Below are 115,343 nucleotides of genomic sequence, written 5' to 3'. Positions count from 1 at the left end.
CATCAGCGCCCTCGACGTCCAGGCTGCGCGGACGCTCGCGGAGTCCGAGGCCGTCGCCGACGCCTCCGACACCGCCGATCTCCTCGCGGAGGTGATCGTCGAGCCGGCTCTCGCGGACGCCGTGCTCACCGGCGACGCGGCGGCGCTGGAGCTCGTCGACCGCGAGGTCCGGGCGCACGTGCTCGACGACTCCCTCGTGCGCGTGAAGCTCTGGGACCGCTCGGGCCGCATCCTCTACTCCGACGACCGGCGCCTGGAGGGGCGGACCTTCACCCTGGACGAGGACGATCTCGAGGCCTTCGCCGACGTCGCGGTGCACGCCGAGGTCTCCGACCTGCAGGCCCCGGAGAACGTGTACGAGCGCGACAGCGGACGCCTCCTCGAGGCCTACCGGACCGTGCGGACGCCGTCGGGGACTCCGCTCCTGTTCGAGAGCTACTTCCGCTACGACGAGGTCGTCGAGCGCAGCGGCGAGCTCTGGCGCAGCTTCGCCGTCATCTCGATCGCGAGCACCGTGCTGCTGGTGCTCGTGCTGCTGCCGGTGCTCGCGCGCCTGCTCGCGCTGATCGGGCGGTCGCGGCGGAGTCGCGAGGCACTGCTGCAGCGCGCCCTCGACGCCTCGGCGGACGAGCGCCGGCGGATCGCGGCGACCGTCCACGACGGTGCCGTGCAGGACCTCGTCGCCGCCTCCTTCGCCGTGCACGGGCGGGCGGAGCGGGCCGAGGCGGACGGCGATCCCGCCCTCGCCGCGGATCTCCGCGAGGTCGCCGCGACCGTCCGCACCGGCCTCGGCGGTCTGCGGTCGCTGCTCGTCGACATCTACCCGCCGAGCCTCGCCGACGCGGGGCTCGCGGCAGCTCTGGAGGATCTCGCCGTCACGACCCGCGCGCGCGGACTGGACGTGGTGGTCGAGGCGCCGCCGCGCACCGGCCTGACCGCGGACGACGAGCGGCTCCTCTACCGGGTCGCGCACGAGGCGCTGACGAACGCGGTCAAGCACTCCGGCGCGCGGAGCGTCCTCGTCCGGCTGCGGCGCGCAGGCGATCGCACGGGCCGCTCGGTCGCGCTCGACGTCGTCGACGACGGGTGCGGCTTCGACGCGGCGACGGCGCTCGCGCATCCGGAAGCGGGACACCTCGGGCTGAGCATTCTGCGCGATCTCGCCCGCGAGCGCGGCGCCGAGCTGCGCCTCCTGACCGCTCCAGGCCGGGGGACGCACTGGCGACTGGAGCCGGCGCCGTGATCCGCGTCCTGATCGTCGACGATCATCCGCTCGTCCGCGCGGGCCTCGCCGCGCTGATCTCGAGCGCGCCGGACCTGCTGCTCGTCGGGCAGGCGGGCAGCGGCGAGGAGGCGCTCGGATCGGCGGCGGAGTCCGCGCCCGACGTCGTCCTGATGGACCTGTCGATGCCGGGCATGGACGGCATCGAGGCGACCGCGCGGATGCTCGCCCTGCACCCGGCGATCCGCGTCGTGGTCCTGACCTCGTTCGACGACCGGGGCCGCGTCCTCGCCGCGCTGCGGGCGGGTGCCCAGGGGTACCAGCTCAAGGACGCCGACCCCGCCGTGGTGCTCGACGCGGTCCGCTCGGCGTCGGCGGGGCACGCCCCGCTGGATCCTCGGGCGGCCCGGGCTCTGCTGCCGGGCGGCGCCGGTGCCGCCCTGCCCGCGCTCAGCACTCGCGAGGAGCAGGTGCTGCGGCTGATCGCCTCCGGCCGAGCGAACAAGGAGATCGCGCGAGAGCTCGGGATCGCGGAGCGGACGGTCAAGGTGCACGTCGGGCACGCCTTCACGCGCATCGGCGTGCGCGATCGCACGAGCGCCGCGCTGTGGGTGCGCGACCACCTGCCCGGGTACTAGTACCAAGGTCCGATTGCCGCGCGGCGCGGCGCGGGCGAGGGTTGCCTCCTACCCGCACCGGCCCAGCGCCGGTCGACAGGAAGGCCACGATGTCCCCGCTCAGCAGAACCGCCCGCACTGCGGCGATCGCCGCGATCGCACTGCTCCTCACCGGCCTCGCGGCCTCGCCCGCGCAGGCCAAGACCTCGTCCGTCGGAGGCGACTACTCCGTCACCGTGAACGGCACCACCTACGACCCGGCCGCCGGCAAGGACGTGAAGCTCAAGGACGTCGCCGTCTCCGGGACCATCGCCGTGCGCGGCGTCAACAACCGCTTCGACCTCCGCGTGTCGACGCTGGGCGTCTACGACTACACGCTCACCGGCGCCCCCGACACGCAGCGGATGGTCACCTCGCCGACGGTGGTCTTCGCGTCCAAGGTGCCGACGCTCACCGCGGCGCAGCTCGCGGGCGCGCGGCTCGACTCGCTGGAGGTGAAGGACGACACCCTGGTGGTGATCCTCCGGACCGCGGCCGGCAAGCTCAAGGTGCAGGCGAAGGACGGCGCGCAGGGCGGCATCTTCCAGATGGAGCCCGAGTTCGCCGGGAACGTCGAGCTCGTGCACACACTCGGCCCCGGGCTGTTCTACTTCGTCAACAGCTTCACCGGCAAGATCAACTTCGGCAGCGGAGTCGACGCAGTGACCCCGGCCCAGAGCGCGACGGGCTACCACTCGATGCTGCTCGGCAAGGACAGCCCGCAGGTCGCCACGAAGACCTTCCAGAGCGGCACGGTCACGAAGTGGACCGTCGCCTCGGGTGGCCGCCTCGGCGGGGTGCTCGGCGAGGACGCCGTCGAGCTCTCGCAGGGAGCGACCAACTGCACGAGCCAGTGCCAGGCGCAGAACCGCATCAACGGCTCGCTGCCCGTTCCGCCGGACCCCGTGAACCCGACCCCGATCGGCTGAGCCGACCCGGACGCCCGAGGCGTCCCGTCCCCGTCGAGGAGTCCCGCTGCTGCTGGACGCCTCGACGGGAACGGGACGCCTCACGCGTTCCCTGCGTCCGCTTCCGAGCGATCGGGCCCGCGTCAGGGACGGCGGGCGCGGGCGAAGGCCTCCTCGACGTCCTCGTCCGGGTCGGCGAGGAGGCGGAGGGTCGCGAGGGCGTGGAAGCGGCGGGGGTCCTCCTCCGAGCGCGCGGCGGCCTCGAGGACGGGGGCCGCGGCGTCGCCGAGCATCAGCAGCGCGCGGGTGAGGGCGCGCTGGTCCGGGCGGTCGCGCTCGCCGAGGTGCTCCGCGAGCTGCCGGGCCAGCGCGGGCCTCTCGGAGTCCGAGGCGAGCCGGGCGGCGGTGCGCCAGGCCGCGTGCGCGACCGCGGGATGCTCGTCGTGCAGCAGCGCGGGCGTGATCGCCGGGAACGCGCGCGGATCGCCGACCTTCGACAGCGTGTGCAGCGCCTGGCTGCGGGCCTGCGGCGTCTTGGACTCGAGCTCGGGCAGCAGCAGGTCGACGGTGACCGCCGGATCGTGGCGGGTGAGCGCCCAGGTCAGCATCTCGCGCACACCGAAGTCGGGCTCGACGGCGCAGCGCTCCACCAGCACCGCGGCGTACTCCTCGGCGGGCCGCGTGCCGGCCGTCATCGCCGCCTGCAGCCGGGACGACGCGTCGGGGGCAGTCAGGGCGGCGCGGAGCCTGTCGGCGGGCCGGTTCTCGTCAGTCATCGCCATCCATTCGACACCCGCCGCCCGAAAGGACGTCGAGTGCCGCCCTCCGTCCCCTGCCGCGAGATGCCACTTGTGACCCGATTCCTCGGCGTGTCGCGTGCACAAGTGGCATCTCGCGGGAGGGGCGGGGCTTCCCGCCGCGGTGGCGCACGGTGTTCACTGGGGCCATGCGAGCCATCTGGAAGGGCGCGATCACCTTCGGCCTGGTCAACGTGCCGGTGAAGATCTACAGCGCGACCGAGGACCACGACGTCCCCCTGCACCAGGTGCACGACAAGGACGGCGGCCGGATCCGCTACGCCCGCAAGTGCGAGATCTGCGGCGAGGTCGTCACCTTCGACCACATCGACAAGGCCTACGACGACGGCGAGCGCACGGTCGTGCTCACCAAGGACGAGCTGAAGGCGCTGCCGGAGGAGCGCGACCGCGAGATCGACGTCGTGCAGTTCGTGCCGAGCGAGCAGGTCGACCCGATCATGTTCGACCGCGCCTACATCCTCGAGCCGGACTCCTCCTCCCCCAAGGCCTACGTGCTGCTGCGCCGCACCCTCGAGGAGACCGACCGCACCGCGATCGTCGAGTTCGCCCTGCGGCAGAAGACCCGGCTGGCGGCGCTGCGCGTGCGCGGCAAGCTGCTGATGCTGCAGACGCTGCTCTGGGCCGACGAGGTGCGCGAGGTCGAGTTCCCGTCGCTCGAGGGCACCACCCGGATCGCCGCCCGCGAGCTGGAGATGTCCTCGCACCTGGTCGACTCCTACTCGGAGGACTTCGACGCGTCGAAGTTCCAGGACTCCTACCAGGCCGAGCTGCGCACCCTCATCGACGCGAAGATCGAGCAGGGCGACGCCCTCGACACCTCCGCCACCTTCGGCGAGAAGCCCGAGGAGGAGGGCGGCGGCGAGGTGCTCGACCTGATGGAGGCGCTGAAGCGCTCGGTGGAGCGCAGCCGCGGCGCGAAGGCGGGGGCGTCCGCGGACTCCGAGGAGAAGGCGCCGGCGAAGAAGCGGGCGACGAGGAAGAAGGCGGACGAGGACGCCTCCGCCGACGAGGGCTCGGCGCCGAAGAAGACCGCCGCCAAGAAGGCGCCGGCGAAGAAGAGCGCCGCGAAGACCGACGACGAGAAGGCCGCTCCGAAGAAGATCACCCCGAAGAAGAAGCCCGCCGCGAAGAAGGCGGCTTCGACGGCCGAAGCTGAGGAGGAGAAGGCGGCGTCCTGAGCCCGAGCGGCCCGGAGGATCGGCTCAGGCGAGCTCGTCCACGTCGTCGAGGTCGACCGCGACCGAGCTGACCAGCGCGAGCAGCGCCTCCGCATAGGCGTTCTCGGCGATCTCGTCCTCGAAGTCGCGCTGCTCGCCGGCGAGCTCGACGGTCACGGCGAAGCGCACCGGCCCGCCGTCCGCGACGCGGCGCAGCGAGCGGAACGTGCCGCGCAGCAGCTCGCGCAGCTGGTCCTCGCGCGGCAGCCAGAGCGAGTCGTCGAGCGCGACGGAGTCGAGCGCCCACTCGGTCGTGCCGTTGAAGCCGAGGACGGTGCCCGTCTCGTACTCGTGCGGCTCGATGGTCATGTCGCTCACGGTGAAGACGTCGCCGTCGAACCCCTCGCGCTCGATGCGGAAGCGGTCGCCGGTGACCGGTGCCCAGCGCAGTCCCGCGGTGCGCAGCGCCCTGGCCAGTTCGAAGGAGATCATCCCCCGATCATGGCGCGCGTTCCCGGACGGAGGCCGCGAAGACGGGACCGCGGCCCCGATGTCGGTGGGTGAGTTTACGTTCATGAAACGTCCGGTTCACAGGCCGGGCACCCGCACTGCATAGCGTGGCTCACTGTGCCCCTTTCAGGGGCGAGGGTCGCCGTCGACGTGCGGTGACGCACCACCGCTCCCCGGAGCGGCGATCGAGAGGACCACCATGCCCGACTCCCCCGAACTCCCCGCGCAGAGGCCCCGCGCCCGCGCTCCCCGGAGAGGCCTCGCACTCGCGGCCCTCGCCGGCCTGGCCCTCGTCGCCTCGCCGCTGGTCGCTGCGCCCGCCACCGCCGCTCCGAGCGGGGACGAGCTGGTCATCAGCGAGGTCTTCGCCCGCGGCGGCTCGGCCGGCGCGACCTACAGCAACCGCTTCGTCGAGCTCTACAACCCGACCGGCGCCGACGTCGCGCTCTCGGGCCTCTCGCTGCAGTACCGCTCGGCCACCGGCACGGCGAACCCGACGACGACCGTCGCGCTCACCGGCACCGTCCCCGCCGAGGGCCACTTCCTGATCGCCGGCGCGAGCAACGGCACCAACGGCGCGCCGCTCCCCGCCGCCGACCAGACCGCGAACGGCCTCAACATCGCGGCCGCGGGCGGCACGCTCTTCCTGGTCGAGGGCACCGCGACCCTCGTCGCCCCGCCGACCGGCACCGCCGAGCAGCCCGAGGCGGTCCTCGACCTCCTCGGCTACGGCACCTCCAACACCTTCGAGTCGGCGGCCGCCACGGCGCCGACGCTGACCGAGTCGATCGCCCGCGCCGACTCCGCGACCGGCGACACCGACTCCAACGCCGCCGACTTCACCGTCGGCGCGATGACCCCCGAGGCCGCCGGCGGCAGCACCCCGGAGCCGACGCCCGCGCCGACCGGGACGCCGACCCCCACCGCGACCCCGACCGCCCCGCCGACCACTCCGCCCACCACCGCGCCGACCGTCTCGATCGCCGAGATCCAGGGCACCGGAGCCGCGTCCCCGCTCGTCGGGCAGACCGTCACCACCACCGGCGTCGTCACCGCGCGCTACCCCACCGGCGGCTACAGCGGCTACGTGATCCAGACCGCCGGCACCGGCGCGCAGACCACCGGCCGCACCGCCTCCGACGCCGTCTTCGTCTACTCCTCCGCCTCGGTCGGCGCGGTCGCGATCGGCGACAACCTGCGCATCACCGGCGCCGTCAGCGAGTTCAACGGCCTCACCGAGCTCACCCCGACCTCGGCCGCGACCGTCGAGAAGCTCGGCACCCCGGCCGTCGCGCCGATCCCGGCCGCCGTCGGCCTCCCCCGCACCGTCGAGGAGCGCGAGACGCTCGAGAGCATGCTGATCGCCCCGCAGGGCGCGTTCACCGTGACCGACACCTTCGACCTCAACAGCTTCGGCTCCGTCGGCCTCGCCGCCGGCGACTCGCCGCTGCTGACCCCGACCGAGGTCGCCCGTCCCGGAACGCCCGAGCTGGCCGCGGTCGTCGCCGACAACGCCGCGCGCGCGATCGTCCTCGACGACGGCGCCTCGATCAACTTCCTCGGCGCCGCCGCGAACAAGGCGATCCCGCTGCCCTACCTCACCCCGACCGAGCCGATCCGCGTGGGAGCCCCGGCGACCTTCACGACCCCGGTCGTGCTCGACTACCGCAACGGCGGCTGGTCCTTCCAGCCGACGACGCAGCTGACCGTCGAGAACGCCGCGACCGTCCAGCCCGCGACCTTCGCGAACACCCGCGAGGCGGCCCCCGAGGCCGTCGGCGGCGACCTCTCGATCGCGTCCTTCAACGTGCTGAACTACTTCTCCACCACGGGTGACTCGATCACCGGCTGCACCTTCTACACCGACCGCGACGGCGACCCCGTCACGGTCAACAGCGGCTGCGACGCCCGCGGCGCCGCGAACGCGGACGACCTCGAGCGCCAGCAGGCCAAGATCGTCACCGCGATCAACAGCCTCGGCGCCGGCGTCGTCTCCCTCGAGGAGATCGAGAACTCGGCCAAGTTCGGCAAGCCGCGCGACGAGGCCCTCGCCACGCTGACCGCCGCGCTGAACACCGCCGCCGGCTCGGAGCTGTGGGCGTACGTGCCCTCGCCCGCCGCCCTCCCCGCGCTCGCGGACGAGGACGTCATCCGCACCGCGTTCATCTACAAGAAGGCCGTCATCGAGCCGGTAGGCGAGTCCGTCATCCTGAACGACGGCGCCGCCTTCTCCAACGCCCGCAAGCCCCTCGCCCAGGAGTTCCGCCTGATCGGCGACAGCGCCAGCGAGTTCGTCGCGATCGTGAACCACTTCAAGTCGAAGGGCTCCGGCTCCGGAGTCGACGCGGACCAGGGCGACGGCCAGGGCGCCTCGAACGCCTCCCGCGTCAACCAGGCCACCGCGCTCGTCGCGTTCGCCGACCGCCTGAAGACCGAGAAGGCGACGGACCTCGTCTACCTGCTCGGCGACTTCAACGCCTACTCGCAGGAGGACCCGATCCAGGTCCTGCGCGACGCGGGCTACATCGACCAGGGCGCGAAGGACGGGAAGTACTCCTACTCCTTCGACGGCGCGGTCGGCTCGCTCGACCACGTCTTCGCCTCCCCGGCGGCCGACGCGACCGTGACCGGTGTCGACACCTGGAACATCAACAGCGGGGAGTCGGTGGCGCTGGAGTACAGCCGCTACGACTACAACGCGACGATCTTCTACGACACCTCGGCCTACCGCTCGAGCGACCACGACCCGGTCGTCGTCGGCCTGGACCTGCCCGAGACCGCGCCGGCGACCGTGATCGACGTCGCGACCAGCGCGAAGACCACGCGCCTCGCCGTGCTCCGCACGCTGACGGTCACGGCCGTCAACAACGGCCCGGAGGCGGTCGCGATCGAGATCTCGACGCCCTACGGCACGCGGACGAAGAGCTCGGTGAAGCCCGGCCAGTCGTTCACGACCTCCTACCTCACGGTGCTCCGCCCGATCAAGGCCGGCACCGCGACGATCGAGGTCACCGCGAAGGACGGCACGGAGCGGACGTACCAGCAGGCGTACCGCGCCCGCTAGAGCACCGCGCACGACCGACCGCCGGGGCGGGCCCGCTGAGAAGCGGGCCCGCCCTCGTCGCGCCACCCCTGACGCCCCGCGGTCCCGGCTCCTAGAGTGCGGAGCATGCCCGAGGGAGACAGCGTCCACCGTCTCGCCGCCCGTCTGAGGCGGGCGGCGGACGGCCGGACCGTGGCGGACGGCGAGCTGCGCTCGGGCGACGCCGCCGGCAGCTCGCTCGAGGGCCTGCGGATCCTCGAGCACGACACCCACGGCAAGCACCTGCTCACCCGCTTCTCCGGTGACCTGACCCTGCACACGCACCTGCGGATGCAGGGCTCGTGGACGGTCACCTCGCCCGGCCGAGCGGTCCCGCGGGCCGTGCAGAAGGACGTCCGCGTCCGGCTCCGGCTCGACGACGGGGTCACCCTCTGGGGCGTCGACCTCCCCGTCGTCGAGCTGCTGCCGACCCGCGACGAGGCGCGCGCGGTCGGCCACCTCGGGCCGGATCCGCTCCGCACCGACTGGAGCGCGGAGGAGGCCGTCGCTCGCCTCTCCCGCACACCGGAGCGGCCGGTCGTCGCCGCCCTGCTCGATCAGCGCCTGATGGCGGGCCTCGGCAACCTCTGGGCCAACGAGATCTGCTTCCTCCGCGGGCTCTTCCCCTGGCGGCCCGTCGGCACTGTCGACGTCCGCGCCCTGGTCGCCACCGCCGCCCGGGGCCTGCGCGCGTCCGTCACGGTGCCCGGGATGTTCCAGACCACCACCGGCGACACCCGCCGCGGCGAGCGGCACTGGGTCGCGGGCCGCGCCGGCCGGCCGTGCCTGCGCTGCGGCACCACGGTCCTCGTCCGCGCCGAGGTCCGCGACGACCCGGAGCAGCGGCGCACCTGGTGGTGCCCGCACTGCCAGCCCGAGCTCCCCTGAGGCGGGCCGTGCCCTCGACCGCCCGCCTGCGTAGGCTGGGCGCAACGAGCGGAGGGGTGTCATGAGCGACAACGTCTGGGGGTCCCCGGACCCGTCGGCCCGGCGCGATCAGCCGTCGGCGACCGGGGTCGAGCGGAGCTCCGCAGCGCAGCCGCCCGCCGAGAACGCCGCCGAGAAGCCGGCGGAGGTCGAGCTCGCCCGCCCCGAGGACATCGAGCGGGCGCAGGCCGTCAAGGACCTCAAGCGCCGCCGCGACTTCGCCGGCTCGGTCGGCGGCTGGATGACCGTCTCCGCGATCAGCACCGGCGTCTGGTTCGCGACCGGCGCCGACGGCTACTTCTGGCCGATCTGGCCGATGCTCGGCATCGGCATCGGCGTGGCCAGCCAGGCGGCCGCCCTCTGGGGCCCGGCGAAGAAGGAGATCACCGAGGCGGACATCGCCGCCCAGATGCGCAAGCGCGAGCTCCGCGGCCGCTGACCCCCGACACGACGGAGGGGTGGATCTCGATACGCCCCTCCGGGGCTACTCGATCAGCATGATCTTCCTCCCGCGCCCCAGGTGACATCCCCTCGCAGACTCGCACCTCATACCGGCCGCGCCGCCGCTCCATGCTGGTCGAGCAGCCGCGCAGCGGCGTATCGAGACCCACCCCCCCCGACAGCACCCGCCCCGCCCGGCACCGCCCTCCCAGGAGTCCCGTCGACCCCGGCTGCTAGGGTGCGTGTCGAGCGTGCCGACGTCCCGACGGCTGCGCTCACGGCACAGCGTGGCGCGCCGGACCCGAGGCGTGCCGCCTCCGGCACCGCCCACTGACGGTTTGGACACCCTTGGCCGACTCCTCCTCGCCCTCCTCCGCGCAGCCTCCCTTCGACGCGTCGCAGTTCCACGAGCTCCCGCCGAAGCGGCCCTCCCGTCGAGCCGTCGTGCTCGGCGCGGTCGGCGCCGGCCTCGGCCTCGTCGCCCTCGGCGGCGGCGGCTACGCCGCCTATCGCGCCCTGCAGCCCGACCAGCCCGGGGTCTCCGGCGAGCCGGGCACCCCGGCCGCCGAGCTCGACCTGCTGGCCGGCGTCCCGACTCCGACGCCCTCCTTCGGCCCGAACGGCACCCACTGGCCCTCGCGGACCCCGTGGTTCACCGGTGACGTCGACCTCGAGGTCGAGGTGGAGTGCTCCTGGTCGGCGATCAGCGAGGCCATCACCACGGCACTCGACACCGCGGGCCCCGCCGACACCGTCCGCATCCTCGTCGCACCGGGCGAGCTGCCCGGCGGCGGCGCCGGCTCGAGCTCGTCCCCGATGATGCAGGACATCGGCACGCTCGATCGCGACACCCGCGTCCTCGTCTACCCGCGCGACGGCTGGGGCACGGTCACCACCGCCAACTCCTGGCGCCTGCTCCGCGTCTACAACGTCGCGCTCGTCGGGATCGTCACCAACGGCGCCTTCCTCGCCTCCGGCTGCAGCAGCTCGGCCTTCGCGCGGATCACCACCAACGCCTACAACGTCTACGGCGTCGACGGCACCGACTTCACCGAGAACGTCGAGCTCGTCGAGGTGGTCGTCCCGGACGCCCAGCTCCGCGACGAGGACGTCTCGAGCATGCGCACCCCCACCGACGGCGCGGGCGGCCTCCGCCACATCTTCCGCATCGGCTGCTACACCGCCCCGGCGTACAAGGAGAAGGGCTCCGGCGCCCACACGGACACGGTGCAGTTCTCCGGCCAGGGCGGCAACTACTACGGCGACATCACGAGCATCGACTGCATCGACTTCGCCTCGACGAACACCGCGTTCCAGATCGGCTCGGCCGAGAACGTGCGCTACCAGCACTGCCTGGTCGTGGGAGCGGACGTCGTGAAGCGGGTCTTCCCGGTGCCGGACGAGGCCGACCAGGACGGCAGCTTCGGCGCCTCCAACGGCCCCGGCGTCGAGTTCGGCTGCTCGGCGCTCGACAGCACCTTCATCGGGCCGATGGGCGCCGCGACCTGGGCGTCGGTGACGAACTCGACCGCCGGCTACGAGACCAGCGGCGCGGCACCGAAGGAGGGCGAGTGGATCATCGACGAGTCGATCCTCGAGTGGAGCGCCGACGACGTGCACGAGCGCAGCCCGCAGGTGACGAGCGAGTACCTGGCCCAGATCTGGGCCTGATCGGCCGAGCACCGACCGTCCGACCACCTGACCGGCCGGGCACGTGAGCGCGCGGCTGCCGGCGCTCAGCCCGCGTGCCGCCCGGCCCGCGCCGGACGCGTCAGCGCGACGAGCGGCGCCGGCACCGTGAAGAGCGGATCCCCCGGGATCAGCGCCAGCACCCGGCGGATCCCGAGCGAGAGCGCGACGATCGCCGCCGTGAGCACCAGCGGGTAGAGCAGCGCCGCCACCGGCTTCTCGAGCAGCCCCGTCAGCCAGGCGGCGTCCGGGTTCGCGACGAGCGACCACAGCCCGAGCAGCGGCACCTGCAGCAGGTAGATCGGCAGCGTCCGCCGCCCGATCGCCGAGCCGACCCGCGCCGCCGGCGCCCAGCGGCAGAGCAGAGCCGCGCAGGCCACGGCGAGCGGGATCGCGCTCGCGCTCACCACGAAGCCCGCGATCTGCCCGGCCGCCCCGTCGACGACGCGCCCGCCCACGACCGCCACCAGGAACACCCCGAGCGGCACGAGGAGCACCAGCACGCCCGGCCGCGAGAAGCGGCGCAGTTGCTCCGCCCCGAGGACGCCGAGCGCGAAGAAGACGAAGTTGGCCAGCAGCGCGTCGCCGAAGAGGATCACCCGCAGGTTCGTCGCGAGGAACCAGGCGGCGGTGCCGAGGAGCAGGATTGCCCACCACGGCACCCGCAGCGCCCGCAGCAGCACCAGCACGAGCGGGTAGAGCGCGAGCGCGAAGAGGAACCAGAGCGTGGTCGTCGGGAAGACGGACTGCAGGAGGACGCGGTCGAGCGAGTCGATCGAGTGCGGGAAGTCGGGGCGCGCGAGCAGGGCGAAGAACACGGCGTAGAGCACGACCCACACCGCGTAGAGGTAGTAGTTCGAGACGAGCCGCACCCGCGCGGAGCCGCGACGCCAGCCGCGCAGCAGACCGGACTGCGCCAGGAGCCCCGCCAGCGCGAAGAGGATCGGCATCCGGATGCGCCCGAGCGAGCCGCCGACCTGGTCCCAGAGCGCGGCGACCGAGGATCCCGGATCGGCGACGGTGGCGAAGCTCCAGATCAGGACGTGGAAGAGGACGACCGCCAGGACGCCGAGGCCGCGGGTCGTGTCGATCCAGGCGAGCCGCTCGCGCGCGACGAGCGCGTCCCCTGATCCCGTTGCCACGCGACCCAGTATGAGGGCTCGATGTGTCGCGGAAAACGCGACGTGCGGCGCGCGGCGTCGGTTCGCGGTGGCGGCTCGCGGCGTTCGGCCGCGCGCCGGACGTCGGTTCGCGCCGTCAGCTCGCGCCGTCGAGCCGCCCGACCGCGGTGACCCGCACGACCGCGGCGCCCGCCTCGTCCGACTCCGCGAGATCGACCGTGGCGGAGATCCCCCAGTCGTGATCGCCGGCCGGATCGTCGAGGATCTGCCGCACCCGCCACTCGGTCGGCGTCTCGGTGACGAGCAGCATCTTCGGTCCGCGGGCGTCCGGCCCGATCCCGATCGAGTCGTGCTCGTCGTAGTAGTCGTCGAGCGCCTCTCCCCAGGCGTCGGCGTCGAAGCCGGCCGCCGCGTCCAGCTCGCCGAGCGCCTCGTGGTCGTCCAGCGCCGCGAGCGTGACCCGCCGGAACAGCTCGTTGCGCACCAGCACCCGGAAGGCGCGCTGGTTCGCGGTCAGCCGGCGCGGAGCGGGCGGCACGATCGCCTGGTCGGCGGCGTGGAGGGCCGGGTTGACCAGCTCCTCCCACTCGTCGACCAGCGAGGAGTCGACCTGGCGCACCAGCTCGCCGAGCCACTCGATCAGATCGTGCAGCTCCTCGTTCTTGATCTCGTCCGGGATGGTCTGCCGGGCGGCCCGGAACGCGTCGGAGAGGTAGCGCAGCACCAGGCCCTCCGAGCGGGAGAGCTTGTAGAACGCGCAGTACTCGCCGAACGACATCGCGCGCTCGTACATGTCGCGCACCACCGACTTGGGCGAGAGCTCGAAGTCGCGCACCCAGGGCTGCACGGCGGTGTAGGTCTCGAAGGTCGCCTCGAGCAGCTCCTGGAGCGGCTTCGGGTGCGTGACGCTCTCGAGCAGCTCCATCCGCTCCTCGTACTCGATGCCGTCCGCCTTCATCGCGGCGACCGCATCGCCCCTGGCCTGGAACTGCTGGGCGCCGAGGATCTGCCGCGGGTCGTCGAGCGTCGCCTCGAGCACCGAGATCACGTCCAGCGCGAAGGTCGGCGACTCCGGGTCGAGCACGTCGAACACGGCGAGCGCGAACGGCGAGAGCGGCTGGTTGAGCGCGAAGTTCGGCTGCAGATCGACGGTCAGCCGGATGCGGACCACGCCGTCGGCGTCGACGATCTGCTCGACCACCTCCGCGGTGCGGAGCGTGCGGTAGATGCCCAGCGCCCGTCGGGCCAGCTGCAGCTGCCGCTTCCACGGCTCGTGGTTGTCGAAGATCAGCGCGTGCACGTTCGCGAAGACGTCGCCTCCGCGCGCGATCACGTTGAGCAGCATCGCCGAGGTGATCGTCATGTGCGAGGTGAGCGTCTCGGGCTCGGCGTCGACGAGCTTGCGGAAGCTCGGCTCCCCCCAGCTGACGAAGCCCTGCGGCGCGCGCTTGCCGACCCACTTGCGCCGCTTCTTCGGGTCGTCCCCCATCTTGTCGAGCGCCTTGCGGTTCTCCGACTCGTGCTCCGGCGCCTGCACCACCACGGTGCCCGCGGTGTCGTAGCCCGCGCGGCCGGCCCGCCCGGCGATCTGGTGGAACTCGCGGGCCGAGAGCTGGCGGCTCTTCACGCCGTCGTACTTGGTCAGTGCGCTGAGCAGCACCGTCCGGATCGGCACGTTGATGCCGACACCGAGGGTGTCCGTGCCGCAGATCACGCGCAGCATGCCCTGCTGGGCCAGCTGCTCGACCAGGCGGCGGTACTTCGGCAGCATGCCCGCGTGGTGCACGCCGATCCCGAGCCGGAGCAGGCGCGAGAGGGTCTTGCCGAACGCGGTCGTGAAGCGGAAGCCGCCGATCACCTCGGCGATGCGGTCGCGGTGCTCGCGGGTGGCGATGTTCGCGCTGGTCAGCGCCTGCGCGCGCTCGAGCGCGGCGGCCTGGGAGAAGTGCACGATGTAGACCGGCGCCTGGTTCGTCGAGAGCAGCTCCTCGATCGAGTCGTGGATCGGCGCGATCTCGTAGAAGAAGTGCAGCGGCACCGGCCGCTCGACCCCGGTGACCGTCGCGGTCTCGCGCCCCGTCCGCCGGGTGAGATCCGCGGCGAGCGCCGTCACGTCGCCCAGCGTCGCCGACATCAGCACGAACTGCACGTGCGGCAGCGTCAGCAGCGGCACCTGCCAGGCCCAGCCGCGGGCCGGGTCGGCGTAGAAGTGGAACTCGTCCATCACGACCTGGTCGACGTCGGTCTCGGCGCCGTGCCGCAGCGCCAGGTTCGCGAGGATCTCGGCGGTGCAGCAGATGATCGGCGCGTCCGGGTTCACCGAGGAGTCGCCGGTCACCATGCCGACGTTCGCGGCGCCGAAGACGTCGACCAGCGCGAAGAACTTCTCCGAGACGAGGGCCTTGATCGGCGCGGTGTAGTAGCTGCGCCGCCCGTTCGCCAGCGCGGCGGCGTGCGCCCCGATCGCGACCAGCGACTTCCCGGTGCCGGTCGGCGTCGACAGGATCAGGTTCGCCCCCGACGAGATCTCGATCATCGACTCGTCCTGCGCCGGGTACAGCGGGAGCCCGCGCGCCTCGGCCCACTCCGTGAACGCCAGGTACACCGCGTCGTCGTCGACGCGCCCGTCGGCGTCGGGCGTCGGCATCCGTTCGAGCAGGGTCGCAGTCATCCCCCCATCCTCCCCGAGTTTCCTGCGCAGGCCCGCCGCGGCTCGAGTAGTCGCGCAGCGCCCCCTCCACGCCGGCCGAGTAGCCGCGCAGCGACCCTTCCATGCCGGCCGAGCAGCCGCGCAGCGGCGTATCGAGACCCACCCACCGGACGACGGTGGATCTCGATACGCCCTCTCCGAGGGCTACTCGATCAGCATGCTGATGCCGCTGAGCGGACGCGGAGCGGCCGTCCCTGCCGGATGAGCAGCCGCGCAGCGGCCCCTCCATGCTGGTCGAGTAGCCGCGCAGCGGCGTATCGAGACCCACCCACCGGACGACGGCGGATCTCGATACGCCCTCTCCGAGGGCTACTCGATCAGCATGCTGTTTCCAGCCGCTCAGCCGCGGAGCGGCGTAACGAGACGGCCCGCGGGTCAGGCGAGCGCGCGCTCGACGTACGGGCGCAGGTCGGCGGCGAGGCGCAGCTCGCCGGCGGCCTCGGCGTCGAGGAGGGTCCGCGCGTCGTCCGCGCGGCGCTCGACGAACCAGCGGCGCAGCGGCACGGCGCGCTCAGGGCGCGAGAGCAGCTCGATCGCGTCGCCGGCCTCGATGCTCCCCCGGTGCAGGACCCGCAGGTAGGCGCCGGTGCGCCCCTCGTCGGCGAAGCGCTTGACCCAGTGCGGCTCGCCGAGCACGCGCTGGAAGGTCGCGCACGGCGTCCGCGGCATCGTCACCTCGACCTCGACCTTCTCGCCGATCCGCCAGCGCTCCCCGATCACGGCGCCGATGAGATCCAGCCCCTCGACGCGCAGGTTCTCGCCGAACCGTCCGGGGGGCATCTCGTAGCCGAGCCGCTCCGCCCACCACTCGGCGTCTTCACGGGCGTAGGCGTAGAGGGCCTTCGCCTCGCCGCCGTGGTGCGCGCGGTCGGCCTGCACGTCGGCGTAGACGCCGAGATCGCGGATGACGACCGGCCCCTCGACGGGGCGCTTGTCGATGGCGGTCACGCCGACCAGGCCCGGGTCCGGGAGCAGGCGGTCGACGCGGCAGACGGCGAGGAGTCGGGGCATGCGGTCATGCTCTCACCGCACGGCCCTGCTCGCGTGCCGAGGCTCGCCGGTGGGCGATGCGCAGGTGCTCGCCGCGTAGGCTCGCCGGGTGCGCGCCGCCCTCCCCGCTCCCCGTTTCGATCCGCTCGTCCTCGACGGCCTCGCGGAGGGCTACGCCGGCGACACCGGCGCCCGGGAGCACGCGGAGGGCCTCCGCTTCGACGGCGTCGACCTCACCGGCGCCGACCTGACGGCCGCCTCGCTCAGCGAGTGCGTGCTCGACGGCGTGGTCCTCGAGCGGGCGCAGCTGCGGGCCGCCTCCCTCGTGGAATCGCGGCTCGAGCGGCTGGACGTGCCGGGGCTGTCCGCGCCCCGCAGCCGCTGGCGCTCGATCGAGCTCGCGTCCTCCCGGCTGGGCTCGGCCGAGCTCTACGAGAGCACCTTCGAGCAGGTCCGCATCACGGACTGCAAGCTCGGCTACGTCAACCTGCGCGGAGCGACCCTGCGCGACGTCCTCTTCGAGCGCTGCACGATCGACGAGCTCGACCTCGGCGGGGCCACCGGTTCGCGAGTGGCCTTCACCGACTGCGACGTCCGCTCCCTCGAACTGCCCGGCGCGAAGATCCAGGACCTCGACCTGCGCGGCGCCGAGCTGCACGTGCTCGGCGGTCTCGACGGACTCCGCGGCGTCGCGCTCACGGAGCTGCAGCTCAGCCTGATGCTGCCGCTGTTCGCCGAGCACTTCGGCGTGCGGATCCTCGGCTGAGGCGCACCGCCGGTCCTATGCGCGCCGTCACCCGATCCGCCGGCTGAGCGCGCGGCGCCCGAGCAGGAACACTCCGAGCACGATCGACGTGACGACCACGAAGCTCAGCTGCACGCCCTGCCCGGAGAGCACCCGCAGCAGCATCCCGCCGGCCACGGTCACGACCCAGACCACGAGGCCGGAGACGAGGATGCGATCCGGCGTCCGCCAGGCGCGCGCGATCACCCAGCCCAGCAGCAGCGCCGCGAGGAAGGGCCAGAGCGTCACGAGGAAGCCCTCGAGCACCGAGTCGCCGTCGTGCGTCCGCCGCCCGATCAGCACGAAGACCGCGACGAGGAGGACGTCCGCCGCCAGGCCGAGCCCGGCGCGGCGGGTCACGCCGGCTCCGTCACGAAGTCGATCAGCTGCTCGACCCGGCCGAGCAGCGCGGGCTCCAGGTCCTTGAAGGTCCGGACCTGCCCGAGGATGCGCTGCCAGGCGCGCGCGATGTCGGCCTGCTCGTCGTGCGGCCAGCCGAGCGCCTGGCAGATGCCCTTCTTCCACTCGATCGAGCGCGGGACGTCGGGCCAGCGCTCGAGGCCGACGCGGGCCGGCTTGACCGCCTGCCAGACGTCGACGAAGGGGTGCCCGACCACGAGGACGTGCGCGCCGTGCGGGCCGGCGGCGACCGCGTCGGCGATCCGCGACTCCTTCGACCCGCGGACGAGGTGGTCGACGAGCACGCCGATCCGCCGTCCGGGCCCGGGGGCGAAGGCGCGGACCAGCTCGTCGAGGTTGTCCACCCCCTCGATGTACTCGACGACCACGCCCTCGATCCGCAGGTCGTGCCCCCAGACCTTCTCCACCAGCTCGGCGTCGTGGCGGCCCTCGACGTAGATGCGGCTCGGCAGCGCGACGCGCGCCTTCGCGTCCGCGACGTGGAAGGAGCCGGAGGCGGAGCGCGCCCGGCCGAGGTTCGCGTCGCGCTTGAGGCCGGGCGCCTTGAGCGACACCGGCTTGCCGTCGATCAGGAAGCCGGGGCCGATCGGGAAGACGCGGACCTTGCCGAAGCGGTCCTCGAGCTTCACCATCCGCAGCTCCACGCCGACGACGGCGCCGACGAATCCGGAGGCGATCTCCTCGACCACGAGATCGCGCTCGGCCTCGACCACCGCGACCTCGACCGTGTTCTTCGCCCGCCAGTTCCCGGCGAGCACGTCCTGCCCGTACCTGTCCTCGTCCATCGCCTCGAGGGTAGCCCGCTGCTGCGGATGATCATCACTCTCGATTGCCCGAATGTATTGCGATGCGTTTATGGATCTGGTCCACTGGTCCTGGCCGCCGACCGGTGGCCGCGTTCCTCGAAAGGCAGCACCATGAGCAGCACCGACCTCCACGCCGAGCACGACCTCACCGAGCACCAGCACGGCGACGGCTGCGGCCACACCACCGTCCAGCACGACGACCACGTCGACTACGCGCACGGCACCCACCGCCACGCCCTGCACGGCGACCACTACGACGAGCACGGCGCCCACGCCGAGCACGTCGCCGCCGCCGACCAGTCCTGACCCGTCGGGCGGATCTCGATACGCCCCCTCCGGGGGCTACTCGATCAGCATGAGCGGCCCATGCTGGTCGAGTAGCCGCGCAGCGGCGTATCGAGACCCCGCCGCCGGCGAGCATGACGCCGCGAGACCCCGCTCCCAGCCGCGGTGAGTAGGCTGGCGGGGATACAACGTGCTCCGGGGTCGGTGAGAGTCCGAACCGGCGGTGACAGTCCGCGAGCCGCTGACCACTTCGGTGGGAGGCGGTTGACCTGGTGGAATTCCGGGACCGACGGTGAAAGTCCGGATGGGAGGCAGCACGAGCGTCGCGCGCGAGCGCGGCGCTGAACGACGGTGCCCGCGCACCGCCGCTCGCACCCCGGAGTTCGGCGACGAACGGAACCGGGAATGACGATCGACTTCGAGCACGCGATGCGCAGGGCGCTGGCCCTCGCCGAGCGCGGCCCCGCCCGCGGCGTGAACCCGCGCGTCGGCTGCGTGCTCCTCGGGCCCGACGGCACCGTGCTCGCCGAGGGCTGGCACCACGGCGCCGGCACCGCGCACGCCGAGGTCGACGCCCTCTCCGCCCTCGCCCCCGGCGCCGCGACCGGCGCCACCGCCGTCGTCTCCCTCGAGCCCTGCAACCACACCGGCCGCACCGGCCCCTGCAGCCGTGCCCTGATCGACGCCGGCGTCGCCCGCGTGGTCTACGCCGTCGGCGACCCCGGCGACCGCTCGGCCGGCGGCGGCGACACCCTGCGCGCGGCCGGCGTCGAGGTGATCGAGGGCGTCCTCGCCGAGGAGGCGGAGGAGTTCCTGCACGTCTGGCTCGCCGCGACCCGCCGCCGCCGCCCCTGGGTGACCCTCAAGTGGGCGTCCACGCTCGACGGCCGCACCGCCGCCGCCGACGGCAGCAGCCGCTGGATCACCGGCGCCGCGGCCCGGCAGCGCGTGCACGAGCAGCGCGCCGCAGCGGACGCGATCCTCGTCGGCACCGGCACGGTCCTCGCCGACGACCCGAGCCTGACCGCCCGCGGCGACGCCGGCGAGCTCCTCGCCGAGCAGCCGCTCCCCGTCGTCGTCGGCACCCGCGCCGTTCCCGCCGGCGCCCGCGTCCTCGAGCACCCGCGCCCCCCGGTCCTCGAGCGCACCCACGACCTCGCCGCGGTCCTCGACCGCCTCTACGACGCCGAGATCCGCCACGTCTACGTCGAGGGCGGCCCGACGCTGGCCTCCGCCCTCGTCGCCGGCGGACTCGTCGACGAGTTCCTCGTCTACCTCGCCCCGGCGCTGCTCGGCGGCCCGCGGCTCGCCCTCGACGACCTCGGCGTCGAGAGCATCGCCGGCGCGCACCGCCTCGATCTCCGCTCCGTGGAGGTCCTCGGCGGCGACCTCCTCGTCACCGCCCGGCCGGGCTCCCCCGCCCGCCGGCAGCCCGCCCCGCAGAAGGAGTCCTGATGTTCACCGGAATCATCGAGGAGGTCGGCGTCGTCACGGCCGTCTCGGCAGGGACCGACGCGATCCGCCTGACGGTGCGCGGCCCGCTGGCCGTCGAGGGCGCCCGGCACGGCGACTCCATCGCGGTCTCGGGCGTCTGCCTCACCGTCGTCGACCAGTCGGCGGACGGCTTCACCGCCGACGTGATGGCGCAGACCCTGCGGATGTCCACGCTCGACGGCGTCGCGGTCGGCGACCCCGTCAACCTCGAGCGCGCGGCGCTGGTCGGCGACCGCCTCGGCGGCCACATCGTCCAGGGCCACATCGACGGCACCGCGACGCTGCTCGCGGTCACGCCCGGCGACGCCTGGCGCGTGCTGCGCTTCTCCCTCCCGCCCGCGGCCGCTCCCCTGGTCACCGACAAGGGCTCGATCGCGGTCGACGGCGTCTCGCTGACGGTCTCGGCGATCAGCCCCGCCACCGAGCCGGAGCAGTGGTTCGAGGTCTCGCTCATCCCCGAGACGCTCGCCGCCACCACCCTCGGCGCCCGCGCCGTCGGCGACCGCGTCAACATCGAGACCGACATCCTCGCCCGCCACGTCGAGCGGATGCTCGCGCTGCGGTCCGCCGCCGACGAAGGAGGCCGGGCATGAGCCTCGCCACGATCCCCGAGGCCGTCGCGGCCCTGCGCGCCGGCCGGCCGATCATCGTCGCCGACGACGAGGGCCGCGAGAACGAGGGCGACGTCATCGTCTCGGCCCAGCTCGCCAGCCAGGAGACGATCGCCTGGATGGTGCGCCACTCCTCCGGCTTCATCTGCGCGCCGATGACGAACGAGATCGCCGACCGCCTGGAGCTTCCGCTGATGGTCGTCGACAACGAGGACCCGCGCGGCACCGCCTACACGATCTCGGTCGACGCCGCCGACCGCCTCTCCACCGGCATCAGCGCGTCCGACCGCGCGCACACGCTCCGCGTGCTGGCCGACCCGGAGGCGACCCCGGCGCGACTGCACCGGCCCGGCCACATCCTGCCGCTGCGCGCCGTCGAGGGCGGCGTGCGCGAGCGCGACGGCCACACGGAGGCCGCCGTCGACCTGATGAAGCTCGCCGGGCTCGAGCCCGTCGGCGCCATCTCGGAGATCGTGGCCGAGGACGGCGAGATGATGCGCCTCCCCGGCCTGATCGCCCTCGGCGAGCGCGAGGGCGTGCCGGTGACCACGGTGGCCGCCCTGATCGCCTACCTCGAGGAGCACCACGCCGAGCTGGACGCCTCGAGCGTGGAACCCGCCCGGGACACCCCGCGGGTGATCTTCGAGGTCGAGACGACCGTGCCGACCACGCACGGGCCGTTCCAGCTGCGCGCCTACCGCGACCGCCAGACCGGCGCCGACCACGTCGCCGTCGTGGCGGGCGGCATCGGCGACGGCCACGGCACGCTCGTGCGGGTGCACTCCGAGTGCCTCACCGGCGAGGCATTCGGCTCGCTGAAGTGCGAGTGCGGACCGCAGCTCGACGCCGCGCTCGACACGATCCAGCGCGACGGCGGCGTCGTGATCTACCTCCGCGGGCACGAGGGCCGCGGCATCGGCCTGATCAACAAGCTCCGCGCCTACCGCCTCCAGGAGGACGGGCTCGACACCCTCGACGCCAACCTCGCCCTCGGCCTGCCCGCCGACGCCCGCGACTACGGCGCCGCCGTCGGCATCCTCGAGGACCTCGGCGTCACCGACGTCCGCCTGCTCACCAACAACCCGGAGAAGGTGCGCCAGCTCACCGACCGCGGCATCACCGTGTCCGAGCGCGTGCCGCTGATCGCCGGCGTCGGCGCCTTCAACCAGGGCTACCTCGCGACCAAGCGCGACCGGATGGGCCACTTCAGCGATCTCGACCCCCTCGTCGGACTCGACCCCCTCGACGCCGGACCCGCCGGCGCGACACCGAAGGAGTAAGCCATGGCCGGTAGCGGCGCCCCCACCACCTCCCCCGTCGACGGGAGCGGCCTCCGCGTCGTCGTCGTCGCGGGGACCTGGCACCAGCAGATCAGCGACGGGCTGATCGCCGGCGCGAAGGCCGCGCTCGACGAGTCCGGCGCCTCCTGGTCGCTCGTGCGCGTCCCGGGCTCGTTCGAGCTGCCGGTGGCCGCGAAGGCCGCCCTCGAGGCCGGCGCCGACGCGGTGGTCGCCCTCGGCGTCATCATCCGCGGCGGCACCCCGCACTTCGAGTACGTCTCGGACGCGGCGACCTCGGGGCTGACGAACGTCTCGATCCAGACCGGCAAGCCGGTCGGCTTCGGCGTGCTCACCCTCGACACCGAGCAGCAGGGCATCGACCGCGCCGGCCTGCCCGGTTCGAAGGAGGACAAGGGCCGCGAGGCGGCGGAGGCGGCGATCGCGACCGCGCTCGTCCTCCGCGAGCTGCGCGGCTAGCCGCGACCCCGCGCGCCGACGCCCCCCTTGTCGGGGGCGTCGGCGCACTTCGCGGAGAGGCGCTCTTGCTGAGAAGACCCGGAGTAAAGTGGACGGGTCGTCACGAGCGGCCCTACCCTCCCTCCCCCTCGGCCCCCGCGGCCCGCAGCGCCCGATCGACGCCGCCCCCGCCGGCACCGGGAGACCCCTCCACCGGAGCAGCCCTCTTCCATGTCTTCTTCCCGTACCGCAGCCGACGCTCCCGCCGCCGCCCCGCAGAACTCCCGGGGCCGGGTCATCCTGGCGAGCCTCATCGGCACCTCGATCGAGTTCTACGACTTCTACGCCTACGCGACGGCCGCCGTCCTGGTCTTCCCGTCGCTCTTCTTCGTCAATGAGGACCCGGCGGTCGCCCTCCTCGCCTCCTTCGCGGTCTTCGGCGTCGCCTTCATCGCCCGCCCGATCGGGTCGATCATCTTCGGCCACTTCGGCGACCGCGTCGGCCGCAAGGGGACCCTCGTCGCCTCGCTGCTCACGATGGGCATCGCGACCTTCCTGATCGGCTGCCTGCCGACCGCCCTCACGCCGGGCTGGGAGTTCCTCGCTCCGTTCCTGCTCGTCGTGATGCGCTTCTGCCAGGGCCTCGGCCTCGGCGGCGAGTGGTCCGGCGCCGCGCTCCTCGCGACCGAGAACGCTCCCGCGAACAAGCGCGCCATCTACGGCACGTTCCCTCAGCTCGGCGCCCCGATCGGCTTCATCGTCGCGAATGTGCTCTTCCTCGTGCTGGCGAGCACCATGAGCGACGAGACCTTCGCGGCCTGGGGCTGGCGCGTGCCGTTCCTCGCGAGCGCCGTGCTGGTGATCGTCGGCCTCTACGTGCGCCTCAAGCTCGTCGAGACCCCCGCCTTCCAGAAGGTCGTCGACAACGGCGAGGTGGCCAAGCTGCCGCTCGCCCGCGTCTTCAAGACCAGCTGGCGCCCGCTCATCCTCGGCACGTTCATCATGCTGGCGACCTATGTGCTCTTCTACCTGATGACCACGTTCACGCTGACCTACGGCACCACGCCCTCCGACGCGGCGACCCCGGGCCTCGGCTACAGCCGCAACGACTTCCTGATCATGCTGATCGTCGGCGTCGTCTTCTTCGGGATCTTCACGCTCGTCTCCGGCCCGCTGGCCGAGAAGTTCGGCCGCCGCCGCACGCTGCTCGTCGTCACCTCGGCGATCCTCGTCTTCGGCCTGCTCTTCGTCCCGCTGTTCAGCGGCGGCTTCGCCGGCGTGATGGCGGTGCTGATCCTCGGCTTCACGCTGATGGGACTCACCTTCGGCCCGATGGGCGCCGTCCTGCCCGAGCTGTTCCCGACCAACGTCCGCTACACCGGCTCGGCGATGTCGTACAACCTGGCGTCGATCCTCGGAGCGGCGCTCGCGCCGATCATCGCGGTGGCGCTCTGGCAGTCGGCCGGCGGCAGCACGCTGCTGGTGGGCCTCTACCTCAGCGGCGCGGCGGTGCTCACGCTCATCGCGCTGCTGCTCTCGAAGGAGACGCAGCACACGGCGTACCACGACAACGTGTCGTAGGACGCTCCTGCTCACCGCCTGTCCGGCCCGTCGGTTCCCCCGGCGGGCCGGACCCGTCTCCGGGCCCGTGCGAGAGGACGCGGCGCCGACCCTTCATGCTGGTCGACCCTTCATGCCGGTCGACCCTCCATGCGGGTCGACCCTTCATGCTGGTCGACCCTTCTCATGCTGGTCGAGTAGCCCCGCAGGGGCGTATCAAGACCCACCGTGGTCAGCAGGGCCGGTCCGCAGACTCGCGTTCTGACGCCGGCGGATCTCGAGACGCCCGCTCCGCCGGCTACTCGATCAGCATGGCGTCCCGTCCCGATCGAGGGCCGGTTCGCAGCCACGAAGGGGCAAGATGGACGGCGGTCCACAAGAAGTACGGCAAGGCGTGAGCGAGGACGAACGAGCGATGAGCAGCACCACGGAGAGCACGCGCGGCGGACGGCGGCCCCGCCGCGGCAAGGACGACGGACCCCGCGCCTCCTTCTCGCAGCTCGTCCCCTACCTGCTGGAGCACCGCGGCATCCTCTCGGTCGTGGTGGTGCTCAGCCTGTTCGGCGCCGCCGCCAGCCTCGCCCAGCCGCTCGTCGTCGGCCAGGTCATCACCCGCGTGCAGGACGGCCTCGACCTCGGCCCGCTGGTCTGGGCGCTCCTCGTGCTCGTCGTCGCCTCCGGCCTCATCTCCGGCTTCGCGCACTACCTGCTCCAGCGCACCGGTGAGGGGATCGTGCTCTCCAGCCGCCGCCGGCTCGTCGCGCGGCTGCTCCGCCTGCCGATCCGCGAGTTCGACGCCCGCCGCACCGGCGACCTCGTCTCGCGCGTCGGCTCCGACTCCACGCTCCTGCGTGCCGTGCTCACCCAGGGCCTCGTCGACTCGATCGCGGGCTCGCTGCTCTTCGTCGGCGCGATCGTCGCCATGGCGATCATCGACTGGGTGCTGCTGCTGATCATCGTCGTGGTCGTCGCCGTGGCCCTCGGCGCGGCCCTCACCCTCGGCCGCGGCATCCGCGTCGCCAGCCGGAAGGCGCAGGAGAAGGTCGGTGATCTCGCCGCCGCCGTCGAGCGCGCGATCAGCGCCGTCCGCACCATCCGCGCCGCCGGCGCCACCGACCGCGAGATCGCCGTCGTCGACACCCACGCGACCGAGGCCTACCGGCTCGGCATCCGCGTCGCGCACATCTCGGCGCTCGTCGTCCCGGTGGCCGGGATCGCGATGCAGGTCGCCTTCCTCGCCGTGCTCGGCGTCGGCGGCTACCGCGTCGCCTCGGGCGCGATCGACATCGCGCAGCTGGTGTCGTTCATCCTCTTCCTCTTCATGATGGTGATGCCGCTCGGCAACTTCATCGGCGCGATCACCTCGGTCAACTCGGCGCTCGGCGCGCTCGGGCGGATCCAGGAGATCATCGACCTGCCGATCGAGGGCGACGGCGAGCGCGACGGCGGCGGCCTCGGCCCGGGCGTCGCCGACTCCGCGATCGCCTTCGACGACGTCGTCTTCTCCTACGACGAGAAGGCCCTCGACGTCGACGAGGACGCCCGCGACCGCACCGTCCTGCGCGGCGTCTCCTTCACGGTCCCGCGCGGCAAGCGCACCGCCCTGGTCGGCCCGTCCGGCGCCGGCAAGAGCACGATCCTCGCGCTGATCGAGCGCTTCTACGACCCCGAGGCCGGCGTGGTCCGGCTCGGCGGAGTCGACATCACCGCCATCGACCGCGACGCCCTCCGCGCCCAGATCGGCTACGTCGAGCAGGACGCGCCGGTGCTGGCCGGCACCCTCCGCGAGAACCTCGTGCTCGGCCGACCGGACGCCTCCGACGAGGACTGCCTGCGGGTGCTCGAGGCCGTGAACCTCACCGACGTGCTCGAGCGCAACCCGCTCGGACTGAACGCGCCCGTCGGCGAGAGCGGCGTCATGCTCTCGGGCGGTGAGCGCCAGCGCCTCGCCATCGGGCGCGCGCTCCTCGCGGCCCCGCCGATCCTGCTGCTCGACGAGTCCACCTCGAGCCTGGACGGGCTCAACGAGCAGCGCCTGCGGCTCGCGATCGACGCCGTGGCCGAGAACCGGACGCTGCTCGTCATCGCGCACCGCCTGTCGACGGTCGTCGACTCCGACCAGATCGTGGTGCTGCAGAAGGGCGAGGTCGTCGGGATCGGCACGCACTCCGAGCTCGTCGAGTCGACGCCGCTCTACCGCGACCTGGCCAAGCACCAGCTGCTGGTCTGAGCGCGGCCCCCGCCCGGTCAGCGCGGCGGCATCCGCAGCGCGCCGTCGAGGCGGATCACCTCGCCGTTGAGCATCGGGTTCTCGATCACGTGGCGCACGAGCGCGGCGAACTCCGACGGCCTCCCGAGCCGGGCGGGGTGCGGCACCGCCTCGCCGAGGGCGGTGCGCGCCGCCTCCCGCAGCCCGGCGAGCAGCGGGGTGTCGAAGGTGCCGGGCGCGATCGAGACGACCCGGATCAGCGCGGCCGCCAGTTCGCGCGCCAGCGGCAGGGTCAGCGCGGCCACGGCGCCCTTCGAGGCGGCGTAGGCCGCCTGCCCGATCTGCCCCTCGAAGGCGGCGATCGACGAGGTGGTGACCAGGACCCCGCGCTCCCCCTCGACCGGCTCGCCCTCGGCGATCGCGGCCGCCGCGAGCCGCAGGACGTTCAGCGTGCCGACGGTGTTGATCCGCAGGACCCGCTCGAAGGCGTCGAGCGACAGCGGCCCGTCACGGCCGAGGAGCCGGCCCGGGGTGGCGACGCCGGCGCAGGTCACCGCGATCCGCAGCCCCTCGGCGGCCGTCACGGCCCGCTGGACGGCGTCGCCGTCGAGGACGTCGCCCGCGATCCGGAGGACCGACTCCGGCAGGTCGGCGCTGTCGAGCGCCGCCGGCAGATCGAGGACGACGACTCGCGCTCCTGCCTCGGCGAGGGCCCGCGCCGTCGCTGCTCCGAGACCCGAGGCTCCCCCGGAGACCAGCGCCGCGCAGCCCTCGACACGCATCAGGGGGCGATCGTCGGCGCGGGCGCGTCGGTGGAGAGCGCCTCGGCGGAGCAGTCGGTGAGGGTGCGGTCGTAGTCGGCGATCGCCTCCTGCGCGGCCAGCCACTCCGTCTCGCTGAGCGAGCCGTCCGGCGCCGGAGGCCGCTCGTTGAGGCCGTAGCGCGCGAGGCACCGGGTGATCAGCTGGGAGACCTCATCACCCTCGGTCACCGCTCCGGTCGCGACGGGCGTCGGCTCGGTCGCGCGGATCGTCCGCGCGGGCGTGGCACCGGAGTCGGGCACCTCGGCCGGGTCCAGCGCGCAGCCCGCGAGCGGGGCCAGCAGCAGCACGGCCGCGACAGCCGACGGCAGGCGGGCGGCGCGGAGCCGGGAGCGCTCGGACATGGACGACCTCGGGAGTGGATGACGGCGGAGGGCGGCACGGCGCCGGAGGAGCGGTGCCGGCCGGGTTCGTGGCGAGCGTAGCGCAGGCGCTCGGACCGGGGCGTCCGGGGTGCGCGGAACGACGGGCCGCGGCCCTGACGGGGGGTCAGGGCGCCGCGAGCGCCCACATCGCGACCGCACTCGCCGCCGCGACGTTCAGCGAGTCGATTCCGTGCCGCATCGGGATCTGCACCGCGACGTCCGCGGCGGCCAGCGCCTCCGCGGTGAGCCCCTCCCCCTCGGTGCCGAGCACGAGCGCGACCCGCTCCGGGGCGGCCGCCGCGAAGTCGCGCAGCGGCACCGCCTCCGGGGTCAGCGCCATCGCGGCGATCGTGAAGCCGGCCCCGTGCAGCAGCGCGCGCGTGCTCGGCCAGTCGCCGACCCGCGTCCAGGGCACCTGCAGCACCGTGCCCATGCTGACGCGGATCGCCCGGCGGTAGAAGGGGTCGGAGCAGCGCGGCGTCACCAGCACGGCGTCGGCGCCGATCGCGCCGACCGAGCGGAAGATCGCGCCGACGTTGGTCGGGTCGACCACGTTCTCGAGCACGACCACGCGGCGCGCGCCGGCGAGCAGCTCCGCGGGGTCGGCCAGCACCGGCCGGTCCAGCGCGGCGATCAGGCCGCGGTGCAGCGTGTAGCCGGTCAGCTCGGCCAGCAGCTCGCCGGGCCCGGTGAACACCGGCACGTCGCGGTCGCCGAGCAGCCGCTCGGCCTCCTCGACCGAGCCGCCGAGCGAGAGCACCGAGCGCGGCCGGTGCCCGGCGGCGAGCGCGCGCTCGAGCACCAGCGCCGACTCCGCGAGGTAGAGCCCGTGCGGGCCGCGGGCGTTCTTCAGCGCGACGTCCGTGGCGTGCGCGTAGTCGCGCAGCCGCGGGTCCTCGAGCGAGCGGACCTCGATCAGCTCCACGGATCAGGCGAAGGGGTCGGGGGTGAGCGTGTACTTGGTGCTGAGGTACTCGTGGATGCCCTCGAGCCCGCCCTCGCGGCCGAGCCCCGACTGCTTGACGCCGCCGAAGGGTGCTGCGGCGTTCGAGACCACACCGACGTTCAGGCCCATCATCCCGGTGGCGAGCCGCTCGATCATCCGCTGCCCGCGGGCGAGGTCGCGGGTGAAGACGTACGAGACCAGCCCGAACTCGGTGTCGTTCGCGAGGGCGACCGCCTCGTCCTCGTCACGGAACGGCACGATCGCGAGGACCGGGCCGAAGATCTCGGTGTGCAGGATCTCGCTGCCGACCGCGACCCCCGCGAGCACCGTCGGCTCGTAGAAGTGCCCCGCTCCGTCGATGCCGTGCCCGCCGACGCGGACCTCGGCGCCGCGCTCGACGGCGTCCCGGACCAGCGAGGAGGCCTTCTCGACGGCGCGATCGTCGATCAGCGGACCGATCGTGACGCCCGACTCGGTCCCGCGGCCGACGGTCAGCGCGCGGACGCGCTCCGTGACGCGGGCCGCGAACTCCTCGGCGATCGACTCGTGCACGAAGAAGCGGTTGGCGGCGGTGCAGGCCTGGCCGATGTTGCGGAACTTCGCGAGCATCGCGCCCTCGACCGCGCGGTCGAGATCGGCGTCCTCGAAGACGACGAACGGCGCGTTGCCGCCGAGCTCCATCGAGGTGCGCAGCACGCCCTCGGCCGCCTGCTGCAGCAGCGTCCGCCCGACCGGCGTCGAGCCGGTGAAGGAGAGCTTGCGCAGCCGCGGGTCCGACAGGATCGGCTCCGACACCGCTCCGGCCGAGGAGGTGGTGACCACGTTGACGACGCCGTCCGGCACCCCCGCCTCGGCGAGCAGGGCCGCGAAGGCGAGCGTCGTCAGCGGCGTGAGCTCGGCGGGCTTCACCACGACGGTGCAGCCGGCGGCGAGGGCCGGGGCGATCTTCCGGGTCGCCATCGCGAGCGGGAAGTTCCACGGGGTGATCAGGTAGCACGGACCGATCGGGTGCTGCGAGACGATCATCCGCCCCGTGCCCTCCGGGTTCACGCCGTAGCGGCCCGAGATGCGCACCGCCTCCTCGCTGAACCAGCGGAGGAACTCGCCCCCGTAGGCGACCTCGCCGAGCGCCTCGGCGAACGGCTTGCCCATCTCCAGCGTCATCAGCAGGGCGAAGTCGTCCTTGCGCTCCTGCAGCAGGTCGAAGGCGCGGCGGAGGATCTCCGCGCGCTTCCGGGGCGCGGTCGCGGCCCAGGCCGGCCCGGCCTCGACGGCGGCGTCGAGCGCCCGCAGGCCGTCCTCCGGAGTCGCGTCGGCGATGGTGCGGATCACCTCGCCGGTGGCCGGATCCTCGACGTCGATCGTGCCGCCGCCCGAGCCCTCGACCCAGGCGCCGCCGATGAGCAGCTGCGACGGGACGCGGGCGAGCAGGGCCGCCTCGGCGGCGTTTCGAACGACGGAATCACTCACGAGAACACTCTTCCTGTGCGGATCGAGTCGCGCGGACCCCGCACGACGACGCTTCTCAGTCTACGACCGCCCCCGGACGCACCTCAGGAGCCGGTCGCCCCTGTGGACGGACCGGCCTCTGTGGAGGAGGGAAGCACGGTGGAGGAGACCTCGACGCGCACACCCGCCTCGGCCAGCTCGCGCAGCGCCGCGGCGCTCGCCTCGGGCGAGACCCCGGCGACGAGGTCGGAGAGCACGCGCACCTCCAAGCCGGCCGCGCGCGCATCGAGGGCCGAGGCCCGCACGCAGTAGTCGGTGGCGAGCCCGACGACGTCGAGCTCGGTCACGCCCAGGCGCTCGAGCAGCGCCGGCACCGGCGCGCCGTCGTCCGCGGTCCCCTCGAAGGCCGAGTAGGACGGGCGGCCCTGGCCCTTGCGGATGTGCACGTCGACCGCGTCGACAGCGAGCGCCGGGTGGTACTCCGCACCGGCCGTCCCCGCGACGCAGTGCACCGGCCAGGTGTCGACGAAGTCGGGCTCTGGGGCGAAGTGCCCGCCGTTGTCGGAGTCCCCGTCGTGCCAGTCGCGCGAGGCGAGCACCGTCGTGTAGCGGCCGGCGCTCGCGGCGAGGTGGGCGGTGATCCCCTCGGCGACACGGGTGCCGCCGGCGACGGCGAGGGCGCCCTCCTCGGTGAAGTCGTTCTGCACGTCGACGATCAGGAGTGCCGTGGTCATGGTGGTCCTCTCGGAGCGGGAGCGGGAGCGGGAGCGGTGCGGGGGCGGTGCGGGGGCGGTGCGGGGGCGGTGGGGGCGGGTCGGTCAGGAGTCGGAGAGCGCGCCGCCGCAGCGGTAGACGCCGGTGACGAGCGTGTCGATGGCGGACTTCGCCGAGTCGGAGACGTCGCCGAGCGCGTAGACCGCGAAGGTGAGCGCCGTGCCGTCCTGGGCGTCGACGACGCCGGCGAGCGTGTAGCCGGTGTCGATCCAGCCGGTCTTCGCGCGGACGGCGCCGTCGGCCACCGCGTTGTCGCCGGCGAAGCGGTCGGCGTAGGAGAGCGAGCCGGTGCGCCCCGAGACCGGGAGGCCGTCGAGGAGGACGCCGAGCTGCCCCTCCCTGGCCTGGATCTTCCGCAGCAGGCTCGTGAAGTACGCCGGAGCCACCGCGTTGTCGTCGCTGAGCCCCGAGCCGTCGACGATCGTGATGCCGGCCGTGTCCACTCCGTAGCCGGCGAGGCCCTGGAGGACGCCCGCCTGCTCGGCGCCGAAGTCGTTGCCCGAGCCCGTGCGGATCGCGACCAGCCGCGCGAGCATCTCGGCGATCGCGTTGTCCGAGACGAGCAGCATCTGCTGCACGAGGGTGCTGACCGGGGCCGACTCGACGGTGCCGAGCACCCGCGCTCCGGCCGGGGCGGTGCCGGTGCTCACCGTCGACGAGCCGGACAGCTCAGCCGCGAAGGCGTCGCCCGCCCGGCCGATCGGGTCCTCGCCGCGGCGGGAGGTGGCGGCGGTCGGATCCGCGCGGTCGCCGTCGACCTGCAGGGCGGTGATCTCGGGCATGTAGCCGTCGGTCTGCTCCTTGCGGTTCCAGCTCGGCTGCCAGGTGTCGCCGGAGTAGAGCGAGGCGTCGAGCACGACCGAGGAGATCGTGGTGCCCGCGGTCGCCGGGTCGGCGTCCCAGGCGGCCTTGAGCTGCGCGGCGAGGTCGTCGAGGTGCGCGGCGCCGGCGTAGACCGACTCCTGACCGCTCGGCAGTCGGCTGAGCGTGAGGTCTCCCCCGCCGACCAGCACGACGCTGCCGGCCGCGTCGCCCGCGACGACGGTCGTGGCGATCCGGGTGTCCGGGCCGAGGACGGCGAGCGCGGCGGCGGCGGTGAGGATCTTGAGCGCGGATGCGGTGCGCGAGGCGGTCGTGCCGCCGCGGTCGAAGAGCACCTCGCCGGTCGCCGCGTCGACGACCCGCGCCTGCATCGCGCCGAGGCGCGGATCCGCCGCGAGCCCGGCGACGGAGCAGGTGCGCAGCGCCTCGGCGGTCTCGGTGCCGGCGGGGCGGGCGGTCGGCGTCGGCGTCGGCGTGGCCGTCGTCGTCGCGGTGGCGGGTGCCGAGGCGGTGGGCGCCGCGGCGGGAGTCGCCGTGCGGCCGATCGCCGTCCCGGCGCTGAAGGCTCCGACGCCCAGCAGCACGGCGACGGCGGCCGCTGCGACGACGAGGGCGCGCGGTCGGCGGCGGGGCGGGGTGTCGGTCATCCGAACCAGGGTAACGGGCGGGGATCGACGGGGCCTGGGGGCCGGAGATACGGGGCGATGGCGACACTCGCTGCTTCACCACGTGAGAAATGCGGAGCCGCCTGTCGGAATCGAACCGACGACCTTCTCATTACGAGTGAGACGCTCTACCGACTGAGCTAAGGCGGCGTGCTCGCGAGGCGCTCGCCCCGGACACGATTACACAGCATAGCCTGCTCGCGGGCCGGGGCGTGAATCGGGGCGCGCAGCCCGCGGGCTACTCGGCGAGCGCTCCGCGCAGCTCCTCGAAGGAGTGGACGATGAGTCCGGGGAGCGCGTCGCGACCGTCGTGGTCGACCCAGCCGGCCCAGGCGTGCCGCATGGCGGCGAGGCCGAGCAGGGTGAGCATCCGGGCCCGGCTGCGCACCGCCTCGGCGTCCGTCCCGCTGCGGGTGAGGCGCTCGGCGACCAGGTCCTCGATCGCGAGCTCGAACTCCCGCATGCCGGCGATCTTGAGGCCGACGAGCTGCGGGTGCTCGCGGAAGAGGCTGCGCCGCAGCAGGTGCAGCTCGCGGTCCTCCTCCCCCGGGACCTCCGCGGCCGCGACGAAGACGGCCTGCAGGTCGACGAGGAGCGGCGCCTCGCCCGCCAGGAACGCGGCCGCGGTCTCGTCGGAGATCACCGGGAGGCCACCGACCAGCGCGTCCTCCTTCGAGGCGAAGTAGTTGAAGAAGGTGCGCGTGGAGACGTCGGCCGCCCGCGAGACGTCCTCGATCGTGACGCGGTCCGGGCCGCGCTCGCTCGCGAGCCGCAGCACCGCGGTCTCGATCGCGCGCCGGGTCGCGAGGCGCTTGCGCTCCCGGAGGCCCGGCTGCTCCGGCGCGCCGCGGCGCTCCTGCTCGGTCAGCACTGCGGGTCCTCCTCGGGGACGACGCCCTCGAGCAGGTACGCGTCGACCGCGTCGTTCACGCACGAGTTCGACTTGTTGTAGGCCGTGTGGCCCTCGCCGTCGAAGGTCACGAGGTGCCCGTCGGACAGCTCCTCCGCCAGCGCCTGCGCCCAGACGTAGGGGGTCGCCGGGTCGTTGGTGGTGCCCACCACGAGGATCGGGCCCGAGCCCTCCGCCGTGATCGGCGCCCGCGAGCCCTCGAAGGCGGCCGGCCACTCGCCGCAGAGGATGTCGCCGTAGGCGAGGTAGCGGCCGAGCGTCGGCGCCGCCGCCTCGAGCTCCGCGGCGTCCGCCCGCATCGACTCCGTCTCGGCGTCGTAGGCGTAGTCGACGCAGTTGATCGCGAGGAAGGCCTCGGTCGCGTTGTCGCTGTAGTCGCCGTCGGCCGTCCGGCCGTTGTAGGCGTCCGCGTACTGGAAGGCGATCTCCGCGCCGCCCTGACGCACGTCCGTGAGCATCTCGCTCAGCCCGCCCCAGGAGGAGGCGGAGTAGAGCGGGTAGACGATCGCGGTGAGCAGCGTGCTCGAGCCGAGCTGCCGGCCGTCCTGGGCGCGGATCGGCGAGGCGTCGACCCGCTCCAGCATCGCGGCGACCTGCGCCATCGCCTCGTCGACCGTGCCGGTGAAGGGGCAGCCCTCGCCGCCGAGGCAGGCGAGGAGATACGCGCGCAGGGCGCTCTCGAAGCCGATCGCCTGCTCGCGGACGACGTCGAGCGAGGTCGCGGCCGGATCGATCGCGCCGTCGAGCACGAGCCGGCCGACGCGATCGGGGAACAGCCCGGCATAGGTGGCGCCGAGGAAGGTGCCGTAGGAGTAGCCGAGGTAGTGCAGCGCCTGGTCGCCGAGCGCTGCCCGCAGCACGTCGAGATCGCGGGCCGCGCTGGTGGTGCCGACCTCGGGCAGCAGGGCGCCGCTGCGCTCCTCGCAGGCGGCGGCGAAGGCGGCGGACGCGGTGCGCTGGGCGGCGATCCACTCGTCGCTGCCGCGCTCGCCCGGGACGATGTCGTAGAGGTAGGAGTCGAGTCCGGCGGCGTCGAGGCAGGACACCGCGGTCGAGGCGCCGACGCCGCGCGGGTCGAAGCCGACCACGTCGAAGCGGGCGGCGAGCTCGTCGTCCACGGCGAAGTCCAGGCTGTCCCGGATGAGGTCGACCCCGGACCCGCCGGGCCCGCCCGGGTTGACCAGGAGGGAGCCGATCGCGTCCCCGCCCGTCGCCGGGTGGCGGACCAGGGCGATCGAGGCGGTCTCGCCGGCCGGGGCGTCCCAGTCGAGCGGCACCGTCGCGTCGGTGCACTGCATGCCCTCGCCGCAGTCGTCCCAGACCAGGACCTGGCCGTAGTACTGCTCGAGATCGGCGTCGACCGCCTGCGGGGCGGGCGTCGAGGTGCGCTCGGGCGAGGGTCCGGGAGCGAAGCAGCCGGAGAGCAGCGCGACCGCTGCGCCGACCGCGGCGAGCGCCGTCCAGCGGCCCGGGCGCCTCACGCGGCCACCGGGCGCCGCGCGGCGACCACGAGCATCGCCTCGAGGGCGAGGACGGGCGAGACGTTCGCGTCGATGCGCTGCCGGGCCTCCGCCACGGCGTCGAGCACCGCGAGGGTGCGGTCGGGGGCGGTGGCCGAGGCGAGCGCCGTCATCTCGCTCCGCACCTCCTCGTTGATCACGCCGCCGGGGGCGCCGAGCTGGAGGCGCACGACGTCGCGGTAGAGCGAGAGCAGGTCGACGAGGATGCGGTCGAGGCCGTCGCGGAGGCTGCGCGTCGCCCGGCGCTTCTGGTCCTCCTCGAGGGTGCGCAGCTGCGAGCGGAGCTGGGCGGGGATCGTGCCGCCGGGCTCGACGCCGAGCGAGCGCAGCGCCTGCTGGCGCTCGACCTCGTCGCGCTCGAGCGTGTAGGCCTTCGCGTCCTCGGTGGCGACCTCGATCATCCGCGCGGCACCGAGCACCGCGTCGGACACCCCACGCAGCCTCAGGGCGATCCGGAGGGTCTCCTCGCGCCGCTCGCGGGCGTTCGCATCGGTCGCGAGCCGGTGCGCCATGCCGATGTGGCTCTGGGCCTGGCGGGCGGCGCGCTCCGCCGTCTCCGCGTCGACGCCGTCGCGGCGCTCGAGCAGGCCGGCGACGTCCTCGACGCTGGGGACGCGCAGGCGCACCGAGCGCACCCGCGAGCGGATCGTCGGCAGGAGGTCGGCCTCGCTGGGCGCGCAGAGGATCCAGACGGTGCGCTCGGGCGGCTCCTCGAGCGCCTTCAGCAGGACGTTCGAGGTGCGCTCGCTCATCCGGTCGGCGTCCTCGATGACCATCACCCGGTAGCGCGAGACCGACGGCGAATACTGCGAGGACGAGACGAGACGGCGCACCTCCTCGATCGAGATGATGACGCGCTCGGTGGCGAGGACCGCGAGGTCGGGGTGCGAGCGGGCGGCGACCTGCGCGCAGTCCGGGCACTCGCCGCAGCCACCGCGGCGGCAGAGCAGTGCGGAGGCGAAGGCGTAGGCGAGGTTCGACCGGCCGGAGCCGGGCGGCCCGGTGATCAGCCAGGAGTGGGTCATCGAGGTCGACTCGTGCCCCCTCTCGTCGCGGGGGGTCGAGGCGTCGCGCAGGGCGCCGATGGCGTGCTCCTGGCCGACGAGCTGGCTCCAGACGGTCACGGATCCAGGCTAACCGCGAGGTCCGACAGCGGGCCGCGCGCCCTGGGGACCGGCGCTGAGCATCGGCTCGACGCGGGCGCGGACGGCCGCGGCGAGCTCCTCGACGGGACGGGTCGCGTCCAGGACGAGGAAGCGCTCCGGGTCGTCCGAGGCGAGGTCGAGGAACGCCTGCCGGACGCGGCCGTGGAACTCGGCCTTCTCCGCCTCGAGCCGGTCGTAGCGGGTGCGCGCGGCGTCCAGCCGGGTGCGGGCGACGGCGGGATCGAGGTCGAGCAGGACGGTGAGGTCGGGGCGGAGGTCGCGGGTCGCCCACTCCGAGAGGGAGCGGACCTCCGCGGCGTCCAGCACCCGGCCGGCGCCCTGGTAGGCGACGGAGGAGTCGATGTAGCGGTCCTGGACGACGACCTCGCCCCGCTCGAGCGCGGGCCGGACGAAGGTCCCGATGTGCTGCGCGCGGTCGGCGGCGTAGAGGAGCGCCTCGGCCCGCGGATCGATCTCGCCGCGGTGGTGCAGCACGATCTCGCGGATCTGCACGCCCACCTCGGTGCCGCCCGGCTCGCGGGTGCGCCGCACGGTCTCACCGCGCGAGCCCAGCCACTCCTCGAGCAGCCGGGCCTGCGTGGTCTTGCCCGCGCCGTCCCCGCCCTCGAGGGTGACGAACAGCCCGGTCACGACTCCGTCGAGCCCGTCGCCTTCGCCGCAGTGCTGCGGGCGCGGGTGGTGGCCGGCTTCTTCGCGGCGGTGGTCTTCGCCGCCGTCGTCTTGGCGGCCGTGGTCTTCGCCGCCGTGGTCTTGGCCGTCGTCGCCTTCGCCGCCGTGGTCTTCGCGGCGGTGGTCTTCGTCGCCGTCGTCTTGGCCGCCGTGGTCTTCGCCGCCGTGGTCTTCGCCGCCGTGGTCTTCGCCGCCGGCTTCTTGGCCGGGGCGCGCTTGGCCGGGGCCTTCTTGGGCGCCGGACCCTTCGCCCGCTTGTCGGCGAGCATCTGCACCGCCTGCTCGAAGTCGATCTCCTCGATCGGCTGGCCCTTGGGGATCGTGACGTTGGTCTCGCCGTCGGTCACGTAGGCGCCGAAGCGCCCGTCGCGGATCCGGATCGGCTTGCCGCTGACCGGGTCGGCCTCGAACTCCGCGAGGGCGCTCGTGGCGCGCTTGGCGCCGTACTTGGGCTGGGCGAACACCTCGAGCGCGGTCGGCAGGTCGACCTCGAAGATCTGGTCCTCGCTGGTGAGCGAGCGGCTGTCCGTCCCCTTCTTCAGGTACGGGCCGTAGCGGCCGTTCTGCGCGGTGATCGGCTCACCCGACTCCGGGTCCTCGCCGACGGTGCGCGGCAGGTCGAGCAGGCGCAGAGCGGTGGCGAGGTCGACGGTCGCGACGTCCATCGACTTGAAGAGGGAGGAGGTGCGCGGCTTGACCGCGGCCGCCTTCTTCGCGCCGCGCTTCGCCGGCGTAGGCTCGACGACCTCACCGGTGGCGGGGTCGGCGGTGGTCTCGGGCTCGGGGTCGACCTCGGTCACATACGGGCCGAAGCGGCCGTCCTTGACGACGACGGTCTTGCCCGAGTCAGGGTTGCTGCCGAGCACGCGGTCGGTCTGCACGGGGGCGTCGACGAGCTCCTGCGCCTTGGCGGGCGTGAGCTCGTCCGGAGCCAGCTCGAGCGGCAGGTTGACGCGGCGCGGCGTCTCCTGCCCCTCCTCCTGGGCGACCTCGAGGTAGGGCCCGTACTTGCCGATGCGCAGGGTGATGTCGTCGGTGATCCGGACCGAGTTGATGCTCTTCGCATCGATCTCGCCGAGGTTGTCGACGACGTGGCGCAGGCCCGGCTGGTCGCCGCCGCCGAAGTAGAAGCGGTTCAGCCAGTCGACCCGGTCCTCCTCGCCGCCGGCGATGCGGTCGAGGTCGCCCTCCATCGCGGCGGTGAAGTCGTACTCGACGAGGTCGGAGAAGAACTCCTCGAGCAGGCGCACCACCGAGAAGGCGATCCAGTTCGGAACGAGCGCCGTGCCGCGCGGAGTGACGTAGCCGCGGTCGACGATCGTCGTGATGATCGAGGCGTAGGTCGAGGGGCGCCCGATCCCCAGCTCTTCGAGCGACTTGACGAGGCTCGCCTCCGTGTAGCGCGGGGGCGGCGAGGTCTCGTGGCCCTTGGCCTCGACCTCGGCGACGACGAGGCTCTGGCCGACCTCGAGCACGGGCAGCTTGGCGTCCTTCTCGTCGCGGGCGCCGTGGCGCTCCTCGTCGCGGCCCTCCTCGTAGGCGAGCAGGAAGCCGCGGAAGGTGATGACCGTTCCCGAGGCGGTGAACTCGGCGGTGCGCTCGGTGTCGCCGGCCGGGTTGGCGAGCAGGGTGACCGTCGCGGTCGAGCCCTTGGCGTCGGCCATCTGCGAGGCGACGGTGCGCTTCCAGATCAGGTCGTAGAGGCGGTGGTCGTTCCCGCGGAGGGTGCCTGCGAGCTGGTCCGGGGTGCGGAAGGTCTCGCCCGCGGGGCGGATCGCCTCGTGCGCCTCCTGCGCGCTCTTGTTCTTGCCGGAGTAGAGGCGCGGCTTCTCGGGGACCGTCTCGGCTCCGTAGAGCGAGGCCGCCTGCGAGCGGGCGGCGTTCAGCGCCTGCTGCGAGAGGTTCGGCGAGTCGGTCCTCATGTAGGTGATGAAGCCGTTCTCGTAGAGCGACTGCGCGACGCTCATCGTCTGGCGCGCCGAGAAGCGGAGCTTGCGCGCCGCCTCCTGCTGGAGCGTCGAGGTGGTGAACGGGGCGGCGGGGCGCCGCGAGTAGGGCTTGGACTCGAGGTTCGAGACGCGGACGAGCGTCTTCGGGTCGCGCAGCGCCTCGGCGAGGGCACCGGCGGAGGCCTCGTCGAGGACGGTGACGTCCCCCTTCAGCTGACCGCGGTCGTCGAAGTCGCGGCCGCTTCCGATCCGCTTGCCGTCCAGGCGCGCCAGGCGGGCGTCGAACGCCGCCGAGGCGTCGGCCTCGGGGGCGAGGACCGTGGCGAGGTCCCAGTAGGAGGCGGAGACGAAGGCGAGGCGCTCGCGCTCGCGGTCCACGACGAGGCGCGTGGCGGCGGACTGCACGCGGCCGGCGGAGAGGCCGGGCCCAACCTTGCGCCAGAGGACCGGGGAGATCTCGTAGCCGTAGAGGCGGTCGAGGATGCGGCGGGTCTCCTGCGCGTCGACGAGGGAGGTGTCGATGTCGCGGGTGTTGTCGCGGGCCGTCTGGATCGCGTCCTTGGTGATCTCGTGGAAGACCATCCGCTTGACGGGGACCTTGGGCTTGAGCTCCTCGAGGAGGTGCCACGCGATGGCCTCGCCCTCGCGGTCCTCATCCGTCGCGAGGAAGAGCTCGTCGGCGTTCTTCAGCGCGCGCTTGAGGTCGGCGACCGTCTTCTTCTTCTGATCGGAGACGACGTAGTAGGGCTCGAAGCCGTTGTCGACGTCGACGGAGAACTTGCCCAGCCCGCCCTTCTTGAGCTCGGGCGGCAGGTTCTTCGGCTCGATGAGGTCGCGGATGTGCCCGACGGAGGCGAGCACCTCGTAGCCCTCGCCCAGGTACTGGGCGATGGTCTTGGCCTTCGCCGGCGACTCGACGATCACCAGCTTCTTCGTGCCGGACACAGTTCTCCTCGATTGATGCTGTCGGATCGGACGCTCAGCGAGTCCGACGGGTCCCCTTCGGCGGGGAGGCGGTGCGCGGCGTCCGCAGGAGGAACGACGATCCGTTCGCGTCGGCTTCGGGGCGCCCGACAGGCACACCATACACACTGACTCCGGGCGTCCCTCGCCGTCGTCCGCTCGCCGCGCGCTGGGAGCACTCCGGCCGCCGCCCGGGAATCCGCCGAATCGGGAGGACCGCACCCGGTGACGGATCGCGGCGATCGGCGCATGATGAGGGGCATGGCAACGACGCACACCACCTCCGCTCCGACCACCTCCGCCTACACCGCGAAGTTCCTCGACGGGCCGCTCGAGGGCAAGACGCTCCGCCGCTCCTACGGCGAGGCGACGGCCCCGGCGGGCCGCCTCGAGATCCCGGCCGCCCGCGAGGGCACCCGCTACCTCTATCTCCTCGCCGGCGCTCTCGAGCACGACGAGGGAGCGGGCGCGCTGCCCACCGCGGCGGCCTACCGCTACCTGCGGGTCAGCGCCGACTGAGCCCCGGTCCCACCGGGCGGGTCGGACACCGGCGACCCGACCGAGCACGGGAGCGCGCTGCTGCTGCGCCCCGGGCGCGGCGGGAGCCGTGGCCGCCGTCCCCGTCGCGGGAGGAGCGTCACGGCGGCGGCCCGGCGCGCGACCGGGCGGGGAGCACGAGCGGCCCGACGGACAGGACGACCTCGACGGTCGCCACTCCTCCTTCCACCGCGCAGCCCGCGACGGTCGCCGACATCGCCCCCGCGACACGCTCGGCCACCCCGCACGGCTCGCCCGGCAGCAGCCCGGAGGCCACGTCCGCCGCGGCGAGCGCCGCCGCATCCGCCGCGGCCACGGCCCGCTGGTGCCCCGCGACTCCCCCGCATCCGGCGAGCACGGCCGCGGTCACGAGGATCGTCCCCGCGACGACGCCGACCGCGACGACCGCCGCCGAGCCGTCCTCCCCTGCGCGGTCCGGCTCCGGCCGGGGGATCACCGCCCTCCGCCCAGCGCGCAGGACCGGACCGAGACCGGCAGCTCCAGCGCCGGCAGCGGCCGGAGCCGCGCGGCGACGTCCACGCAGACGAGCCCGCCGTCCGCGGAGGTCGCGACGCTCGCTCCCGCCTCGACCCGCGCGACGGGCCGACCCGGATCGTCCCCCCGCGCCAGCGACCGGGCGCCGTCCGCCGCGGCGTCGACCAGCCGGACGTACTGCGCCGAGGCCGCCACCGAGCCCAAGCAGAGCGCCAGCACGACCACCACCGCCGGCAGCACGACCGCCAGCTCGGCCGTCGCGGAGCCGTCCTCGCCTCGTCGCCCATCGGCGACCAGGTCCACTCTCGTCGCCGCACGCGCACCACCTGGGTACCGCACCGCTCATCCCCCCGAGGTGAGCGCCCGGGTGACCAGGTCCGTGAGGATCCCGCGCACCTCGTCGCCCTTGAGGATCACCACCAGCAGACCCGCGAAGCCGACCGCGGCCATCGTCGCGATCGCGTACTCGGCCGTGGCCGAGCCCTCCTCGTCGCGCCATCCGCTCAGCGGCCCCGCCTCCCACGCTGGCTGCGGGAAGCGCTCCCGCCCGGCACCGCCCGTCCCTCGTCCGATCGTCCCCGCACCACTGCTCCGACTGCCGTTCATCCGCTCGCTCCGTTCGTCGTCACTGCCCCCACTCGAGGATCACCGAGCCCGGAGCGGGTCGGGGTGGGGAGCTCGCGAACGGTGGACAAGAGGAGAGAGGAGCGGCCTGTGGAGAGCTCCCGTGGGACCGCTCACCGCTGCCCCGCGAAGGTCGAGAGCAGCACCGAGATCATCATCGGAGCCACGCCCAGCAGGAGGAACGCCGGCAGCACGCAGACTCCGAGCGGCAGGAGCAGCGTCACGCCGAGCCTCGCCGCCCGCTCCCGCGCCTCGGTCGCGGCCCGCACCCGCGCCAGTGCCGCCTCGCTGCGCAGCAGCCGGCCCGCGGGGACCCCCGCCGCGCTCGAGAGCGCGAGCACGGGCTCCGCCGCAGCCAGCGCGGGCGGCCCCGACGCGAGCCCGCACTCGGCGAGCGCCGCCAGCACCCGCTCCCGCCCGCCACCGATCGATCCCCCACCCGCGAGCGCGACCGCGAGCAGATCGAGCGCCAGCCCCGGTGCCGGGTCCCCCGGGCCGGCGCCGTGGACGAGTCGGCGCGTCCACGCCGCGGCACCGAGCATCAGCCCGAGCCCGCCCACCAGGCAGGCGAGTCCCGGCACCGTCCCGATCAGCACCCCCAGCACATCGAAGCCCAGCAGCGTGCCGAAGCCGAGCGCCACCAGCGGCAGCCCGCCGACCACCCGGCTCGTCGCGAGCGGGCCCGCCAGGGCGACCTCGATGTCCCGCCGCGCCCGGCCGAGCTCCCGGAGGGAATCGGCCAGCTCGGCGAGGGCCGCGGCGATCGGCGCTCCGGAGTCCGCGGCCACCCGCCAGCAGGCGGCCAGGGCCGCCCAGGCCGTCTCCTCGCCGCGATCACGCGAAGGCCGCACGGCGCCTCCCCTGAGGCGAGGGACCCGCTCCCGCTCCTGCCGCCCCTCTTCTCGGCGGGAGGCGGGCACACCCCGCAGGAGCGCCGCCGTCACGTCCCCGCCGCGCGCCGCCTCGACCGCCACCGCGCGCAGCAGCCGACGACGACGCGCGGCACCCGCCGCCTCCGAGTCGTCCGACGCCGCGAGGTGCGCCAGCGCCGACGCCGGCGCGACGCCCGCCGCGAGCAGCACCGAGAGGCGGTGCACCACGGCCGCCACCTCGTCGACCCCCTCCCCGCGCTTCACGGCGAGCCCCGCTGCGGCACGGCGCCCTCCTCGATCCGGAGCCGCCCGGCGCCGTCGAGCCGGAAGCAGCCCGAGGCCGCGAGCCGGCGCCGACCGCCCCGCCGCTCGAGATGCAGCACCAGGTCGATCGCGCTGACCGTCTGCCGCGCGACCGCCTCCGGGCCCATGCCCGCGAGCGAGCCGAGCGCCTCCAGCCTCGCGGGCACGTCGGCGAGCGAGTTCGCGTGCAGCGTCCCCGCGCCGCCGTCGTGCCCGGTGTTCAGCGCCGAGAGCAGATCGCGCAGCTCCACTCCGCGGCACTCGCCGAGGACGAGCCGGTCCGGCCGCATCCGCAGGGCCTCGCGGACGAGGCGGTCGAGACCGACGCCGCCGGCCCCCTCGAGGTTCGGCTGCCGCGCTTCGAGCGAGACGACGTGCGGGTGCCCGGGCCGCAGCTCGCCGACGTCCTCGATCACGACCAGCCGCTCGTGCGGCGGCGCGCAGCCCAGGAGCGCGCCGAGGAGCGTGGTCTTGCCCGATCCGCCGGCACCGGTGACGAGGAGGTTCCAGCGCGCGGCGACGGCCCGCCGCAGCAGGCTTCGGCCCGCGTCGTCGAGCATCCCCGCCGCGTGCAGCTCGTCGAGACTCCAGGCGTCGGCCCGCGGGACGCGCACCGAGATCAGCGTCCCCGCGGTCGCGACCGGCGGCAGCACCACGTGCACGCGGACCCCGTGCTTCAGCCGCACGTCCACGCACGGGCTCGCCTCGTCGACGTGGCGTCCGCCGGCCGCGACCAGCGACACCGCGAGCCGTCGCGCTCCTGCCGCGTCGAGCGTCCACGTCGGCTCTCGCACTGCGCCCCCGCCGCGGTCGACCCAGAGGCCCGAATCCCCGTTGACGAAGAGGTCGGTCACCGCCGGGTCGGCGGCGAACGGCGCGAGCAGGCCGAGCGCCGCCGCCGCCGGACGGACCGGCGCGGGCCGCGGTGCCTCGCCGGCGTCCTCCCCCGGCGGGCGAGGTGCGTCCGGGCGGTAGGCGGCGGGAACGAGCGGGACGAAACCGGTGGTCATCCGGGAACGCTAGGAGCGCGCGCCCACCGGTGGCGCGCGGAGAACCGCGTCGGTGGACGGCAGGGCCGAGGACGCCCCTGGGGAGGAGCGACGAGCTCCGGCCCGAAGTCGTTCTCGCGAGCCGACGACGCACCGCTCCGAGCGCCGGCACGCGGTCCGCGCCCAGGCACGCCGGAACCGGCCGATCCAGCGTGCCCGAGGTGTTTCCGCGAGCCGGAGGTCCACCGGTCGAAGCTCGGGCACGCGATCCGAACCCAGGCACGCCGGAACCAGCCGATCGGGCGTGCCGGACGTGTTTCCGCAAGCCGGAGCTCCAGCAGTCGACACTCGGGCACGCGATCCGTGCTCCGGCACGCCGAAATCGGCCGATCCAGCGTGCCCAGCGTGTTCCGGCGAGCCGAAGGTGCAACCGGCCGAGGCGGCCCGGCCGTGCGGATCCTCCGGGGAGCGGGACGCCCGATCAGCGGAGGGAAGAGAAGGGGGCGGCACCCATTGGGGGGAACAGGTGCCGCCTCGGCGGCGCTGGATTGGGGGGAATCACTCGCGCCGCTGAGCCGAAGTTCATTCGGCCGTATGCAACGTTAGGGCACGGAGGCGATTTCGCCAAGTCGGATCCGCGTTCTGAGCCGACTCTTCACGAAACCCCGCCTGGCGGTCAGCTTCGCGTCGTCCCCTCCCCACCCGTGAGCCGGACGCTACGGTGGTCCGGAACCGACCACGCCGGCCGGCGCACGTCGCACTCGCGAAGGAGCGAATCGCAGATGTCCACACCCCTCGACGCGTCCGGGGCCGCAGGCTCGAGCGCCATCGACAGCCTCCAGCAGGAGACGCGCCGCTTCCCGCCGCCCGCCGAGTTCGCCGCAGACGCCGCCGCGACCGCCGGGCAGGCCGAGCAGGCCGCCGCCGACCGCCTCGCCTTCTGGGCCGACCGCAGCCGCGAGCTGCTGCACTGGCACCGGCCGTTCACGCGCACCCTCGACTGGAGCGAGCCGCCCTTCGCGCGCTGGTTCGACGACGGCGAGCTCAACGTCGCCTACAACTGCCTCGACCGGCACGTGCTGGCCGGTCACGGCGACCGCGTCGCGATCCACTGGGAGGGCGAGCCCGGCGACAGCCGCGACCTGACCTACGCCGAGCTCACCGCCGAGGTGAAACGCGCGGCCAACCTCTTCACGAGCCTGGGCGTGCAGGCCGGCGACCGCGTCGCGATCTACCTGCCGATGATCCCCGAGGCCGTCATCGCGATGCTCGCGGTCGCCCGGCTCGGTGCCGTGCACTCGGTCGTCTTCGGCGGCTTCAGCGCCGAGAGCCTGCGCGCGCGGATCGACGACGCCGAGGCGAAGCTCGTCGTCACCGCCGACGGCGGCTGGCGGAAGGGCTCGGTCTTCCCGCTCAAGCCCGCGGTCGACGCGGCGCTGGCGCTGGACGGCGGCGCGTCGAGCGTCGAGCACGTCCTCGTCGTCCGCCGCGGCGGCAACACCGTCGAGTGGAGTGCGGGCCGCGACCTGTGGTGGCACGAGGAGATCGTCGCGGTGGACGCCGACCACGTCGCACGGCCGTTCCCCGCCGAGCAGCCGCTGTTCATCCTTTACACGAGCGGCACCACCGGGAAGCCGAAGGGCATCCTGCACACCAGCGGCGGCTACCTCACCCAGGTCGCGTACACCCACCGCACGGTCTTCGATCTCAAGCCCGAGACCGATGTCTACTGGTGCACCGCCGACGTCGGCTGGATCACCGGGCACAGCTACGTGGTCTACGGCCCGCTCGCGAACGGCGCCACCCAGGTGATGTACGAGGGCACGCCCGACACCCCGCACCCCGGACGCTGGTGGGAGATCATCGAGAAGCACGGCGTCACGATCCTCTACGCCGCCCCCACGGCGATCCGCACCTTCATGAAGCTCGGCCGGCAGATCCCGCAGCGCTTCGACCTCTCGAGCCTCCGCCTGCTCGGCTCCGTCGGCGAGCCGATCAACCCCGAGGCCTGGATCTGGTACCGCGACGTCATCGGCGGCGGCCGCACCCCGATCGTCGACACCTGGTGGCAGACCGAGACCGGCGCGATCATGGTCTCGCCCCTGCCCGGCGTCACGACCCTGAAGCCGGGCTCGGCGCAGGTCCCCGTCCCCGGGATCTCGATCGACGTCGTCGACGACTCCGGCGCCCCGGTCGGCGCGGGCTCCGGCGGGCTGCTGGTCATCACCGAGCCCTGGCCGTCGATGCTGCGCGGCATCTGGGGAGACCCGGACCGCTACGTCGAGACCTACTGGTCGAAGTTCGGCGACCGCTACTTCGCCGGCGACGGCGCGCGGCTCGACGAGGACGGCGACCTGTGGCTGCTCGGCCGCGTCGACGACGTGATGAACATCTCCGGCCACCGCCTGTCGACGGCCGAGATCGAGTCGGCCCTCGTCTCGCACCCGGTGGTCGCGGAGGCGGCCGTGGTGGGCGCGGCGGACGAGACCACCGGCCAGGCCGTCGTCGCCTTCGTCATCGCCAAGGCGAGCCAGGCGGAGGCGCTCGCCAGCGGCCACGACGAGCTCGAGGCGACGCTCAAGGCGCACGTCGCCGAGCACATCGGCGCGATCGCCCGGCCGAAGCGCATCTTCATCGTGCAGGAGCTGCCGAAGACCCGCTCCGGCAAGATCATGCGCCGGCTCCTGCGCGACGTGGCCGAGGGCCGGGCCGTCGGCGACACGACCACGCTGGCCGACACGCAGGTGATGGCCGTCATCTCCTCCGCGGTCGCCGCCGACGACTGAGCCGCCGAGGGCCGAGCCGCCCGGAACGCCGAAAGGCGCCGCCTCCCGAGAGGGGAGAGCGGCGCCCTTCGGCGTCGAGCCGGGACCCGGTTCAGGCGAAGGCGACGATCAGCTCGACCTCGACCGGTGCGTCGAGCGGGAGCTCCGCCACGCCGACCGCCGAGCGGGCGTGCCTGCCCGCCTCGCCGAAGATCTCGCCGAGCACCTCGGAGGCGCCGTTGATGACGCCGGGCTGGCCGTTGAAGCCGGGAGCGGAGGCGACGAAGCCGGTCACCTTGACGATCCGGGTCACGCGGTCGAGCGAGCCGATCACGTCGGCGATCGCGGCCAGCGCGTTCAGAGCGCAGACGCGCGCCAGGTCCTTGGCGACCTCGGGATCGACGCCCGCGCCGACCTTGCCGGTCGCGGGCAGCGCGCCGTCGACGAAGGGGATCTGCCCGGCCGTGAAGACCAGGTTCCCCTCGACGACGGCCGGGATGTAGGCGCCGGCCGGCACCGCGACCGCGGGGAGCTCGATGCCCAGCTCGGCCAGGCGATCGGCGATCACGCGCCGACCTCGGCGACCGGGCGCTTGAGGTAGGCCACGAGCCCGCCCTCGGGACCGGTGACGATCTGGACCAGTTCCCAGCCCTCGGAGCCCCAGGTGTTCAGGATCGCGGTGGTGTTGTGGATCATCAGCGGCGTCGTGATGTATTCCCAGCGGGGGACGGACATGGCTCTCCTCGTGAGGCAGGGGTGCGGATGCCGGGCGCACCGCACCCGGAGGAGTCGGTGCCGGCGGGTCGAGCGCCGCGTCCGGTGTCAGGAGCGGCGGTTACGCTGATTCTATGTCGGGGGCAGTCGGGAACAGGGTCGTCACGTCCATCGGCGCCGCGGTCGGAGGACTGGTCGGGATCGTCGCCATGAGCGTCGTCGCCGGAGTCCTCGTCGCGGCGTCGGTCACTCCGGCGATCGCGCTCGGCGGGATGGCCGCGAACAACACGGTCACCATGTTCGACAACCTCCCGGGCTACCTCGAGATCGGCACGCTCGCCGAGAAGAGCGACGTCTACGCGAAGGGCGCGGACGGCCAGGACGTGCTCCTCGCCTCGTTCTACGCGCAGAACCGCGTGGAGGTCGGCTGGGACGACATCTCCCCCTTCGTCAAGGACGCGGTCGTCGCCTCGGAGGACCCGCGCTTCTACGAGCACGGCGGCATCGACCTGCTCGGCACGATCCGCGCCGCGGCCACGGTCGCCTCCGGCGGCAACGTGCAGGGCGGCTCGTCGATCACGCAGCAGTACGTCAAGAACGTGCTCGTGCAGAAGGCGGAGGCGCTCTCGGATCCGATCGAGCGGGACGCCGCCTACCGCGAGGCCACCGAGACCACGGCCGAGCGCAAGGTCGCCGAGATGCGGCTCTCGATCGGGCTCGAGAAGGAGTACCCGAAGAACGACATCCTGCTCGGCTACCTCAACATCGCGCTCTTCGGCGGCACCGTCTACGGCATCGAGGCGGCGGCGCGGTACTACTTCGACACCAGTGCCCGCGACCTCACCCTCGCGCAGTCCGCCGCCCTGATCGCCATCGTGAACAACCCCGAGAAGTTCCGCTTCGATCGCCCGGACGACCCGGCCAACCTCGCGGTGGAGGGCTACCCCGAGACGCTCAACCGCCGCAACTACATCCTCACGCGGATGGGGATCGAGTCGAAGGTCACCCCCGAGCAGATCGGCGAGGCCGCCTCGACGCCGGTCGTCCCCGTGATCACGGAGCCGAGCACCGGCTGCCAGACCGCCGGAATCGCGGCCTACTTCTGCGACTACGTGACCTGGGTGATCAAGAACGACGACGCCTTCGGCGCCAGCCAGGACGAGCGCGACGCGACCTTCAAGCGCGGCGGCTACCAGATCTACACGACCCTCGACTCCGATCTGCAGGAGGCCGCGGTCGCCGCCACCGAGGACTGGGTGCCGAAGTCGATGGCCCGGGTGAACATCGGCAGCGCGAGCGTCTCGGTCGAGGTCGGCACCGGGCGCATCCTCGCGATGACGCAGAACAAGGACTACTCGAACGACCCCGATGTCAGCGGCGCCAACTACACCAGCGTCAACTACAGCACCGACTTCGGCTACGGCGGCTCGAGCGGCTTCCAGGTCGGCTCGACCTACAAGGTCTTCACCCTCGCCGAGTGGCTGCAGGAGGGCCGGGCCCTGAACGAGACCGTCGACGGCACCCGTCGCGCGTACACGACCTTCCGCGACAGCTGCGAGCCCGACGGCACCTACTACGGCGAGCCCTGGGACCCCAAGAACGACGAGGGCGGCAACGGCGGCGTCTACTCCGCGCTCGACGCCACCAAGGGCTCGATCAACACCGGCTTCGCCGCGATGGCGGAGCAGCTCGACCTCTGCGGCATCCGCAACACCGCGCTCGCGATGGGCGTGCACCGCGCCGACGGCACCGAGCTGCAGAAGTTCGCGCCGACCATCCTCGGCACCAACGAGATCGCGCCGCTGACCATGGCGACCGCGTTCGCCGGCTTCGCGAACAAGGGCACCGTCTGCACGCCGATCGCGATCGACCGGATCGTCGACCGCGGCGGCGCCGATGTCGCCCCGCCGGCGAGCACCTGCACGCAGGGGATGTCCGAGGAGGTCGCCGCGACCGCCGACTTCGCCCTGCAGCAGGTGATGACGGGCGGCACCGGCCGCGCCTCCGCGACCGGCACCGGCGTCCCGCACATCGGCAAGACCGGCACCACCGACAACGCGGTGCACACCTGGATGGTCGGCGCCAGCACCGAGGTGGCCACGGCGACCTGGGTCGGCAACGTCAGCGGCTTCACCTCGATGCGCGGCTTCAGCCTCAACCGGGTCAACGCCGGTCAGGTGCGCCACCAGATCTGGCCGCGGATCATGCGCGTCGCCGACCAGAAGTACGGCGGCTCGGCCTTCCCCTCGCCCCAGCAGTCGCTCGTCGACGCGCCCCAGCAGGCGGTGCCCGAGGTGACCGGCCAGAACCCCGCCGCCGCCACCGCGCGCCTGCGCGAGCTCGGCTTCGTCGTGACGGTCGACCCGAACCGCGTGCCGTCCGATCGACCCGCGGGCTCGGTCGCGCAGACGAACCCGCCGGCCGGCTCCCGCCTCTCCCGCGGGACCCCGATCGCACTGCAGATCAGCGCCGGTCCGTCCACCCCGCCGCCGCGCGGCTGACGCCGGGTCGTCCCCCGGGCCGGGTCGGGCAGACTGTACGCGGCCGCTCCCGCAGCCCCGCCCCGACGAGAGAAGGATCCATGACCGGACGCAGCAGCGCTCGCCCCCTCACCACGGCCCTCGCGGCCGTCGCCGCCGTCGGGAGCGCCGCCGCCGTCTGGGGCATCGCCGTCGAGCGGACGATGTTCACGGTCCGCCACGAGTCGGTGCCCGTCCTGCCCGCGGGCTCCGCACCGCTCCGGATCCTGCACTTCTCCGACCTGCACATGGCGCCGTGGCAGACGAAGAAGCAGGACTGGCTGCGCTCGCTCACCGCCCTGGCCCCCGACCTCGTCGTGGGCACCGGCGACAACCTCGGGCACCGCGACGGCGTCCTCGGCATCCGCCGCGCACTCGAGCCCTTCGCCGGCGTGCCCGGCGTCTTCGTCCACGGCTCGAACGACTACTTCGGACCCCGGGTGAAGAACCCGCTGCGCTACTTCCGCGGCCCGTCGAAGAACCCCGCGCGCAACGCCAGCGACCTCGACACCGCAGCGCTGACCGGATTCTTCACGGAGGAGCTCGGCTGGCAGGACCTCAACAACACGGCGCACGCCCTCACCGTCCGCGGCACCCGCGTCGAGCTCTTCGGCGTCGACGACCCGCACATCGGCCTGGACCGCATCGACCTCGTGGCGGGCGCCGTGGACGAGCTGCGGGCCTCTGCCGAGGAGCCGGCCGGCGTGAGCATCGGCGTCGCGCACGCGCCCTACCAGCGCGTCCTGGACGACTTCGTCGCGCGGGGGGCGGAGGTGATCCTCGCGGGCCACACCCACGGCGGTCAGGTCTGCGTGCCCGGCTTCGGCGCACTGGTGACCAACTGCGACATCCCCCGCGACAAGGTGTCCGGCTTCTCCACCTGGGACAACGGCCTGCACAGCTCCTTCCTCAACGTCTCCGCCGGAGTGGGCACCTCGATCTACGCGCCGGTGCGCTTCGCCTGCCGCCCCGAGGTCAGCCTGCTGACGCTCGAGCCGGTGGCCTGAGCGGTCCCGCTCGAGGAGTCCCGCGCGAGGCGCCGCGACCGGTGTCCGACACCGCCGCGGAAATCGGCTACTATTGACGAGGCTCGTGAGCGGTTCACCGCGAAGAGTCCACCGGGGTGTGGCGCAGCTTGGTAGCGCGCCTCGTTCGGGACGAGGAGGTCGTGGGTTCGAATCCCGCTACCCCGACCGGTGAGAAGCCCGGCCAGGATCGATGATCCGGCCGGGCTTCGTCGTTCCGCGGTGCGGACGGACAGAGCGATGTCGCGGTGCGGACGGACAGGGCGACGCCGCGGTGCGGACGGACGGACGGCGCCAGGGAGCCGATGTTCCCGCGCCAGGGCCCCCGGAGCCCGACGCAGCCGGGAAGACTGGGGCGCTCTCGCCGTCGCTGACGACGCGCTCCCTCCCGTCGCCGCAGCGACCCTCGCCGAGACGAGATCCGTGCCTCGACCCCCGACCCGGCTCACCGTCGTCGTCGCCCTCGCCTACGCGCTGGTCCTGGCCGCCGTGGTCTTCTGGCCGACACCGGTCGACGGCGGGCACGCCGGCGAGCTGAAGCAGGTCCTCGCGCAGCCCCGCGCCCAGAGCCTCGGGCTCCTCGGCTACGGCGGGATCGAGGCGACGGCGAACGTGCTGCTCTTCGTCCCGCTCGGACTGCTCGCGGCGCTGCACCTCCGCCGGCACCGGGCGTGGCTCGCCGTCCTGCTCGGCGCGGCGACCAGCGCCGCCGTGGAGACCGTGCAGCTCCTGCTGCTGCCCCAGCGCCACGCGGACGTGCACGACGTGCTGGCGAACACCGCGGGCGCCGCGATCGGCGCGGTCCTCGGCGTCGTCCTGCGCCGACGACTCCCGGCACGACGACGCCGGAGGGCGGCGGAGCGGAACCGCGCTCGCGCACGTGTCCCGCTCCGCCGCCCTCCGGCGTGACAGGGGTCGATCCCCCGGGTGGAACGGAGCGGCCGCCGGTCAGCGGGCGGCCGTCGATCGCCGTGGATCAGCGGCCGAGGCCGCGGTACTCCCAGCCGGCGGCGCGCCAGGCGTCCTGGTCGAGGCAGTTGCGGCCGTCGACCACGAGCTTCCCGGCCACCTTCTCGCCCGCGGCGACGGGGTCGATCGCGCGGAACTGCTTCCACTCGGTGACGACCACGACGGCGTCGGCACCGCGCAGGGCCTCGTCGATGTCGGTCGTGTAGGTGATGTCGGGGTAGCGGCGGCGCGCGTTCTCGATCGCCTCGGGGTCGGTCGCGACCACGTCGGCGCCGAGGTCGTGGAAGCGGGTCGCGACGTCGAGCGACGGCGAGTCGCGGACGTCGTCCGACTCCGGCTTGAACGCGAGGCCGAGAACGGCGATCTTCCTGCCCTCGACCGAGCCGCCGAGGCCCTCGGTGACGAGGTCGACCACGCGCTGGCGGCGGCGCAGGTTGATCGCGTCGACCTCCTTGAGGAAGGCGACCGAGTCGCCCACGCCGAGCTCGTCCGCGCGGGCCGAGAAGGCGCGGATGTCCTTGGGCAGGCAGCCGCCGCCGAAGCCGATGCCGGCGTTCAGGAAGCGGCGGCCGATGCGGACGTCGTAGCCGATGGCGTCGGCGAGCTGCGTGACGTCGGCGCCGGTGACCTCCGCGATCTCGGCGATGGCGTTGATGAACGAGATCTTGGTGGCGAGGAAGGCGTTCGCCGAGACCTTGACCAGCTCCGCGGTCGCGTAGTCGGTGACCACGAGCGGCGTCTCGGCGGCCAGCGCCGTCGCGTAGACCTCGTCGAGGGTCGCCTTGGCGGCCTCGCCGGCCGCGCCCGCGGGCACGCCGTAGACCAGGCGGTCGGGGCTGATCGTGTCCTCGACGGCGAAGCCCTCGCGGAGGAACTCGGGGTTCCAGGCGAGCGTCGCGCCGCTGGCGGCGATCCGCTCGGCGAGTCGCGCGGCGGTGCCGACCGGGACGGTCGACTTGCCCACGACGAGCGAGTCCGCCGTCAGCAGCGGCAGGATGCCGTCGATCGCGGCGTCGACGTAGGTCATGTCGGCCGCGTTCTCGCCCTTCTTCTGCGGCGTGCCGACCGCGATGAAGTGCACCGCGGCGTCGGCGGCGTCGGCCGTGTTCGTCGAGAACCGGAGACGACCGGAGGCCACGCCCGAGGAGAGCAGCTCGGGCAGACCGGGCTCGAAGAACGGAGCGGTGCCGGCGGAGAGCGCCTCGATCTTCGCGGGGTCCACGTCGATGCCGATGACGTCGTGGCCGAGCTCGGCCATCGCGGCGGCGTGGACGGCTCCGAGGTAGCCGCAACCAATGACAGAAAGCTTCACGGGATTTCTCCGAATCGTAGGCGGGTCGATGTCGCGTCGGCGACTGCAGGAGGGAGGAACGGGTGGAGCGGAGGGAGCCCGCGCGGCACGCGCGAGGTCAGCTCCGCGCCAATGCTCTCAGATCCCGGGAGATGTCGTGGACGGCCGCGGCGATCTCCTGAGCGACGCGGACGTGCGTGCTCTCGCTGCGGCCGATCGGATCGTCGATGTCGTCGCCCTCGCCGCGGGGCGCCCGGCCCCGGTTCGCCGCGGCGAGCCGCACCACCGAGCGCAGTCGAGCGGCGGGGTCCTCGACCGCGGGGATCGGCACCTCGGCGAGGACGAACGGGAGCACGCGGGCGAACTCGCGCAGGGTGAAGCCGCGCAGCAGGAGCGGCGGGTGGCTCCGCGACGCGTCGACGAGGTGGTCGCGGGTCATCGCGAGCATCAGGTCCGCCTCGCCCGCGAGGGCGTCGGAGAGCTTCGCGCTGACGTGGCCGGAGGGGTCGCCGCCGAGCTCCGCGGACAGGCGCGCGGAGGTCGGCTCCATCGGGTAGCCGTCCCGCGTCTGCACGCCCGCGCTGCGGAAGGCGAGGAGCGCCGCTCCGCTCGGTGCGGTGAGGTCGCCCAGCTGCGCCCGCAGGAGCTGCTCCGCCATCGGCGAGCGGCAGATGTTGCCGGTGCAGACCGAGAGGACGGTGAAGACCGGAGCGGCGGGCGCCGAGGCCGCCTCACTGGGGCGCCACCCGCGCCGGGCGCGCCGCAGGCCGTCGTCCCCCGGGAACGTCATCCGCGGCCGCTCAGACCGCGCTGGGGGCCGGGGCAGGAGCCGGAGCGGCTGCCGCGTCCGGACGCGCGCCCGACTTCTGCGAGCCGTAGTAGCTCGTGTAGTAGTAGCCGTAGCCGCGGCCGACCTGGCCCCGCGGGGGAACGCGGTTGAGGATGACGCCGAGGGTGTGGCCGCTGACGCGCTCGAGGTTCTGGATCGCCTTGCCGAGCTCGTCGGTCGTCGTCCGGCCGGCCGAGATGACCACGAGGGCGCCGTCGGTGCGGGCGGTGAGGATCGCGCCGTCGGTCACGGGCAGCAGCGGCGGGGCGTCCACGAGCACGATGGCCTCGCGGGCGATCTCGTGCAGGAGCATGTCCATGCCGTTCGAGCCGAGCAGCTCGCTCGGGTTCGGCGGGATCGAGCCCGCGCCGAGGATCCAGAGGTTGCCGGAGGGACCCCAGGGCTGGAGCACGTCCTGCAGCTCGGCCTTGCCGATCAGCAGGTCGGTGAGGCCGACCCCGGGGACGAGGCCGAAGGACTTCGCGACGGTGGGCTTGCGGAGGTCGCCGTCGACGACGACCGTGCGCTGACCGGAGGCGGCGAGCGTCACCGCGAGGTTCGCGGTCACGGTCGACTTGCCGTCGGAGGGCAGCGGGCTGGTCACGACGATGATCCGCGGCGGGCTGTCGACGTTCATGAACTGCAGGTTCGTGCGCAGCTCGCGCAGCGCCTCGGCGAGCGCGTGCTTGCCGTCGGACTTCACGTAGTCGGTCGTGTCCGCCTCGGGCACGATGCGGTTGGTCTCGTTCAGGCGCTTGTCGACGGGGAGCGTGCCGACGACCGGGAGGTCGAACAACCGCTCCACCACCTCGGCGGTGCGGATGCGGCGGTCGAGGGTGTTGCGGACGAAGGCGTAGACGAGGCCCAGCACGAGGCCGGCCAGCGCGCCGACGCCGAGCACCAGGCGCACGTTCGGGAACTCCGGGGAGGACGGCAGAGCAGCGGACTGGACGCCGGAGAGGCTGACGGTGTCGCCCGCTCCCGACTCCTGGTTCACCTGCTGGATGCGGACGGCGATCGCGTCGATCCAGGCGTCGGCGAGGGTGCGGGCGCCCTCCGGGGTGGACGCCGTCGCGCGGACGTTGAGGATCGGCGACTCCGGATCGGGAGTGACCTGGACGGCGGTGATCAGCGACTCCGCGGTCACGTCGAGCCCGAGGTTGCCGATGACGATCTCGGCGACGTTCCGCGACTTCGCGATCGGGACGTAGGTGAGGGTGCTCGACTTCGCGACGGAGTCCGCGATCTGGCGGAGGTAGATCGCCTGGCTCGGGTCTCCCCCGGCATCGGCGACCGCCGCCGAGACGAGGCCCTGCGACTCCGCGGCGTAGCGCGGCTTCTGGGTCAGCGACCAGCCGTAGGCGACGAGGGTGCCCAGGAGCACGGCTGCGACGAGGGCGATCCAGTGATCGCGGAGAAGTCGGAGGACGTCTCTAAGTTCCACAGTGTCAAGTTCCTTCACTGGTCCGGACCGATCGGCGACTGCCGGAGACGGGCTTCAGAATCATTGCACGCCGGTGTATCGGCCCCGTTTCGGGGACCGTCAGACGTGCACCCCTTCCGGGGTGGGCTGGAGCGGAGTCGCTCTCGCGATCACGCCGAGCCCGAGCAGCTCGTCGACGGCGGCGGACACCGCGGCCGAGGCGTCGATCCCCTCCGGCGGTCCGCCGAGCTCGGCCAGCACCGCGGCGACGAGGTCGGGCAGATCGGCGCAGCCGGCCGCGGAGCGCCAGAGGACCGGCCCGATCCCGGCGAGCCGGATCACCGTGTTCTGGCGGAAGACGAGAAGCTCGCCGCTGGGCAGCGCCAGCGCGTCGTCGACCTCCGCGCGGCGCAGGGAGCCGCCGGCGGCCGCGTCCTCCGCCTCCAGCGGAAGCGCGACGACGTCGTGCCAGACCGCCGGCGCCGGCTCGGCCGGAGCGGCGAGCAGACCGTCGACGAGATCGAGCACGTCCGCCGCCTCGGAGTAGACCAGTCGATTCGCGCCACCGACCGAGGCGATCGTGCGGACCAGCGCCGAGAGTGCCCTGGGCCGGGCGGCGAGGTAAGAGGTCTGGGGCACCAGGGCGTCGATCGCCACGGTCGGCTCGACCTGCTCGAGGCGGGGCACGTCGACGCCGTCACGGCGCTCGAGCAGGACGATCCCGGCCAGCACGAGCGGCGCCTGCGGAACGGGGCGCAGACCGAGGTCGACCGGCGAGAGCTGGGCCTTCGGCGCGCTGCCGGTCGCGGGCTTCACCGACAGCGGCTTCGGATAGGGCAGCACAGTGCCGTCGGGAGTGACGGCGACCGTCTCGTCGGTCACGTAGCCGAAGCGCTCCCCCAGCACCCGCGAGGCGGTCGTCTTGCCGGTGCCGGAGGCGGCCACGAACGCGAGCACGCGGCCGTCGTCGGCGGCGACGCCGCAGGCGTGCAGCATCAGGAGGTCGCCGCGGCGCTCACCGATGGCCTCGAGCGTGAGCGTCGACGTGAGCGACTCCTCGAGCTGCGCGACGGAGTGCGAGACGACCCGGACGCCGCCCGGCGGGACCGAGCCGGGGAGCGACACCTCGGCGGAGATCACGCGCGCGTCGGCGCTGTCGGCGGCGGCGCAGGAGCGCCAGCTGCTCCGGATCCGCGCGACGTCCTCGTCGGACAGTCCGGGCCCGAACTCGACGCGGAACGGGACCTCGAGGATCGCCAGCGACATGCTGCGCGGTCCGGATCGCTCGTCACCGGGCTGGTCGGCACCCGTCTGCACGGAGGAGCTCAATACGCCCCGTCCCGCGCCAGGACCGCGCGAGCAGTCTTGAAGAGGATGACGATGTCGCCGGTCATCGACCAGTTCTCCACGTAGTAGAGGTCGAGGCGGACGGTGTCCTCCCACGACAGGTTGGAGCGGCCGCTCACCTGCCAGAGGCCGGTGATGCCGGGCTTCATCAGGAAGCGGCGGTGCACGTGCTCCTCGTACTGCTCCACCTCGCGCGCCAGCGGCGGGCGGGGGCCGATCAGCGACATGTCGCCGCGGAAGACGTTGAGGAACTGCGGCAGCTCGTCGAGGCTGAAGCGGCGGAGGACGGTGCCGACCTTGGTGACCCGGGGGTCCTTGGCCATCTTGAAGAGGATGCTGTTGCCCTCGTCGCGCTGCTGGGCGGCGAGCTCGGCGAGGCGCGCCTCGGCGTCGACCACCATCGAGCGGAACTTGAGCATCTCGAAGGTCGAGCCGTTCAGCCCGATGCGCTCCTGGCGGAACAGGATCGGGCCCGGGCTGGTCGTCTTCACCAGCACCGCGACGACGATCAGCACGGGAGCGCTGAGGATGATCAGCATCGTCGACGCGGCGATGTCGAAGAGCCGCTTCGCGAAGCGCTGGCGGCCGTCGAAGCGCGGGGTCTCGACGTGGATCAGCGGCAGGCCGGCGACCGGCCGGGTGTGGATGCGCGGGCCGCCGATGTCGGTGAGGCTCGGCGCCACGACGAGGTGCTCGCGGCCGGGCTCGAGCGTCCAGCTGAGCTCGCGGATGCGCTGCGGGGCCAGCTCGTCGGAGCTCGTGACGACGACGGTGTCGGCACCGGTCGCGTCCATCACGGCGCGCACGCCGTCGATCCCGGAGAAGCCGTGCAGCGAGAGGCCCGCCAGCTCGGCCTCGCTCGTGAGCGCCTCGGCGCCGCCGACGGAGGTGGAGACCGCGCCGACCAGCTTGTAGCCGGCCTCGGTGCCGCGCCGGAGCTCGCGTGCGGTGTGCAGCACGCTCGCGCGGGAGCCGAGCAGGACGACCTGGCTGGAGAAGCGGCCGACCTTGCGCTGGCGGGTCAGCCAGGAGCGCCAGACCAGACGGCCGACGCAGATCAGCAGGATCCCGGCGGGGAACGCCGTGATGATGTAGCCGCGCGCCAGCAGGATCTGCAGGAGGTAGGCGATGATCGCGACGATGCCGAACAGCCAGATGGAGGCGTCGACGATCCGCCGGTACTCGACGTAGCCGGTGCCGACGATGCGGCGGTCGCGGGTGTCGAAGACCTGCAGGGCGAGGAGCCAGCCGATCGAGAGCACGACGGACACCCAGGTGTAGCTGACGGCGATGTCGACGGGATTGTTGAAGCCCACGTCGGAGTTCAGGTCGAGATCGAACCAGAACAGCTGCGTGCCGAAGACCGAGACGAGGATCGCGACGACGTCGGTGGCGAGGAGGCGCCGGCGGTAGTCCTGCTCCCAGGACGGGCGGCGCTTCGGCGGAGTCTCCTGCGAAGCCATCGAACCCCCCGGTCTCGCGTGCTGCGTCGGAAGGCCTGCGTGCGTTTCCGGTGATGTCACGCCCGCAAGGCTACCCACTTCCCTGTTTCATTCGGGTCACGCCCGATGAGCACTGCTCGACACTGCTAGCCGCGCAGGCGTCCGCGGCTCTCCTGCAGATAGCACGAGCCGCAGAGCGACTCGTAGGTGACCTCGGCCCCGTCGATGGCGACCTGGTCGCCGTCGAAGACGAATCGGCCGTCGACCACCCGACCGTTGAAGATCGCCTTCCGCCCGCAGCGGCAGATCGTCTTCAGCTCCTCGAGGCTGTGCGCGATCTCGAGGAGCCGCCTGCTTCCGGGGAACGCGGCGGTCCGGAAGTCGGTCCGGATGCCGTAGGCGAGGACGGGGACGTTCTCCAGGATCGCGATCCGGAGCAGATCGTCGACGTGCGACTCCGGCAGGAACTGCGCCTCGTCGACGAGCAGTGCGCTGACGTCGCGGCTCGTCTCGGCGAGCACGCGGGCGCGCGCGGCGGAGAAGACGGCGACCGGATCGCCGTCGGGCTCGAACAGGATGTCCACCGGACGGGTCACGCCGAGGCGGGACACGATGAGCTCGTCGCCCTTGGTGTCGACGGCCGGTTTCGCGAGCAGCACCCGGTGCCCGCGCTCCTCGTAGTTGTGCGCGGCCTGCAGGAGCGAGGTGCTCTTGCCGCTGTTCATCGCGCCGTAGCGGAAGTAGAGCTTCGCCATCAGGTCCTGTCTCTGCTCGTGGGCGGGCGGTGCCCGCGGGCCGCGCCCGGCGCGGTCCTCGTGGTCGTGGTCGTGGTCGTGGTCGTCGTGGTGGTCGTCGTCGTGCCGTCGGCGGTCGTGCCGGTCACTCGAGGAGGCCGTCCTCCGCCGCCCGCCGGATCAGGTCGGCGCGCCGGCTGGCCGGGCGGCCGATCTTGGCGTACTTCTGCCGGACGCGGCGCAGATAGGTCTTCGCCGTCTCGAACTGGACGTTCATCCTCGCGGCGACCTCGGGAGTGCTGGCGCCGGCGACGTAGTGGCGCAGCGCCTCCAGTTCCCCCGCGCTCAGGCGCGGACGCTGCTGCGCGGCCACCCCGATCGGCAGCGGGCGCCACTGCGCGGCGGACCCCGCGGTGGAGCGCATCGCCATCGCCGAGCGCGCCGCCTCCATGACGTCCTGCATCGACTGCGCCTTCGTGAGGTGCCGGGCGGCGCCGGCCCGCAGCGAGCGCTCGCGGATCTCGTCGTCCTCGCGCTCGGCGAGGACGATCACGGTCGCGCCCGCGGCACGGCAGGTGCGGATCCGCGCCTCGATCGAGATCGGCTCGCTCAGCTCGAAGTCCATCAGGACGACCTGCGTCGGGAACACCGTGCTGGTGACCAGCTCCATCCAGGTGCCGGCGCTCACGACGAGCTCGAAGTCCGGGGCGTTGGCGGCGATCCAGCTGCTCATGCTGTCCAGGAGCAGCTCGTGGTCGTCGAGGATGCCGAGCCGGACCGGTCGCGCGCCGCCGTCGGCGGAGGAGGTCTCGGCGGACCGGGACTCAGCGGACCGGGTCTCGACGGACCGGGACTCTGCGGCCCGGGCGGAGGAGCCGGACGTCGGCTCACCGGGGCGAGGGAGCATGCGACGATCCTAGCCGCGGGCCGGATCGCCTCCGCGGCCCTCTCAGAACAGCGTCGGCTGGCCCACCCCGGGCAGCAGAGAGGCGCCGTCCTCGCCCAGTTCGCGGAGGATCAGTCCGCCGCCGCGGAGGCCGGCGTGCCGGGCCGGCTCGTCGCCGTCCTGCGGGCGGCCGTGCTCGCCGCCGAGGGTCCGCAGCACACCGAGCGAGGGCAGCGCCGAGGCGCCGCGCGCGGTCGGTCCGAGCGCGGAGGAGCGCATCGATCCGGTCGCCGGGTCGGCCTCCCCCTCCTCCAGCCGGTGGTCGCGCATCAGCGGGCGGATCCGGGCGGACAGCCAGCGGCGGTACTCCGCAGGCGCGTAGGCGGTACGCCCGGGATACAGGGAGCGGTAGCGGTCGAGCAGCTCGGGGTGCTCCTGCGCGAGCCACTGCAGGAACCACTCCTTGACCCCGGGCTTGAGGTAGAGGGTCGAGTACATGATCGTGCTCGCCCCGGCCTCTCGGCACGCGCGGAGCGAGGCGTCGAGGTGGGCGCGGGTGTCGGTGAGGAACGGCAGGATCGGCATCAGGAAGACTGAGCACTCGAAGCCCGCCTCGCGGGCGGCCGTGACAGTCGCCAGCCGGGCCGCGGCGGACGGAGCGCCGGGCTCGATCGAGCGCTGCAGATCCTCGTCGAAGACCGCGATCGAGACGCCGAGGTCGACGGGCACGTGCTCGGCGGCCTCGCGCAGCAGCGGCAGGTCGCGCCGGAGCAGCGAGCCCTTGGTCAGGATCGAGATCGGGGTGCCGGAGGCGGCCAGCGCGGCGATGATGCCGGGCATCAGCCGGTAGCGGCCCTCCGCCCGCTGGTACGGGTCGGTGTTGGTGCCGAGCGCGACGGGGTGCCGCTCCCAGCTCGGCCGGGCGAGCTCCCGGGTGAGCACCTCGGCGACGTTCACCTTGACGACGATCTGCGAGTCGAAGTCGCGCCCGCCGTCGAACTCGAGGTACTCGTGGGTGGGCCGGGCGAAGCAGTAGGTGCAGGCGTGAGTGCAGCCGCGCATCGGGTTGATCGTCCAGCCGAACGGCATCTTCGACGAGGAGTGCACCCGGTTCAGCGCCGACTTGGCGAGCACCTCGTAGAAGGTGATGCCGTCGAACTCGGGGGTGCGGACGGTGCGGACCAGCTCAGTGAGCTTCACCAGGCCCGGGAGCGCGGCCTCGTCCGCCGCGCCGATCGCCTGTCCGCTCCACCTCATGCGTCCATTAGAACATGTGTTCGAAGGTTTCGGTGGGTTCATGCTGGTCGAGACGCCCGCCTCCATGCTGGTCGAGTAGCCGCGAAGCGGCGTATCGAGACCTGCCGTCATCAGCAACGCCGGTCTGCAGACCCTTCTTCTGACGATGGCGGATCTCGATCCGCCCGCTGCGCGGGCTACTCGATCAACATGCGGCTTCGCGCCCTCGGTGCTCAGACGGAGGCGCGGAGCGCGAGCGCCTCCGAGGTGGCGGCGACGGTGCGCTCGGCCGTCTCCGGGGCGTCGTTGAGCGTCGAGCCGTAGCTGGGGACGAGCGAGCGGATCCGCGGCTCCCAGGCCTTCATCCGGTCGGGGAAGCAGCGCTTGACGATGTCCAGCATGATCGGCACCGCCGTCGAGGCGCCGGGCGAGGCGCCCAGCAGACCGGCGATCGTGCCGTCCGCCCCGGTGATGACCTCGGTGCCGAACTGCAGCACGCCGCCCTTCTTCTCGTCCTTCTTCATCACCTGGACGCGCTGGCCGGCGGTGATCAGGTACCAGTCCTCGGAGCGGGCGGTGGGCAGGAACTCGCGCAGCGCCTTCATCTTCTTGTCGCGACCGGCCAGCACCTCGCCGAGCAGGTACTTCATCAGGTCGAGGTTGTCGCGGGCGACGGCGAGCATCGGGCCGATGTTGTGCGGGCGGATCGACAGCGGCAGGTCGAGCCAGGAACCGCGCTTGAGGAACTTGGGGGTGAAGCCGGCGTACGGGCCGAACAGCAGCGAGGCCTGGCCGTCGACGACGCGGGTGTCGAGGTGCGGGACCGACATCGGCGGGGCGCCGACGGCGGCCTTGCCGTAGACCTTCGCCTGGTGCCGGGCGACGATCGCCGGGTTGTCGGTCCGGAGGAACTGCCCCGAGATGGGGAAGCCGCCGAAGCCCTTGATCTCGGGGATGCCGGACTTCTGCAGCAGGTGCAGGGCCCCGCCGCCGGCGCCGACGAAGACGAAGCGGGCGACGACCTTCTTGGGCGTGCCGCCGACCTTCTGCTTGAGGTCCAGCCGCCAGGTGCCGTCCTTCTGCCGGGTGATGCCGGTGACCTCGTGGCCGGTGTCGAGCGTGCCGCCGTGCGCGACGACGTGGTCGAAGAGCTGGTGGGTGAGCGCGCCGAAGTCGACGTCGGTACCGGCCGGGATGCGCGTCGCGGCGTACGGTCCGCCGCCCGCGGGGCGCTGCTCCATCAGCAGAGGCGCCCACTCGTGGATGGTCTTCGTGCTCTCGGTGAACTCCATGCCGGCGAAGAGCGGCTGGTCCTTCAGCGCCTCGTAGCGCTTGCGGAGGTACTCGACGTTGGCCTCGCCGTGCACGAAGGTCATGTGCGGAGCGGAGTTGATGAAGCTCGAGGGCTCGCGGATGTCACCGGCCTCGACCAGGCTCGACCAGAACTGGCGCGAGATCTGGAACTGCTCGTTGATCTGGATCGCCTTGGCGGGGTCGACGGAGCCGTCGGCCGCCTCGGGCATGTAGTTCAGCTCGCAGAGGGCGGCGTGGCCCGTGCCCGCGTTGTTCCAGGGGTTCGACGACTCCTGCGCCACGTCGCCGAGGCGCTCGTAGGCGGCGATGGTCCAGTCGGGCTGGAGCTTGGTGAGGAGTGCACCGAGGGTGGCACTCATGATGCCCCCACCGATGAGGGCGACGTCGACCGGTTCCGAGGAGTTCACGAGAGTCGAGTTTACCGTCGGGCGCCGGGCGGGAGGCGGGCAGGGGGGCCGCTCCCCCATCAAATTGACGGCTTTTCCCGTCGGCGGGCGGCGGCGGCGGCCGCTGCTCGGGCGGGTGGGTCTCGATACGCCGCTCCGCGGCTACTCGACCAGCAGGCGGGCGCCGCGGCGCGCAGGCGGCGCTCCATGCTGATCGAGCAGCCCTCGCAGAGGGCGTATCGAGATCCGCGCCGGGTCAGGCGACGGGCTGCTTCGCCGCGATCAGCTCGGCGATCTGGACGGCGTTGAGCGCCGCGCCCTTGCGGAGGTTGTCGTTGCTGATGAAGAGGGCGAGGCCGCGGCCCTCGGGGGCGCCCTCGTCGGCGCGGATGCGGCCGACGTAGCTCGGGTCGCTGCCGGCGGCCTCGAGCGGGGTCGGGACCTCGCGCAGCGCGACTCCGGGGGCGTCGGAGAGCAGCTCGCGGGCGCGCTCGGGGCTGAGCGGCGCCGAGAACTCGACGTTCACCGAGAGCGAGTGGCCGGTGAAGACCGGCACGCGCACGCAGGTCCCCGAGACCAGCAGGCCGGGGAGCTCGAGGATCTTGCGGCTCTCGTTGCGGAGCTTCTTCTCCTCGTCGGTCTCGTTCAGGCCGTCCTCGACGAGGCTGCCGGCGAACGGGATGACGTCGAAGGCGATCGGCGCGACGTACTTGTCCGGCGCCGGGAAGGCGACCGCCGAGCCGTCGTGCACGAGGTCGAGCAGGTGCTCGTCGGCGACGGCGGCGCGGACCTGGCCGGCCAGCTCGTTCGCGCCGGCGAGGCCGCTGCCGGAGACGGCCTGGTAGGTGCTGACGATGAGGCGGGTGAGCCCGGCCTCCTGGTCGAGGACCTTGAGGATCGGCATCGCGGCCATCGTGGTGCAGTTCGGGTTCGCGATGATGCCCTTCACGGCCTGCTCGATCGCGTGCGGGTTCACCTCGCTGACGACCAGCGGCACCTCGGGGTCCATCCGCCAGGCGCTGGAGTTGTCGATGACGACGGCGCCCGCGGCGGCGAAGCGCGGTGCCTGCGCACGCGACCCCGTCGCTCCGGCCGAGAAGAGCGCGATGTCGAGCCCCGAGGGGTCGGCGGTCTCGGTGTCCTCGACCACGACGTCCTCGCCGCGGAACGGCAGGGTCGTGCCGGCCGAGCGGGCGGTCGCGAAGAAGCGGATCGACGCGATCGGGAAGTCGCGCTCCTCCAGGAGGCGGCGCATGACGGTGCCGACCTGGCCGGTGGCGCCGACGACTCCGACGTGGAGGGGGGTGCTGCTCATGCTGGGCTCTTTCGTCCGTGGGCCGCTCGAGGGAGGAGCGGCACGAAGGGGTGCTGGCGGGAGGGCCGGGGCGGGCTCCCGGGAGACGGTACCGAACGACGGCGGAGTCGACGGGGCCGGAGGGTGCGATCGGCGGGATCGCGAGGGCGTTCGGCGGTCAGCGCCCGGTGCCGGCGTAGACGACGGCCTCGTCCTCGGCGTCGAGGCCGAAGGCGGTGTGCACGACGCGGAGGGCGTCGTTCACCGTGTCGGCGCGGGTCACGACCGAGATGCGGATCTCGCTCGTGGAGATCATCTCGATGTTGATCCCCGCCTCGTAGAGCGAGCGGAAGAGCTTGGCCGAGACGCCCGCGTTGGTGCGCATGCCGGCGCCGACGAGCGCGAGCTTGGCGATCTGGTCGTCGTACTGCAGCGACTCGAAGCCGACCTCCTCCTTCTCGGCGTTGAGCGCCGTGAGGACGGTCTGGCCGTCGGCCTTGGGCAGCGTGAAGGAGATGTCGGTGCGGCCGGTCGCGGCAGCGGAGACGTTCTGCACGATCATGTCGATGTTCGACCCGGTCTTCGCGACGATCGTGAAGATCTGCGCGGCCTTGCCCGGGATGTCGGGCACGCCGACGACGGTGATCTTGGCCTCGTTGAGATCGGCGGCGACGCCGGCGATGATCGGCTCTTCCACGGGCTGTCCATTCTTCTCGGTGCTTCCGGGGGCGTCCTCGCCGGGCACGGCGTTGTAGACGATGGTGCCCTCGTTGGGGCTGAACGACGAGCGCACGTGCAGGGTGACGCCGTGGCGGCGGGCGAACTCGACGGCGCGGATGTGCAGGACCTTCGCGCCGGCGGCGGCGAGCTCGAGCATCTCCTCGCTGGAGATGCGGTCTAGCTTGCGGGCCTTCTTGACCACCCGCGGGTCGGCGGTGAAGACGCCGTCGACGTCGGTGTAGATCTCGCAGGTGTCGGCGCCGAGGCCGGCGGCGAGCGCGACCGCGGTCGTGTCCGAGCCGCCGCGGCCGAGGGTGGTGATGTCCTTGGTGTCGCGGTTGAAGCCCTGGAAGCCGGCGACGATGACGACCGCGTTCTCGTCCAGCGCGGCGCGCAGGCGGACCGGGGTGATGTCGACGATGCGGGCGGCGCCGTGCTGGGCGTCGGTGATCATGCCGGCCTGGCTGCCGGTGAAGGAGCGGGCGTCGTAGCCCATGCTCTTGATCGCCATGGCGAGCAGCGCCATCGAGATCCGCTCGCCGGAGGAGAGCAGCATGTCGAGCTCGCGGGGCGCGGGGATCGGCGTGACCTGGTGGGCCAGCTCGAGCAGGTCGTCGGTGGTGTCGCCCATCGCGGAGACGGCGACGACCACGTCGTTGCCCGCCTGCTTCGTCGCGACGATGCGCTTCGCGACCCGCTTGATGCTCTCCGCGTCGGCGACGGAGGACCCGCCGAACTTCTGGACGATCAGGCTCACGCGCTACTCCCGGGTCAGTGGCTCGGGCCGTGGCGACCCGACGCAGGAGTCTACCGGCGGGCGCATGCGCGAGGGGTCATGTTGCGGCCGCGGGCCCGACCGGCGGGTCCGCGTCAGTTCTCGACGAGGCGGCGGCCCTCGAAGGCGCGGCCGAGGGTGATCTCGTCGGCGTACTCGAGGTCGCCGCCGACGGGGAGGCCGGAGGCGAGGCGGGTGATGCGGATGCCGAGGGTGCTGAGCATGCGGGAGAGGTAGGTCGCGGTGGCCTCGCCCTCGAGGTTGGGGTCGGTCGCGATGATGACCTCCTGGACCTCGCCGTCGGCCAGGCGCTGCAGCAGCTGGCGGATCCGGAGCTGGTCGGGGCCGATGCCGTCGATCGGGCTGATCGCGCCGCCGAGCACGTGGTAGAGGCCGCGGAACTCGCGGGTGCGCTCGATGGCGGGGACGTCCTTCGCCTCCTCGACCACGCAGATGACGGCGCGGCTGCGGCGCGGGTCGCGGCAGATGCCGCAGGTCGCCTCCTCCGCGACGTTGCCGCAGATGTCGCAGAAGTGCACGCGGTTGCGCAGCTCCAGCAGGATCTCGGCGAGACGCGTCACGTCGAACGTCTCGGTCTGCAGGATGTGGAACGCGATGCGCTGAGCCGACTTCGGGCCGATGCCGGGGAGCCGGCCGAGCTCGTCGATCAGCTCCTGGACGATGCCTTCGTACATGCGGTCGCCTCCTCTCGGGATGCGGATTCAGTGGTGAGGAGTGCGGGAGTGAGGAGCGGGGCGACGGTCATGCGCCGGTCACCCGCGGACCGCGGGGGACGTGCGGCTGCTCCTCGATGAACTGGGCGCCGAGGATCTCGCGCACCACGGCCTCGCCGTAGCGCTGGCGGCCGTCGGCCGTGGCCGAGCGGGTGGTGCGGGTCACCGGGCGGGGCGCCGGCTCCGGCCGCTCGCGGGCACGGACGGGCGCGGGAGCGACGGGCGCCGGTGGTGCGGACGGCTCGCCGGGGGGCGCGACGGTCGCCCAGGAGTCGGGCATCGGCGGCTCGACCGGCGGCATGTCCTCCTCGGGCGGCTCCTCGTCGAACGGCGGCTCGTCGTCCGAGGGGCCGGCCGACGCGGCTGCCGGGCGGACCGGGGGCTCCTCCGCCGGGACGACCGGGGCTGAGCGCGGCGATGGGGCGAGGACCGGCACGTCGGACGGCTCGGGAGCGACGACCGTCTCGATCGCGGGCTCGGCGGCGACCTCGGCGGGGGCCGGGTCGGCCGGGATGGCGACCGTCGCCCATTCGTCGGGGTCGCTGGGGGCGGTCGCCGCCGCGGGCTGCTGCGCGGCGGACTGCTCGGCGGCGGGCGGCGGGGTCGCCTCGACGGCGGCGCGCTCGGCCTCGGGCGCGGTCGCGCGGGGCTCGACGCGGGCGATGTACTTCACCCGGAGGCCGAGGACCTGCTGGATCGCCTGGCGCAGGTGCTCGCTGACGCCGGGCTGACCGGCGCTGCCGGCCATCTTGAACGAGTCGACGTCGTTCTGGCTCGGGAAGGAGAGCGTGAGGACGTCGTCCTTCAGCGCCCGCACCTGCGCGGTGTAGGCGACGAGCCAGGCCGTCATCCGGGCCTTCTGCACGACCTCGAGGATCTCGGGCCAGCTGTCCTTCATCCGCTGCAGGGTGACACCGCCGGGCTCGTCCGCCGCGGAGGGGTGGGGCGCTGCGGCGGGCGCGGCCGGGCGCGGAGCCGCGGTGCCGGCCGGAGTCGCGTCGGCGGGAGTCGAATCGGCCGGAGTCGAGTCGGCGGCGGCGCTCGGGACGGCGTCGGGCGCCGCGGCCGTGCCGGAGCCGGCCTCGACCGACGCCGCGGAGACGACCGGGGCCTCGACGCGCGGGGCCGCCGCGATCGAGTCCGGCACCGACTCCGGCGTCGCGGCGTGCGACGGGAGGTGCGGCTCCGGCATGCGCGACTCGGGCGCGCGGGTCCCGGGTGCGCGGGAGGCGGCGGCACGGGACTCGGGCGCGCGCGGCTCCGGAGCACGCGAGTCGGCGGAAGGCCGCGTCGACGCCGGGGCGGCCTGCGACGGCGCCGGTACCACGACGGACGCCGGAGCGGCCGCCGCGCCGGCGCCGTGCACCAGCGTGCGCGCGATCATCAGCTCGAGGTGCAGCCGCGGCGAGGTCGCGCCCGTCATCTCGGTGAGCGCATCGTTGACGATGTCGGCGATGCGGGAGAGCTCGCCGAGCCCGAGGGCGCGCGACTGGCCGGCCATCCTGTCGAGCTCGTCCTGGGAGACGCCGCGCAGGACTGCGGAGGCCGCGCCGCCTGTGGCGGCGACGACGATGAGGTCGCGGAGCTTCTCGAGCAGGTCCTCGACGAAGCGGCGCGGGTCCTGGCCGGTCTGGATGACCCGGTCGACGGCGCCGAACGCCTCGGCGGAGTCGTGCTCGGCGAGCGCGTCGACGACCTCGTCGAGCAGCGCGCCGTGGGTGTAGCCGAGCAGCGCGACCGCGCGCTCGTACTCGACCGTCTCGTCCTCGGAGCCGGCCATCAGCTGGTCGAGGAGCGAGAGGGTGTCGCGGACCGAGCCGCCGCCGGCCCGGACGACCAGCGGGAGCACGCCCGCGGCGACGCTCACCTTCTCGCGCTCGCAGAGCTCCTGCGTGTAGTCGAGCATCTGCGCCGGCGGGACGAGCCGGAACGGGTAGTGGTGCGTGCGCGAGCGGATCGTGCCGATGACCTTGTCGGGCTCGGTCGTCGCGAAGATGAACTTCACGTGCTCCGGCGGCTCCTCGACGATCTTGAGCAGTGCGTTGAAGCCCTGCGGCGTCACCATGTGCGCCTCGTCGAGGATGAAGATCTTGAAGCGGTCGCGGGCCGGGGCGAAGATCGCCCGCTCGCGCAGGTCGCGCGCGTCGTCGACGCCGTTGTGGCTCGCGGCGTCGATCTCGACGACGTCGAGCGAGCCCTGACCGTCGCGGCTGAGCTCGACACAGCTGTCGCAGACGCCGCACGGGGTGTCCGTCGGGCCCTGGGCGCAGTTGAGGCAGCGGGCGAGGATGCGCGCCGACGTCGTCTTGCCGCAGCCGCGCGGGCCGCTGAAGAGGTAGGCGTGATTGACGCGGTTGGTGCGCAGCGCCGTCATGAGCGGATCGGTCACCTGGGACTGGCCGATCATCTCGGCGAACGTCTCCGGCCGGTACCGGCGATACAGGGCTGCTACCACCCGACAAGAGTAGCCGCGACCTCCGACACCGGACGCGGGTCGCCGGAGCCGCCGCCTCCCGTAGCCTCGAGGCCGTGACCGGCCGCCCCCGCACTCCCCCGTTCGACGCCGTCGTCCTCGCCGGCGGACGCGGCGAGCGCCTCGGCGGCGCGGCCAAGCCGCTGCTCGAGCACGGCGGCTCGACGCTGCTCGCGCACGCCCTGGCCGCTGTCGCCGGCTCCCGGCGCGTCGTGGTCGCGGGACCGCCGGAGCTCCGCGGCGGAGTCGGAGCGGCGCTCCTCGTCCAGGAGCGGCCCGCGTTCGGCGGACCGGTCGCCGGTCTCGCGGCGGCGCTGCCCCTGCTCGCGCGGGAGGACGCGGCCGGCTGGATCGCCGTGCTCGCGGCCGACCTCGTCGATCCCGCTCCGGCACTCGATCGGCTGCTGGCCGCCGCCGCGGGTCCGGAGGCCGACGCCCTGCTCGCCGTCGACGGGGACGGCCGCGCGCAGCTCCTCCTCGGCCTGCACCGCCGAGCTGCTCTGACGGCCGCTGTGGCCCGGCTCCCCGAGGTCGACGGCGCCTCCGTCCGCGCACTCCTGGCGGGGCTGGCCGTGCGGCTCGTCGAGGTGCCGGCCGGATCGACCGCGGACGTCGACGACCGCGCCGACGCCCGCCGCCACGGCATCGCCGTGCCGGGCGCGGAGAGCGCGCGGGGCGCAGAATCCGAACCGGGCGCAGACTGAACGCGTGACCCACGACACGAACGCGACCCCTTCCTCCGCCCCGGACGCCCGCGAGGACACCGCCGCACTGCTCGCCGCCTGGTGGGACGAGCTGAGCGCCGCCCTCGGGCTCGCCGACGTTCCGGTCGAGCGCGACGCCCTGCTCTCCCTGGCCGGCGACGCGGCGCACGGCGTGGTGCGGCCGGCCGCTCCGCTGACGACGTTCCTCGCCGGCTACGCCGCGGGCCTGCAGGGCGGCGACCGGGCGGCGCTCGACGCGGCGGTGCGGACGTCTCTGGAGGCCATTCGCATGCGAACGCACGAATCCTGAGACGCTACTCCCTCCCCCTCGATCCGGCACCAGGCTTCGGGCGTACGTTTCGCTCGAGCCTCGACGCCGCGGCCCTCCTCCGGACGATCGCGGCGCGGCTCCCGCGGGCGCTCACGCACCGCGGTCGCATCCCGTGAAGGAGAACCGCATGTCAGGCAACAGAGCAGTCGCCTACAAGAGCCCCGGCGTCGTCGAGGTCATCGACATCGACTACCCGACCTTCGAGCTGAAGGACGGGCCGGGCGTGAACCCGGCGAACATCGGCAGGAAGCTGCCGCACGGCGCGATCCTCCGCACCGTCTCGACCAACATCTGCGGCTCGGACCAGCACATGGTCCGCGGGCGCACCACCGCTCCCGCCGATCTCGTCCTCGGGCACGAGATCACCGGCGAGGTCGTCGAGGTCGGGCCGGACGTCGAGTTCGTCAAGGTCGGCGACATCGTCTCGGTGCCGTTCAACATCGCCTGCGGCCGCTGTCGCAACTGCAAGGAGCGCAAGACCGGCATCTGCCTGAACGTGAATCCGGACCGCCCGGGCAGCGCCTACGGCTACGTCGACATGGGCGGCTGGGTCGGCGGGCAGGCCGAGTACGTGATGGTCCCCTACGCCGACTGGAACCTGCTCGTCTTCCCCGACCGCGACCAGGCGCTGGAGAAGATCCTCGACCTCACGATGCTCTCGGACATCTTCCCGACCGGCTTCCACGGCGCGGTCACCGCGGGCGTCGGCGTCGGCTCGACGGTCTACGTCGCCGGAGCGGGCCCGGTCGGACTGGCCGCTGCCGTCGGCGCGCAGCTGCTCGGCGCGGCCGTCGTGATCGTCGCGGACCTCAACGAGGAGCGGCTCGCGCAGGCGCGCTCGTTCGGCTGCGAGACCGTGGACGTCTCGAAGGGCGACCCGGCCGGGCAGATCGAGCAGATCCTCGGCGTGCCGGAGGTCGACTGCGGCGTGGACGCCGTGGGCTTCGAGGCGCACGGCAACGGCGCCGACTCGGGCACCGAGGCGCCGGCCACCGTGCTGAACTCCCTGATGTCGATCACCGCGGCGGGCGGCGCGCTCGGCATCCCGGGGCTCTACGTCACCGGTGACCCGGGCGGAGTGGACGAGGCCGCGCAGGAGGGCTCGCTCTCGATCCGCCTCGGGCTGGGCTGGGCGAAGTCGCTGTCCTTCACGACCGGCCAGTGCCCGGTGATGAAGTACAACCGCTCGCTGATGATGGCGATCCTGCACGACAAGGTGCAGATCGCGAAGGCGGTGCAGGCCACGGCCATCACGCTGGACGAGGCGCCGCAGGGCTACGCCGACTTCGACAAGGGCGCCGCGAAGAAGTTCGTGCTCAACCCGAACGGGTACCTCGGCTGAGCCCGTCGACGGCGCCGGGTCCTCGGATCCGGCGCCGTCGCCGGCCCGCCCTGGGCGCGACCAGAATGGACGGATGAGCGACATCGACTGGGACGGCGCTCGCGCGCGGATCAGCACGGCGACCGCTCCCGGGCCGCTCGCGACGGTCGCGCTGCTCGAGGCGGAGGGCTCTGTCACGGCGACCGCCGTGCTCGCTCCGCGACCGCTCCCCCACTACGACTCCTCGGCGATGGACGGCTGGGCCGTCCGCGGGGCGTCGCCCTGGCGGCTCGGACCGGGCAGCGCCGAGCCGATCGTCACCGGCGGGGTCGTGCCGGAGTGGTGCGAGGGCGTCCTCCCGAGCGAGCGCGGCCGGGTGACCGGGGACGTGCTCTCCTCGGAGCACCCGGTGCCGCTCGGACGGCACATCCGCAGCGCGGGCGACGAGGCCCCGGCCGGAACCGCGCTCGTCGACTCCGGCGTGCGGCTGCGGCCGGCGCACCTGGCGCTGCTCGCGATCTCGGGCTTCGACGAGCTCGTCGTGCGGCGGCCGGCGACGGTCGATCTGCTCTTCACCGGTGACGAGGTCGACACCGCGGGGATGCCCGGGGCCGGCCGCGTCCGGGACGCGTTCACGCCGCTGCTGCCGCCGCTCGTCGCGCGCGGCGGGGGTGCGGCGGGATCGGTGCGGCGGCTCGGCGACGACGACGAGGCGATCGCCCGCGCGCTGCTCGCGAGCACGGCTCCGCTGCAGATCACGACGGGCGGGACCGGGCGGTCCCGGGTGGACGCGGTGCGGCGGGCGCTCCGGATCGCGGGAGCGACCGTCCTGGTCGACGGGGTCGCGATGCGGCCGGGGCATCCGACGGTGATCGCGTCGCTGCCCGGCGGGGCGGTCGTGCTCGCGCTGCCCGGGAATCCGCTCGCCGCGTTCCTCGCGGCGCTGTCGTTCCTGCCGCCGGCGCTGGACGCGGCGAGCGGGGCCGCCGCGCCGGTGCTGCGTCAGGGCGTGCTGGGAGAGCCGCTCGGCCGCGCCGGGTCGACCGTGCTCGTGCCGGTCGTCGAGGCGGACGGCGTCTGGCGGGCGGTGCACGGGATCCGCTCGCACATGCTCTCGGGGCTCACGGTGGCGGAGGCTGTCGCCGTCGTTCCGGCGGGCGGTGCCGCGGCCGGGGAGAGGGTGCGTCTGCTGCGGCTGCCGTGGTGAGCGGGACCGGGCTGCTGGCGGGGCGGGTCTCGATACGCCGCTGCGCGGCTACTCGACCAGCATGTTCCGCAGCGGCCGTAGCGAGTGGCCCGCCTTCATGCTGATCGAGTAGCCCGCGCAGCGGGCGTATCGAGATCGACCGGCGTCAGGAAGGGTGGGTCTCGATACGCCGCTCCGCGGCTACTCGACCAGCATGAGGGCGAGCCGGCCGCTGGGCGGCCGGGCGGATCAGGCGGCCGGCTCCAGGCGGACGACGACGGACTTCGAGGTGGGGGTGCCGCTGACGGCCGCGGTGGAGTCGAGCGGGACGAGCACGTTCGTCTCGGGGTAGTAGGCCGCGATGCAGCCGCGCGGGGTGTCGTACGCGACGACGCGGAAGGACGGGGCTCGGCGCTCGAGGCCGTCCTCCCACTCCGAGACCAGGTCGACCATCGCGCCGTCGGCGAGGCCCTGCTCGGCGATGTCGGCAGCGTGCACGAAGACGACGCGACGGCCGCCGTGGATGCCGCGGTAGCGGTCGTCCTTGCCGTAGATCGTGGTGTTGAACTGGTCGTGCGAGCGCAGCGTCTGCAGCAGCAGGCGCCCCCCCGGGACCTTCGGGTACTGCAGCGGGTTCGCGGTGAAGCGGGCGAGGCCGGTCGCGGTGGCGAAGCGCCTCTCGTCGCGCGGCGGGTTCGGCAGGACGAAGCCGCCCGGCTCGTTCACGCGGCGCTCGAAGTCCTCGAAGCCGGGGACGACGGCGGCGATGTGGCGGCGGATCAGGCGGTAGTCCTCCCGCAGCGCCGCCCAGTCGACGACCGGCGCGTTCGGGCGGTCGGCGAGCAGGCGCTCCGCGATGCCGGTGAGGATGGCGACCTCGGACTGCAGGACCGGACTCGGCGGCGCGAGCCGCCCGCGCGAGGCGTGCACGGCGCTCATCGAGTCCTCGACGGTGACCCGCTGCTCCCCCGTCGCGCGCTTGTCGGAGTCGGTGCGGCCGAGGGTCGGCAGGATCAGCGCGCGGCGGCCGGTGACGACGTGCGAGCGGTTGAGCTTGGTCGAGACGTGCACCGTGAGCGCGAGCGAGCGCATCGCGGCCTCGGTGACGCCGGTGTCGGGCGTCGCGCGGGCGAAGTTGCCGCCGAGGCCCATGAAGACGCGCGCCTTGCCGTCGCGCATGGCGCGGATCGCGGCGACCGTGTCGGTGCCGTGCTCGCGCGGCGAGGCGAAGGAGAACTCGCGGTCGAGGGCGTCGTGGAAGGAGTCGGGCATCCGCTCGAAGATGCCCACCGTGCGGTCGCCCTGCACGTTCGAGTGGCCGCGGACCGGGCACACGCCCGCGCCGGGCTTGCCGATGCTGCCGGTCAGCAGCAGGACGTTGACGACGTCCTTGAGCGTCGCGACGGAGTGCGCGTGCTGGGTGAGCCCCATCGCCCAGCAGACGATGGTGCCCTCGCTCGCGGCGATCAGCTCGGCGATCGCGCGGATCCGGGCCTCGTCGATCCCGCTCGCCCGCTCGATCTCGGACCACTCGGTGCCGCGGATCTCGTCGAGGTAGCCCTCGAGCCCGTCGGTGCTCTCGGCGATGAAGGCGCGGTCGAAGACGCCGCCCCTCGCCTCCTCCGCGTCGAGGAGCGCCTTGCCGAAGCCCTGGAAGAGCGCCTGGTCGCCGCCCAGCCGCACCTGGAGGAAGTGGTCGGCGAGGGCCGTGCCGCCGCCGATCATGCCGCGGACGGTCTGCGGGTTCTCGAAGCGCAGCAGGCCCGCCTCGGGCAGCGGGTTGATGGCGACGATGGTGCTGCCCGCGCGCTTCGCCCGCTCGAGCGCGGTGAGCATCCGCGGGTGGTTGGTGCCCGGGTTCTGGCCGGCGACGATCAGCAGCGGCGCCCGCTCGACGTCGCGGAGGCTGACCGTGCCCTTGCCGATGCCGATCGTCTCGGTCAGGGCCGAGCCGCTGGACTCGTGGCACATGTTGGAGCAGTCGGGCAGGTTGTTGGTGCCGAAGCCGCGCACCAGCAGCTGGTAGACGAACGCGGCCTCGTTGGAGGTGCGGCCGGAGGTGTAGAAGATCGCCTGGTCGGGGTCGGCGCAGGCGCGCAGCTCGTCCGCGACGACGTCGAGCGCCTCGTCCCAGCCGACCGGGCGGTAGTGCGTCGCGCCCTCGTCCAGGAGCATCGGCTCGGTGAGGCGGCCCTGCTGGCCGAGCTGGTAGTCGTCCCAGCCCGCGAGCTCGATCAGCGAGTGCGCGGCGAAGAAGGCGGACGTGACGGTGCGCAGCGTCGCCTCCTCGGCGACCGCCTTCGCGCCGTTCTCGCAGAACTCGGCGACGTGCCGCTTGTCGGCCTCGGGCCAGGCGCAGCCGGGGCAGTCGAAGCCGGTCTTCTGGTTGACGCGGAGGAGGGTCTCGGCGCTGCGCAGCGGGCCCATCTGCTTGAGCGAGATCTGCAGCGCGTGCGCGACGCCGGGGATGCCGACGGCCCGCCTCTTCGGGGCGCCGACCGTGACGGCGCTCTCGTCGATCGGGTTCTCGCGGGCTTCGGCGTCATCGACCATTCCTGCATGCTACGTCGGGGAGCGGGTGGGAGGATGAGCGCCGGCCGTCCGGGCTCTCAGGTCGCGGGGCGGTGCGCCAGCCGCGTCGAGGAGGACCCCATGAGCCGTGCCGTCGCCCGGACCCGCCTGATCGCCGTCCGCGCCGGGGAGCCGACCCGCCGCCGCGAGGACGTGCTGGCCGTCGAGGAGCCGCTCGAGATCCGCGTGGGCGGGCGGCGCTTCAGCGTCACCATGCGCACTCCCGGGGAGGACTTCGACCTGGTCGCCGGGTTCCTGGTGTCGGAGGGGGTGCTCACCTCGACGGAGCAGCTCGCCGCGATGCGCTACTGCGCGAGCGGCGCGGGGCCGAGCGAGAACACCTACAACGTGATCGACGCGACGGTGCGCGGGGGCCGCGCGGAGATCCTGCTCGACCGCGAGCGCTCGGTGTACACGTCGAGCTCGTGCGGGGTGTGCGGGCTGGCGTCGCTCGAGGCCGTCGCGACGGAGTCGGCGTGGAGCGTGGCGGAGGATCCGCTGCGGGTGTCGACCGAGCTGCTCGTGTCGCTGCCGGACCGGCTGCGGGAGGCGCAGGCGGTGTTCGAGCGGACCGGCGGCCTGCACGCGGCCGGCCTCTTCGACTCGGACGGCTCGCTTCTGGCGCTGCGGGAGGACGTGGGGCGGCACAACGCGGTCGACAAGGTCGTCGGCTGGGGCCTGCGCGAGGGCCGGCTGCCGCTGCGCGGCACGCTGCTGCAGGTGTCGGGCCGCGCCTCGTTCGAGCTCGTCCAGAAGGCCGTGATGGCGGGCGTCCCCCTCCTCGCGGCGGTCGGCGCCCCGTCCTCGCTCGCCGTCGACCTCGCCCGCGACGCGGGTCTCACCCTCATCGGCTTCAGCCGCGGCGCGGGCTTCAACGTCTACGCGGGCGACGCCCGCCTCGCCGGCTGACGCGGGCGGGTCTCGATCCGCAAGCTCGGGCAGGGTGGGTCTCGATACGCCGCGTACCGCGGCTACTCGACCAGCATGCACAGGACGGCGACCGCGGATGGCAGCAGCCCGCGCGCGTGCGCGGCCCTCCCACTGCTTGCACGTTCATCGGCGACGTGGAAGGCAGCAGCTCGCGCGTCAGCGCGGCCCTTCCGCTGCTCGCACGTTCACCGGCGCCGTCGCCGGAAGCAGCTCGCGCGGCAGCGCGGCCCCACCGCTGCTCAGGCGACCACCGAGGGCGTCGGCCGCACCGTGCTTGCACGGACGAGGCAGAGGGCACGACCCGGAATCGCGTGCCAGCGATTCAGGGCAGCCCGACGCGACCCGCTCCACAGACCGCTCCCACCCGTGCAAGCCGACCGCGAGTCGTGTAGCGGCTCCGCCGCTACACGACCGACAAGCACTGCCGAGCGATCTCCAGCTCCTCGTTGGTGGGGATGACGAGGACGGCGACGCGGGAGTCGTCGGTGGAGATGCGGCGGGGCCCGCGGTCGCGGGCGGTGTTGCGCTCGGGGTCGAGCTCGATGCCGAGGCCCTCGAGGCCGCGGAGGGCGCCGGCGCGGACGGCGGGGACGTTCTCGCCGACTCCGGCGGTGAAGACGATCGCGTCGACGCGGCCGAGCTGGGCGTAGTAGGCGCCGACGTAGTGGCGGAGCCGGTGGTAGTAGACCTCGAGGGCGGCGAGGGCGGTCTCGTCGCCGGCTTCGGCCGCGTCCTGCACGTCGCGCATGTCGCCGCGGCCGGAGAGGCCGAGGAGTCCGCTGCGGCGGTTGAGCACGGTGTCGAGCTCGTCGGTGGAGAGGCCGGCCTTGCGGGCGAGGTGGAAGACGACGGCCGGGTCGAGGTCGCCGGAGCGGGTGCCCATCACGAGACCCTCGAGCGGCGTCATGCCCATCGAGGTCTCGACGGAGGCGCCGCCGTCGATCGCGCAGGCGGAGGCGCCGTTGCCGAGGTGCAGGACGATCGTCTTGAGGTCGGAGCGGCGGCGCCCGAGGAACGCGGCGGCGGCCTCGGAGACGAACTTGTGCGAGGTGCCGTGGAAGCCGTAGCGGCGGATGCGGTGCTTGTCGGCGAGCTCGGCGGGGATCGCGTAGGTGGAGGCCGCGGCGGGGATGGTGTGGTGGAACGCGGTGTCGAAGACGGCGACGTGCGGGACGCTCGGGAAGGCCTTCTGCGCGGCCTCGATGCCCTCGAGGTTGGCGGGGTTGTGCAGCGGGGCGAGGTCGCTGAGGTCCTCGATGTTGATCTTGACGAGGTCGGTGACGACGGTCGGCTCGTAGAAGCGCTTGCCGCCGTGCACGACGCGGTGGCCGACGGCGATCGGCGGGAACTCGTCGAGGCTCGGGCCGTGCTCGGCGAAGGCGCGGATCATCGCGTCGAAGCCGGCCGTGTGGTCCGGGATCGGCGTCTCGAACTCGACCGTGTCGCCGTCGTGGCTGTGCTTGGTGCGGCCGGTCTCCTCGCCGATCCGCTCGACGAGGCCGCTGGCGAGCGTCTCCTCCGTCGTCATCTCGATGAGCTGGTACTTGAAGGACGACGAGCCGCTGTTGACGACGAGGACGACGGACACGGTGGGACTCCTGGGGGTTCGGGGTCGGACGGGGCGCTCGGGCGGGTGGCCCTCAGCGCACGACGGGGATGGCGGAGGTCGGCGGGACGATGGCCTGGGTCGCCGCCTGGATCGCGGTGATCGCGACGGTGTTGACGATGTCCTGCACGAGGGCGCCGCGGGAGAGGTCGTTGACCGGCTTCCGCAGGCCCTGCAGGACCGGCCCGATCGCGACGGCGCCGGCCGAGCGCTGCACGGCCTTGTAGGTGTTGTTGCCCGTGTTGAGGTCGGGGAAGATGAACACCGTCGCGCGGCCGGCGACCTGCGAGCCGGGCATCTTCGAGGCGGCGACGGCCGCGTCCGCTGCGGCGTCGTACTGGATCGGGCCCTCCACGAGCAGGTCGGGGCGGCGCTCGCGGACCAGCGCGGTCGCGGCCCGGACCTTCTCGACGTCGGCGCCCGCTCCGCTCTCACCGGTGGAGTAGGAGAGCATCGCGATCCGCGGGTCGATGCCGAACTGCTGCGCCGTCTCGGCGGAGGAGATCGCGATGTCGGCCAGCTGCGCCTCGGTCGGGTCGGGGTTCACGGCGCAGTCGCCGTAGACGAGGACGCGGTCGGCGAGCGCCATCAGGAACACGCTCGAGACGACGGAGACGCCGGGGCTGGTCTTGATGATCTCGAAGCCGGGGCGGATGGTGTGCGCGGTGGTGTGCGCGGCTCCCGAGACCATGCCGTCGGCGAGGCCGAGCTGGACCATCATCGTGCCGAAGTAGGAGACATCGGTGACGGTGTCGTAGGCGTGGTCGAAGGTGATGCCCTTGTGCGCGCGGATGCGGGCGTACTCCTCGGCGAAGCGGTTGCGGTGCTCCGGGTCGAGGACGCTGAGGACGCGGGCGCCGTCGATGTCCAGGCCGAGGCTCGCGGCACGGGAGCGCACCTCGACCTCCTCGCCGAGGATCGTCAGGCGGGCGATGCCGCGCTTGAGCACGGTCGCGGCGGCGCGGAGGATGCGGTCGTCGCCGCCCTCGGGCAGCACGATGTGCCGGTCTGCGATGCGGGCGCGCTCGATCAGGCCGTACTCGAACATCAGCGGGGTGACGACCTCGGAGCGGCCGACGTCGAGGAGGGTGAGCAGCTCGACGGGGTCGATCGCCTCGGCGAACAGGGCGAGGGAGGTGTCGCGCTTGCGCGGCGAGTCGGCGGCGAGGCGACCGCGTGCGGCGGTGACGCGCACGGCGGTGTCGTAGGTGCCGAGCTCGGTCATCACGATCGGCAGGCGGTTGTCGACGCCCTCGATCAGGCGGACGATCGGCTCCTGCAGCTCGAAGCCGCCGTTGAGGATGATCGCGGAGACCGTCGGGAAGTTGCCGGAGGCGTGCGCCATGATCACGGCGAGCACGACCTCGGGGCGGTCGCCGGGGACGATGACGACACCGCCCTCCATCAGGCGCGGCAGCACGTTGACCATCGACATGCCGGCGACGACGACGCCCAGCGCCTCGCGGCCGAGCAGCTCCGGATCGCCCGCGACGAAGACGCCGTCGACGGCGTCGATGATGCGCGAGACACTCGGGGCGACGAGGGACGGGTCCTCGTGGATCGCCCAGACCGGGGCGCCGGAGGGCAGGGCCTCGCGGATCGCGGCGACGGCCTGCTCCGAGGTGCCAGGGTCGGCGCGGTTGGCGACGACGCCGATGAGGCTCGCGTGCGCGGTGCGCAGCTCGACCGCGGCGAGCTCGGTGATCTGCCGCATCTCGTCGGGCGTGCGGGCGGGGGCCTGGCCGAGCTGCTCGCTCCGCGACGGGTCGCGACCGGTGAGGACGAGGAGGACGGGAGCGCCGAGGTTCGCCGCGATGCGGGCGTTGTAGCCGAGCTCCGTCGGGCTGCCGACGTCGGTGTAGTCGGAGCCGAGGATCACGACGGTGTCGCACTGCGACTCGACGGCCTTGTAGCGCTCGACGATGCGGGAGAGGGCTGCCTCGCCGTCGGCGTGCACGTCCTCGTAGGTGACGCCGATGCAGTCGTCGTAGGCGAGACCCGAGTCGGAGTGCCCGAGCAGCATCTCGAGCACGTAGTCGCGCTCGGAGGTGGAGCGGGCGATCGGGCGGAAGACGCCGACCCGCTGCACCTGACTGCTGAGCAGGTCGAGGACGCCGAGGGCGACCGTGGACTTGCCCGAATGACCTTCGGCGGACGAGATGTAGATGCTCTGAACCATCGGCGCAAGCCTAGCGACGGGCGCCCTCCGGAGGCTGGGCGCGTGCCCCGGATGGGAGAGCGTGCAGGAGCGGCGGGCTGGGGAGGAGAGGTGGGCCGGGTGCGCGATCCGTTAAAAGGAAAGACCCCCCGCGCACCCGCCAGAGCCCGGTTACCCTTGCTGCGTTTCCGCCCTGGGGGAGTTGGCCTGGATGGCGCCACGCGGGGAGCCGGGAGACAGTCTAACCGACGTCGGCGGGGTGCGGGCACGGCCGTCGCACTGCCGTGGTCAGCGGAGGGCGCCGGCACCGGCTAGTATCGATGAGTCGCGGCCACGGTCGCGCCAGGAGGATTCGCCTAGTGGCCTATGGCGCACGCTTGGAAAGCGTGTTGGGTGCAAGCCCTCGGGGGTTCGAATCCCCCATCCTCCGCCGAACGGCGCCGCACGCTCTCGCCAGCTGCGGCGCCGTTCTCTGCTTCCCGGCGCAGGTGTTTCCCGGCGCGTGGTGTTTCCCGGCGCACGGCGCCTCCCTCGCCGAGTCGCCCGAGAAGGCTCGTTCCCGGTGCGGAGAACGCGCCTTCTCGGGCGAGTCAGCGCGCTCGTCAGCGGGTGAGGCGCAGGAGCCACTCGTCGAGGAGGGCGGACTCGGCCGCGGTGAGGCCGTCGACGCCGGGCAGCGCGGTGCGCAGCGCGACCGCGTGGGCGGCGAAGGCGCGCGCCGCGGGGTCGGTCGGGCCCGCCTCCGTCGTGGTGATCGCGGCCAGGACGGCCTCGCGGGAGCGGGCGGAGAGCTCGTCGTCCGGCGCGGACGCGAGAGTGAGGGTGCAGCCGAGGGCGGCGGACTGCAGGAGGCGGGCGGCGTGCTCGACCTCGACGGTCAGGCGGCCGGCCTCCGCGACGGCGCGGACGTGGGCGGCGAGGACGGCGCGAGCGAGACGGGCCGCCTCCGACTCCTCCCCCGGTCGCCCGGTGAACATCAGGGCGTAGAGGTGCGGCTCGGCGAGGCCGAAGGCGATGTGGTGGTCCCAGGCGGCGCGGAGGGCGTCGACGGCGTCGGCCGGTGCGTCGACGGCGTCGAACTCGGCCTGGGCGGAGGCGAAGCCCGCGGCGGCGACGGAATCGAGCAGCCCGCGGAGGTCGCCGAAGGTTCGGTAGATGGTGGGCGCCTGGACGCCGGCCGCCGAGCTGATCGCCCGGGTGGAGACGGCGTCGCGGCCGCCCTCCGCGAGCAGCGCCGCCGTCGCGCTGAGGATGCGGTCGCGGGTCGTCGGGCTCTCGGTCACGAGTATCGACGCTAACACGGCGGCGTTAGCGGACATGCACCGGGAGTGCTGGTGCCGTGGATCTCGATACGCCCGCTGCGCGGGCTACTCGATCAGCATGGAGGGCGGCGGGGCAGGCTTCAGCACCAGCACGAGGGGCGCCGCCACATGCTGGTCGAGTAGGCGCCCGCAGGGCGGCGTATCGAGACCCGCCATCTTCAGCAGGGTGGATCTCGATACGCCCGCTCCGCGGGCTACTCGACCAGCATGGAGGGCGGCGGGGCCAGCTTCAGCACCAGCACGAGGGGTGCCGCCACATGCTGGTCGAGTAGGCGCCCGCAGGGCGGCGTATCGAGACCCGCCGTCCCCAGCAGAGTGGATCTCGATACGCCCGCGGAGCGGGCTACTCGATCAGCATGGAGGGGGCGCGCGCCCCAGCTATCAGCAGGGGCCGCGGGCGCTGACGGGGTGAGCTGCAAGGCGGAGGAGGAAGCGATACCGGCGGTATCGCGCCCGACGACAACGCCGCAGATCGCCCCGTCAGCGCCCGCGGCGGGCCGTGCCGAAGATGCCTCGGACGACTTCGCGCAACAAGGTCTTCCCCACCGAGGACCCGAGGACCTCCTCGACGACGGTCTTGTCGCGGCGGGGGGAGCGGGAGCGGGTGGTGGGCGCGGTGCGGCGGCGGGAGCGCTCGGCCGCCTGGTCGGCGCGGCGCTCGGCGGCGGCGCGGTCCTTGGCCCGCTGAGCGGCGGCGCGGGCGTCCTCCTTGGCGCGGCGGGCGTCCTCGGCGGCCTGCTCCTTGGCGCTGCGGGCGGCCTCGGCGGCCTGCTCCTTCGCGCGGCGGGCCTCCTCCTCCGCCTGCTCCTCGGCGGCGGCGCGGGCCTCCTCGGCGTCGGCGGCCGCGTCGAGGCGGCGGGTGAGGATCTCGCGGGCGGAGTCGCGGTCGAGCGGGGTGCCGTAGCGGGCGAGCAGCGGGGAGCGCTGGACGCTCGCCTCCCGCTCGGCCTCGGGGGTCGGCGCCATCGAGCCGCGCGGTGCCCGGAGCCGGGTCCAGGCGACCGGGGTCGGCGCGCCGCGCTCGTTCATCACCGTGACGATCGCCTCGCCGATGGGGAGCGCCTGCAGCACCTCGCCGAGGTCGTAGTCGCTCTCGGGGTAGGTCGAGACCGTGGCGCGCAGGGCCTTCGCGTCGTCGGGGGTGTGCGCGCGCAGCTGGTGCTGGATCCGCGAGCCGAGCTGGGCGAGGACGTCGCTCGGCACGTCCTTCGGGGTCTGCGTCACGAAGACGATGCCGACGCCCTTCGAGCGGATCAGCCGCACGGTCTGCGTGATGGCCGCGAGGAAGTCCTTCGAGGCGTCGCGGAAGAGCAGGTGCGCCTCGTCGAAGAAGAAGACCAGCTTGGGCCGGTCGAGGTCGCCGACCTCGGGCAGGTCATTGAAGAGGTCGGCGAGCAGCCACATCAGGAACGTCGAGAACAGCGCGGGCTTGTCCGCGACTCCGGGGACCTCCAGCAGGCTGACCACGCCGCGGCCGTCGGGCGCGAGGCGGAGGAACTCGGCCGTGTCGATCTCGGGCTCGCCGAAGAAGACGTCGGCGCCCTGGTCGGCGAAGGCGATCAGCTCGCGCAGGATGACGCCGGCGGTGGCCTTGGAGAGCCCGCCGAGCTCGGCCAGCTCGGCCTTGCCCTCGTCGCCGACGAGGTAGGTGAGCACGGCGCGGAGGTCGGAGAGGTCGACGAGCGGCAGCCCGGCGCTCTCGGCGTAGTGGAAGACCAGGCCGAGGCTCGACTCCTGGGTGTGGTTGAGGCCGAGGACCTTCGCCAGCAGCAGGGCGCCGAAGCCGGTGACGGTCGCGCGGACCGGGACGCCGGTGCCGACGCCGCCGAGCGCGAAGTACTCGGCGGGGGCGGCCTCGGGGGTCCAGTCCTGGCCGATGGTGCGGGTGCGGGCGAGCAGCTTCTCGTCGGCGATGCCGGCGGTCGCGAGGCCGGAGAGGTCGCCCTTGATGTCGGCGGCGAAGACGGGGACGCCGTGCGCGGAGAGCTGCTCGGCGAGGACCTGGAGCGTCTTGGTCTTGCCGGTGCCGGTCGCGCCGACGACGAGGCCGTGGCGGTTGAGCATCCCGAGCGGGATGCGGACGGGGACGTCGGCGCGGGCGTCGCCGTTGACGAGGGCGCCGATCTCGAGGGCGGGGCCGGTGAAGGCGTAGCCGGCTCGGACGGCGTCGACGGCGGACTCGGCGAGCGGTCCGGGCGCGGGGGCGGCGGACGGTGCGGGCGCCTCGACCGGTGCGGGTGCAGCGGCGGGCGCGGACCCCTCCCCCGGACCGCCGTCGACCAGCCGCACGTCGTCGACGACCGCGGCCGCCTCCTCCGGACCGGCGACCGCCTCGAGGGCCGCGGCGGCAGCCTCCGCGCGGGCCAGCGCCTCGGCGGCCTCGGCCTGCAGTCGTCGGGCGGCCTCGAGGGCCGTGCGTGCGTCGTCCCTCGCCGAGGCGAGCCCGTCGTCGTTGCTCATGGGGTCAGCCTAGGGTCGCGGCGCCGGCCGAGCCCGGCTCGCCCCGGCCCGATCCGCGCGCACCCCGCATCGACCGGCGTCCCGCCCGGCCCCCGCCGACCGCGCTCCCGCTCAGTCCTCGCGGACGTGCCACGGCTGGCCGTAGCCGCCCTCGTCGAGCGGGCGGGCCATCAGCTCGAGGAACGGCTCGGCGTCGAACGCCTCCGGCCCGAGCACCCCGGAGCCCGACCAGGCGCCGGTCGCGAGCAGTTCGAGGGCGATCACCGGGTTGAGTGCGGTCTGCCAGACGACGCACTGGGTGCCGTACTCGGCCATCGTCCACTCGTTGTCGCTGACGTGGTACAGGTACACCTCGCGGTGCTCGCCGTCCTTGGCGCCGGAGACCCAGAGGCCCGCGCAGGTCTTGCCGGTCATCCGCGGGCCGATGCTCGCCGGGTCGGGCAAGCCCGCGGCGACCACGTCGCGCGGCGAGACCAGCACCGGTCCGTCGGCGGAGCGGACCCGGACCGGCTCGGTGCGGTCGAGTCCGAGCAGGTTGAGCGTGCGGAGGACGCCGATGAACTCGGCGCCGAGGCCGTACTTGAAGGTGACCCGCTTCGCGTCGAGCCAGCGCGGCATCAGCAGCACCTCCTCGTGCTCGACGTTGACGCACTCGACGGGGCCGATCCCCTCGGGGAACTCGAAGACCTCCGGCTCGGAGAACGGCGGCGTCGTGAACCAGCCGCGGTCCTTCTCGAAGATCACCGGCGGGTTCAGGCACTCCTCGATGGTCGTCCAGATCGAGAAGGAGGGCGCGAAGATCTCGGCGCCGGAGTCGTCGCGGACGACGAGGTTCGCGCCGTCGCGGACGCCCAGCTCGTCGATCTCGTCGAAGAGGTGGTCGGCGGCGTAGCGGGCGAAGACGTCGGAGAGCCCGGGCTCGACGCCCATGCCGACCAGGGCGAGGCGGCCGGCGGATTCCCACGTGGGCGCGGCGGCGAACTGCTCGTCGCCGAGCTTCAGGCCGGTCTTCGCGTGCGGCTCCTCGGGGTGCGGCCGGGAGAGGCTCATCGCCATGTCGACGTAGTCGGCGCCGGCGGCGAGGGCGCCCGCGAAGATCGTCGGCACGAAGGACGGCTCGACCGCGTTCATCACGTGGGTGGCGCCGTGCGCGCGGGCGACGGTCTCGACGTTCTCGGCGTCGGAGGCGTCGATGCGCGCGGCGACGAAGCGGTTCTCGACGCCGTCGGCGCCGTGCCGCTCGAGGATCCAGGCGACGGTGCGCTCGGCCCGGGCGAGCTCGTAGTCGCAGACGATGATCTGCTCGAAGAAGGAGCGGCGGGCGGCGATCTTCGCGAAGGCGTCGCCGACGCCGCCGGCGCCGACCAGGAGGATTCTCATGCAGCCACCGTAGCGACGGAATCACTCGTGGTTCAAGGCCCGGACCGCGGGAATCGTGAGGCGGATCGGATCCGCACGACGGATTCCGTCACTCCTGCGCCGTCTCCTCCGCGATCTCGAGGAGGCGGATGAAGCGCGAGAGCCGCTCGAGCGCCGCCATCGAGGTGGGCGGCGACGCCGCGAGCGCGGGCGAGTGCACGAGGTAGGCGGCCCACTTGGCCCGAGAGATCGCGACGTTCAGCCGGTTGGGCAGCAGCAGGAACTCGAGGCCGCGCGGGACGTCGGCGCCGGAGGACGCGGCGAGCGAGACGATCGCGACGACCGCCTCCCGGCCCTGGAAGAGGTCGACCGTGCCGACCAGCGTCTCCTCGAGCCCGGCGGCGTCGAGGGCGTCGCGGAGCAGCGCGCCCTGCGCGTTGTAGGGGGCGACGACGATGACGTCCGCGGCGGTGAGCGCGCGCTCGCCGTGCTCGTCGGTCCAGGAGCGACCGACCATGGTCAGCGCGATCTCGACGACCCGGCGCGCCTCGTCCGGGGAGGACGTGGTGTCGCCGGCGTGCACGACCGGCACCGCGTGCAGTCCGGGCGCGACGCCGTCGAGCCGGCGCTGCTCCGGGGCGCGGGAGGAGAGGGCGCCCTCGTAGGAGAGCTCGGAGACGGCGGCGGCGAGCGCGGGGTGCATCCGGTAGGTCTGCGCGAGGAAGTAGCCGAAGGCGGGCGGCAGGACGTCGTGGCCGTCGGCGAGCCAGCCGAGCGCCGACTCGTCGACCGGCTCGGGGTGCGAGCCCTGGCTGACCTGCGGGAGCTGCTGCGGGTCGCCGAGGAGGAGCACCCGCTCGGCGGCGATCGCGGAGGCGATGGTCGGCGCGAGCGAGAACTGGCCGGCCTCGTCGATCACCAGCAGGTCGAGGGAGCGGCGCGGGACGCTGCCCGCGTTGGCGAAGGTCCAGGCGGTGCCGCCGACGACGCAGCCGCCGCCCTCGGCGAGCGCCGCGAGGGCGGCGCCGTTCTTCACCGGCGTCCAGGCGACGGCGGCGAGGGCCTCCGCGGAGCTGCCGGCCTTGGGCACCTTCGCGACCCGGGCGGGGTCGACGCCCTTCGCGACGACCGCGGTCAGCACGTTCTCGACGACGGAGTGCGACTGCCCGACGACGCCGACCCGCCAGCCGTGCTCGGTGACGAGCCGGGCGATGACGTGCGAGCCGACGTAGGTCTTGCCGGTGCCGGGCGGGCCCTGGACGGCGAGCGTCGCGCGCTCGAGGCCGAGCAGGGTCTCGACGACCGCGGCGATGACGTCGTCGCCCTCGACCGGCGCGACGACGGCCGGGGGCACGCGCCGGAGCACGTCGAGGGCGGGGTCTGCCAGGAGCGCGGGCAGGGCGTCGAGCACCTGACCGCCCCACTCCGCGATCGCCTCGGGCTGCGGGGCGGCCCGGGGCGGCGGCGCGGGCGCCAGGGCGATCGGGACGTCGTCGTGCGGGTCCTCCCCCGCGCGCAGGCCCTCCTTGAGCAGCAGCACGACCCGCTCGCCGTCGTCGGACGCGGCGAGGATCTCGGAGCGGTCGGAGGCTCCGCGCATCCCCGGGCCGGGCGAGGGCGCCCCGGGCGGCGCCGGGGAGTCGTAGACGAGGAACGGCTTCGCGCCGATGCCGAGCCGGCTGCCCGGGGCGAGGCGGCCGAGGATCCGCAGCTCGCGGGAGAGGGTGCGCGCCCGCGCCGGTGTCGACCAGTCGCGGACGACCTCGACCCGCTCGACGACGACCACGTCGCGGGCGTCGGCCCAGTCGTCGAGCGGCTGGCGCAGCCGGTCGAAGTGCTCCTGCCAGAAGGTCTTCGCCTCGCGGCGGTGGTAGTCGATCGCCGCGCCGGCGAGGGCGAGGGCGGTCTGGTCGGGGCTGCGCTCGCGGGGTTCGATGCCCTCGACCTCGGCGAGGAGGGCGACGGCGACCGGGTCCGGCTCGCGCGGCACGGGCAGGTCGACGTCGACGAGCGGGAGCGGCTCCTCCTCGCGGGCGGGGGCGAGCGAGCGCAGCCAGTCGCGCAGGCGCAGGGTGGAGCGGCAGTCGTAGGCGTTGTACTCGCCGATCTCGGCGAGGCGGCGCTCGCCCTCGCGGCGGTCGAGCTCGGCCCTCTCGGGGTCCCTGTCGGCCGACGCAGCGTTCCGATCGGCCGACTGCAGCAGCGCCCGCGCCTCGACGTACTCGGTGATGCTGTCGGCCGCGTTCGTCACTCCCTCGGTGTCGCGCGCCTCCGCGCCCATGTAGAGCGGCTCGAGCTTCTTGATCGAGTAGCTGCGCGAGCCGACGCGCAGCGCCCGGCGGACGACCGGGTAGAGGTCGACGAGGACGCCGTCGCGCAGCAGCGCGTCGACCTCCTCCTCCCCCGTGCCGTGCCGCTGCGCGAGCGAGAGCAGGTGGCTGCGCTCGTAGGAGGCGTAGTGGTAGACGTGCATCCGCGGGAAGCGCGCCCGCCGCTCGCGCAGGAGGGCGAGGAAGTCGACGAGGGCGCGGCGCTCGGCCGCGAGGTCGTGCGCCCAGAACGCGGTGAAGGACTCGTCCTGGTCGACCATGCCGAAGAGGTAGTCGAGGCCCCACTGGCCGTCCTCCGCGTGCAGCGGATCGCCCTCGAAGTCGAAGAAGAGGTCGCCCGGGTCGGGGGCGGGCAGGGCGGTCAGCACGGAGGCGTCGACGACCTCGACGACGGGGACGTGGTCGGCCGAGGCCTCGGTGGCGAGCTGCAGGCGGGCCTGGGCGCGCAGCGTCTCGGCGGCGCCGGCGCTCATCCCGGGGACCGGCCCCTCGCTGACCGCGAGCGCGTCGAGGGTGGTGATGCCGGCGGCGGCGAGCTTCGCGCGCTGGTCGAGGCGCATGCCGGCGACCAGGATCGGGTCCCGGTGGGCCTGCACCTCGGGCGCGCAGAGCCCGCAGCGGCCGCAGGCGGTGAAGCGCGGATCGCCCCACGCCACCGGCTCGGTCGCGGCGAGATGCTCCTCCAGAACCGCGCGCAGGCGCGCCCGCTGGACCCGCTGCACGGGGGCGATCATCGCGAGGTCGTGGCTGGTGGTCGTGCCGTCGCCGAGGACCAGGTGGACCTTCTCGCCGACACGGATCCCCCGCGCCGCCATCTGCTCCGCGTACGCGGCGAGCTGCAGCAGCGCCGGGATCTTCGCGTGCCGGGCGAGCTTGGTGTCGTAGACCTCGTAGGCCCCGTCCTCGGTGCGGAGCAGGAAGTCGGAGAAGCCGATGAAGGTGCCGTCGTAGAAGGTGGCCTGGTAGAGCACGTCGACACCCGCGCGCATCGCCTCGACGGCCTCGTCGGCGGCCCGCGCGTAGTCCGCGCGCTCGGGGCGGGCGAACTCGAGGACCTCGTGCGTGCGCTTCAGCTCGGCGAGGAAGGCGACCTCGTGCTCGTCGCCGAGGACGGCGGTGCGCTGGAGCATCGCGTCCTCCTCGACGACGACGCGGGGCGCCCGACCGAGGGTCGCGTCGAGCCGGCGGAGCACCGCCCACTCGCAGGACGTCCAGGAGGAGAGATCGGTCGGGCTCGTGACGAGGCGGACTCCCCCGCTGCGGTCGTCCTCGAGATACACGCGACTCCCTCCCGGGCCGCCGGGCGACGACCGCCTCCAGGGTAGGGCGACCCTCCGACACCGGCGCGTGCGAGGCTGGGCGGATGACCAGGGCGCGCTTCGAGATCATCCCGTCGGACGGCATCGGCGAGAAGGCGGAGCGGGCGTTCCCCGATCCGGCCGCGGTGACGCTGACCGTGACGAGCCTGCCGAAGCACGGGACGGAGCGGACGATCGACTCCGCGGTGGAGCTGGCCGGCCGCGGCTTCCGGGTCGTGCCGCACCTCGCGGCGCGGAACGTCGAGGGTCGCGAGGCGCTGGAGCGCGCACTCGGGCGGATGCGGGACGCGGGGATCGACGAGGCGTTCGTGATCTCGGGCGACGCGAGGAGCGCCGCCGGCGGCTACTCCACCTCGCTCGAGCTCATCCGCGACGCCCGCGAGCTGCGGCCCGAGCTGGCTGTCGACATCGCCGGCTACCCGGAGGGGCACCCGCACCTCTCGGACGAGAGCATCGCGAAGCACCTGCGCGAGCGGGCGCCGTACCTCCGCGGGATCGTCACGCAGATGTGCTTCGACGTGGACGCGGTCGACCGCTACGCCGACCGGCTGCGGGCGGACGGGATCGACGCGGAGCTGTGGGCCGGAGTGCCGGGGCCGGTCGAGCGGGCGCGGCTGCTCTCGCTCGGCGCGCGGATCGGCGTCGGGTCGTCGCTCGGCTTCCTCAAGCGGAGCTCGTCGGTGGCGGGCGGGCTGCTGCGCGGCCGCCGCTTCGACCCGTCCGCCTTCGTCGGCCGGCTGGAAGCCGCCGTGGGCGACCGCCTCGCCGGCCTGCACGTCTACACCTTCAACGAGCTGGACGGCCTGCGCGACTTCTGACCCCCTCCGCGAGATGCCACTTGTGAGCGGTTTTTGCGGCGTGTCGCGCTCATAAGTGGCATCTCGCGGTGGGGATCAGCGCGAGGTGCGGACCCAGATGGGCGGGTGGGGGAGCTCGGACTCGGTGCGGAGGCGGCCGGCCAGGGGGGCCCAGACGATCAGGGCGACGGCGAGGCCGAGCAGCAGGCCGCCGATGGTGTCGGTGAGCCAGTGCGCGCCGAGGTAGGTGCGGCTGGCCATCATCGCGACGCTGTAGAGGAAGCCGGCGATCCAGACCCAGAGCAGCGGGAAGACCAGGGCGAGCACCATCGCGGTGGTCGAGGCGTTCGCGGTGTGGCCGGAGGGGAAGGAGCCGTAGTCGCTGGTGACCAGCATGTCCTCGGGGCGGGCGCGGCCGACCAGCTCCTTCACGAGCTGGGTGGCGCCGACGCTGACGAGGGCGGCGAGCGCGTAGTAGAGGGCGGCCCAGCGCCGGCGGAAGACCAGCAGCACGATGATGATCGCGACCGGGATGATCGCCGTGCCGACGATCCCGGCGCCGACGGTGTTCATGATGAGCGCCGGGACGTCCCAGACGCTCGAGCGGTGCTCGACGATCTCGTCCATCCACTCGACGTCGAACGAGAACGCGCTGGTGGGCCGGAAGGCGATGATCACGGCGAGGATGATCGTCACGGCCAGCGCGATCGAGGCGGAGATCAGCGGCCAGCGGCGCGAGACGTGCCGGGCGGCCTCCGTGGTGAGGACCTTCGAGACGACGTCGTCCGAGGGGGCGCGCCGGTGGAGGCGCTCGCGCTGCACGGCGTCGGGCTGGGCGACGCCGGGCTCGGTCTTCAGGGGGTCGTGGCGAGGATCCATCCGGACATGATGGCGCCACCGGACGTTCGCGCGCTGGGGGTTGCGGGCGGGTCGCGCGGGTCGGGCCCCTCCGGCCCGGCGGATCAGTCCTGCAGGGCCGGGACCGTGCGGGGGCGGACGACGAGCCAGAGCGCCAGGATCGACACGGCGGCGGTGGCCATCATGACGCCGGCCATCGGCACGGCCGACTCGGCGCCGAAGAGGCCGGAGATCGGCGAGAGGATGCCGGCGGTGCCGAAGTTCACGGCGCCGAGCAGCGACGCGGCGGTGCCCGCCTCGCGGCCGTGGTTGACCAGGCCGAGCACCTGCACGCAGGGGAAGCTGAAGCCGCAGGCCGCGATGAAGAACCAGAGCGGCACGAGGGTGCCCCAGATGCCGAAGCCCAGGCCGTCGAAGAGCGCGATCAGCCCGGCGGTGACGAAGAGCGTGACCGTGGTGACGGCGAGGATCCACTGCGGGCCGACGCCGCGGCGGCTGAGGTACGAGGACGCCTGGACGCCCGAGACCACGCCGAGCGAGTTCACCGCGAAGAGAAGGCCGTACTGCTGCGCGTCCAGGCCGTAGAGCCCCTGGAAGAGGAACGACGAGCTGGAGAGGTAGGTGAACAGACCGCCGAAGGTCATGCCGCCGATGATCGCGACGCCGACGAACACCCGGTCGGAGAGCACCGCGCGGTAGCGCTGCACGAGCGAGCGGGAGTCGCGGTCGGCGCGCGCCACCCGGGGGCGCGTCTCGACGATCAGCAGCGCGACCGCCAGCATCACCAGCAGGCCGTAGGCGGCCAGGAAGACGAAGATGCCGCGCCAGTCCATCACCAGCAGCAGCTGCGAGCCGATGACCGGCGCGAGCACGGGCGCGAGGCCGGAGACGAGCGCGAGCCGCGACAGCATCTTCACCAGCGGACGCCCGCCGAACAGGTCGCGGACCATCGCCATCGCGACGACACCGCCCGCGGCGGCGCCGGCCCCCATCAGGAAGCGGAAGACGCCGAGCGAGACGATCTCGGGGGCGAACGCCGCGCCGACACAGGCCAGCACGTGCAGCGAGGTCGCGAGCAGGATCGGCAGCCGCCGCCCGACCACGTCGCTCCACGGCCCGACGACCAGCTGCCCGAGCGCGAAGCCGAGCGTCGTGCCGGTGAGGGTCAGCTGCACCGCCGCCTCCGACACGTTCAGCTCGCTCTGCAGCGCGGGGAAGGCGGGGAGGTAGAGGTCGATCGTGAACGGGCCGAGCGCGGTGAGCGCGCCGAGCACGATCACGTAGACGAGGCGCTGACGGTTGGTCAGGGCGTCGCCGGCGTGCCGGTGCACGGGGATCGAACCGGTGGGGGTCGGGGCGAGAGAGGTCACGGAGCCTTCCTGCGGAGCGCAGAGCGGAGAAGGGAGAGGGGAGCGCGGAAGGGCACCGCCTCTACCGCCAAGCGACGGGAGACCGGATTCATTCCCTGACTATCGAATCAATTCGACCGGGTGTCGCGCAAGGGTCTGAGCCGAGCCCGTGGACCGGAGTGCGCCTTCGGGATGCGGGGAGCGCTGCTCAGGCCGCCGGCCGCGCGCCGCCGGCCGGGTGCAGCTCGGCGGTCAGCGGATCGGCGAGCAGGCGCTCGAAGGCCAGCTCGGCCGCGCCGAGCATCAGCAGGTCGGCGCCGAGCTCGGTGCGGGCGATGCGCACGGAGTCGAGCGCCACCCGGAACGGCCCGCCGCGGCCCAGGCGCTCCTCGAGGAAGCCCGGTGCGACGCCGACGAGCGCGCCGAGGAACCCGCCGAGCACCACCAGCTGCGGGTTGAAGATGTTGACGACGTTGCGCAGCGCCACGGCGAGGTGCCCGAGCTGCCGCTCCACCTCCGCACGCACCGCGGGATCGCTCGAGGCGGCGAGCGCCTCCTCGAGCCGCTCGCTCACGTCGGCGCTCTCGTCGAGGCCGAGCACCCGCAGCAGCTCCGCCCGGCCGACCTCGGTCTCGAGGCAGCCGACCGCGCCGCAGTGGCAGTCGACGCCGGCGCTGTTCACGAGGGTGTGGCCGATCTCGCCCGCGTAGCCGTCGATCCCGTGCAGCGGGGTGCCGCCGACGATCACGCCGGCGCCGACGCCGCTCGCGCCGCCGTTGAGGTAGACGAGGTGGGACACGTCACGCCCGGCGCCGAGGACGCTCTCGGCGAGCGCGCCGAGATTCGCGTCGTTGGCCGAGAGCACCGGGAGCCCGGTCGCCTCGGCGAGCATCCGGGAGAACGGCTCGTCGGTCCAGCCGAGGTGCGGGCCGACCCGGACCAGGCCGTCGGCGTCCCGGACGAGACCGGGGACGGCGACGCCGATGCCGACGGTACGGGCGTCCCTCGGCAGGTCGGCGACCAGCTCGGCAATGGCCTCCGCCGCGAGCCGGGCAGCGGCCTCGGCGCTCGGCACGGTGGCGGTGCGGCGGATGCGGCGGCGCACCTCGGCGTCCAGGCCGACGATCGCGACCGTGACCGCGTCGATCTCCGGGTTCACCGCGATCGCGACGACCCGCGGATCGGTCTCGACGATCGGGCTGGGCCGTCCGACCTGGTTGAGGGTCTCGGGCTGCAGCTCGCGCACGACGCCCAGCTCGACCAGTTCGCCGACGAGGGCTGCGATGGTGGAGCGGTTGAGTCCGGTGAGGCGGGTGAGCTGCGAGCGGGACCGCGGGCCGCCGCGGTGCACGAGTCGGAGGAGCGCGGACAGATTGTGCCGGCGGACCCGGTCGAGGTTGTTGCCGCGCGTCGCGTTCTCGGCCATTCCGCGGTCTCCTCTGCTCTCCGGGGCCAGCCTATCCGCGGGTGCGGGCGCTTCCGGCCGCACAACATCAGCTGAGAAGGGAGTCCCTCGCCCCACAGAGGAGGGACCCCTCTCTCAGCTGATGTTGTGCGCGGGCCTCGCCGGTCAGGACCCCGCGCGGGTCCAGGTCCAGCTGCCGGCGGGCGCGTCGACGCTCACGTCGCCGCCCGAGCGGGTCACCGTGAACACCGTCTCCGCACCGGAGTCGTGCGCCGGCACCCGCACGACCGTCTCGCCGTCCGCGCCCGGGAACACCCGCAGCTCCAGCCCGTCGACGTAGTCGTACTCGGCGACGTCGCTGCGCGCACCGACCGGGATCACCGCGCCCTCGCGGACGTAGAGCGGCAGCGAGTCGAAGCCGTGCACCTCGCGGCGCCACTCCCCCGCCGAGTCGGTGCTCTCGCCGGTCCACCAGTTCGTCCAGCGCCCGCGCGGCAGGTAGAACTCGACCGAGCCGTCGGGAGTGAACACCGGCGCGACCAGCAGGTCGTGGCCGAGCATGTACTGCGTGTCGAGGTGCGCCGCGTTGCGGTCGTCCTCGAACTCGAGCGTCATCGGCCGCATCACCGGGGTGCCGGTGCGCGCCGCCTCCGCCCCCGCCGCGTAGAGGTAGGGCATCAGCGAGAGCTTCAGCCGGGTGAAGAGCCGGGTGACGTCGACCGCCTCCTCGTCGAACGCCCATGGCACCCGCACCGAGGACGACCCGTGCAGCCGCGAGTGCGAGGAGAGCAGCCCGAAGGCGAGCCAGCGCTTGAAGACGCCCGGGTCGGGCGTGCCCTCGAAGCCGCCGATGTCGTGCGCCCAGAAGCCGAAGCCGCCGAGCGCGAGCGAGAGCCCGCCGCGCAGGGTCTCGGCCATCGAGACGTAGGAGGAGGTGTTGTCGCCGCCCCAGTGCACCGGCAGCGCCTGGCCGCCGACCGTGGCGCTGCGGGCGAAGAGCGCCGCGCGTCCCTCGCCGAGCTCCTCCTCCAGCACCTCGAACACCGCGCGGTTGTAGAGCTGGGTGTACCAGTTGTGCATGCCCTCGGGGTCGGAGCCGTCGGACCAGGCCACGCCCTCGGACGGGATGCGCTCGCCGAAGTCGGTCTTGAAGGAGTCGACGCCCTGGCGGACGAGGACCCGCAGCTTGTCCTGGAACCAGCGGGTCGCCTCCGGGTTCGTGAAGTCGATCAGCGCCATGCCGGCCACCCACAGGTCCCACTGCCAGACGTCGCCCGCGGTGGTGCGCAGCAGGTAGCCCTTCTCGCGGCCCTCCTCGAACAGCGCCGAGGCCTGGCCGATGTAGGGGTTGATCCAGACGCAGGTGTGCAGGCCGCGCTCGTGCAGGCGGGCGAGGATCCCCTCCGGGTCCGGGAAGGTGCGCGGGTCCCACTCGAGGTCGGTCCACTGGAACTCGCGCATCCAGAAGCAGTCGAAGTGGAAGGCCGACAGCGGCAGCTCGCGCTCGGCGAAGCCGTCGATGAAGGAGTTCACCGTCTCCTCGTCGTAGCTGGTGGTGAAGCTCGTGGTGAGCCAGAGGCCGTAGCTCCACGCGGGGACGATCGCCGGGCGGCCGGCCAGCCCGGTGTAGCGGCGGAGCACGTCCTTCTTGGTCGGACCCTGGATCACCAGGTACTCCAGCGCCTCGCCGCCGACCGAGAACTGCACGCGCTCGACGGTCTCGGAGCCGATCTCGAAGGAGACCAGGCCGGGGTCGTTGACGAGGACGCCGTAGCCGCGGCTGGAGAGGTAGAAGGGGACGTTCTTGTAGGCCTGCTCGGAGGAGGTGCCGCCGTCGGCGTTCCAGACGTCGACGGTCTGGCCGTTCTTGACGAACGGGCCGAAGCGCTCCCCCAGGCCGTAGACGAGCTCGCCGACGCCGAGGTCGAGCTGCTCGTGCAGGTAGGCCTTCCCGTCGGGGCCGGTGAGGTAGCCCTCGGCCTTGTGCCCGGAGCCGGTGAGGCGCGTGTCCGTCGCGGTGTCCCAGAACTCGAGCGACCAGGGCGCGCCCTGCGCGACGCGCACCTCGAGGTCGCCGGTGCGCAGCACGCCGCCGGACTCCGTCAGGCTCGCCTCGCCGACCGCGTCGTCGACCAGGTCGAAGCCGCGGCGGGTCGCAGTGCCGCGCCAGTGCTCGATCCGGATCTTCGCGACGCCCTCGGCGGGCGAGGACACGGTGACGGTCAGCGTCGGCCGGTTCAGCACGTCGCCGCGGCCCTGGATCACCTTCGTCGGGGCGATCACCTCGAGCGAGGTGCCGTGGGAGCGGATGTCGTACGCCTCCTGCGCGAAGAGGGGCGTGAATCCGGCCCTCGTCTGCCAGAACCCGTCGGTGAACTTCATGGGGTGGTGCCTTTCTGATGGGGAGGCCGATGCCGGGAGCGAGGTCGAAGCGCTTCGATTCCCTACCGGGCGCGCCGGGGGGATCAGCGGCGCGGGCCCCGGTGGAAGGACCCGCGCCGCGGTGAGAAGGGGCTACTTGACCGCGCCGGCGGTGATGCCGCGGGTCAGGGTGCGCTGGAAGATCAGGAAGAAGATCAGCGTCGGCAGCAGGCCCAGCAGGGCGCTCGCGCTGGTCGTCGTGACGTCCATGATCTTGTCGCCCTGGAGGCTGGAGATGGCGATCGGGACGGTCTGCGTCGCGTCGCTCACCAGGAAGACCAGCGGGATGAGGAACTCGTTCCAGGTCCAGATGAAGAAGAAGATCATCAGCACCGAGAGCGTCGGCCGCGAGATCGGCACGATCACCCGGGTGAGCACCTGCCACTTGGAGGCGCCGTCGAGTGCCGCGGCCTCGAGGATCTCCTTCGGGAAGGTGCCGTAGACGCTGGAGAGCAGATAGGTGCCGAACGCCGACTGGATGACGGTGAAGATGATGATCACCGAGAGCTGGCTGTCGTAGATCCCGACGGCCTTGAACATGTAGTACAGCGGATAGAGCAGGGCCTCCTGCGGCAGCATGTTCGCCAGCAGGAACAGGATGATGATCCAGCTCCGGCCCTTCACCCGGCCGATGCCGATCGCATAGGCGTTGAGCACCGAGAGGGCGACCGCGAGGATCGCGACCGAGCCCGAGATCAGGATCGAGTTGCCGAGCTTCTCCGGGAAGTTCACCCGCTCCCAGAAGGTCGATAGGCCGTCGAAGGAGAGGCCGGTCGGGAAGGCGAGCGGGCCGCCCACGGAGTACTCGGCCGGGGTCTTGAACGAGTTGAGCAGGATCAGCAGCACCGGGCTGATGATGACGAGTCCGATCACGACGGCCACGATCAGGATCGCCCAGTCGCCGAAGGTGCGCTTGGTCGCGCCCTTCGAGGCCTTGGGCGTCTTCTTCGGCGTGGTCAGATCGGTGTCGTCGGTTCCGGCCTGGGTGAACGGCAGGGCTTCGATGGCCGACATCAGCGGGCTCCTTCGCTGCGCTCGACGCGCTCCTGGGCGCGGATGAAGAGGACGGCCAGGATCACGATGACGATGGTCAGCGCGGTCGCGATGGTGGCGCCGTAGCCCACCTGCTGCTTCTGGAAGAACTCGGTGTAGGAGTAGTAGCTCGGCACGATGGTCGAGTCGCCCGGGCCGCCGCGGGTCAGCGCGTAGATCGGGCCGAAGACCTTCAGCGCGGCGATGGTGCAGGTGAGGGTGACGACGAAGACCTCGGGCCGGATGATCGAGATGGTGATCCAGCGGAAGCGCTGGAACCAGTTCGCGCCGTCGAGCTCGGCGGCCTCGTAGAGCTCGGGGTCCACGCGCTGCAGCGCCGCCATGAAGATGACGACCGGGTAGCCGAGCTGCACCCAGATCATCACGACCATGATCGAGAGCATCGCGGTGTCGGGCTTGCCGAGCCAGTCGTGCGCGAGCGAGCCGAGGCCGACCGCCTCGAGGATCGAGTTCAGGGCGCCGTTGTCCGGGCGGAGGATCCAGCCGATCACGATCGCGGCGATGACCGTCGGCAGGATCTGCGGGAGGTAGTAGGTCGCGCGGAGGAAGGAGGCGATCCTCCCGCCGAACTTCTTGCCGACCAGATCGAAGAGGATCGCGGCGAGGAGGAGGCCGAGGATCGTCGGCACGATCACCATCGCGATGATCATGTAGACGGAGTTGAGGAACGACGTCCAGAACTGGTCGTCGCCCATCAGCTCGATCCAGTTGTCGAGGCCGATGAAGATCGGCGGCTTGATGCCGCGCCACGACGTGAAGCTGATGTAGATGTTCCAGATCAGCGGGATCAGCACGATGAACACGAAGAGCACGAAGCCCGGGATCAGGTACAGCCAGTAGCCGCCGGAGCGCTTCTCGCGGGGCGGCTTCTCCGCCGTGGGAGGCGGCGGGGCGCTCTCCGCGCGACGCGGAACGGTCGTCGTCATGGGTACTCCTTGAACGTGTGCTGTCGTGTGGGGGCGGCGGGGCCCGGGGTGGCCGCGAGATGCCACTTGTGCACGGCTTTCACGGCGTGTCGCGCGCACAAGTGGCATCTCGCGGGAGGGGGCGACCTTGCAGTTACTTGATGTCGGCCACGCCGTCGTCGTACTTGCCCTGCAGCTCCGTCAGCATGCCGCTGGGGTCGGTCGAGCCGTTGATGAGCTCCTGCGAGGCGGCGACGAGGTCGTCGTAGAAGGTGGCGGTGGGCCAGTCGGGGTAGAAGGAGAGCTGGTCCTCGTCGACGACCGTCTTCCACTGCGACAGCAGCGCCTTGCTCTTCTCATCCGTGATGGCGGTCTCGTCGACGACCAGCGGGATGCCGCCGTTGTTGCCGATGAGGTTCTGGATCTCGGGGCGCATCGTGATGTCGATCCACTTGTAGGCGAGGTCCTTGTTCTTCGCCGTCTCGGGGATGACCCAGTGGTTGCCCGCGGAGCCCATCGTGAACTCGGCGCCCGGGAAGAGGAACGTGTCCCACTCGAAGCCGGTGATCTCGGTCTTGAAGCGGCCGAACCACCACGAGCCCGAGAAGAAGATCGGGTACTCGCCGGAGATGAACGCGGTGCCCGCGTCCTCGGCCTTGAGCCCGGAGGCGTCGGCCGAGAAGTAGCCCTTGTCGACGTAGGTCTGCAGCTGATCGGCCGCGTAGCTCCAGGCCGCGTCCTCGAAGTCGACCTCGCCGGTGTAGGTCTGGTAGTCGGTGATCCACTGGCGATCGGCCTTCAGCAGCGCGAGCTGGTAGAAGAGCTGCTGGAGCGGGTACTCCGCGCCGGCCTCGGCGAGCGGGGTGATCCCCTTCGCGACGAAGGCGTCGAGCACGGCGGTGAACTCGTCGTAGGTCGTCGGGACCTCGAGGCCGTTCGCCGCGAAGACGTCCTTGTCGTAGTAGACGAAGGTGAACTCGCCGTAGTTGGGGATGCCGTACCAGGAGCCGGAGCCCATGATGCCCTTGTCGTCGTACTTGGCCGTGGTCTGCAGAGCGCCCGGGATGAGCTTGTCCCAACCGTAGAACTCGACGGCCTCGTCGAGGTTGGTCAGCAGCCCCTGGCTGGAGAGCAGACCGCTGGTCGCGTTGCCCTTGTTGTACTCGACGACGTCGGGCGCGGAGTTGGAGTTGAAGATCTGGCTGGCACCGGTGCGCAGCTGCTCGAAGGCCTTGAACTCGTAGGCGATCTCGGCGCCGGTCTCCTCGGTGAAGATGTCGCGGGCGGCGAGCCAGGCGATGCCGCGGTCGCTGTCGGGGGTCTCGAAGTCCCACATGGTGAGGGTGCGGCCGGCGCCGTCGACATCGGTGGCGAGGGCGTCGGAGCCGGCGTCGGAACCGCCTCCGGAGCAGGCGGCGAGCGCGAACATCGCGCCGATGCCGACACCGCCGGCGATCAGGCCGCGGCGGCTCAGCGAGCCGACGGTGGCGGCGGAAGGGCGGTGGAAGGCGGTGCGGGGACGAAGCGACATAGCGGGAGTTCTCCTTCAAACGGTGCCGCGGGGCTGTGGACGAGGGCTGTGAGTGGTGGATCGTGCGAGTCGAAGAGCGCTCTCTGAGACCGGCCGAGCTGTCGAAGCGTTTCGACGATCGGCGCGGAGAGCGCTGAGGCGATGAGGACTGGGGAGGGGTCAGGGAGCGGCCGGCACCGGGGCGCCGGTCGCGGCGAGCGCGACGGAGCCGCGGTCGACGTAGTGGGGCGGGAGGAGGTCGACGCCGGTGGTGCGGCCGGAGTCGATCTGCTGGAGGGTACGGGCGACGGCCGCGCGGCACATCGCGTCGAACGGGAGAGGGATGCTGCTGACCGGCACCGGGAGCGCCGCGCCGTCGTAGCTCGCGCAGGCCGCGAGGACCGAGAGGTCGCCGGGGATCGAGAGGCCGCGCTCGACGAGGCGCTCGATCGCCGCCTCCGCCACCGGCTCGTTGCAGTGCAGCACGAGGGCGGAGACCGGGGCGGTGAGCAGCGCGTCGACCGCCGCCGACGCGCTCGCGCGGCCGATGTGCGGGCGCTCGACGCTGAGGGCGAGGCCGAGGGCCGTGCACTCCGCCTCGAAGGCGTCGTCGAAGCGGCGGACGAAGCCGGCGTTGCGGTCGGTGTACGACTGCGGGTGCTCGATCAGGCCGATCGAGCGGTGGCCCTGCTCGGCGAGCAGGCGGACGCTGCGGCGGGCGGCCTCGGCGAAGTCGAGGTCGACGCAGGCGAGCTCGTGCGCGTCGGCCGGGACGCCGATGAAGGTCGCCGGGACGCCGGCCGCGCGGATGAGGGCCGCGCGGTCGTCCTCGTCGTCGACGCCCATCAGGACGACGCCGTCGACGAGCGAGGAGGAGGAGACGCGGGCGATGCCGCTGGAGGCCTCGTCCGTGACGAGGAGGAGGACGTCGTAGTCGGACTCGCGGGCCCGCTCGAGCACCTCGGTGACGAAGCGCATGTGGGTGGGCAGGTGCAGCTCGCCGCGCATCGGCGCCGAGAGGGCGAGGATGTGGGTCCGCGCTCCGGCGAGCATGCGGGCGCCGGCGTGCGGCCGGTAGCCCAGCTGCCGGACGGCCTCGTCGACCCGCTGGCGGGTGGAGGCGGCGATCGATCGCTTGCCGGAGAGGGCGTAGGAGACGGTGCTGATCGAGACCCCGGCCACGCGGGCGACGTCGTGGATGCTCGCCATCGTTCCTCCTGCCGGACCTCGTCGTCGGTGCCCGGCCGCTCCGCCCTGCTCGGGAGAGCAGTGCTTCGAAACGCTTCGACCGGGTTGCTGCTGAGCACTGTACGCACAGTCGAAACGCTTCCGCAAGGAATTCGTCGGGCGACTCCACATATCGACGCGAGACATCGCGTCGATCGAGGAGCACCACCGCGCGCCACGTCGCGACGACCGTTGCGCCGCACGCCCCCGATCGATATGTTGGGCGCAACAACAATTCGGCGACGCCGCCGGAAAGGATTCGGATCAATGTCCCTGACCCCCACCCGCGCCGACAAGTTCTCGTTCGGCCTCTGGACCATCGGCTACAACGGGACGGACCCGTTCGGCGGCCCGACCCGCAAGCCCCTCGACACCGTGCACGCGGTCGAGAAGCTGAGCGAGCTCGGCGCCTACGGCCTCACCTTCCACGACGACGACCTCTTCGCGTTCGGCTCGACCGACGCCGAGCGCCAGACCGAGATCGACCGCCTCAAGGGCGCGCTCGAGTCCACCGGCCTGATCGTCCCGATGGTGACCACCAACCTCTTCAGCGCCCCGGTCTTCAAGGACGGCGGCTTCACCTCGAACGACCGCGACGTGCGCCGCTTCGCGCTGCGCAAGGTCCTCCGCAACATCGACCTCGCCGCCGAGCTCGGCGCGCAGACCTTCGTGATGTGGGGCGGCCGCGAGGGCGCCGAGTACGACTCCGCCAAGGACATCCGCGCGGCCCTCGAGCGCTACCGCGAGGCCGTCAACCTGCTCGGCGACTACGTCACCGACAAGGGCTACGACATCCGCTTCGCGATCGAGCCCAAGCCCAACGAGCCCCGCGGCGACATCCTGCTGCCGACCCTCGGCCACGCGATCGCGTTCATCGACTCGCTCGAGCGCCCCGAGCTCGTCGGCGTGAACCCCGAGGTCGGTCACGAGCAGATGGCGGGCCTGAACTTCACGGCCGGCATCGCCCAGGCGCTGTACCACGGCAAGCTCTTCCACATCGACCTCAACGGCCAGCGCGGCATCAAGTACGACCAGGACCTCGTCTTCGGTCACGGCGACCTGCACAACGCGTTCTCGCTCGTCGACCTGCTGGAGAACGGCGGCCCCGGCGGCGTCCCGGCCTACGACGGCCCGCGCCACTTCGACTACAAGCCCTCGCGCACCGAGGACGAGACCGGCGTCTGGGACTCGGCCGCGGCCAACATGCGCACCTACCTGCTGCTCAAGGAGCGCGCGGCGGCCTTCCGCGCCGACCCCGAGGTCCAGGAGGCGCTCGCGGCGTCGAAGGTCGGCGAGCTGTCGACCCCGACGCTGAACGAGGGCGAGTCCTACGACGACCTGCTCGCGGACACCGCGTCCTACGAGTCGTTCGACACCGACGCGTACCTCGGCGGCAAGGGCTTCGGCTTCGTCCGCCTGCAGCAGCTCGCGACCGAGCACCTGCTCGGCGCGCGCGGCTGACCCACCCGGCCGCTCCCGCGGTGCGCCGCGGGTCGTCCTGAGACGGACGGGATCCTCTGCCTCGGCAGGGGGTCTCGTCCGTTCTCGCATGCCGGGGTGACGGCTCCGGCCCTCCCCCGCCTCTCCTCCGCGGAGGCATGGCCCCCGCCCTTCCACTCGACGGAGGCGCCGCCTCCGCACCCCGACTTCAGCGGAGGCCGCGCCTCCGCACCCGCCACAACGAACGGAGACGGCGATGACGCTCGTCGCAGGGATCGACTCGTCCACCCAGAGCTGCAAGGTGGTCGTCCGCGACCTCGACACCGGAGCCGTGGTCCGCACCGGCCGCGCCTCGCACCCGGACGGGACCGAGGTCGACCCGGCCGCCTGGTGGGACGCGCTGCAGGTCGCGCTCGCGGACGCAGGCGGACTCGACGACGTCGCCGCGATCTCGGTCGGCGGGCAGCAGCACGGCATGGTCGTCCTCGACGCGGACGGGCAGGTGATCCGGCCCGCGCTGCTCTGGAACGACACCCGCAGCGCCGGCGCGGCGCGCGAGCTGATCGAGGAGCTCGGCGCGGAGGCGTGGGCCCAGCGCACCGGCAGCGTCCCGGTCGCCTCCTTCACCGCCACCAAGCTGCGCTGGCTGCGCGACGCCGAGCCGGAGAACGCCGCGCGCGTCGCGGCCGTGGCGCTCCCGCACGACTGGCTGACCTGGCGCCTGCTCGGCTACGGCCCCGACTCCGCGCGCGGACCGCAGCTGGACGCGCTGACGACCGACCGCTCCGACGCCTCCGGCACGTCCTACTGGGGCGCCGACGGCTACGACCTCGACCTGCTCGAGCGCGCGCTCGGGCACCGGGCGCTCCTCCCCCGCGTGCTCGGACCCTCGGAGCAGGCGGGCACGACCGAGAGCGGTCTCGTCGTCGGTCCCGGCGCGGGTGACAACGCCGGCGCGGCGCTCGGCCTCGGCGCCGGCCCCGGCGACGTCGTGGTGAGCATCGGCACCAGCGGCACGGTCTTCGCGGTGACCGACGACCCGGTGCGCGACGCCTCGGGCACGGTCGCGGGGTTCGCGGACGCGAGCGGGCGGTTCCTGCCGCTGGTCGCGACGCTGAACGCGGCGCGGGTGCTGGCCTCGACGGCCGGGCTGCTGGGGAGCGACTTCGACGCCTTCTCGGCGCTCGCGCTCGAGGCGGAGCCGGGCTCCGGCGGCCTCGTGCTCGTGCCCTACTTCGAGGGCGAGCGGACGCCGAACCTGCCCGACGCGACGGCGAGCCTGCACGGGATGACGATCGCGTCGACCACGCGGCCGAACCTGGCGCGCGCGGCGATCGAGGGCATGCTCTGCGGCCTCGCCGACGGCCTGGACGCCGTGCGGGCGCAGGGCGTCGAGGCCCGGCGCATCCTGCTGATCGGCGGGGCGGCGCAGAACGGCGCGGTGCAGCTCGCGGCCTCGCAGGTCTTCGACGTGCCCGTGGTCGTGCCGACGCCGGGCGAGTACGTCGCCGACGGCGCCGCGGTGCAGGCCGCCTGGGCGCTGACCGGCGCGCGCCCGACCTGGGAGGTCACCTCCCTCGCCGAGCCGGCGCCGGACCACCGCCCGGTCATCCGCGAGCAGTACGCGGCGGCCCGCGCCTGACCCGCGTGCAGAGGGCGGGTCTCGATACGCGCTGCGCGCTACTCGACCAGCATGAGGAGGCAGCCGCCCGACGGGCGTCCTCCATGCTGATCGAGTAGCCCGCGGAGCGGGCGTATCGAGATCCACCCCTCTGCAGGACGTGGGTCTCGATACGCGCTGCGCGCTCCTCGACCAGCATGAGGAGAGAGCTGCCGCCCATCGGGCGTCCTCCGTTTCATGCTGATCGAGTAGGGCGCGCAGCGCCCGTATCGAGATCCCGCCGTCAGCTCGTCAGGCCGTCGACGTACTCCCGGTTCTCCGCCAGCCACGACTCGAGGGCCGCGTCCTGGTCGTCGGCGCCCTCGTTGAACAGCGCGTTCTCGAGCGAGTACAGCGTGTCCGAGTCCATCCGGAAGTCGCGCAGCCAGCTGCTCAGCGTCGGGAACTCGCTGTCGAACGACGCGGAGCCGAAGGCGTGGATCCCCTCGGCCTCGCCGAGCAGTCCCTTCGGGTCCTCGAGGTCCTTCACCGGGAACGCGTCGTAGGCCCAGTGCGGCCGCCACAGCGTCACGGCGATGTTCTCGCCTGCCGCCGTCGCACTGGAGAGCTCCTGCAGCATCGCGGGCGTCGACGAGGTCAGGTACTCCATCCCCTCCAGGCCGTAGCCGGGGATGACCGCGTCGGTCGTGATCCCGTTCAGCCCCGAGCCGGGCTCGATGCCGACGAGCCGGTTCCCGACGACCTCGGGGTTCGCCGCGAGCTCCTCGAGGGTGTCGATCGGCGCGTCCTCGTTCACCGCGATGGTGAGCTTCGCGTCGTCGTTCCAGGCGCCGAGGTCGACGATGCGGTCGCCGTACTCGTCGAGGTAGTCGCCGTGGGTGATCGGCAGCCAGGTGTCCAGCGCCAGGTCGTAGTCGCCGCTGGCGAGGCCCGAGAAGCCGGGCGCCACGTCGATGCTCTGCAGCGTCACGTCGTAGCCCTCCTCCTCGAGCACCGCGCCCCAGAGCCGCGACGCGGCGATGCCCTCGTCCCAGCCCTGAAAGACGGCGAGGGTGACGTCGGTGCGGTCGCCGTTGTCGACGGACGCAGTGGTCGCCGGGCCGGCGACAGCCGACGCGCCGAGCGAGGCGACGACGCCGACCGAGACGGCGGCGATCGCCGTGCGGGTCGCGACGACGGCCTTGCGGCTGCTCGCCCGGGCGACGCGGGCCGGCGACGGGGCGCCGAGGGCGCTCGTCATCCGGTCGAGGATGATCGCCAGGATCACCACCGCGATGCCGGCTTCGAAGCCGAGCGCCACGTCGATCCGGCCGATGCTGGCCACGACGTCCCCGCCGAGACCGCCCGCGCCGACCATGCCCGCGATGACGACCATCGAGAGCGACAGCATGATGACCTGGTTGAGGCCGGCCAGGATCGACGGCAGCGCGAGCGGCAGCTGGATCTGGCGGAGGATGCGCCACTTCGACGAGCCGAACGACTCGCCCGCCTCCACCAGCTCGGAGTCGACACCGCGGACGCCCAGCTCGGTCAGCCGGACGCCGGGCGCCATCGCGAAGACGATCGTCGCGACGATGCCGGGCACGACGCCGACGCGGAAGAGGATCAGCGCCGGAATCAGATACACGAACGCCGGCATCGTCTGCATGAAGTCGAGGACCGGGCGCAGGATCGCCGAGGCGGTCCGGTTGCGGGCCGCGAGGATCCCGAGCGGCACGCTCAGCGCGATCGCCACGGCGGAGGCGACGAGCACCAGGGCGAGCGAGTCCATCGCGTTGTCCCACTGGTCCACGCTCGCGATCAGCAGGAGCCCGACCGCGGAGCCGAGCCCGAAGACCCAGCCGCGCGCCGCGTAGGCGAGCACCGCGATCAGGGCGATGACGACCCAGAACGGCGGGGTCGCCAGCACGAAGTCGACGCCGGTGTAGGCGGCGCCGAAGACCGTGCGGAGCAGGTCGAAGACGGGCTGGAAGGTCTGCGTCAGCACGTCGACGACGCCCTCGGCGGCAGCGCCGAGCGGGAGGCGGAGGTCCGGGTTCATCGCACGCCCCCCTCGCTCGCGAGCACGGCGTCGTCGACGGGGCCGCCGGTCGCGTGCAGGGTCGCGGTGACCATCTCGGTGGGGAGGGTCGCGGGCGGCTCGACGAGCGGCACGCCGCCGGTCTGCGGTCCGAGATTGCCGAGGGCCGCGAGCAGCGTCACGCGCGGGATCGCGCCGAGGAGCCGCCCCGCCTCGTCGACGACGGCGACCGGCAGCGCGGACTCGACCGCCGGCTCGATGATCTCGCTGAGCGCGGTGTCCGGGCCGACGCTGACGACGGCCTCGGTGACGACGAGCGAGAGGTCGGTGGTGCCCGCGCGGACCTGCTCGATCACGTCGCGGTCGCGGACGGTGCCGAGGAGGCGCCGCCCGGCACCCACGACGAAGGCCGCCGCGGTCTGCTGGTCGCGCATGGTGCGCAGGGCGGCGCGGGGGCCGGCGGCGAGCGTCACGACGGAGCGCGCGGGCTCCATCACGGCGGACGCGGTGAGCACGCGGGCGCGGTCGACGTCCTGCACGAACTGCGCGACGTAGTCGTTCGCCGGGTCGGTGAGGATCTCCTCCGGGGTGCCGATCTGGACGATCCGGCCGTCGCGCATGACCGCGATCCGGTCGCCGAGGAGCATGGCCTCGTTGAGGTCGTGGGTGATGAAGACGATGGTCTTGCCGAGCTCGTGCTGCAGCTCGATCAGCTGCTCCTGCATCTCGCGGCGGATGAGCGGGTCGAGCGCCGAGAACGCCTCGTCCATCAGCACGATGTCGGTGTCGGCGGCGAGCGCCCGGGCCAGTCCGACCCGCTGGCGCATGCCGCCGGACAGCTCGTCCGGTATCTTCTCGTGCCAGCCGGCGAGGCCGGCCCGCTCGACCGCGAGCAGCGCGCGCTCGCGGCGCTCGGCCGCCGGCACGCCCTGGATCTCGAGCGGGTAGGCCACGTTGTCGAGCACGGTGCGGTGCGGGAGCAGCGCGAAGTGCTGGAAGACCATCGAGATCGAGGAGCGGCGCACGCGGCGGAGCTCCTTGTCGGAGACGCCGGTGATCGTGGTGCCCTCGATCAGCACCTCGCCCGCGGTCGGCTCCTGCAGGCCGTTGAGCATGCGGATGAGCGTCGACTTGCCGGAGCCGGACAGCCCCATCACGACGAAGATCTCGCCGCGGCGCACCTCGAAGGAGGAGTCGATCACCGCCGCGGTGCCCTGGCCCGCGAGGTCGGCGCGGTCGGCGCCCTCGCGCAGCCGCCGCACGACCTCCTCGGGCCGGCGCCCGAAGACCTTGAAGAGGTTCCTCGCCTCGAGGGCCGGACCCTCCCGCTCGAGGGTCGCTGTGGCGGCTCCGGCTCCGTTCCCGGGCTCGCTGATGTCCTGCTGATTCTGCTGCACGTGCACTCCGTCGGCGCGCAGGGACGCATCCCTGCACTCTCATCTCGTGGTGCCGGGTCGGGTGCGGGGGACGCCGTCTCTCCAGCCACAGCGGGCGTCCCGCCGCGGTGAGCGGAGGGGGCGCGGAGGCGATTCCGGTTCGTCCGGGAGGCGGCCACGGGGCCGCCTCGCGCACCCGTTGACCGTACGCTCGCGGCACGTCGGGGAGGACGCCGCACGAGCGCGGACCGATTCATCGGGGTCTCGAGGACCGCCGTCCACGGTAGCCGCGGGTGCCCGTCCGGACAAACGGAGAGCCCCGCATCAGGGGCTCTGCAACGATGCAGAGCCGGGCTATGCGGCGGCGTCGGTGCTGGTCAGGGCCGATTTCCGTGCCGTTGCCCGATCGTTACCCGCGGTTGCCCGCTTGCGCCCGGTCGGTCGAGCGGCCCGCGCAGCGGACCTCTCATGCTGATCGAGCAGCCCGCGAAGCGGACCGCTCATGCTGATCGAGTAGCCCGCGCAGCGGGCGTATCGAGATCCCCCGCCGTCAGTCCGTCGTCTCGCCCGCCGGCCCGGACGGGGCCGCGACGCCGACGCCGCTGACCGGCTCGCCCTCCCAGGAGACGAGCGACCACTCCGAGCCCGAGCCTTCGAGGACAACGATGCCGGTGTTGTCGAGCAGGTGGTCGGCGATGAAGTCCGCGTCGAGGTCGAGCGAGCGGAGCCCGGCCCAGCAGCGGATGGCGGCGCCGTGGCTGACCAGCGCGACGACGTCGTGGCCGGTCGCCTCCGCCTCCGCCACCACCGCGTCGTAGCGGGCGGCGAACTCGTCGCCCGTCTCACCGCCGGCCAGCCGCAGCGAGGTCTCGCCACCCGCCCAGCGGAAGACCGTGCCCATGTACTCCTCGACCGCGGCCTCGTCGCCGCGCATCTCCAGGCCCGCGGCCGCGATCTCGCGGATGCCCGCGCGCTCGACCGGTTCGAGCCCGAGCGCGGCGGCCAGGGGCGCGGCCGTCTCGTGGGTGCGCTTCATCGTCGAGACGAAGAGCGCGCCGATCGGCTCGTCGGCGAGCGTCGTCGGCAGGGCCGCCGCCTGGCTGCGGCCGAGCTCGGTGAGCCCGGGTCCGGGGATGCGGGTGTCGAGGATGCCGTCGACGTTGGAGGGGGTCTGGCCGTGGCGGATCAGGAGGAGGCGCATCCGTCCACGCTACCGGCGGCCGCCGACACGGCTGCCGAGCGGACGGCCGTCTCCGCCGTTGCCGCGACCGCCCCCGACTGCCACGATGAGCCCCGACGGACCGCCCGGGCCCGCGCGAAGGAGACTCCCATGGCTGACGGCTTCACGAAAGAGGAGCGCGCCGCGATGAAGCAGCGCGCCGCCGAGCTGCGCGAGGAGGCGAAGCGGCAGAAGAGCGCCGACAAGACCGCCGCGGAGAAGGCCGACGCGGAGGCGGCGATCGCCGCGATGACGGACGTCGAGCGCCCGATCGCGCAGATGCTGCACGAGGTCGTGGCCGCTGAGGCGCCCGAGCTGCTGCCGAAGACCTGGTACGGCTTCCCCGCCTACGCGCGCGCCGACGGCAAGGCGATCGTCTTCTTCCAGCCGGGCGCGAAGTTCGGCACCCGCTACTCGACCCTCGGCTTCCAGGACGGCGCGCAGCTCGACGACGGCACGATCTGGCCGACGGCCTACGCGCTCACCGCGGCCGACGACGCGACCCGCGCCGCCGTCGCCGAGCTCGTGCGCCGCGCGGCCGGCGTCGCCTGACGGCTCATGCTGATCGAGTAGCCCGCGCAGCGGGCGTATCGAGATCCACCCTTCGGGGGACGCAGGGTCTCGATACGCCCCTTGGGGGCTACTCGACCAGCATGTCTGCGGGCGCCTCCATTGAGTGGATCCGCCGTTCTGCAGACGCGGGGTCTCGATACGCCGTCCCGCGGACGGCTACTCGACCAGCATGTTTCGGCGCACGACCAGCATGTTTCGGCGCGCGACGAGCATGTCTTGGCGCACGACCGGCGTGGTCCTGTCCGCGACCGGCACGCATCGCCGCTCAGCGCAGCAAGACCGGCCCTGCGTCGACCGCGAGGCGGAACAGCGAGTACGGGTAGGTCCGCAGGTCCGTCCCGCCCTGGTAGTCGGCCTGCCGGTGCAGCTGGTTGGCGGTGACGTAGAGGTGCCCGTCGGTCGCGAGCGACATCGTGTCGGGCCAGAGCAGGCGCTCGTCGTGCACGATGGTCTCGATGGTGCCGTCGGTGCGGCGGCGCACGATCGCGTTGTTCTCGTAGCTCGTCGCGTAGAAGCGGCCCCGGTCGTCCGTCTCGAGTCCGTCCGCGCCGCCGCCCTTGTCGCCCTCGTCGACGACCGTCGCGGCGACGTCCTCGTCGGAGACGCCGCGGTCGACCAGAGCGTCGGTCGCCACGCTGTACCAGCGCCGCGAGGCGAGCGGGCAGTACCAGAGCCGCTCGCCGTCGGCCGAGATCGCGATGCCGTCCGCGCCCATCGTCACGGGCTCGGGGTCGCCGTCGGCCGGCCGCTTCATCAGCACCCGCCCCTCGGCCATCGGCACGAGCTCGGGCGGCGTCAGCGCCTTGGTGCTGGGGTGCTCGTGCAGGCGGCGCCAAGCAGTGCCGGACTCGAGGTCCACGACGATGATCCCGTTCGGCCCGGAGTCGGCCGAGTCGGTGATGTAGGCGATCCCGCGCCGCAGATCGAAGCGGATGTCGTTCAGGTAGGTCGTCGGCAGCGCGACGTCCGGCTCGAGGACGATCACCTTCTCGACCGTGTCCGTCGCCAGGTCGACGCAGACGAGCTTCGGCCCGCCGCGCTTCGTCGGCTGGAACAGCGGGCTGCCCGTGTCCAGGATCCACAGCCGGTCGGCCGGATCGACCACGATGCTCTGCACCGAGACCAGCGCCCCCGCGTCGTCGTCCCCGTCGGGCGAGTTCCACGCCTCGTCCGGGAACGGCACCGCGACGCCGTCCCGCAGCTCCACGACCGTCGCCGGCACCTCGTCGCCCCACTTCGGGAAGTTCACGAAGATCCGGCCCGTGTGCGACACGCTCACACCCGTCGGCATCGGCCCGTCGGGGAACTCGTGCACGAGCTCCAGCTCGCCCAGCGGCTCGTCGACCGGTCGCGGCCTGCCGTGCGAGTCGTCGTCGTCCTGTCCCCAGAAGCCCATCGGTCGTCCTCTCGTCGGTGCCCGCGGTGATGCGGAGCGGTGCGGATCGGCGGGCCGCGACTCCGGTCGTGCTGGAGGATCCGCGTCCCGCCCGCCTCCTCATCGTCGGTCCACCTCTGCTCCGCGGGCGAGGTGCTGGCCAACCCGCCTCCGAGGGCCTACCATTCCGTGCTCCCCCGCGACCGCACCGCCGCCCTAGACTCGGCTGGCGGTCCCGTCCGCTGGTCCTGCTTCACCGATGGAGGTGCACGGTCGTCACCGCGTCCGGCTCGCTGCCCGCCTGGGCCGGGTCGCTGGCGGTGCGCCGCTGGCGCAGCCACTCCCGGCTCTTCGCGCTCGTCGTCGCCGTCGCGGTCCTCGCCGGCTCCGTGCTCTGCGGGGCGCTCCTGCTCGTCCGCTCGTCCGAGCAGGCCGGCGTCAGCGGAGCGCTGACCTCCCTCGGCTCGGAGCGCGTCGACGTCACCGTGCGCGTCCTCGGCCCCGGCAGCCCCGTCACGGCGGCGCGCGAGGCGGCCGACACCGCGACCCGCGAGGCCTACGGAGGCGGAGCCGCCTGGACGAGCAGCGGCTGGGCGAGCTCCGAGTGGGCGACGACCGCGGAGGGCGTCTACTCCTACCTCGTCGAGCTCGACGACCCGGCCGCCGACGCCGTCCTCACCGCGGGCGCCTGGCCGACGGCCGCGCCCGGCGTCGCCCTCCCCGAGATCGCCGCCCGCTCCCTGGGTCTCGCCGTCGGCGACTCGATCACCCTCGGCGACGAAGCCCCCCTCCGGATCGACGGCCTCTACTCCGCCTCCCGCGACTCCACCGCCTACTGGGAGAACGACCCGCTCCTCGCGCAGGGCGACGTGCAGGACTTCGCCGAGCCGAACCGCTCCTTCTACAACCCCGTCCACGCCGTCGGTCCACTGATCACCGCGCCGGGCGGACTGGACGCCTCCGGCCTCGTCCCTGCGCAACTCGAGGCCGTCGAGAGCCCGGAGTTCCCGAGCACCGGAGTCGAGGGCCTCGCCGAGCTGCGCGCCGCGGCCGGGGACGCGGACCTCGAGATCGCCCGCGCCGTCCCGCATCCGAACGGCTCGCTGTTCGTCGACACCGAGCTGCCCGCCGCCCTCGACGACGTGGCGGACGGCCTCGCCGGCTCCCGCGCCGCCGCCCTCGTCGTCGCGCTGCTGCTGGTCGTCGTGCTCGTGGTCTGCGCGCGGGCCGTCACCGGTCTGCTCGCCGAGGCGCGCCGGGAGGAGATCGAGCGGCTGCGCGAGCGCGGCGCGACTCCCCTGCAGCGGGTGGGCGCGGTGGCCGTCGACGGCCTCGCGGTCGCCGCGGTGATCGCCGCCCTCAGCCCGTGGGGCGGGGTCCTGCTGCACGCGCTGGTCGTCTCCGCACCGCCGCTCGACGCCGCGGGCCTCCCCCGTTGGGTGCCGCCGGACGCCGCCGCGCTGCTCTGCGCCGCCGCGGTGGCGCTCGTCGTCGGCGTCCTCGTCGCCCTGCCGCCTGCGCCGGCCGCAGGCAGGGGCCCACTCGCCGCGGCCGGGCAGACGGTCCTCGTCGTCGTCGCGGCCGTGCTGGTCTGGCGTGCCGCGACCGGCGGCATCGAGCGCGGCGACCTCCTGCTCACCCTCACCCCCGCACTGCTGCTCGGCGCGATCGCCGTGGTCGGCGCGCGTCTGGCGGAGCTGGCCGCGCTGCCGGTCGCGGCCGTCGCCGTCCGCTCCCGCGGCGCCGTCGCTCCGCTCGCCGGCTGGTTCGCCGCACGCGGAAGCGGCCGCTCGACCGGCATCGTGCTCGTCGCGCTCACCGTCGGCGCCTCGGTCGTGGCACTCGGTGCGAGCGCGACCTGGCAGCAGGGCGTCCGCGACGAGGCCGCGGTCGCCCTCGGCGCTCCCGCCCGGTCGTCGGTCTCGGCCGACGGCGCGCCCGTGCTCCGCCGGCAGAGCCTGGTGGCGAAGGAGGCCCCGCCCGGTCTCGCGAGCGAGGGACCCGGCGCGGCGGCGCAGATCCTCGCCCTCGACGCCCGCGCCCGGCAGCTGCTCGGCACCGGAGCGGGTCCGGTCCCGCGCGCGGGCGGCGCCGACATCGCCCGGGAGCTGCGCGCCGAGGACCGCGTCGACACCGGCCCCGCGCTCCCCGGCGGGACCACGGGCCTGCAGCTGCTCGCCGCCCTCGACGCGCCGGAGGGCCTCGCGGTCGAGGTCTCGGCCGCCGTGGAGGACGAGCGCGGGCGGATCGACATCCTGCCGCTCGGCGCGCTGACCTCGCCGACCGAGCCGGTGACGCTGGCCACCGCGGAGGGAGCGATCGATCCGGCCGCGTCGCTCCGCCTCGTCGCCCTGACCGCGACCCTGCGCGACGTCGAGACGGACACCTTCGTCACCATCGACGTCTCGCTCGAGTCGCTCGCCACGCTGTCCGCGGGCTCCGACACGCCGGTTCCGCTCGCGCTGACCGACGCCGCCGAGTGGGCCGGCTCGCGCCAGGACACCGGCCGCCGACCGCCCGAGGTCGCGGTCACCGCGACCGGGGTGCGGCTCTCGATCCTGACCCAGCTCTCCTCCGCGCCGACCACCTACGGCGCCGTCGGCTGGGACCCGGAGGAGCCGGTCGGCGCGGTCCTGCCCGAGGCGCTCGCCGACGACCTCGACGTCCTGGCGGGGGCCGCGGTCACCGCCTTCGTCGCGGGCACCCCCGTTTCGCTGCGCATGGTCGGCGACACTCCGGAGGTGCCCGGGGCCGCGACCTCCGACGACCTGGCGTCGCTCGCCGCCGGGCTGCCGTCCAGCCCGCGGTCCGACTCCACGATCGTGGTCGACGGCCGCGCGCTCGCGCACCGGCTGGTGCAGGCCGACGCCTTCGGCAGCCTGGTGGACGAGTACTGGTCGGCGGAGGCTCCTGACACGGCGGGCGCGACCACCGCGGACGAGCCCGAGACCGTCACCGCAGCATCCCTCGCCCGCCGGATGCAGGAGGCGCCGCTGCGCGCCGAGATCCCCGCCGCCTCCGCGGTCGTCGTCTGGGCGAGCCTGCTGCTCGCGCTCGCCGGCTTCTCGGCCCGGGCCGCCGCCGTCGCCCGCGCGCGGCGCCTCGAGGCGGCGCAGCTGCGAGCGATCGGTCTCTCCCGGCGCGGGATGCTCGCCGTCCTCTCGGCCGACACCGCCGCGACCGCGCTGGCCGGCGTGCTCGTCGGACTCGCGGGCGGCTGGGCCGTGCTGGCGCTCACCGGCAGCCGCCTCGCCGCGGGCGCGAGCGGCCGCCCGGTCGAGCTGGTGGTGCCGTGGCAGGCCGTCTCGCTCCTGCCGCTGGCCCTGCTGCTCGCGCTCGCCGCCGTCTCGGCGGCCCTCGCCCTCGTCCAGCGGCGGCTGCCGCTGTCCGAGCTGCTCCGGCAGGGGGCCGACGGATGACCGCGTCCGGGCGCCCGAGCGCCGCCGCCCGTCCGGCGCAGGCGACCGCCGCCCCCGTCCGCCGCGGCGACGGCCTGCGCGCCGTCGGCACCGCCGCCTTCCTCATCGCCCGCCGCGCCCGCCGCGACCTCGTCGCCCTGCTCGGGATCCTCGTGCTCACCGCCCTGACCGCCGCCCTCGCCGCCGCCGTCCCCCACCAGCTGCGCAGCACCCTCGACTCCGCCGCGGTCGAGGCGGTCGGTGCTGCCGGGAGCGACGCCGACCTCCGCCTCCTCAGCACCGTCGCCGACGTCTCCGGCTACGACACCACCACCTCCGAGCGCCTGCTCACCCTCGCCGACGAGCTCCCCGAGCGCCTGCCCGCGCCGCTGCTCGACGTCGTCCGGAGCATCGACACCGCCATCCTCGGTCCGGAGGAGCCCGTGCGGATCCCCGCCGGCGACGCCGTCGTCCGCGTCGGCGTCCTCGATCCGGCCGCGGCCGACGGCGTCCGGCTGGTCGCCGGCGAGCTGCCCGCTGAGGAGGACCCGGGCGACCCCGCCCCGGTCGTCGTCTCCTCGGCGAGCGCCGCCGCCGCCGGGCTCTCGGTGGGCGACGCGATCGACGGCGCCTCCCGCGGCGGCGGCCCCTCGCTCCGCATCACCGGCGTCATCGAGCCCGTCGACCCGTCCGCCGCTGCCTGGACCGACCTGCCCGGCCTCTGGCAGCCCGGCACCTCCGGCAGCAGCGGCGGCGAGCCGCAGCCCGTCGTCGTCGCCCTCACGAGTCCCGTCGTCTTCGACCGGATCGGCCTGCTGCTTCAAGAACCGGCCGTGGGCACGATCCGCTTCAGCGTCGATCCCGCGCGCTTCGACCTGGCGCGGACCGAGACCGTGCGCCGCGAGATCGACGCGCTCGAGACGTCGACCTCGACGATCACCGAGGGCGCGCCTCTCAGCGTCGCCGCGGAGTCCGGCTACGAGGAGGCCCTCGCCGCGCTCCCACCGGCCGCCGCGGCCGCCACCAGGCAGCTGTCCACCCTCGCCGCCGGGCTGCTCGGCGTCGCGGTGCTGGTCACCGGTCTCGCCGGTACCGCGCTCGCCCGGCGGCGGCGCCCCGAGATCGCGCTGCTGCGCTCGCACGGCGCCTCCCTCGGCCTGCTCGGGAGCCACGCGGGCCTCGAGGCGCTGATCGTCACCGCCCTCGGCATCGCGCTCGGGCTCGCGACCGCCGCCGCGCTCGGTGCCCCGCCGGAGTCGCCCGGCCTGCTGATCGCCGTCGCCGCCGTCCTCGTGGTCGCGCCCGTCGTCGCAGTGCTGCGCCCGCTGCTCCGCCCGCCGCGCCGGATCCGCGTCCTCCGCCTCGCCGGGGCCGGCCTCCTCCTGGCACTGGCCGTCACCGCGGTCGCCGCCCTGCGCGGCGGGGCGCGCTCGAGCGGCGGCGGCGTCGACCCGCTCGCCCTGGTCGCCCCTGTGCTCTGCGCGGCGGTGATCGCGCTGGCGCTGGCGCCCCTGCCCGCCGCGCTGCTCGCCCCGCTGCGCCGGGCGGCCGCCGGCACGCGCGGCCCCGGTCCGCTGCTCGCCGGCGCCGGCGCGCAGGAGGGCCGCTCGCTGCTCACCCTCGCGACCCTGGTGCTCGCGGCGAGCACCGCCCTCACCTCGCTGGTGCTGCTGCAGACCGTCGCGGCGGGTCAGGAGTCGCTGTCCTGGCGTACCGTCGGCGCGGACGTCCGGGTCGACGACGCCGCCGACGGTCCCGCGCTCGCCGCGAGCCTCGCCGACGGCGGCGCGGTCGCCGCCGCGATCGGCGCCCTCGACGCCGTGGAGGTCCGCAGCCCCACCGCCTCCCTCACCGCGACCGTGCTCAGCGTCGACGACGACTACGCCGACCTGCTCGCCGCGCTGCCCGACGACCAGCCGCAGCACGCCTCCGCCGAGGCCGTCCGCTCCCTCGTCGCCACCGGCCCCGCCGAACCGGTGCCCGTCCTGGTCGACGCGCGACTCGCCGCCTCCCTCGGCACCGCGCCGTTCGGGCTCGAGGTGGACGGCGCACTGCTGCAGGCGGTGGTCACCGGGGAGCCGGTGGCGGGCCCGGACCGGATCGACACCTCCGTCGTCGTGGTCGACCGCGACGCCCTGACCGCCGCCGTCACCGCCGCGGGCGGCGACTCCCCCGCACCGCCCGGCACGGTCCTCGCCGTCGGCGCAGTCGACCGCGCGGCCCTCCCGGACGGCACGATCCTCCGCTCCGACGTGCTGGAACGGCAGCGCGATTCCGCCCTCGTCGCCGGCGTCGCGGATGCGACCGGACTCTCCCTCCTGGCCACCGCCGCGCTCGCCGTCCTCGCCCTCCTGGTCACCACGGTCCTCGGCGCACGACGGCGCGGTGGGACCCTCGCCCTGCTCAGCGCGCTCGGCGTCCCCGGTCGCGCGCGGCTCGTCCTGGCGGCCGGCGAGCTGGTCCCGGCGGTGCTGAGCGGAGTGGTCGGCGGAGCGGTCGCCGCGGCCGTCGTCCTCGCCGCAGCCTGGCCGGCGTTCGGCGTGGAGACCCTCGTCGGCGGCGACGCGGCCCTCTCGATCCCGTGGCCGCTGCCCGTCGGCCTGCTCGGCGCGGCCGTCGCCGCCCTCGCGCTCGCCCTCGCGGTCGACGCCCCGCTCTCGCGCCGCGTGCGCACAGCCGACATCCTGAGATCCGGAGAGGAATCATGAGCCCCAGCAGCGCAGCGAGGACGCCGAGAGCGGACCTCCCCGGTGGCGCACCCGGATCAGCAGCTGCCGGCGCGCCCGGCCCCACCAGCACTCTGCTGCAGACGCGCACCGGCGAGTTCGGCGCCGAGGCGCTGATCGTCTGCGACGCCCTCGTCCGGGTCTTCCGCGCCGGCGGCGTCGAGGTGCAGGCGCTGCAGGGCCTCGACCTGCTCGTCGGCGCGGGCGAGGTCCTGGCGATCGTGGGCGCGTCCGGCTCCGGCAAGTCGACCCTGCTCGGCATCCTCTCCGGACTCGACGCCCCCACCGCCGGCCGCGCCCGCCTCGACGGCCACGACCTCTCCGCCCTCCGCGGCGCCGAGCTGGTCCGCTACCGCCGCTCGAGCGTCGGCTTCGTCCGTCAGCAGTCCGCGAGGAACCTGCTGCCCGCGCTCACCGCCGCCGAGAACGTCGCCCTGCCGCTCGCCCTGGCGGGGCGCGGCCGGCGCGAGCGGGCGGCGAGGGCGCACGAGCTGCTCGGGATGCTCGGCCTGGCCGAGAAGGCCGACCGCCGGCCCGCCGCGCTCTCGGGCGGCGAGCAGCAGCGCGTCTCCATCGCCGTCGCCCTGGCCGGCTCGCCGCGCGTCCTGCTCGCCGACGAGCC

Annotated in this window: 91 protein-coding genes, 3 tRNA genes, 1 other RNA gene and 1 riboswitch (2 of these 96 only partly in view); of the genes, 35 read left to right on the top strand and 60 right to left on the bottom strand. The window is 73.3% G+C overall.

The genetic code is table 11. The annotated features are described in order from the left end of the window. The 3 genes from MT355_RS03015 to MT355_RS03005 all read left to right on the top strand — a co-directional run. Positions 1-1,243, top strand: partial view of an ATP-binding protein gene (locus tag MT355_RS03015; RefSeq protein ID WP_243598475.1) — the 3' portion only. The gene continues 116 nt to the left of window position 1, outside the view; the window shows 1,243 of its 1,359 coding nt (coding positions 117-1,359); its start codon lies beyond the left edge, outside the window; the stop codon is at positions 1,241-1,243. Next, positions 1,240-1,860, top strand: coding sequence for a response regulator transcription factor (locus tag MT355_RS03010; RefSeq protein ID WP_243598474.1), 621 nt, complete (start codon positions 1,240-1,242; stop codon positions 1,858-1,860). The genes MT355_RS03015 and MT355_RS03010 overlap by 4 nt, the downstream gene beginning before the upstream one ends. Before the next feature lie 89 nt (positions 1,861-1,949). Further along, positions 1,950-2,807, top strand: a complete 858-nt coding sequence (locus tag MT355_RS03005) for a hypothetical protein (RefSeq protein WP_243598473.1) — start codon at positions 1,950-1,952, stop codon at positions 2,805-2,807. Between the two features lie 122 nt (positions 2,808-2,929). Here MT355_RS03005 and MT355_RS03000 read toward each other — a convergent pair whose 3' ends face one another. Continuing rightward, a complete protein-coding gene (locus MT355_RS03000) occupies positions 2,930-3,562 on the bottom strand; it encodes a HEAT repeat domain-containing protein (RefSeq protein ID WP_243598472.1) in 633 nt (210 codons plus the stop codon). 170 nt (positions 3,563-3,732) lie between these two features. Here MT355_RS03000 and MT355_RS02995 point away from each other — a divergent pair, with 170 nt between their 5' ends. After that, positions 3,733-4,782 carry a Ku protein gene (locus MT355_RS02995; RefSeq protein WP_243598471.1) on the top strand — a complete coding sequence of 350 codons (1,050 nt, stop codon included), beginning with the start codon at positions 3,733-3,735 and terminating at the stop codon, positions 4,780-4,782. Positions 4,783-4,806: 24 nt separating this feature from the next. On the opposite strand, the gene MT355_RS02990 is transcribed toward MT355_RS02995, so the two are convergent. Next, positions 4,807-5,253 carry a hypothetical protein gene (locus MT355_RS02990; protein ID WP_123705172.1) on the bottom strand — a complete coding sequence of 149 codons (447 nt, stop codon included), beginning with the start codon at positions 5,251-5,253 and terminating at the stop codon, positions 4,807-4,809. A gap of 217 nt (positions 5,254-5,470) precedes the next feature. Between MT355_RS02990 and MT355_RS02985 the strand changes: the two genes are divergently transcribed. From MT355_RS02985 to MT355_RS02970, 4 genes are all read left to right on the top strand, one after another. Then, a complete protein-coding gene (locus tag MT355_RS02985; protein WP_243598470.1) occupies positions 5,471-8,335 on the top strand; it encodes an ExeM/NucH family extracellular endonuclease in 2,865 nt (954 codons plus the stop codon). Positions 8,336-8,440: 105 nt separating this feature from the next. Beyond that, positions 8,441-9,241 (top strand): Fpg/Nei family DNA glycosylase, encoded by an 801-nt coding sequence (locus tag MT355_RS02980; protein WP_243598469.1) that lies wholly within the window; start codon positions 8,441-8,443, stop codon positions 9,239-9,241. Positions 9,242-9,302: 61 nt separating this feature from the next. Continuing rightward, the gene (locus tag MT355_RS02975) at positions 9,303-9,719 is read left to right on the top strand and encodes a 2TM domain-containing protein (RefSeq protein ID WP_243598468.1); all 417 of its coding nucleotides are present in this window, start codon (positions 9,303-9,305) and stop codon (positions 9,717-9,719) included. Positions 9,720-10,069: 350 nt separating this feature from the next. Then, complete coding sequence (locus tag MT355_RS02970) at positions 10,070-11,392, top strand: hypothetical protein (protein ID WP_123705176.1); 1,323 nt, start codon at positions 10,070-10,072, stop codon at positions 11,390-11,392. A 65-nt stretch (positions 11,393-11,457) separates the two neighbouring features. On the opposite strand, the gene MT355_RS02965 is transcribed toward MT355_RS02970, so the two are convergent. The 3 genes from MT355_RS02965 to MT355_RS02955 form a co-directional block, all read right to left on the bottom strand. After that, entirely contained in the window at positions 11,458-12,552 is a 1,095-nt protein-coding gene (locus tag MT355_RS02965) for an acyltransferase (protein WP_243598467.1), read from the bottom strand. A gap of 115 nt (positions 12,553-12,667) precedes the next feature. After that, a complete protein-coding gene (locus MT355_RS02960; RefSeq protein WP_243598466.1) occupies positions 12,668-15,202 on the bottom strand; it encodes an RNA helicase in 2,535 nt (844 codons plus the stop codon). Positions 15,203-15,616: 414 nt separating this feature from the next. Further along, complete coding sequence (locus MT355_RS02955; RefSeq protein WP_243598465.1) at positions 15,617-16,252, bottom strand: MOSC domain-containing protein; 636 nt, start codon at positions 16,250-16,252, stop codon at positions 15,617-15,619. Between the two features lie 88 nt (positions 16,253-16,340). Between MT355_RS02955 and MT355_RS21520 the strand changes: the two genes are divergently transcribed. Continuing rightward, positions 16,341-16,997, top strand: coding sequence for a pentapeptide repeat-containing protein (locus MT355_RS21520; RefSeq protein ID WP_243598464.1), 657 nt, complete (start codon positions 16,341-16,343; stop codon positions 16,995-16,997). A 27-nt stretch (positions 16,998-17,024) separates the two neighbouring features. Here MT355_RS21520 and MT355_RS02945 read toward each other — a convergent pair whose 3' ends face one another. Further along, a complete protein-coding gene (locus MT355_RS02945; protein ID WP_243598463.1) occupies positions 17,025-17,375 on the bottom strand; it encodes a DUF3054 domain-containing protein in 351 nt (116 codons plus the stop codon). Further along, on the bottom strand, positions 17,372-18,220 hold the full coding sequence (locus MT355_RS02940) for a DUF3097 domain-containing protein (RefSeq protein WP_243598462.1): 849 nt from the start codon (positions 18,218-18,220) through the stop codon (positions 17,372-17,374). Before MT355_RS02940 ends, MT355_RS02945 begins: the two co-directional genes overlap by 4 nt. A gap of 132 nt (positions 18,221-18,352) precedes the next feature. On the opposite strand from MT355_RS02940, the gene MT355_RS02935 reads away from it, so the two are divergent. The 7 genes from MT355_RS02935 (at position 18,353) to MT355_RS02905 (ending at position 26,157) form a co-directional block, all read left to right on the top strand. Next, complete coding sequence (locus MT355_RS02935; protein ID WP_123447667.1) at positions 18,353-18,547, top strand: zinc transporter permease; 195 nt, start codon at positions 18,353-18,355, stop codon at positions 18,545-18,547. Between the two features lie 166 nt (positions 18,548-18,713). Further along, positions 18,714-18,847, top strand: a riboswitch (FMN riboswitch). Between the two features lie 84 nt (positions 18,848-18,931). Then, positions 18,932-19,981, top strand: a complete 1,050-nt coding sequence (gene ribD, locus MT355_RS02930; RefSeq protein WP_243598461.1) for a bifunctional diaminohydroxyphosphoribosylaminopyrimidine deaminase/5-amino-6-(5-phosphoribosylamino)uracil reductase RibD — start codon at positions 18,932-18,934, stop codon at positions 19,979-19,981. After that, the gene (locus MT355_RS02925) at positions 19,981-20,613 is read left to right on the top strand and encodes a riboflavin synthase (RefSeq protein WP_243598460.1); all 633 of its coding nucleotides are present in this window, start codon (positions 19,981-19,983) and stop codon (positions 20,611-20,613) included. The genes ribD and MT355_RS02925 overlap by 1 nt, the downstream gene beginning before the upstream one ends. Then, positions 20,610-21,911 (top strand): GTP cyclohydrolase II, encoded by a 1,302-nt coding sequence (gene ribA / locus MT355_RS02920; protein ID WP_243598459.1) that lies wholly within the window; start codon positions 20,610-20,612, stop codon positions 21,909-21,911. Before MT355_RS02925 ends, ribA begins: the two co-directional genes overlap by 4 nt. Positions 21,912-21,914: 3 nt before the next feature. After that, positions 21,915-22,388 (top strand): 6,7-dimethyl-8-ribityllumazine synthase, encoded by a 474-nt coding sequence (gene ribH, locus MT355_RS02915; RefSeq protein WP_123447670.1) that lies wholly within the window; start codon positions 21,915-21,917, stop codon positions 22,386-22,388. Positions 22,389-22,598: 210 nt separating this feature from the next. Beyond that, positions 22,599-23,948: an MFS transporter gene (locus MT355_RS02910; protein ID WP_123705187.1), complete on the top strand. Its 1,350-nt coding sequence runs from the start codon at positions 22,599-22,601 to the stop codon at positions 23,946-23,948. Between the two features lie 394 nt (positions 23,949-24,342). Beyond that, entirely contained in the window at positions 24,343-26,157 is a 1,815-nt protein-coding gene (locus MT355_RS02905; RefSeq protein WP_133963222.1) for an ABC transporter ATP-binding protein, read from the top strand. A 17-nt stretch (positions 26,158-26,174) separates the two neighbouring features. On the opposite strand, the gene MT355_RS02900 is transcribed toward MT355_RS02905, so the two are convergent. The 12 genes from MT355_RS02900 to topA form a co-directional block, all read right to left on the bottom strand. After that, on the bottom strand, positions 26,175-26,918 hold the full coding sequence (locus MT355_RS02900; RefSeq protein ID WP_243598458.1) for an SDR family NAD(P)-dependent oxidoreductase: 744 nt from the start codon (positions 26,916-26,918) through the stop codon (positions 26,175-26,177). Further along, positions 26,918-27,301 carry a hypothetical protein gene (locus MT355_RS02895; RefSeq protein ID WP_243598457.1) on the bottom strand — a complete coding sequence of 128 codons (384 nt, stop codon included), beginning with the start codon at positions 27,299-27,301 and terminating at the stop codon, positions 26,918-26,920. Before MT355_RS02895 ends, MT355_RS02900 begins: the two co-directional genes overlap by 1 nt. Before the next feature lie 145 nt (positions 27,302-27,446). Then, complete coding sequence (locus MT355_RS02890) at positions 27,447-28,247, bottom strand: RNA methyltransferase (RefSeq protein WP_243582254.1); 801 nt, start codon at positions 28,245-28,247, stop codon at positions 27,447-27,449. A gap of 3 nt (positions 28,248-28,250) precedes the next feature. Further along, positions 28,251-29,738 (bottom strand): NAD-dependent succinate-semialdehyde dehydrogenase, encoded by a 1,488-nt coding sequence (locus MT355_RS02885; RefSeq protein WP_243598456.1) that lies wholly within the window; start codon positions 29,736-29,738, stop codon positions 28,251-28,253. An 83-nt stretch (positions 29,739-29,821) separates the two neighbouring features. Then, a complete protein-coding gene (locus MT355_RS02880; protein WP_243598455.1) occupies positions 29,822-30,451 on the bottom strand; it encodes an isochorismatase family protein in 630 nt (209 codons plus the stop codon). An 84-nt stretch (positions 30,452-30,535) separates the two neighbouring features. Then, positions 30,536-31,960, bottom strand: a complete 1,425-nt coding sequence (dacB, locus tag MT355_RS02875; RefSeq protein ID WP_243598454.1) for a D-alanyl-D-alanine carboxypeptidase/D-alanyl-D-alanine-endopeptidase — start codon at positions 31,958-31,960, stop codon at positions 30,536-30,538. 95 nt (positions 31,961-32,055) lie between these two features. Continuing rightward, positions 32,056-32,128: transfer RNA gene (locus MT355_RS02870), tRNA-Thr, on the bottom strand. 88 nt (positions 32,129-32,216) lie between these two features. Further along, positions 32,217-32,849 (bottom strand): TetR/AcrR family transcriptional regulator, encoded by a 633-nt coding sequence (locus MT355_RS02865; protein ID WP_243598453.1) that lies wholly within the window; start codon positions 32,847-32,849, stop codon positions 32,217-32,219. Continuing rightward, positions 32,843-34,369, bottom strand: a complete 1,527-nt coding sequence (locus MT355_RS02860; protein WP_243598452.1) for an alpha/beta hydrolase — start codon at positions 34,367-34,369, stop codon at positions 32,843-32,845. Before MT355_RS02860 ends, MT355_RS02865 begins: the two co-directional genes overlap by 7 nt. Beyond that, entirely contained in the window at positions 34,366-35,532 is a 1,167-nt protein-coding gene (locus MT355_RS02855; RefSeq protein ID WP_243598451.1) for a DNA polymerase III subunit delta', read from the bottom strand. The genes MT355_RS02860 and MT355_RS02855 overlap by 4 nt, the downstream gene beginning before the upstream one ends. Positions 35,533-35,541: 9 nt before the next feature. Next, a complete protein-coding gene (tmk, locus tag MT355_RS02850; protein WP_243598450.1) occupies positions 35,542-36,204 on the bottom strand; it encodes a dTMP kinase in 663 nt (220 codons plus the stop codon). Continuing rightward, positions 36,201-39,137 (bottom strand): type I DNA topoisomerase, encoded by a 2,937-nt coding sequence (topA, locus tag MT355_RS02845; RefSeq protein WP_243598449.1) that lies wholly within the window; start codon positions 39,135-39,137, stop codon positions 36,201-36,203. Before topA ends, tmk begins: the two co-directional genes overlap by 4 nt. A 279-nt stretch (positions 39,138-39,416) precedes the next feature. Here topA and MT355_RS02840 point away from each other — a divergent pair, with 279 nt between their 5' ends. After that, positions 39,417-39,674: a hypothetical protein gene (locus MT355_RS02840; protein ID WP_123447682.1), complete on the top strand. Its 258-nt coding sequence runs from the start codon at positions 39,417-39,419 to the stop codon at positions 39,672-39,674. 118 nt (positions 39,675-39,792) lie between these two features. Here MT355_RS02840 and MT355_RS02835 read toward each other — a convergent pair whose 3' ends face one another. From MT355_RS02835 to MT355_RS02815, 5 genes are all read right to left on the bottom strand, one after another. Further along, on the bottom strand, positions 39,793-40,149 hold the full coding sequence (locus MT355_RS02835; protein WP_243598448.1) for an Rv3654c family TadE-like protein: 357 nt from the start codon (positions 40,147-40,149) through the stop codon (positions 39,793-39,795). Next, positions 40,146-40,490, bottom strand: coding sequence for a TadE family type IV pilus minor pilin (locus MT355_RS02830; RefSeq protein WP_243598447.1), 345 nt, complete (start codon positions 40,488-40,490; stop codon positions 40,146-40,148). Before MT355_RS02830 ends, MT355_RS02835 begins: the two co-directional genes overlap by 4 nt. Positions 40,491-40,529: 39 nt before the next feature. Next, complete coding sequence (locus tag MT355_RS21515) at positions 40,530-40,793, bottom strand: DUF4244 domain-containing protein (RefSeq protein ID WP_308197290.1); 264 nt, start codon at positions 40,791-40,793, stop codon at positions 40,530-40,532. Between the two features lie 131 nt (positions 40,794-40,924). After that, positions 40,925-41,947, bottom strand: a complete 1,023-nt coding sequence (locus tag MT355_RS02820) for a type II secretion system F family protein (protein WP_243598446.1) — start codon at positions 41,945-41,947, stop codon at positions 40,925-40,927. Further along, positions 41,944-42,996 (bottom strand): TadA family conjugal transfer-associated ATPase, encoded by a 1,053-nt coding sequence (locus tag MT355_RS02815; protein ID WP_243598445.1) that lies wholly within the window; start codon positions 42,994-42,996, stop codon positions 41,944-41,946. Before MT355_RS02815 ends, MT355_RS02820 begins: the two co-directional genes overlap by 4 nt. A gap of 761 nt (positions 42,997-43,757) precedes the next feature. Between MT355_RS02815 and acs the strand changes: the two genes are divergently transcribed. Further along, on the top strand, positions 43,758-45,761 hold the full coding sequence (gene acs / locus MT355_RS02810) for an acetate--CoA ligase (protein ID WP_132437672.1): 2,004 nt from the start codon (positions 43,758-43,760) through the stop codon (positions 45,759-45,761). A 91-nt stretch (positions 45,762-45,852) separates the two neighbouring features. On the opposite strand, the gene MT355_RS02805 is transcribed toward acs, so the two are convergent. Both MT355_RS02805 and MT355_RS02800 read right to left on the bottom strand, forming a co-directional pair. Next, positions 45,853-46,308 (bottom strand): RidA family protein, encoded by a 456-nt coding sequence (locus MT355_RS02805; RefSeq protein WP_243598444.1) that lies wholly within the window; start codon positions 46,306-46,308, stop codon positions 45,853-45,855. After that, positions 46,305-46,475 (bottom strand): hypothetical protein, encoded by a 171-nt coding sequence (locus MT355_RS02800; protein WP_165909148.1) that lies wholly within the window; start codon positions 46,473-46,475, stop codon positions 46,305-46,307. Before MT355_RS02800 ends, MT355_RS02805 begins: the two co-directional genes overlap by 4 nt. A 113-nt stretch (positions 46,476-46,588) precedes the next feature. Here MT355_RS02800 and MT355_RS02795 point away from each other — a divergent pair, with 113 nt between their 5' ends. From MT355_RS02795 to MT355_RS02780, 4 genes are all read left to right on the top strand, one after another. Further along, positions 46,589-48,955 (top strand): transglycosylase domain-containing protein, encoded by a 2,367-nt coding sequence (locus MT355_RS02795; protein WP_243598443.1) that lies wholly within the window; start codon positions 46,589-46,591, stop codon positions 48,953-48,955. A gap of 80 nt (positions 48,956-49,035) precedes the next feature. Further along, the gene (locus tag MT355_RS02790; RefSeq protein WP_243587526.1) at positions 49,036-49,980 is read left to right on the top strand and encodes a metallophosphoesterase; all 945 of its coding nucleotides are present in this window, start codon (positions 49,036-49,038) and stop codon (positions 49,978-49,980) included. Positions 49,981-50,092: 112 nt separating this feature from the next. Then, positions 50,093-50,166, top strand: a tRNA-Pro gene (locus MT355_RS02785). Positions 50,167-50,421: 255 nt separating this feature from the next. Beyond that, entirely contained in the window at positions 50,422-50,907 is a 486-nt protein-coding gene (locus MT355_RS02780; protein ID WP_243598442.1) for a VanZ family protein, read from the top strand. Positions 50,908-50,974: 67 nt separating this feature from the next. On the opposite strand, the gene MT355_RS02775 is transcribed toward MT355_RS02780, so the two are convergent. The 14 genes from MT355_RS02775 to MT355_RS02715 form a co-directional block, all read right to left on the bottom strand. Next, positions 50,975-52,279: a UDP-glucose/GDP-mannose dehydrogenase family protein gene (locus tag MT355_RS02775; protein WP_132437669.1), complete on the bottom strand. Its 1,305-nt coding sequence runs from the start codon at positions 52,277-52,279 to the stop codon at positions 50,975-50,977. A gap of 97 nt (positions 52,280-52,376) precedes the next feature. After that, positions 52,377-53,048 carry a low molecular weight phosphatase family protein gene (locus MT355_RS02770; protein WP_243598441.1) on the bottom strand — a complete coding sequence of 224 codons (672 nt, stop codon included), beginning with the start codon at positions 53,046-53,048 and terminating at the stop codon, positions 52,377-52,379. A gap of 10 nt (positions 53,049-53,058) precedes the next feature. Further along, positions 53,059-54,531: a polysaccharide biosynthesis tyrosine autokinase gene (locus MT355_RS21510; protein WP_243598440.1), complete on the bottom strand. Its 1,473-nt coding sequence runs from the start codon at positions 54,529-54,531 to the stop codon at positions 53,059-53,061. Between the two features lie 99 nt (positions 54,532-54,630). Then, complete coding sequence (locus tag MT355_RS02760) at positions 54,631-55,827, bottom strand: hypothetical protein (RefSeq protein ID WP_243598439.1); 1,197 nt, start codon at positions 55,825-55,827, stop codon at positions 54,631-54,633. An 8-nt stretch (positions 55,828-55,835) separates the two neighbouring features. Next, positions 55,836-57,320: a sugar transferase gene (locus tag MT355_RS02755; RefSeq protein ID WP_123737558.1), complete on the bottom strand. Its 1,485-nt coding sequence runs from the start codon at positions 57,318-57,320 to the stop codon at positions 55,836-55,838. Positions 57,321-57,445: 125 nt separating this feature from the next. Further along, complete coding sequence (locus MT355_RS02750) at positions 57,446-58,054, bottom strand: thymidine kinase (protein ID WP_243598438.1); 609 nt, start codon at positions 58,052-58,054, stop codon at positions 57,446-57,448. Beyond that, entirely contained in the window at positions 58,054-58,182 is a 129-nt protein-coding gene (locus MT355_RS21130; protein ID WP_279391995.1) for a hypothetical protein, read from the bottom strand. Before MT355_RS21130 ends, MT355_RS02750 begins: the two co-directional genes overlap by 1 nt. Continuing rightward, on the bottom strand, positions 58,179-58,940 hold the full coding sequence (locus tag MT355_RS02745) for a response regulator transcription factor (RefSeq protein WP_243598437.1): 762 nt from the start codon (positions 58,938-58,940) through the stop codon (positions 58,179-58,181). The genes MT355_RS21130 and MT355_RS02745 overlap by 4 nt, the downstream gene beginning before the upstream one ends. A 42-nt stretch (positions 58,941-58,982) precedes the next feature. After that, positions 58,983-60,176 carry an Rv2578c family radical SAM protein gene (locus tag MT355_RS02740; protein WP_243598436.1) on the bottom strand — a complete coding sequence of 398 codons (1,194 nt, stop codon included), beginning with the start codon at positions 60,174-60,176 and terminating at the stop codon, positions 58,983-58,985. Positions 60,177-60,388: 212 nt separating this feature from the next. Next, a complete protein-coding gene (locus MT355_RS02735) occupies positions 60,389-61,876 on the bottom strand; it encodes a malate:quinone oxidoreductase (protein WP_372487875.1) in 1,488 nt (495 codons plus the stop codon). A 235-nt stretch (positions 61,877-62,111) separates the two neighbouring features. Next, positions 62,112-63,170 carry an aspartate-semialdehyde dehydrogenase gene (locus MT355_RS02730; RefSeq protein WP_243598435.1) on the bottom strand — a complete coding sequence of 353 codons (1,059 nt, stop codon included), beginning with the start codon at positions 63,168-63,170 and terminating at the stop codon, positions 62,112-62,114. A gap of 157 nt (positions 63,171-63,327) precedes the next feature. Further along, positions 63,328-64,626, bottom strand: a complete 1,299-nt coding sequence (locus MT355_RS02725) for an aspartate kinase (protein ID WP_243598434.1) — start codon at positions 64,624-64,626, stop codon at positions 63,328-63,330. Between the two features lie 113 nt (positions 64,627-64,739). Further along, a complete protein-coding gene (recR, locus tag MT355_RS02720; protein ID WP_123447702.1) occupies positions 64,740-65,339 on the bottom strand; it encodes a recombination mediator RecR in 600 nt (199 codons plus the stop codon). A gap of 67 nt (positions 65,340-65,406) precedes the next feature. Beyond that, on the bottom strand, positions 65,407-67,833 hold the full coding sequence (locus tag MT355_RS02715) for a DNA polymerase III subunit gamma and tau (protein ID WP_243598433.1): 2,427 nt from the start codon (positions 67,831-67,833) through the stop codon (positions 65,407-65,409). A 74-nt stretch (positions 67,834-67,907) separates the two neighbouring features. Between MT355_RS02715 and MT355_RS02710 the strand changes: the two genes are divergently transcribed. The 4 genes from MT355_RS02710 (at position 67,908) to MT355_RS02695 (ending at position 71,414) form a co-directional block, all read left to right on the top strand. Beyond that, on the top strand, positions 67,908-68,555 hold the full coding sequence (locus MT355_RS02710) for an NTP transferase domain-containing protein (RefSeq protein ID WP_243598432.1): 648 nt from the start codon (positions 67,908-67,910) through the stop codon (positions 68,553-68,555). Positions 68,556-68,559: 4 nt separating this feature from the next. Next, positions 68,560-68,865, top strand: coding sequence for a DUF6457 domain-containing protein (locus MT355_RS02705; protein WP_207901812.1), 306 nt, complete (start codon positions 68,560-68,562; stop codon positions 68,863-68,865). A gap of 148 nt (positions 68,866-69,013) precedes the next feature. Further along, entirely contained in the window at positions 69,014-70,228 is a 1,215-nt protein-coding gene (gene fdhA / locus MT355_RS02700) for a formaldehyde dehydrogenase, glutathione-independent (RefSeq protein WP_123447705.1), read from the top strand. A 73-nt stretch (positions 70,229-70,301) separates the two neighbouring features. After that, a complete protein-coding gene (locus MT355_RS02695; RefSeq protein ID WP_243598431.1) occupies positions 70,302-71,414 on the top strand; it encodes a molybdopterin molybdotransferase MoeA in 1,113 nt (370 codons plus the stop codon). Between the two features lie 228 nt (positions 71,415-71,642). Here the strand turns inward: MT355_RS02695 and MT355_RS02690 are convergent, their stop codons facing one another. After that, on the bottom strand, positions 71,643-73,946 hold the full coding sequence (locus tag MT355_RS02690; RefSeq protein WP_243598430.1) for an FdhF/YdeP family oxidoreductase: 2,304 nt from the start codon (positions 73,944-73,946) through the stop codon (positions 71,643-71,645). 99 nt (positions 73,947-74,045) lie between these two features. On the opposite strand from MT355_RS02690, the gene fdhD reads away from it, so the two are divergent. Then, on the top strand, positions 74,046-74,873 hold the full coding sequence (gene fdhD, locus MT355_RS02685) for a formate dehydrogenase accessory sulfurtransferase FdhD (RefSeq protein WP_243598429.1): 828 nt from the start codon (positions 74,046-74,048) through the stop codon (positions 74,871-74,873). Positions 74,874-75,297: 424 nt separating this feature from the next. Here fdhD and MT355_RS02680 read toward each other — a convergent pair whose 3' ends face one another. From MT355_RS02680 to ffs, 3 genes are all read right to left on the bottom strand, one after another. Beyond that, positions 75,298-76,482 carry an acetate/propionate family kinase gene (locus tag MT355_RS02680; protein ID WP_243598428.1) on the bottom strand — a complete coding sequence of 395 codons (1,185 nt, stop codon included), beginning with the start codon at positions 76,480-76,482 and terminating at the stop codon, positions 75,298-75,300. Between the two features lie 52 nt (positions 76,483-76,534). Next, entirely contained in the window at positions 76,535-78,679 is a 2,145-nt protein-coding gene (gene pta, locus MT355_RS02675) for a phosphate acetyltransferase (RefSeq protein WP_243598427.1), read from the bottom strand. A gap of 116 nt (positions 78,680-78,795) precedes the next feature. Then, positions 78,796-78,892, bottom strand: an RNA gene (gene ffs / locus MT355_RS02670) — signal recognition particle sRNA small type. A 111-nt stretch (positions 78,893-79,003) separates the two neighbouring features. On the opposite strand from ffs, the gene MT355_RS02665 reads away from it, so the two are divergent. Further along, positions 79,004-79,088, top strand: a tRNA-Ser gene (locus tag MT355_RS02665). A gap of 172 nt (positions 79,089-79,260) precedes the next feature. Here the strand turns inward: MT355_RS02665 and MT355_RS02660 are convergent. The 4 genes from MT355_RS02660 to MT355_RS02645 form a co-directional block, all read right to left on the bottom strand. Then, entirely contained in the window at positions 79,261-79,941 is a 681-nt protein-coding gene (locus MT355_RS02660; protein ID WP_243598426.1) for a TetR/AcrR family transcriptional regulator, read from the bottom strand. 519 nt (positions 79,942-80,460) lie between these two features. Beyond that, positions 80,461-82,440 (bottom strand): helicase HerA-like domain-containing protein, encoded by a 1,980-nt coding sequence (locus tag MT355_RS02655; protein ID WP_243598425.1) that lies wholly within the window; start codon positions 82,438-82,440, stop codon positions 80,461-80,463. A gap of 111 nt (positions 82,441-82,551) precedes the next feature. Continuing rightward, positions 82,552-83,820 (bottom strand): saccharopine dehydrogenase family protein, encoded by a 1,269-nt coding sequence (locus MT355_RS02650; RefSeq protein ID WP_123705224.1) that lies wholly within the window; start codon positions 83,818-83,820, stop codon positions 82,552-82,554. Between the two features lie 88 nt (positions 83,821-83,908). Beyond that, on the bottom strand, positions 83,909-87,409 hold the full coding sequence (locus MT355_RS02645) for a bifunctional RecB family nuclease/DEAD/DEAH box helicase (RefSeq protein WP_243598424.1): 3,501 nt from the start codon (positions 87,407-87,409) through the stop codon (positions 83,909-83,911). A gap of 83 nt (positions 87,410-87,492) precedes the next feature. Here MT355_RS02645 and MT355_RS02640 point away from each other — a divergent pair, with 83 nt between their 5' ends. Then, the gene (locus MT355_RS02640) at positions 87,493-88,266 is read left to right on the top strand and encodes a methylenetetrahydrofolate reductase (RefSeq protein WP_243598423.1); all 774 of its coding nucleotides are present in this window, start codon (positions 87,493-87,495) and stop codon (positions 88,264-88,266) included. A gap of 75 nt (positions 88,267-88,341) precedes the next feature. Here the strand turns inward: MT355_RS02640 and MT355_RS02635 are convergent, their stop codons facing one another. From MT355_RS02635 to MT355_RS02600, 8 genes are all read right to left on the bottom strand, one after another. Continuing rightward, positions 88,342-89,124: a phosphatase PAP2 family protein gene (locus MT355_RS02635; RefSeq protein ID WP_243598422.1), complete on the bottom strand. Its 783-nt coding sequence runs from the start codon at positions 89,122-89,124 to the stop codon at positions 88,342-88,344. Positions 89,125-89,207: 83 nt separating this feature from the next. Then, complete coding sequence (locus MT355_RS02630; protein WP_243598421.1) at positions 89,208-90,473, bottom strand: multidrug effflux MFS transporter; 1,266 nt, start codon at positions 90,471-90,473, stop codon at positions 89,208-89,210. A 187-nt stretch (positions 90,474-90,660) separates the two neighbouring features. Continuing rightward, entirely contained in the window at positions 90,661-91,878 is a 1,218-nt protein-coding gene (locus MT355_RS02625) for an ROK family protein (protein WP_243598420.1), read from the bottom strand. Positions 91,879-92,022: 144 nt separating this feature from the next. After that, a complete protein-coding gene (yicI, locus tag MT355_RS02620) occupies positions 92,023-94,239 on the bottom strand; it encodes an alpha-xylosidase (RefSeq protein WP_243598419.1) in 2,217 nt (738 codons plus the stop codon). Between the two features lie 132 nt (positions 94,240-94,371). Then, complete coding sequence (locus MT355_RS02615) at positions 94,372-95,292, bottom strand: carbohydrate ABC transporter permease (protein WP_243598418.1); 921 nt, start codon at positions 95,290-95,292, stop codon at positions 94,372-94,374. Next, positions 95,292-96,257: a carbohydrate ABC transporter permease gene (locus MT355_RS02610; protein ID WP_123447720.1), complete on the bottom strand. Its 966-nt coding sequence runs from the start codon at positions 96,255-96,257 to the stop codon at positions 95,292-95,294. Before MT355_RS02610 ends, MT355_RS02615 begins: the two co-directional genes overlap by 1 nt. Positions 96,258-96,390: 133 nt before the next feature. Next, on the bottom strand, positions 96,391-97,767 hold the full coding sequence (locus MT355_RS02605) for an ABC transporter substrate-binding protein (RefSeq protein WP_243598417.1): 1,377 nt from the start codon (positions 97,765-97,767) through the stop codon (positions 96,391-96,393). Positions 97,768-97,926: 159 nt separating this feature from the next. Beyond that, entirely contained in the window at positions 97,927-98,955 is a 1,029-nt protein-coding gene (locus tag MT355_RS02600; protein ID WP_243598416.1) for a LacI family DNA-binding transcriptional regulator, read from the bottom strand. 285 nt (positions 98,956-99,240) lie between these two features. Here MT355_RS02600 and xylA point away from each other — a divergent pair, with 285 nt between their 5' ends. Both xylA and xylB read left to right on the top strand, forming a co-directional pair. Beyond that, a complete protein-coding gene (gene xylA, locus MT355_RS02595) occupies positions 99,241-100,434 on the top strand; it encodes a xylose isomerase (protein WP_123447721.1) in 1,194 nt (397 codons plus the stop codon). Positions 100,435-100,669: 235 nt separating this feature from the next. After that, the gene (gene xylB, locus MT355_RS02590; RefSeq protein WP_243598415.1) at positions 100,670-102,055 is read left to right on the top strand and encodes a xylulokinase; all 1,386 of its coding nucleotides are present in this window, start codon (positions 100,670-100,672) and stop codon (positions 102,053-102,055) included. A gap of 262 nt (positions 102,056-102,317) precedes the next feature. Here xylB and MT355_RS02585 read toward each other — a convergent pair whose 3' ends face one another. The 3 genes from MT355_RS02585 to MT355_RS02575 all read right to left on the bottom strand — a co-directional run bounded on the left by MT355_RS02585 (position 102,318) and on the right by MT355_RS02575 (position 106,631). Continuing rightward, complete coding sequence (locus tag MT355_RS02585; RefSeq protein ID WP_243598414.1) at positions 102,318-104,075, bottom strand: ABC transporter permease/substrate binding protein; 1,758 nt, start codon at positions 104,073-104,075, stop codon at positions 102,318-102,320. After that, positions 104,072-105,430, bottom strand: coding sequence for a glycine betaine/L-proline ABC transporter ATP-binding protein (locus MT355_RS02580; RefSeq protein WP_243598701.1), 1,359 nt, complete (start codon positions 105,428-105,430; stop codon positions 104,072-104,074). The genes MT355_RS02585 and MT355_RS02580 overlap by 4 nt, the downstream gene beginning before the upstream one ends. Positions 105,431-105,980: 550 nt before the next feature. Beyond that, positions 105,981-106,631: a histidine phosphatase family protein gene (locus MT355_RS02575; protein WP_243598413.1), complete on the bottom strand. Its 651-nt coding sequence runs from the start codon at positions 106,629-106,631 to the stop codon at positions 105,981-105,983. Between the two features lie 129 nt (positions 106,632-106,760). On the opposite strand from MT355_RS02575, the gene MT355_RS02570 reads away from it, so the two are divergent. Next, positions 106,761-107,201, top strand: a complete 441-nt coding sequence (locus tag MT355_RS02570) for a hypothetical protein (protein ID WP_243598412.1) — start codon at positions 106,761-106,763, stop codon at positions 107,199-107,201. 286 nt (positions 107,202-107,487) lie between these two features. On the opposite strand, the gene MT355_RS02565 is transcribed toward MT355_RS02570, so the two are convergent. Continuing rightward, entirely contained in the window at positions 107,488-108,618 is a 1,131-nt protein-coding gene (locus MT355_RS02565; RefSeq protein ID WP_243598411.1) for a major royal jelly family protein, read from the bottom strand. Between the two features lie 299 nt (positions 108,619-108,917). Between MT355_RS02565 and MT355_RS02560 the strand changes: the two genes are divergently transcribed. The 3 genes in view from MT355_RS02560 to MT355_RS02550 are tightly spaced (each overlapping or abutting the next) and all read left to right on the top strand, a layout consistent with a single transcriptional unit that may run on beyond the window. Next, positions 108,918-112,016: an ABC transporter permease gene (locus MT355_RS02560; RefSeq protein WP_243598410.1), complete on the top strand. Its 3,099-nt coding sequence runs from the start codon at positions 108,918-108,920 to the stop codon at positions 112,014-112,016. Beyond that, complete coding sequence (locus MT355_RS02555) at positions 112,013-114,703, top strand: hypothetical protein (protein ID WP_243598409.1); 2,691 nt, start codon at positions 112,013-112,015, stop codon at positions 114,701-114,703. Before MT355_RS02560 ends, MT355_RS02555 begins: the two co-directional genes overlap by 4 nt. Next, a protein-coding gene (locus MT355_RS02550) for an ABC transporter ATP-binding protein (protein ID WP_243598408.1) crosses the window boundary here: on the top strand, positions 114,700-115,343 show its 5' portion. The gene runs 394 nt beyond the window's last position; only the first 644 of its 1,038 coding nucleotides appear in the window; it begins with the start codon at positions 114,700-114,702; its stop codon lies off the right edge, out of view. Before MT355_RS02555 ends, MT355_RS02550 begins: the two co-directional genes overlap by 4 nt.

This window comes from Rathayibacter sp. VKM Ac-2929, from assembly GCF_022815495.1.
GTDB classification, from domain to species: Bacteria; Actinomycetota; Actinomycetes; order Actinomycetales; family Microbacteriaceae; genus Rathayibacter; species Rathayibacter festucae.
This window is presented reverse-complemented; position numbering and strand designations above follow the sequence as displayed.

What these genes read in the sequence shown, in the direction of transcription:
- MT355_RS02655 (WP_243598425.1), bottom strand. Translation starts at nt 82,440, where the DNA reads ATGAGCAACGACGACGGGCTCGCCTCGGCGAGGGACGACGCACGCACG.
- MT355_RS02880 (WP_243598455.1), bottom strand. Translation starts at nt 30,451, where the DNA reads ATGACCACGGCACTCCTGATCGTCGACGTGCAGAACGACTTCACCGAG.
- pta (WP_243598427.1), bottom strand. Translation starts at nt 78,679, where the DNA reads ATGGTTCAGAGCATCTACATCTCGTCCGCCGAAGGTCATTCGGGCAAG.
- MT355_RS02585 (WP_243598414.1), bottom strand. Translation starts at nt 104,075, where the DNA reads ATGAACCCGGACCTCCGCCTCCCGCTCGGCGCTGCCGCCGAGGGCGTC.
- acs (WP_132437672.1), top strand. Translation starts at nt 43,758, where the DNA reads ATGTCCACACCCCTCGACGCGTCCGGGGCCGCAGGCTCGAGCGCCATC.
- MT355_RS02955 (WP_243598465.1), bottom strand. Translation starts at nt 16,252, where the DNA reads ATGCCCCGACTCCTCGCCGTCTGCCGCGTCGACCGCCTGCTCCCGGAC.
- MT355_RS02925 (WP_243598460.1), top strand. Translation starts at nt 19,981, where the DNA reads ATGTTCACCGGAATCATCGAGGAGGTCGGCGTCGTCACGGCCGTCTCG.
- MT355_RS02740 (WP_243598436.1), bottom strand. Translation starts at nt 60,176, where the DNA reads ATGAGGTGGAGCGGACAGGCGATCGGCGCGGCGGACGAGGCCGCGCTC.
- MT355_RS03000 (WP_243598472.1), bottom strand. Translation starts at nt 3,562, where the DNA reads ATGACTGACGAGAACCGGCCCGCCGACAGGCTCCGCGCCGCCCTGACT.
- MT355_RS02555 (WP_243598409.1), top strand. Translation starts at nt 112,013, where the DNA reads ATGACCGCGTCCGGGCGCCCGAGCGCCGCCGCCCGTCCGGCGCAGGCG.
- MT355_RS02900 (WP_243598458.1), bottom strand. Translation starts at nt 26,918, where the DNA reads ATGCGTGTCGAGGGCTGCGCGGCGCTGGTCTCCGGGGGAGCCTCGGGT.
- MT355_RS02910 (WP_123705187.1), top strand. Translation starts at nt 22,599, where the DNA reads ATGTCTTCTTCCCGTACCGCAGCCGACGCTCCCGCCGCCGCCCCGCAG.
- MT355_RS02975 (WP_243598468.1), top strand. Translation starts at nt 9,303, where the DNA reads ATGAGCGACAACGTCTGGGGGTCCCCGGACCCGTCGGCCCGGCGCGAT.
- MT355_RS02750 (WP_243598438.1), bottom strand. Translation starts at nt 58,054, where the DNA reads ATGGCGAAGCTCTACTTCCGCTACGGCGCGATGAACAGCGGCAAGAGC.
- MT355_RS02800 (WP_165909148.1), bottom strand. Translation starts at nt 46,475, where the DNA reads ATGTCCGTCCCCCGCTGGGAATACATCACGACGCCGCTGATGATCCAC.
- MT355_RS02755 (WP_123737558.1), bottom strand. Translation starts at nt 57,320, where the DNA reads ATGGCTTCGCAGGAGACTCCGCCGAAGCGCCGCCCGTCCTGGGAGCAG.
- MT355_RS02790 (WP_243587526.1), top strand. Translation starts at nt 49,036, where the DNA reads ATGACCGGACGCAGCAGCGCTCGCCCCCTCACCACGGCCCTCGCGGCC.
- fdhD (WP_243598429.1), top strand. Translation starts at nt 74,046, where the DNA reads ATGAGCCGTGCCGTCGCCCGGACCCGCCTGATCGCCGTCCGCGCCGGG.
- MT355_RS03005 (WP_243598473.1), top strand. Translation starts at nt 1,950, where the DNA reads ATGTCCCCGCTCAGCAGAACCGCCCGCACTGCGGCGATCGCCGCGATC.
- xylB (WP_243598415.1), top strand. Translation starts at nt 100,670, where the DNA reads ATGACGCTCGTCGCAGGGATCGACTCGTCCACCCAGAGCTGCAAGGTG.
- MT355_RS02730 (WP_243598435.1), bottom strand. Translation starts at nt 63,170, where the DNA reads ATGAGCAGCACCCCCCTCCACGTCGGAGTCGTCGGCGCCACCGGCCAG.
- MT355_RS02770 (WP_243598441.1), bottom strand. Translation starts at nt 53,048, where the DNA reads ATGACGTTCCCGGGGGACGACGGCCTGCGGCGCGCCCGGCGCGGGTGG.
- MT355_RS02640 (WP_243598423.1), top strand. Translation starts at nt 87,493, where the DNA reads ATGACCAGGGCGCGCTTCGAGATCATCCCGTCGGACGGCATCGGCGAG.
- ribA (WP_243598459.1), top strand. Translation starts at nt 20,610, where the DNA reads ATGAGCCTCGCCACGATCCCCGAGGCCGTCGCGGCCCTGCGCGCCGGC.
- MT355_RS02575 (WP_243598413.1), bottom strand. Translation starts at nt 106,631, where the DNA reads ATGCGCCTCCTCCTGATCCGCCACGGCCAGACCCCCTCCAACGTCGAC.
- MT355_RS02980 (WP_243598469.1), top strand. Translation starts at nt 8,441, where the DNA reads ATGCCCGAGGGAGACAGCGTCCACCGTCTCGCCGCCCGTCTGAGGCGG.
- dacB (WP_243598454.1), bottom strand. Translation starts at nt 31,960, where the DNA reads ATGACCGACACCCCGCCCCGCCGCCGACCGCGCGCCCTCGTCGTCGCA.
- xylA (WP_123447721.1), top strand. Translation starts at nt 99,241, where the DNA reads ATGTCCCTGACCCCCACCCGCGCCGACAAGTTCTCGTTCGGCCTCTGG.
- MT355_RS02905 (WP_133963222.1), top strand. Translation starts at nt 24,343, where the DNA reads ATGAGCAGCACCACGGAGAGCACGCGCGGCGGACGGCGGCCCCGCCGC.
- MT355_RS02935 (WP_123447667.1), top strand. Translation starts at nt 18,353, where the DNA reads ATGAGCAGCACCGACCTCCACGCCGAGCACGACCTCACCGAGCACCAG.
- MT355_RS02600 (WP_243598416.1), bottom strand. Translation starts at nt 98,955, where the DNA reads ATGGCGAGCATCCACGACGTCGCCCGCGTGGCCGGGGTCTCGATCAGC.
- MT355_RS02570 (WP_243598412.1), top strand. Translation starts at nt 106,761, where the DNA reads ATGGCTGACGGCTTCACGAAAGAGGAGCGCGCCGCGATGAAGCAGCGC.
- ribH (WP_123447670.1), top strand. Translation starts at nt 21,915, where the DNA reads ATGGCCGGTAGCGGCGCCCCCACCACCTCCCCCGTCGACGGGAGCGGC.
- fdhA (WP_123447705.1), top strand. Translation starts at nt 69,014, where the DNA reads ATGTCAGGCAACAGAGCAGTCGCCTACAAGAGCCCCGGCGTCGTCGAG.
- MT355_RS02625 (WP_243598420.1), bottom strand. Translation starts at nt 91,878, where the DNA reads ATGGCCGAGAACGCGACGCGCGGCAACAACCTCGACCGGGTCCGCCGG.
- MT355_RS02565 (WP_243598411.1), bottom strand. Translation starts at nt 108,618, where the DNA reads ATGGGCTTCTGGGGACAGGACGACGACGACTCGCACGGCAGGCCGCGA.
- MT355_RS02985 (WP_243598470.1), top strand. Translation starts at nt 5,471, where the DNA reads ATGCCCGACTCCCCCGAACTCCCCGCGCAGAGGCCCCGCGCCCGCGCT.
- MT355_RS02815 (WP_243598445.1), bottom strand. Translation starts at nt 42,996, where the DNA reads ATGACCACCGGTTTCGTCCCGCTCGTTCCCGCCGCCTACCGCCCGGAC.
- MT355_RS02605 (WP_243598417.1), bottom strand. Translation starts at nt 97,767, where the DNA reads ATGTCGCTTCGTCCCCGCACCGCCTTCCACCGCCCTTCCGCCGCCACC.
- MT355_RS02745 (WP_243598437.1), bottom strand. Translation starts at nt 58,940, where the DNA reads ATGCTCCCTCGCCCCGGTGAGCCGACGTCCGGCTCCTCCGCCCGGGCC.
- MT355_RS02840 (WP_123447682.1), top strand. Translation starts at nt 39,417, where the DNA reads ATGGCAACGACGCACACCACCTCCGCTCCGACCACCTCCGCCTACACC.
- MT355_RS02960 (WP_243598466.1), bottom strand. Translation starts at nt 15,202, where the DNA reads ATGACTGCGACCCTGCTCGAACGGATGCCGACGCCCGACGCCGACGGG.
- MT355_RS02635 (WP_243598422.1), bottom strand. Translation starts at nt 89,124, where the DNA reads ATGGATCCTCGCCACGACCCCCTGAAGACCGAGCCCGGCGTCGCCCAG.
- ribD (WP_243598461.1), top strand. Translation starts at nt 18,932, where the DNA reads ATGACGATCGACTTCGAGCACGCGATGCGCAGGGCGCTGGCCCTCGCC.
- MT355_RS02990 (WP_123705172.1), bottom strand. Translation starts at nt 5,253, where the DNA reads ATGATCTCCTTCGAACTGGCCAGGGCGCTGCGCACCGCGGGACTGCGC.
- MT355_RS02940 (WP_243598462.1), bottom strand. Translation starts at nt 18,220, where the DNA reads ATGGACGAGGACAGGTACGGGCAGGACGTGCTCGCCGGGAACTGGCGG.
- MT355_RS21515 (WP_308197290.1), bottom strand. Translation starts at nt 40,793, where the DNA reads ATGAACGGCAGTCGGAGCAGTGGTGCGGGGACGATCGGACGAGGGACG.
- MT355_RS02615 (WP_243598418.1), bottom strand. Translation starts at nt 95,292, where the DNA reads ATGTCGGCCATCGAAGCCCTGCCGTTCACCCAGGCCGGAACCGACGAC.
- MT355_RS02895 (WP_243598457.1), bottom strand. Translation starts at nt 27,301, where the DNA reads ATGTCCGAGCGCTCCCGGCTCCGCGCCGCCCGCCTGCCGTCGGCTGTC.
- MT355_RS02650 (WP_123705224.1), bottom strand. Translation starts at nt 83,820, where the DNA reads ATGAGAATCCTCCTGGTCGGCGCCGGCGGCGTCGGCGACGCCTTCGCG.
- recR (WP_123447702.1), bottom strand. Translation starts at nt 65,339, where the DNA reads ATGTACGAAGGCATCGTCCAGGAGCTGATCGACGAGCTCGGCCGGCTC.
- MT355_RS02695 (WP_243598431.1), top strand. Translation starts at nt 70,302, where the DNA reads ATGAGCGACATCGACTGGGACGGCGCTCGCGCGCGGATCAGCACGGCG.
- MT355_RS02690 (WP_243598430.1), bottom strand. Translation starts at nt 73,946, where the DNA reads ATGGTCGATGACGCCGAAGCCCGCGAGAACCCGATCGACGAGAGCGCC.
- MT355_RS02795 (WP_243598443.1), top strand. Translation starts at nt 46,589, where the DNA reads ATGTCGGGGGCAGTCGGGAACAGGGTCGTCACGTCCATCGGCGCCGCG.
- MT355_RS02995 (WP_243598471.1), top strand. Translation starts at nt 3,733, where the DNA reads ATGCGAGCCATCTGGAAGGGCGCGATCACCTTCGGCCTGGTCAACGTG.
- yicI (WP_243598419.1), bottom strand. Translation starts at nt 94,239, where the DNA reads ATGAAGTTCACCGACGGGTTCTGGCAGACGAGGGCCGGATTCACGCCC.
- MT355_RS02610 (WP_123447720.1), bottom strand. Translation starts at nt 96,257, where the DNA reads ATGACGACGACCGTTCCGCGTCGCGCGGAGAGCGCCCCGCCGCCTCCC.